This window comes from Pseudomonas sp. Arb-4-2C, from assembly GCF_055755015.1.
The window spans coordinates 5,127,957-5,241,944 of the sequence record NZ_CM146899.1 but is presented as its reverse complement, the minus strand read 5'-3'; the positions used below and the strand labels follow the sequence as shown (position 1 = coordinate 5,241,944).

The window sequence follows — 113,988 nt, the reverse complement described above, 5'->3', positions numbered from 1 at the left end:
GCAGCGGTCTCAAAGGCTTACAACACAATGCTCATGCCGTCATACGCCACTTCAACATTACGCCGCGCCAGCTCCGCACGCTCCGCCGAATCTTCATCGAGAATCGGGTTGGTGTTGTTGATGTGGATAAGCACTTTGCGCTGCTTGGGTAATTGCTCCAGCACTTCGAGCATGCCACCGGGGCCGTTTTGCGCCAGGTGGCCCATCTCGCGCCCGGTGCGGGTACCGACGCCACGGCGCTGCATTTCATCGTCGTCCCACATCGTGCCGTCCACCAGCAGGCAATCGCTGCCAGCCATGATCTCCAGCAGCGGCGCATCAACCTTGCCCAGACCCGGCGCATAAAACAGCTTGCCGCCCGTCTTCAGGTCTTCGACGATCAGGCCGATGTTGTCGCCCGGGTGCGGGTCGAAGCGGTGCGGCGAGTAGGGCGGCGCGGCGCTGCGCAGTGGCAGCGGAGTGAAGCGCAGGTTAGGGCAGGCGGCGACGGTGAAGCTTTGGTCGAGTTCGATACGGTTCCAGTCCAGCCCGCCGTTCCAGTGGGTGAGCATCTTGAACAGCGGGAAACCGGTGCTCAGGTCTTCGTGAACCATGTCCGTGCACCAGACCTGATGCGGGCAGCCTTCGCGCAGGCTGAGCAGGCCAGTGGTGTGGTCGATCTGGCTGTCCATCAGAATGATCGCGCTGATACCGGTGTCACGCAGGGCGCGGCCCGGTTGCATCGGGGCGAAGCTCTGCAGTTGCGCGCGGATGTCCGGTGAAGCGTTGCACAGCACCCAGTTCACGCCGTCGTCGGAAATCGCGATGGACGACTGGGTGCGGGCCTTGGCATTCAGGCTGCCGTCGCGAAAGCCTGCGCAATTGACGCAGTTGCAGTTCCACTGCGGAAAACCGCCACCGGCGGCCGAACCCAGAATCTGGACGAACATGAACGCTCCCATCTTTCAACGCTGAAAATAAAACGCCCCGGCGAGCCGAGGCGTTGCACTACAAGTCTGCGTAGGCAGAACTCAGCGGCTGGCGAAGTACATGGTGACTTCGAAGCCGATACGCAGGTCGGTGTAAGCCGGTTTGGTCCAAGCCATGAGGTGACTCCTTCAAGTGGGTGATGCGGTGGATGGGATAGCGCTGTCCATAGTTATAGTCCACGGCAGCGCAGGGATGTTCCAAATAGTTAGGCTGCTATGTTACTCAAAATTTCCAGGTGATTGCCCGTGAATCTTTGAGAAAGCTCCTTGCAGCCTGAGTAATGATCATTTTGCCGCTTGCCACGGTGCGCCCGGTGACGCGCTGCTGGCCAGACAGTGCCAGCCGCCCTCGGCGCCGATCAAGCGTTGTACTGCCGCCAGCAGTGCCGGACGTTCCAGTTGGGCGATGGCTGCGACCAGTTGCGCCAGATAATCCGACGAGTGGCCTGCGAGTCTGGCCTGCCACAGCAAATCGGCGGCGTCCCTGGCGGACAGATTGTTCTCGTTGAATTGTTCTGCAAGTGACTGGCGCAGTTGCTTGAAACTGTGGTCATCCAGACGTTCGATCAGCCCCGTAATGCTGGCGAGGAACTGCTGGATAGCGTCGAGCAACACCACTGGCGCGGCATCGGGCGATTGCACACCAAACAGCAATCCAGTCTGGCCGTGTATCTGCCGCAAGGCGCTGAACACCGCATAACCCAACTGCAACTCGACCCGCAGGCGCTGATAGAACGGGGTCTGACACAGCTGCGAGAGCAAGCGCCAGGCGGCCTCGTCGGCGATCTCGCGGCTCGCGGTCGGGCAGAACAGCAGCAACGCATGTTCGCTGGAGGCTGTGTCGATGTGGCTCCATACGTGTCGAGCATTGCTGGCGGGCGATACCGGGATTTGCTTGTCCGGGATGCCGGGAATGCGGCTCAGGGCCAGGCCCATGGCGGATTGCGTCTGTGCGCTAAGGCCCAGAGCCAGTCCGTCCCAGCGTGAAGTTGTCCACAGCTGTTGGGCGTCGTCCGATTGCGCCGCCGCTGGCAGGCAATGTTCCGGCAAGGCCTTGAGCAACTGGCGGATCGGTATCAACGCTGCTTCTGGCTCTGCGCTCGGAGAATCGGCATCGACTTGCGCCAGACATTTCAGCGCATGTTCCAGGACGCTTGGCATCGGTTCTTGCAGCCCAGTCAGTTTCAGCAGCCATTGGGTGCCGCTGGCACTGAGCGACAACTCGACCCCGGCTTGGCGTGCGTCCTCCCGGATTTCCCGAAGACTGCGTTGCAGCTTCCTGTGCAGATCGTCCGTTGCCGCCGCTTCCAGCTGCCAGCGCAGGTAAATCGCCCCTTCATCAGCGGTATCCGCCGAGGTCTGGGTGAACTGCATCGGCGAGCGTTCGCGGCGGCTGCGTGAGCGATCCTGGGCAAATGTGCGCAGGCCTCGATGGGCGCTGGTTTGACCGCGAATCAGCCCGGCATTGGCCAGTGGTTCGCTCGATCCGAGGAAGGGATTGGCGGCAGGCAGATGCCAGTGCGCGCTGAAGTTATCCACAACACCGATGTCGCGCAGGATCTGCTTGAGGGCGACGACGCCGTTTTCCGACAAGCCGTGTTCGAGCTGTTCGCTGTCGAGGCGTGCCAATTGCAACGCGCCGCTGACTTGCTGCTGACGCTCCAGCAGGTTGGCGTACTCCTCGCGCAGCGCTGCCCAGTCCTGCTGTGCGGCGAAGAAGCTCAGCCAATCCAGCACCTGTTGGCCAATAGCCTTCAGCGATTCGGCAGGGGCCGCGAATTGCAGATGCAGCAAGGCTTGCCCGGCAAACTGGTACAGCGGTGTAGCTTTCAGGCTGTCCGCGAGATGTTGTTGGCGCAGATAGGCGAGCAGGCCGCCAGGTTTGGCGCTGTTCAGCCAATGACAGAGAAACGCCAGCGCTTCGACGCAGGTGTCGGGCAGCGCTTCGAAGGCAAACAGCAGATTGCAGTGCTGCCCACCGACCTGTTGATAACTTGTTACTTGCAGTGGCTGGGTTGCGGCCTGCAAAACGTTATCCCCAACCGGCAGCGCCGCAGCGAACTGCTGCGCCAGTGTGCGCAGCGCTTCAAGGCTTTGCGGCCCGACCACACTCAAGGTCATTTGCCCGCTGCGATAGAAGCGCTGATGGAAATCCTTCAACGCCTGCTGAAACCCCGGTTGCTCAACCTTCAGGCTGTCGCGATTGCCCGCATGAAAGCCACGCAACGGGTGCGTCGCCGGCAAACCCTCGTACAAGGAAAGTGCCTGCTGCGCTGTGGGATCCTGCGACCACGCGACAAATTCTGCGTCCAGTACTTCGCGTTCACGCAACTGATCGTCCGGATTCATACGCGGGTGGGCGAGCATGTCTGACAGACGCTCAAGCCCGGCGCCGAAAGCCGAGGTCGGTAGTTCAAAGAAGAAATCGGTCGTGCGCTCGCGGGTGCTGGCATTCACCTGGCCGCCATGACTTTGCACGTAGGCCATCAGTGCCTGATCGGCAGGAAACCGCTCGGTACCGAGAAACAGTAAATGCTCGAGGAAATGCGCCAGTCCCGGCCACTCCAGCGGCACGTCATGACTACCGGCAACCACCCGCAACGCGGCGGCACTGCGCTTCAAACCAGGCACATGACGCAGGGTCACGCGCAAGCCGTTGGCCAGGGTTTCAGTGTGAGGGCGGGGGTGAGTCGGCGCAGGCATGGGCACTTCCAGAACAGTGAAGTGCCAATGCTAGCGGATTGCGTGGGGTCAGCGCTTGTTCAGTGCGTTGTAAAGCTCCGGGCGGCGGTCACTGAGGTAGCGATTGGCGGCGCGAGAATCGACCATCAACTGACGATCCAGCTCGCCGACGATCAGCGCTTCATCAAGGCCGGCCTGGGCGATACGACTGCCGTCCGGCGCGGCGATGCTGCTTTGCCCGCAATAGTGGATCTCGCCTTCATGCCCGCAGTAGTTGGCGTAGGCCACGTAGCACTGGTTTTCGAAGGCACGGGAACGCACGGTGACGTCGGCGACAAAATCGAACGGAATCATGTTCGCCGTCGGCACCAGAATCAACTCGGCGCCGGCCAGCGCCAGACGTCGCGCGTTCTCCGGAAACTCCAGGTCGTAGCAGATCAGGAAACCGAGCTTCCAGCCGTTGAGTTCGACCAGCGGAAAAACGTCTTCGCCCGGGCTGAACATTGAGCGATCCAGATCGCCGAACAGATGCGTCTTGCGGTAATTGCACAGGCGCTCGCCGTGCGCATTGATCAACTGCACGGCGTTGTAGATCTGCCCGTCGGCGGTGCGCTCCGGATAACCGTAGGCAATCGCCAGTCCGGCGGCTTTGGCAATTCGACCGATCTGTTGCGCCCATTCGCCGTTGTAGACCTCGGCCAATGTGCTGACTGCCTCGGCGCCGATGTTGTAGCCGGTCAGAAACATCTCCGGCAGCACCAGCAGGTCGGCGCCCTTGGCCTCCATCGCCACTTGGTGCAGGCGTTGCAGGTTGGCGGCGGGGTCCAGAGGCAGCGGTGGACATTGGTAAAGGGCTACACGCATCGGGGATTCCTCTTACTCGGGCAGGGCGATAGGGCCGATGTCTTTGAACACATCACCCGGGCCCGGGTTCGCTTTATGTGTCGACCCGCCGAAGTGCTTCATGATGCCCCACACCGCGTTGAGCGAGGTCTGCACCGCGCCTTCGACCCACGCCGGCGTCCACGACACGTCGTCACCGGCGATGAAAATCCCGCGCTGCTCGGCTGGCATGTCGTCCTGCATGAAGTGCGCGTACATGCGCTGGTTGTAGCGATAGTGACCGGGCAGGGCGCCCTTGAACGCCCCGAGGAAGTGCGGGTCGGCTTCCCACGACACGGTGATCGGATCGCCAATGATCCGTGCGGCGATGTCGACTTTCGGGTAGATCTTCTTCAGCGCATTCAACGCCAGCTCTACGCGTTTTTCCACCGGGTGCGGCAGCATCTTCAGCGCGTCGCTCATCCACGAGTACGACAGGCAGATCACGCCCGGCTTGTCGTCGCCGTTATCGAACAGATAGGTGCCACGGGTCAGGCGATCGGTGAGGGTCATGCTCATCAGGTCGCGGCCGGTTTCCGGGTCCTTGTCCTTCCAGAATGGTCGGTTGACCATCACGAAGGTTTTCGACGACTGCATGTAGCGGGTGCGGTCCAGCGCCATCCACATCTTCTGCGAGAACAGGGTTTCATCGCATTCGATCTGGGTGGTCAGCAGCCAGCTCTGGCAGGTAGTCAGCACAGCGGCGTATTCGCGGGTGTCGCCGTTGTTGTCGGTGACGGCGAAACGGCCGTCCGGCGCGTGGGCGATTTTCTTCACGCCGGAACGCGGTGCGCCCCGGTGCAGGGATTTCAGGCTGGTGCCTTCAGGCCAGTGCACGCAGCGCTCCGGCACATGCCGCCAGATGCCTTGCGGCACTTGTTCCACACCGCCGACTACCAAGTGCTGGTGATCGTCGCAGTTGGTCATCACCACGCGGAAGATTTCCAGCATCGAGTTGGGGAAGTCCGAGTCCCAGCCGCCGGTGCCGAAACCGACCTGACCAAACACTTCGCGGTGATGGAACGACAGCTTGGCAAAGGCCTCGGACGTGGCAACGAAGTCGTAGAACGTGCGGTCATCCCACAGCGGCACGAGCTTGTTCCATAGTGCCTTGAGGCGTGGCACATCGCGGTCGCGGATTGCTTGCTGGATATCGGCGAACTGCGAGCCGGCCTCCAGCGCATCCGCCCAGGCGTCAGCCACTTCCTGGAACAGTGCAGGAAGATCCTTCAGGCTTTGTGCGTAATGGGTTTTGCCTTCCAGGTCGATCACGGTGCTGCCGGAGGCCGGCGTCAGCGGGTTCGGGAAGGGTTTGGTCTCGAGGCCGAGCTTGTCGACGTAGTGGTAGAACGCGGTGGAGGACACCGGGAAACGCATGCCGCCCAGTTCCGCGACGATGCCGTCAGTGCCGTTGAATGCTTGCGAACGCAAACGCCCGCCGAGCTTCGACGCCTCGTAAACCACCGGTTTCAGGCCGAGCTTCATCAGTTCGTACGCGGCCACCAGGCCAGCGATACCGGCGCCGACAATCGCCACTTCAGCGCCGTGATGGTGTTCAGGGATACTGCCGAGACCGGCCGGGTGTTCGATCCAGTCGTCGAAAGCGAAAGGAAAGTCCGGACCGAAAATGGTGACTGGTTTCTTACCGTCTGCAGGATGGCGATTGTTCTTGTTCATGGCTGACCTTGCTGGCGACCCGACGCCGAATGCGCGTCTGAGTATAGGAAAAGATGCCAGCCATTCTAGGGAGCGTAGAACACGTTAATAAGACGCAAAGTGTCGTCGTTTTGCCAATTAACTGATCAATATGACGATTGATGACTGCACATCGACCAAAATGTAGGCGCAAGCCCGCTCCCACAGTGGATTTGTAGCTGGCGCAGATTCTGTGCGTGACCCTGTCAAAAGTGGGAGCGGGCTTGCTCGCGAAAGCGTTCTGTCAGTCGCGATCAACAGTGGCTGATCCACCGCCTTCGCGAGCAAGCCCGCTCCCACAGTGGATTTGTAGCTGGCGCAGATTCTGTGCGTGACCCTGTCAAAAGTGTGAGCGGGCTTGCTCGCGAAAGCGTCTCGTCAGTCGCGATCAACAGTGGCTGATCCACCGCCTTCGCGAGCAAGCCCGCTCCCACAGTGGATTTGTAGCTGGCGCAGATTCTGTGCACGACCTGGTCAAAAGTGGGAGCGGGCTTGCTCGCGAAAGCGTCTCGTCAGTCGCGATCAACAGTGACTGATCCACCGCCTTCGCGAGCAAGCCCGCTCCCACAGTGGATTTGTAGCTGGCGCAGATTCTGTGCGTGACTCGGTCAAAAGTGGGAGCGGGCTTGCTCGCGAAGAGGCCCTATCCGCCAACCGAAATGTCACGACCAACACTTAAACCGGCTGCCCGCGATCAATCTTGCTACTCAAAATAATCGAAGTAGTGGTCTTCTCCACCCCATCCACCCCGCCAATCTGATCCAGCAACTGATCCAGCTGTTCCGGCGAATCGGTGCGCAACCACGCCACGTAATCAAATTCGCCACTCACCGCACACAACTGCTGGACCTGCGCCATCGCACTCAAGCGGCGCAACACTTCCTTGCCGGAGCGCGGCTGCACCTTGATCCCGACATACGCCTGCAACCCGCCATCGACCACCCGCTGCCCCAGCCGCACGCCATAGCCGGTGATCACCTTGGCCTTTTCCAGTCGCGCCAGCCGCGATGTGACAGTGGTGCGCGCAATGCCCAACTGCCGGGCGAGCATTGCCACGCTCTCGCGGGCGTTGATTTGCAGGGCGGCGATCAATTGGCGGTCGATTTCATCGAGCACGGGCGGGCGGATGTCTGGCAAGGGCGGGGCTCCATGGGGCGCGGGTCTTTGGGCGAGCATGTTACAGCGTCAGCCGGCTGGATATGGAAGCCCCTTATCGTAGTCGGGATGAAACGCAGAAACGAAAAAGCCGCGCATTTGCGCGGCTTTCGAATTTGGTGGGCCCACACGGACTTGAACCGTGGACCAAAGGATTATGAGTCCTCTGCTCTAACCAACTGAGCTATAGGCCCTCAGTAGGTCGCGGATTATAGCGACGGTTTCTCGGCTGTGCTATCCGAATAATCCGATACGGTAATACGCAGAAACGTTGCGGCGAATTCTTCTGGCGGCAGCGGCAGGCTGACGATGTAGCCCTGGATCTGTTCGCAGCCCTCGGCGGCGAGGAATTGCTGTTGGGCCTGGGTTTCCACACCTTCGGCAATCACAGTGAATTGCATGCTCCGGCCAAGGGCGATGATCGCCCGCACAATCGCTGCGTCGTGGGGGTCATCGGGCAGGCCGCGGACGAATGACTGGTCGATCTTGAGGATGTCCAGCGGCAGGCGTTTGAGGTAACTGAGCGAGGAATAGCCGGTACCGAAGTCGTCGATCGCCAGTTGTACACCCAGGTGTTTGAGCTGGTGCAGCACCGCCAGTGCTTCTTCGGCCTGGCTCATGATGAAGTTTTCGGTAATTTCCAGTTGCAGTAAATCCGGCTGCAAACGGTTTTCCCGGAGCAATTGTTCGATGCGCCCGAGCAGGTTCGGCTGGCGCAGCTGCGCGCCGGCGAGGTTGACTGACAACGGGCCGAGGCTTTCGTAGATCTGGTTCCATTCGAACATCTGCCGGCAGGCGGTTTCGAGCACCCAGTCGCCGATCTGCAGGATCATGCCGTTCTCTTCGGCCAGCGGGATGAAGTGCTCCGGCGGTACTTCGCCGAAGGTCGGGTGACGCCAGCGAATCAGCGCTTCGGCGCCCACCAGACGATGGTCGTCGAGGCTGATCTTCGGTTGGTAGTAGAGGAACAGTTCGTCGCGTTCGATAGCGCGGCGCAGTTCGTGTTCCAGCGCCACACGCTCGCTGGCCTGTGCGGTGAGGTCGCGGGTGTAGCTTTCGACGCGGTTGCGGCCCTTGGCCTTGGAGCGGTACATCGCCGCGTCGGCGTTTTTCACCAGCGTGGCGACGTCGCAGCCGTCCCGTGGATACAGGCTGGTGCCGATGCTGGCGCTGATGAAGAACTCGTGTTCGCCGGCCTGGAACGGTGCGCCGAAGCAATTGAGCAGTTTGGTGGCGATGTGGTCGGCGTCGCTGGCCTGTTGCAGGCCCGGCAGCAGGATAATGAATTCATCGCCGCCCAGGCGTGCGACGGTATCGATGTCGCGCAATTGTTCTTTCAAGCGCACGGCAATGCCCTTGAGTAGCAGGTCGCCGACCGGGTGGCCGAGGCTGTCGTTGATGTGCTTGAAGCGGTCCAGATCAAGGAACAGCACAGCGCCCTGACTGCCATTTTCCTGCTGGCTGTTCAGCGCGGTGAGCAGACGACTTTCAAACAGGGTGCGATTCGGCAGGCCGGTGAGCGGGTCATGGTGCGCCTGGTAATCGAGCTTGGCCTGCGCGTGTTTGAGGCTGGATATATCGGCAAACACCGCGACGAAGTGGGTGATGAACTTGTCGCGGTTGCGCACGGCGCTGATGGTCAGCCAGCTCGGGTACAACTCGCCGTTCTTGCGCCGGTTGGAAATCTCGCCCTGCCAGTGACCCTCGTCGGTCAACTGGTGCCACATCGCCGCATAAAAAGCGCTGTCGTGCAGGCCCGAGGCGAGCAGGCGCGGGGTGTGGCCGAGGGCTTCGCTTTCGCTGTAGCCGGTGATTTCGGTGAAGGCGCGGTTGACCGCGCTGATGTGCTGCTGGGTGTCGGTGATCAGCACGCCTTCGGCGGTGCTCTCGAACACGGTGGCCGCCTGCTGCAGTTTTTCTTGCATCAGATGCCGCTCGGTGATGTCCCGGGCGATGGTCAGCATGCAGTCTTCTTCGCCGATCGGCAGCGGTCGGCTGGACACTTCACACAGGCGGATCTGCCCGTCGCTGCGGCGGATGTGGCAGCTGAAATCGCGCACGAAACCGTCGCGGTGCAGCAGGTCGAGCATCTGCTTGCGTTCATTGAGGTTGACCCAGATCCCCAGGTCCAGTGCCGAGCGGTCCACCGACATCGCGCTGTTGAAACCGGTGATGCGGCTGAAACCCTCATTGACCTCCAGCAGCAGGCCGTCGCTCTGGCGCGACAGCAGCAAGCCGTCCGGCGAGGCGTGGAAGGCCTTGGCGAATTTCTCTTCGGAGGTTTGCAGCTGCTGCTGGGTTTCCTTCAGCTGGGTGATGTCGCGCACCACCACCACCAGCGCCGGGGTGGTGTCGAGGTCGAACGGTTCGGCGGAGATCAGGCCAGTGAACACCTGGCCGTTGTTGCGGCGAAAGGGCATCTCCAGGTTGCGGATGCTGCCGGCCTGCAAACGCTGCAGCAGCCCCGGCCCGACCCCGGGAATTCCCCAGATGTTGAGTTCGGTGGCGGTTTGACCGACGACCTCTTCGGCTTTCAGGCCGATTTGTTCTTCAAAGGCTTCGTTGACTTCCAGCAGGCAGCCGTCGGACAGTCGCGCGATCACCAGAATGTCCGGGCATTGCTGGAATACCGAGGCGAATTTCTGCTCCGACAGCCGCAGCGCCTCCTCGGTACGCTTGGTCTCGCTGATGTCGATCATCAGTCCGCGCATCACCGGCTCATGCCCGTGTTCAATCAGGCTGACGATGTCACGCACCCACAGGCAGCGCCCGTCAGCGGTGATCACCCGATAGTCGAGGGTGTGATCACGCCCTTCGCGCACCGCGTCATCGCAGATGGCCTGCGCGCGGGTGAGGTCGGCGGGGTGGATGATGTTGCGCCAGAAACCCGGGATCAACCAATGCGCCTGTGGATAACCGAGCAAATCCTCGGCATGGGGCGAAACATAGCTGTAGGTGAAGTCGCTCATGCGCGCTTCCCAGGCGATGGCCGACAGGCTCTCCACCAGGCCGCGGTAGTGGTATTCGCTGCTGCGCAATTCCTGTTCGAGGTCGACGCGTCGAGCGATTTCCGAACTGAGGCGGCGGTTGATACGAATGACCACCACAAGGATGATCACCAGCAACAAAAGACCTGGCAGGCCGTAAATCAGCAGGTCCGACCAGAATGTCCGATGGTCCAGGACATTGCCGACCCAATGTTCCTGAATGCTGCTGATTTCCTCCGGGCTCATGTCCGCCAAGACTTTGTCCAGAATGCCCACCAGCATTTTGTTGTCACGGGGCACGCCCATGGCCAACTGGTAGCGATACGGGGTTTCGCCGCTCACGTATAAACCGTCGAGTTTGAGCTGGCGCAGGCTCCAGACGCTGGACGCGAGGTCGCCGACCACAGCGTCTACCTCATCGGTGGCCAGCGCCTGGAGTGCCGAGCTGACATTGGGCATGGCCACCAGATTCAGGTCGGGATGGTGGGTGCGCAGGAGTTCGTGGGGGGCGTAGTTCTCCACTACGGCGATCTTCAGGCCGTACAGGTCTTCGATTTTGCGGGGTTGTGCGCCGCCGATGTGGGCGAGGATCACAATCGGGAAGTCGAGATAGGGGCGAGTGAACGACAGATAGTTCTGGCGCTCGGGCGTGGACATGATCCCCGGCAGCAGATCAATCTTGCCGGCTTTCACTTGCGCCAGCACTTCGGTCCAGCTCGACGGTTCGATCGGGGTGAGTTTGACTGCCAGACGCTGGCGGATCACGTCGATGTAATCAGCGGCCAGGCCTTGATAGCGGTTCTGTTCATCGCGGAACTCGAACGGCGGCCACGAGGCATCGACACCCAGGCGCAAGTCCGGGTGAGCCGCGAGCCAGCTACGTTCTTCATCGGTCAGAGTCAGCGCGTTAGCCGTTGCGGTCCAGATCATCAGTGACAGCAAGAAAAGCACGGGCGCCAGTCTGGGCATAACCGTCTCGTTAGGGCACGGGATTCATAGTCTCGAGTGTAGACGGGGTATGCGGAGGAGGGGCGGTGCGGGGGATTTAATCTGCCCTGTAAACAAAACCCCCGGCCTGGGCCGGGGGGTTCTGGTATCACTCGTCGAGGAAGGAGCGCAGATGCTCGCTTCGCGTCGGGTGGCGCAGCTTGCGCAGCGCCTTGGCTTCGATCTGACGGATCCGCTCACGCGTTACGTCAAACTGTTTGCCCACTTCTTCGAGTGTGTGGTCGGTGTTCATGTCGATACCGAAACGCATGCGCAGTACCTTGGCTTCACGGGCAGTGAGGCCGGACAGCACTTCGCGAGTCGCTTCTTTAAGGCTCTCAACGGTCGCAACATCGATTGGCGACTGCATGGTCGAGTCTTCGATGAAGTCGCCCAGATGGGAGTCTTCGTCATCACCGATCGGGGTTTCCATGGAGATCGGCTCTTTAGCGATCTTCAACACCTTGCGGATCTTGTCCTCAGGCATTTCCATGCGTTCGCCCAGCTCTTCCGGGGTCGGTTCGCGACCCATTTCCTGCAGCATCTGGCGGGAAATGCGGTTGAGCTTGTTGATCGTCTCGATCATGTGCACCGGAATACGGATGGTGCGGGCCTGGTCGGCGATCGAGCGAGTGATCGCCTGACGGATCCACCAGGTGGCATAAGTCGAGAACTTGTAACCACGACGGTATTCGAACTTGTCCACCGCTTTCATCAGACCGATGTTGCCTTCCTGGATCAGATCGAGGAATTGCAGGCCGCGGTTGGTGTACTTCTTGGCGATCGAGATCACCAGACGCAAGTTGGCTTCAACCATCTCTTTCTTCGCGCGGCGGGCCTTGGCCTCACCGATCGACATGCGACGGTTGATGTCCTTGATTTCTGCGATGGTCAGACCGGTTTCGGTTTCCAGCGCGATCAGTTTCTGCTGGCAACGGATGATGTCCGGCTGTACGCGACCAATGGCTTCGGCGTATTTGCTCTTGCCTTTGGCCAGGGCGTCGGACCAGCTTTCGTCGACTTCGTTGCCCGGGAACTGACGCAGGAAATCGGCGCGTGGCATACGTGCATCACGTACGCACAGTTGCATGATCGCGCGCTCTTGCTGACGCAGACGATCCAGGGCGCTGCGAACACGCTCGACCAGGGCTTCGAATTGCTTCGGCACCAGTTTGATCGGCATGAACAGCTCGGCCAGGGCCAGCAACTCGGCAACCGTTGCCTTGTTGTGACGACCGTGCTTTTTCAGGGCCTTGCGGGTGATTTCCATCTGATCGGCCACAGCGCCAAAACGCTGGGCTGCGATGACCGGATCCGGACCGCTTTCGGCTTCTTCTTCGTCATCCGAAGATTCGGCGTCATCGTCTTCGGTCTCGTCGTCAGCCTTGGCGGCTTTCGCGTCGATCGGCGGCGGCACTTCGGCAGCCGGCGGCGCAATGCCGTCGTCCGGGTCGATGTAACCGCTCAGAACGTCGGACAGGCGACCACCCTCGGTGGTAACGCGAGTGTACTCGGAGAGAATGTGGTCAACCGTGCCAGGGAAGTGCGCGATAGCGCTCATCACTTCACGGATGCCCTCTTCGATACGCTTGGCGATTTCGATTTCGCCTTCACGAGTCAGAAGCTCAACCGTACCCATTTCACGCATGTACATGCGCACTGGGTCAGTGGTGCGACCGATATCGGTCTCCACCGCTGCCAACGCAGCGGCTGCTTCTTCCGCAGCGGCCTCGTCGGTATCGGCGTCGGCCAACATAAGGGCGTCCGCATCCGGAGCACTCTCGTGTACGGGGATCCCCATGTCGTTAATCATGCGGATGATGTCTTCCACCTGCTCCGGATCTGAAATATCCTCGGGCAGGTGGTCGTTGACCTCGGCGTAAGTCAGATACTTCTGCTCACGACCCAGTTTGATCAACTCAATAATACGAGACTGCTGTTGCGCTTTTCCGGACATAACACCCTATCCACTGAAGGTCTTGGCGGGCAAAAAACAAGCCGAGGATTATACCTGAGCTATGACCTCACGCGCCAGTTGAGGTCGGGTTTGATGCGGAAACATTGCGACTTAGAAGGTCGCGCAGTTGATTTTTCTCTTCGATGCTCAGTTCGCTTTGACGCGCTTTCCTGAGCAACTGTTCCAGATTTCGCTCGCGTTGGCGGGCTGACAAGCTAGTAATGGTGTCGAAAAACTGTTGTTCAAGGTTTTCTCCATCAATCAGCCACTCCTTTTCCGCGAGTGCTTTAAGCAAGCGACCCTGTTCAGTGCCGTGCCATCGCGCGATCAACTGAAATGAGTTTAGCTTGGGATTCTTCTGTACGGCTTCGAGCAGCGCCACAAGCAACTGGGCGTTGGTCTGATTTTCGTCCGCAATGTGCCCGGCGTCCTCGACGCGTTCGGCCAGTTGCGGGTGATGAAGCAGGGTGCGCAGGGCGGTCAGGGTCGGTGATTCGACGCCAATTGGCGTCCGCGGGCGTTGTTGATCGCGATCGCCGCCACGTTTGCCGTTCTTGTCCCAGGGTTTCTTGTCCCACTTCTTGCCGCCGGCGCCGGGTTTCTTCGGCGTCCACTCCTGCTGCGGCACATACATGTCCTGTGCCTGCGGCTGATGGTAGTCGCTGTAGTCCGGCATTGCGTCGTAATCGATGCCTGGATCGTACGCCGGCGGCGCTTCCTGCGGCGCACTTTGCGCGAGCTGACTGACGGTTTCGTTGCTCAGGCCGGTGATTTCGGTCAGGCGCTGACGCATCAGAATGCGCAAATTGGCCCCGGGCACTTTATCGATCAACGGTGCGGCGAGGGTGGCCATGTGAGCCTTGCCCTCAAGAGAGCGCGGATCGGCTTCTTCGGTCAGTTGCTGAAAGAAATAGTCCGCCAACGGCTGCGCATGCTGGTTGATTCGAGCCTTGAAGGCATCAGTGCCTTCGGCGCGCACCAAGGTGTCCGGGTCTTCGCCTTCGGGCAGAAACAGGAATCGCGCACGACGCCCGTCCTGCAAGCTCGACAGTGTGGCCTCCAGCGCGCGCCAGGCGGCGTTGCGGCCGGCCTGGTCGCCGTCGAAGCAGAACAGCACGTTCGGCACTACGCGAAACAGGCGTTTCAAATGTTCTTCGCTGGTCGCGGTACCCAGCGTTGCGACGGCATTTTTCAAGCCTTGCTGGGCGAGAGCGATGACGTCCATGTAGCCTTCGACGACGATGATTTCATCGAGGTTGCGGTTGTTCTTGCGTGCTTCATAGAGGCCGTAGAGCTCCTGGCCTTTATGGAAAACCGGGGTTTCCGGCGAGTTCAGGTATTTCGGCTTGTCGTCGCCGAGTACACGGCCGCCGAAAGCGATGATCCGGCCGCGCGTGTCACGGATCGGGAACATCACGCGATCGCGGAAGCGGTCATAGCGTTTGCCGGTTTCGGCGTTCTCGATCAACAGGCCTGCGTCGATCATGGCCTTCTGTTGCAGGGTATCGCTGCTCAAGTGTTTGAACAGATTGTCCCAGCCCGGTGGCGCGAAACCGAGGCCGAAGTCCCGGGCGATCTCGCCGGTCAGGCCGCGGCCCTTGAGGTAATCCACGGCGGCCTTGCGCGCAGGATGGCTTTTGAGCGCCTGCCGGTAAAAGTCGGCGGCGGCGGTCAGTAGCGGGTACAGCGGCGAATCGGTCGGTTGCCGCGGTTTGTGCGGGCGGCCGCTTTCTTCGCGGGGGATTTCCATTCCGGCGGCTTTGGCCAGATCTTCGACGGCCTGGGGGAAGTCCAGGTTGTCGTGGTCCATGAGAAAGCCCAAGGCGTTGCCGCCGGCACCACAACCGAAGCAGTAATAGAACTGCTTGTCGGGGCTGACGCTGAACGACGGGGTTTTCTCTTTATGGAACGGGCAGCATGCGGTGTAGTTCTTGCCGGCCTTTTTCAGTTGCACACGCGAGCTGACCACGTTGACGATGTCGGTGCGGTTCAGGAGGTCGTCAATAAAGCTCTGGGGAATCAGCCCGGCCATGGCGTTCTCGTCTGTGCTGTAATGAGTCCGATGCGAAGGGCGGCTGGACGCAGGTCTTGAGTGAGGCGCGCGCAATGGGCGGCTCGACCGGGGTCGGTTGCGTGATCGCTGTCGGGAAGTGTATCTGCCGAAAATCCACTGACGTTAGTGCTCATCAGTTTTCGACTATTTGAAAGTGTTGCGCTGAATCCGCTGACGGCCGGTCAAGGGCCTCGGATAGCTCAATAAAGCGGGCACGCATGCAGGTGCCTTGGGCTGATCGTCGTGAGAGGAATCAGTGGGTGTGCTCGTCAGTAGCCTTGAAAGGCTCGTCAGAAAGACGTGCACCGCTGGCAAAAAAGCCAGGCCTGACGCGGTGAAGCAGTTTTGTCTCGGTCGCATCTGCGGCTTCGACGGTGAAGCATCAAGCGTTTTACGCAAATGCCATTAGCCCGGCTGAGGGCCGGGCTTAGGCAAGAAGCTTGCTACGAACGTCTGCGTATTAGTACAGACGAACGGCGCGGCGCTGTTCGCGCTGAACTTTCTTGGCGTGACGCTTAACAGCGGCTGCTGCTTTGCGCTTACGCTCAGAAGTTGGCTTCTCGTAAAATTCGCGGCTACGAACTTCAGCCAGTACACCGGCTTTTTCGCAGGAGCGCTTGAAACGACGCAGAGCTACGTCGAAGGGTTCGTTCTCTTTAACTTTGACGGCTGGCATCCAGAGCTACCTTCATTCATTACCGGGGTCAACATCCTCGCGGCAAAAGAGCACTTGAAGACGTCGGTTTTTAAGGGTTGCGGATGTTAACCCCTCATCGCTCGGAATGCAAAGCCTCTGATCGAAAACCGCTGGTCGGGGCATCACGCGGCGACTATTATGCGCGCCTTCGAATTCAGCCTAAACAAGGCGCAAACCCATGCTAGTACTGGGATTAGAAACTTCCTGCGACGAAACCGGCGTCGCATTATATGACAGTGAACGCGGCCTGCTGGCCGACGCGCTGTTCAGTCAGATCGACCTGCACCGTGCCTATGGCGGTGTGGTACCGGAGCTGGCCTCGCGTGACCACGTCAAACGCATGCTGCCCTTGATTCGTCAGGTGTTGGCTGAAGCCGACTGCGTGCCGACCGAGATCGATGCCATCGCCTATACCGCAGGTCCTGGACTGGTCGGGGCGCTGCTGGTCGGTGCTTCTTGCGCCCAGGCGCTGGCGTTTGCCTGGGGTATTCCGGCGCTCGGTGTGCACCACATGGAAGGTCATTTACTGGCGCCGATGCTGGAGCCAAAACCGCCAGAATTCCCGTTCGTCGCTTTGTTGGTTTCCGGTGGTCATACCCAGCTGGTTCAGGTCGATGGCATTGGCCAATACAGCCTGCTCGGCGAGACCCTCGACGATGCCGCCGGCGAAGCGTTCGACAAGACTGCAAAAATGATGGGTCTCAATTATCCGGGCGGACCGGAAATCGCCAAGTTGGCGGAGAAGGGCGTTGCAGGACGTTTTACTTTCCCGCGTCCGATGTGTGATCGCCCGGGGCTGGATTTCAGCTTCAGCGGTCTGAAGACCTTCGCTCTTAACACCTGGCAGCAATGCGTCAGCGCCGGGGACGACAGCGAGCAAGCCCGTTGCGACATCGCGCTGGCGTTCCAGCAGGCGGTGGTGGAGACTTTGACCATCAAGTGCAAACGCGCCCTGAAACAGGCCGGCATGAAGCGTCTGGTGATCGCTGGCGGCGTCAGCGCCAACAAGGCGTTGCGTGTTTCGCTGGAAAAGATGCTCGGCGATATGAAGGGCGATGTGTTCTACGCCCGTCCCGAGTTCTGCACCGACAATGGCGCGATGATCGCGTTTGCCGGTTGCCAGCGTCTGCAGGCTGGTCAGCAGGAAAGCCTGGCGATCAGCGTGCAGGCGCGCTGGCCGATGGAGCAGCTGTCGGCGTTGTGATGAGCGGCGCTCATGAGCGGTATTTAAAAATGCCGTTCGCGCCCGGCAAACAGGTCGCGTAGATTGCCGCGGTGGCGCCAGACGATCAGTAGCGTCAACGCGCTCATTGGCAGCAGCGCTTCCGGTTCCTGCCAAGCCAGCAATGGCAGGGTCAGGGGCGTGGCGATCAATGCCGCCAGCGAGCTGGTACGGGTCAGGTAGAACGTCAGCAGCCAGGCGCATACCGCCAACAGCGCGGCGGGCGGATACAGGCCCAGCAGCATGCCGGCAGCCGTGGCGACGCCTTTGCCGCCGCGAAAACGGAAATACAGCGGGAACAGGTGACCGATCACGGCGCACACGCCGATCCAGGCCTGATCCTGCAGCGAAAGGCCCATGGCCGCTGCGATCAGCACCGGCAACAGGCCTTTGCACAGATCACCGAGCAGGGTCAGGATCGCAAGTTTGCGGCCGGCCAGGCGCAGCATGTTGGTGGCGCCGGCATTACCCGAGCCACTCATTCGCGGGTCCGGGTTTCCGGTCAGGCGGCTGAGCAAAATGGCGAAGGACAGCGAGCCGAGCAGGTAGGCGAGAGTCGCCAGTAACCAAAACATGCTAACTATTCCGGGCGAGGACGCCCTGATTCTAACGGCGCATTGCGCCCTTGTCGTGCAGCGGAGAAAAGTGCTTGGACAGAGTGTTTATCGAGGGCCTGGAAGTCGACACCGTGATCGGTGCCTACGACTGGGAGCGCGGCATCCGACAGTGTCTGCGTCTTGATCTGAGCTTCGCCTGGGACAATCGCCCGGCCGCGGCTGGTGACGACCTGACGCTGGCGCTCGATTACGCCAGCGTTTCCACGCGCATCCAGGCCTTTGCCGAGCAGGCGCAATTTCAGTTGGTCGAGACCTTCGCCGAGCGATTGGTCGAAGCGCTGATGGCCGAATTCAAGATCACCTGGGTTCGTCTGAAACTGACCAAGCCAGGCGCCGTGCCGGCAGCCAAGGGTGGTGTGGGTGTGGAGATCGAGCGCGGATGTCGCTGACTCAGGTTTACCTTGGGCTCGGTAGCAATATCGAGCGCGAAACCCATTTGCGCGCCGGGCTCGACGCTTTGGCGACATTCCTCGTGGATATCCGCTGTTCGGCGGTGTTCGAGAGCCAGCCGGTGGGGATCAAGAGCGGGCCGTTCTTCAACTTCGTGGTCTCGGCGTTTACCGATCTGCCGTTGATGGAGCTGGACCGGCGCCTGAAATACATCGAGGCCGATAACGGTCGCTATGCACCGGACCGCAAGGGTTTGCCGCTGGATATCGACGTGCTGTTGTACGGCGAACTGACGGGTAACTTTGACGGTTTGATCCTGCCGCGTGCCGAAATTCTGAAAAACGCTTTTGTGCTGTGGCCGCTGTCGCTGATTGCGCCGGATCGGGTGCATCCGGGTGTGGGAAAAAGCTTCGCGACATTGTGGGCCGAGGCGCAGATTGATCAGGTGTTGGCGCCGGTGGGGTTTGAATGGCGCGGGCAGCAACTCACGCCTTCGGATCTTCGTTGAGTTGACTGCCGCCTTCGCCAGCAAGCCCACATTTGGAATGTATTTCCCTTGTGGGAGGGGGGCTTGCTCGCGAAGCTTTTCAGGCTGACGCCGTGTCTTTATAGGTCTTCAGCGCTTTCAGTCGCTCGTGCTTCAGCGCTTCGCCCAGTTCCGGCCCTTTGAATCCCTTCTGCAGCAACGGCTGTACCGCGACTTCCCGTGCTACCTTCGCCGCGCCGCGCAAATAATCTGCCTGTGGATAACTGCGCTGTTCCAGTCCCTTGCGGCCGCGAGCATCCATCTCGCACGCGACGATGAACTCCTCAAAGCGCTGCGGACGGCGATAAACGTCGAAGCTCTGCAGTAACTCCAGCAAGGTCGACGCCTTCAGTTCCAGGGCGCGGTGGCCGTGCGTGTGATATTGGCCGACCAGCAGTGCCAGTTCCTGACAATCTTTCGGTGCCTTGAAACGTTCGTTGACCGCTTTGATCAACTTCAGCCCTTTATGCTCATGGGCGATGTGCCGTGGCCACTCTTCTTCCGGGGTCAGGCCTTTGCCGAGGTCGTGCAGCAGGCAGGCCCAGCGCACGGTCAGCGGCTGTTTGTGCAGTGCCGCTTGTTCCAGCACGCTCAGGGTGTGGATGCCGCTGTCGATTTCCGGGTGATGGGCCTCCGGCTGCGGCACGCCGAACAGTGCGTCCACCTCCGGCATCAAGACCTTCAAGGCGCCGCAGTCACGCAACACCTGGATGAACACCTGTGGCTGATCTTCCATCAGCGCGCGCGAGATCTCTTTCCAGCTGCGCTCGGCGGTCAGGGCTTGCAGCTCGCCGGACTCGCTGAGCTGAGTCATCAGTTCGAGAGTCTCTGGGGCGACGGTGAAACCCAGCCCGGCATAGCGAGCGGCAAAGCGCGCAACGCGCAATACACGGAGCGGATCTTCGGCAAACGCCGGGGAAACGTGGCGCAGGATTCGATTTTCGAGGTCGCGTTGGCCGTGATAAGGATCGGTCAGATTCTGCTGGCGGTCCTCGGCCATCGCGTTGATCGTCAGGTCACGGCGAATGAGGTCTTCTTCAAGGGTCACTTCGGGGCTGGCGTGAAAGGTGAAGCCGCCATAACCGCGGCCGCTTTTACGCTCGGTGCGGGCGAGGGCGTATTCCTCGCCGGTCTTGGGATGAAGAAACACCGGGAAATCCGCGCCGACCGGACGATAACCCTGGGCGAGCATCTCTTCTGTCGTGGCCCCGACCACCACCCAATCGATGTCGGTAACCGGTAACCCGAGCAGGCGATCACGTACTGCGCCGCCGACCTTGTAAATCTGCATAAAAAACCTCCGTTGGCCCGACAGGATAACCCTTGCGCCGGACTTTCGGAGGCCAAAACCGGATCAAAGATGAATCACGGCCAGATCAAGCCTGCCGTAATCCCCTTCGCTGTGTTCACTGCGTGGCGGTACGTGGTGGGTTTTCATGATCTGGTCGCCTTGCAGGGTTTCCAGGTGAATGTCGAAGCCCCACAACCGGTGCAGATGTTTCAGTACCTCGTCGGTGGAGTCGCCCAGTGGTTTGCGGTCGTGCTGCTGATGGCGCAGGGTCAGGGAACGGTCGCCGCGCCGGTCGATGCTGTAGATCTGCACGTTTGGTTCACGATTGCCGAGGTTGTACTGTGCGGCCAGGGTTTCCCGGATGATCCGGTAACCGGTTTCGTCGTGGATCGCCGGCACCAGCAGGTCGTCCTTCTGGTCGTCGTCGAGGATGCTGAACAACTTCAGATCGCGGATCACTTTCGGTGACAGGTACTGCAGGATGAAGCTCTCATCCTTGAAGCTGCTCATGGCGAACTTGATGGATGAGAGCCAGTCCGTGCCGGCAATGTCCGGGAACCAGCGGCGGTCTTCCTCGGTAGGTTCTTCGCACATGCGCCGGATATCGCGGTACATCGCAAAGCCCAGTGCGTAAGGGTTGATGCCGCTGTAGTAGGGGCTGTCGAAGCCTGGCTGAAACACCACGCTGGTGTGCGAGGTGAGGAATTCCATCATGAAGCCGTCAGTCACCAGGCCTTCGTCGTACAGATCGTTCATCAACGTGTAGTGCCAGAACGTTGCCCAGCCTTCGTTCATCACCTGGGTCTGGCGCTGTGGATAGAAATACTGGGCAATCTTGCGCACGATCCGCACGATTTCCCGCTGCCACGGCTCCAGCAGCGGGGCGTGTTTCTCGATGAAATACAGGATGTTTTCCTGCGGCTCGGCCGGGAAGCGTGCGTTGTCCTTGTCGCTGTATTTGTCCGCACCTTTGGGGATGGTGCGCCACAGATCGTTGATCTGTTTCTGCATGTGCTCTTCGCGATCCTTTTGCCGCCGACGTTCTTCCTCGGCGGATATCGGATAAGGGCGTTTGTAGCGGTCGACGCCGTAGTTCATCAGGGCGTGGCAGGAGTCGAGCAGGTCCTCTACGGCATCGATGCCGTGGCGTTCCTCGCACTGCATGATGTACTGCTTGGCGAACACCAGGTAATCGATGATCGAACTGGCATCGGTCCAGGTGCGGAACAGGTAGTTGCCCTTGAAGAAGCTGTTGTGGCCGTAGCACGCGTGAGCCACCACCAGCGCCTGCATGCAGATGGTGTTTTCTTCCATCAGGTAGGCAATGCACGGGTCCGAATTGATCACGATCTCGTAGGCCAGCCCCATCTGCCCGCGACTGTAGGATTTCTCGGTGCTGAGGAAGTGTTTGCCATAGGACCAGTGGTGATACCCCAGCGGCATGCCGACCGAAGCATAGGCATCCATCATCTGTTCGGCGGTGATCACTTCGATCTGGTTGGGATAGGTATCCAGGGCGTAGCGATCGGCGAGCCGGCTGATCTCGCGGTCGTAGGCCTGAATCAGCTCGAATGTCCATTCGGAGCCGGTGGAAATGGGTTGGCGTTTCTGCTCTTTGGCGGTCATGTCACTAACCTGCGCTGGAAGAGTTCACGGAAGACCGGATAAATATCCCCGGCCGAGACCAGCTGCTGCTGGGCAAACGTGTCGGAAAAGGCTTCGGCGATGCGTTCGTATTCGTACCAGAGGGCCTGGTGTTCGCGCGGGGTGATCTCCACATAAGTGTAGTACTGCACAAACGGCATGATCTGATTGATCAGGATGTCGCGGCAGATCGGCGAGTCATCGTTCCAGTTGTCGCCGTCGGAAGCCTGAGCGGCGTAGATGTTCCACTCGTTGCTCGGATAGCGCTCGGCCATGATCTCCTGCATCAGTTTCAACGCGCTGGAAACGATGGTGCCGCCGGTTTCCCGCGAATAGAAGAACTCCTCTTCGTCCACTTCCCGGGCGCTGGTGTGGTGACGGATGAAGACTACGTCGATCTTGTCGTAGTTACGCTTCAAGAACAGATACAACAGGATGAAAAAGCGCTTGGCAATGTCCTTGGTGGCCTGGGTCATGGAGCCGGAAACGTCCATCAGGCAGAACATCACTGCCTTGGAGCTGGGGTTGGGTTGCTTGATCAGCAGGTTGTACTTGAGGTCGAAGGTGTCGAGGAACGGCACGCGATGGATGCGTGCGCTGAGTTTCTCGATTTCGGCTTCGAGTTCCTGAATATCGCCGAAGTTGTCCGGCTCTTCGCGTTTGAGTCGCGCCAGTTCCTCTTTGGCTTCGCGCAGCTTGGCGCGGCTGCTGCCGGACAGCGCAATGCGCCGGGCATGAGCCGAGCGCAGGGTGCGGATAATGTTTATCCGCGAGGGATTGCCTTCGTTGCTGATCCCGGCGCGCACGGTCTTGAAGGTGTCGGTGCCGCTGAGGTTACGTTTCACCAGATTAGGGAGTTCAAGGTCTTCGAACATGAATTCGAGGAATTCTTCCTGGGTGATCTGGAAGACGAATTCGTCCATGCCCTCGCCGGAGTTGCCAGCCTTGCCCGGCCCGCGTCCGCCGCCACCCCCCGGTGGCCTGGCGATGTGCTCGCCGGCGGTGAATTCCTTGTTGCCGGGGTGAACCACGGTCTGCTTGCCGCCGCGCCCGTGGTGAAGCACCGGTTCGTCGATGTCGCGACCGGGAATGCTGATCTGTTCGCCGTGCTCCATGTCAGTGATGGAGCGCCGGCTGACCGCCTCTTCGACGGCCTTCTTGATGTGATCACGGTAACGCCGCAGGAAACGCTGGCGGTTCACCGTGCTCTTGTTCTTGCCATTGAGGCGTCGGTCGATCACATAGCTCATAGGAGGCCCTCCGGGCAGCTTCAAGTTGTGAGCTGCGAGCTGCAAGTAGAAGCACAGCGTTCACGCTTTTTCCCTGCAGCTCGTAGCTTGAGGCTTGTAGCTGTTTTACTGCGATTTCCGGACCCGTAGGTACCATTCGGACAGCAGTCGTACCTGTTTGTCGGTGTAGCCGCGCTCGACCATTCGAGTAACGAAGTCGTTGTGTTTCTGTTGATCCTCTTTGCTCGCCTTGGCATTGAAGCTGATGACTGGCAGCAGGTCTTCGGTGTTCGAGAACATTTTCTTCTCGATGACCACCCGCAGTTTTTCGTAGCTGAGCCAGGTCGGGTTCTTGCCGTTGTTGTTGGCCCGGGCACGCAGTACGAAGTTGACGATTTCGTTGCGGAAATCCTTCGGATTGCTGATGCCGGCCGGTTTTTCGATTTTTTCCAGTTCTTCGTTCAACGCAACGCGGTTGAGGATCTCGCCGGTTTCCGGATCGCGGTATTCCTGATCCTGAATCCAGAAGTCCGCGTACAGCACGTAGCGGTCGAAGATGTTTTGACCGTATTCGCTGTAAGACTCCAGGTACGCGGTCTGGATCTCCTTGCCAATGAATTCGATATAACGCGGTGCCAGGTACTCCTTGAGATAGCGCAGATAACGCTCGCGGGTTTCGGCCTGGAATTGTTCCTGTTCGATCTGCTGTTCCAGCACATAGAGCAGGTGCACCGGGTTGGCGGCGATTTCATGCGGATCGAAGTTGAACACTTTGGACAGGATCTTGAACGCAAAGCGGGTCGACAGGCCGTTCATGCCCTCGTCGACGCCGGCCGAGTCGCGGTATTCCTGAATCGATTTGGCTTTCGGATCGGTGTCCTTGAGATTTTCCCCGTCGTAGACGCGCATCTTCGAATAGATGTTGGAGTTTTCCGGCTCCTTGAGGCGGGACAGCACAGTGAACTGCGCCAGCATCTTCAGGGTGTCGGGCGCGCAGTGGGCCTTGGCCAGGGAACTGTTGAACAGCAGCTTGTCGTAAATCTTCACTTCGTCGCTGACCCGCAGGCAGTACGGTACTTTGACGATGTAGATCCGGTCGATGAAGGCTTCGTTGTTCTTGTTGTTGCGGAAGGTGTGCCACTCCGATTCGTTGGAGTGGGCGAGCAGAATCCCGGTGAACGGAATGGCGCCAAGACCTTCGGTACTGTTGTAGTTGCCTTCCTGAGTGGCGGTCAGCAACGGGTGCAGCACCTTGATCGGTGCCTTGAACATTTCGACGAATTCCATCAGGCCCTGGTTGGCCCGGCACAGTGCACCGGAGTAGCTGTAGGCGTCGGCGTCGTTCTGTGGGTATTCCTCGAGTTTGCGGATGTCGACCTTGCCGACCAGAGCGGAAATGTCCTGGTTGTTCTCGTCGCCCGGTTCGGTCTTGGCCACGGCGATCTGGTTGAGGATCGACGGGTACAGCTTGACCACGCGGAACTGGCTGATATCGCCGCCAAATTCGGCCAGGCGCTTGGTCGCCCAAGGCGACATGATGGTGTTCAGGTAGCGCCGTGGGATGCCGAAGTCTTCCTCGAGGATCGCGCCATCTTCGGTGGCGTTGAACAGACCCAGGGGTGATTCGAATACCGGCGAGCCCTTGATCGCGTAGAAGGGCACTTTTTCCATCAGCTGTTTCAGCTTCTCGGCCAGCGACGATTTACCGCCACCGACGGGGCCGAGCAGATAGAGGATCTGTTTCTTCTCTTCCAGACCTTGGGCGGCATGGCGGAAATACGAGACGATCTGGTCGATGCATTCTTCCATCCCGTGGAAGTCTTCAAAGGCCGGATAGCGACGAATCACCTTGTTGGAGAAGATCCGCGACAGCCGTGAGTTGGTCAACGTGTCGAGCAGCTCGGGTTCGCCAATTGCCATCAATAGACGCTCGGCGGCGGAAACGTAAGCGCTGCGGTCCTTTTTGCACAGCTCCAGGTACTCCTGCAGCGAGAGTTCTTCCTGGCGTGTGGACTCGAAGCGTTGTTGGAAGTGGCTAAAGATACTCATGACGTCACCTCGCTCGATACGTGGAGCCGACGCCGGATCACTCAGTCGATGCTGGCAAGCAGCCGCGGTGGCCGCTTGTTTACCCCCCAGAACACTTTCGCGGTCGACAACCTTGAAAGTCACTCCCGATGACCCGTGCGCCGGTGTACCGGCTCTCCCCTGTTTTGGATGGCCTGGGCTTAAGGATAGTTGGGAATTCGGGAGGTAAAGGCGAGATACGCAATTAGTTGTCGCAGACCGTTCGTCTGCCGCGCGCAGGCCCACGGCAGCCGGGGCCTGCACGTGACAAAAAAATTATTCGGCGGTGCCTTGCGCGGTTTCCGCAGGATAAGTCGTACGCCACAACTCGAAGCCGCCATCCATGCTGTAGACGTCGGAGAAGCCCTGACTGATCAGGTAGGCGGCCGCGTTCTGACTGGAATTGCCGTGATAGCAGACCACCACCAGTGGTGCGTCGAGATCGGCGTTGCGGATGAATTCCGAGATCGAATGGTTATCCAGATGGGTCGAGCCGGCGATGTGCAGCGCGGCGTAGGTTTGCGGGTCGCGGATATCGACCACCACCGCACCTTGCTCACGCAGGGCCTGGGCCTGTTCCGGGGGGATTCGTTTGAATTCGCTCATGGCGGGTTCCTGTAGCTCGGCAGAATGCGCAGTCTAGCGCGGGGCGTTGACTGGCGACGTTTCGGGGATAAGTGGTGCGACGGTTGGCGCAAGGTCACCGTGTTCATCGCATTTGCACGACACGCGTTCGCCACTGTCGACGTTCATCAGTGTCAGGCTGCCGCCCCAGACACACCCGGTGTCCAGTGCCGAGATGCCCGGTTCGTGGACATCGCCTTCGAGTGCAGCCCAGTGGCCGAAGATGATCCGTAAACCACGGGTCTTGCGCTCTTTGTGCTGGAACCACGGCTTGTAGCCTGGCGGTGCGGTGTCGAGGCCTTCCTTGCTCTTGAGATCGAGTTTGCCCTCGGCGGTGCAGAAGCGCATGCGGGTGAAATAGTTGGTGATGACGCGCAGGCGGGTGACGCCTTTGAGGTCGTTGTCCCATTTGGCGGGTTCATTGCCGTACATGCCGTCAAGAAACGCCGGGAGCAGATTGTCATCGTGCAAAGCCGTTTCCACTTCGCCAGCGCACTTCAAGGCACGACGAAGCGACCATTGCGGCGGAATGCCGGCGTGAACCATGACGACATCGCGCTGCTCATCGTAGTGCATCAGCTTTTGCTGGCGCAGCCACTCAAGCAGTACAGGGCCGTCGGGTGCTTCGAGGATCTCGCGCAGGGTGTCGGACTTTTTCAAGCGCTCGACGTGCCTGCTGACAGCCAGCAGGTGCAGGTCATGATTGCCGAGCACACAGACCAGCGACTCGCGCATGCCATAGAGAAAACGCAGGGTTTCCAGCGATTGTGGCCCACGGTTGACCAGATCGCCGACCAGCCAGAGTCGATCGCGCGCCGGGTCGAACGCCACTTGCCTGAGCAGGCACTTGAGCGGTTCGAGACAGCCTTGCAGATCACCTACGGCATACGTCGTCATCAGTGCAGGGCTCCGGGGACGGCGAGGCGGAAGGGCTTGATGATTGCGTCGAAATGTTTGCCATCGGTGGCGACCATTTCGTAGGTGCCCTGCATGGTGCCGACCTTGGTGGTCATGACCGTGCCGCTGCTGTAAGTGTGGCTTTTGCCAGCGTCGATCAGCGGTTGCTGGCCGACGACGCCTGCGCCACGAACCTCTTCGACATGTCCGTCGCCATCGGTGATCACCCAGTGTCGCGACATCAGGCGAGCGGGCTTCTCTCCATTGTTCTGCACGGTGATGGTGTAGGCGAAGGCGAAGCGGTCGTGCTCGGGTTGCGATTGGTCTGCCAGATAGTGGGTGACGACACTGACATCGACCTGGTAACGAGGATCGGACATGCAAAAGGGCCTTAAGCAAAGCGGAACGCGAGGCGTAGCTGATGGGGAATCAGTCTAGGCAAGTATCGGGCAGTAAACCAGAGTGGCGTCCTGCCCGATAGCGTTCATCGCCAGTCAGTCGGCGGCGGGAGCGGGGGCTTGCTCGCTGAGCTTGTCGGCCAGGCGCACGAACGCGGCCAGGTCCAGTTGCTCGGGACGCAGGCTGCCATCGACACCGGCGGCTTCGATCTCGGCGGCGGTCATCAATTGCTTGAGGGTGTTGCGCAGGGTCTTGCGACGCTGGTTGAAGGCTTCCCGAACGACGCGCTCGAGCAGGCGATGATCCTTGGCCGGATGCGGCAGTACTGCGTGCGGCACCAGGCGGACGATGGCCGAGTCGACCTTCGGCGGCGGGTTGAACGCACCCGGGCCAACGTTGAACAGGTGCTCTACGCGGCAGTGGTACTGAACCATGATCGACAGGCGACCCCAGTCACCGCCACCCGGGCCGGCCGCCAGACGCTCGACCACTTCCTTTTGCAGCATGAAGTGCATGTCGCGAATGATGCCGGCGTTGTTCAGCAGGTGAAAAATCAGCGGCGTGGAGATGTTGTACGGCAGGTTGCCGACCACACGCAGGCTGTTCGGTGCCGCGTTGAGCGTGTTGAAGTCGAACTTCAGTGCGTCGCCCTGGTGCAGGTTGAAGTTGCTCTTGCCGGCGAACTGCTGGTTGAGGATCGGGATCAGGTCCTTGTCCAGCTCCACCACGTCGAGTTGCGCGCCGGAGCTCAGCAGGCCGGCGGTCAGTGCGCCCTGGCCCGGGCCGATCTCCAGCATGCGGTCGTCAGGCTTGGCGCTGATGGAGCGCAGGATGCGGTCGATGACGCCGGCATCGTGCAGGAAGTTCTGGCCAAAGCGTTTGCGCGCCTTGTGTTGGTATTGCTCGGTCATAAACGGGTCTCGGCCATCTGGTAGGCGGTTTCCAGGGCGACCTGCAGGCTGCCGGTGTCGATCTTGCCGCTGCCGGCCAGATCCAGGGCGGTGCCGTGATCGACCGAAGTACGAATGATCGGCAGGCCAAGGGTAATGTTGACCGCAGCGCCGAAGCCTTTGTACTTCAGCACGGGCAGCCCCTGGTCGTGGTACATCGCCAGCACTGCGTCGCAGTGCTCCAGATATTTGGGGGTAAACAGAGTGTCGGCAGGCAGCGGGCCACGAAGGTCCATGCCCTCGCCGCGCAGGCGCTCTAAGGTAGGTTCGATGATGTCGATTTCTTCATGGCCCAGGTGTCCGCCTTCACCGGCGTGCGGGTTGAGTCCGCAGACCAGGATGCGTGGCTGGGCAATGCCGAATTTATCTTGCAGGTCGGCGTGCAGAATCCGCGTGACCCGCTCCAGCCGCTCCGGGGTGATCGCATCGGCAATCTCGCGCAGGGGCAGGTGCGTGGTGACCAGCGCCACGCGCAGGCCGCGAGTGGCGAGCATCATTACCACTTGGGCGGTGTGGGTCAGGTCTGCGAGAAACTCGGTGTGCCCGGAGAACGGGATGCCGGATTCGTTGATCACACCCTTGTGTACCGGGGCGGTGATCATTGCGGCGAAATCGCCGTTCAGGCAGCCATTACCGGCGCGGGTCAGGGTTTCGAGGACGAATGCAGCGTTGGCCTTGTCCAGTTGCCCGGCAACCACGGGGGCGCTGAGCGGGGTGTCCCAGACGTAAAGGCTGCCTGCAGGTGCGGGTGCGTCCGGCCAATTGCCGGGCGCCACCTCCAACAAGTTGACGGCCAGCCCCAACTGCGCGGCCCGCTCAAGGAGCAGGTCGCGGCTGGTGATGGCAATCAAGGGGTGTGGCTGGGCGTGCGAGGCGAGCAGCAGGCACAGGTCGGGACCGATGCCGGCTGGTTCGCCGGGTGTCAGCGCGAAACGCTTGGGTTTCACTGCGCTGCCTGGTCTGCGCCAGGGAGTTTGATTTCTACGTAGGCTTCTTCACGAATCTGACGCAGCCAGTTTTGCAGCTCTTCATCGTATTTTTTGTTACGCAGAACAGTCATCGCCTGTTGCTCGCGAGCCTGCTCGGTGCTGTCGGTGGCGCGACGGCCAAGGACTTCCAGTACATGCCAGCCGTACTGGGTCTGGAATGGCTTGGACAGCTGACCTTGCGGGGTCTTGGCCATCACTTCGCGGAATTCCGGTACCAGCACGCTTGGGTCGATCCAGTTCAGGTCGCCGCCGTTGAGCGCCGAGCCCGGGTCTTCGGAGTAGTTCTTCGCCAGTTCAGCGAAGTCTTCACCGGCCAGGATGCGATCGTACAGCGATTGCACCAGTGCTTTGGTTTTGGCTTCGTCACGGATCGGGCTTGGCTTGACCAGGATGTGGCGCACGTGCACCTCATCGCGCATCTGCGCTTCGCCACCGCGTTTGGCCAGCAACTTGAGGATGATGAAACCACCCGGGGTGCGCGCAGGCTGGGTGATGTCGCCAACGGCCATGCTGCTCAGCTCGCGGTCGAACGGCGGTGGCAGTTGCGCGGCTTTGCGCCAGCCCATGTCGCCGCCTTCCAGGGCGTTGTCGCTGCCGGACTTGGCAACGGCCAGTTGACCGAAGTCAGCGCCTTGCTTGAGTTGCTGGTAAACGTCCATGGCCTGACGGTAAGCGCTCTGAATGGCTTCAGAGCTGGCGCTTTCCGGCGTTGGAATCAGGATGTTGGCCAGGTGCAGTTCTTCGGACAGTTGCATCTTGCCCAGGTCCGAGGCGAGGAAGTTCTTCACTTCCTGCTCGGAGACCTGAATGCGTTCTGCCACGCGGCGCTGACGCACACGGCTGATGATCATTTCGCGCTTGATCTGGTCACGGGCGTCGTCATAGTTCAGACCGTCGTGAGCCAGAGCGGCGCGGAATTGATCCACTGTCATGTTGTTGCGCTGGGCGATAGTGCCGACAGCCTGGTTCAGTTCTTCATCGGTAATGCGGATGCCGGAACGTTCGCCGATCTGCAGTTGCAGGTTTTCGACGATCAGGCGCTCGAGCACCTGTTGATCCAGCACGCCCGGAGGCGGCATGCCGCCACCACGCTTGGCGATGGTCTGCTGAACTTCGTGGACACGCTGGTCCAGTTGGCTCTGCATGACCACGTCGTTATCAACGATCGCGACCACTTTATCGATGGACTGTACTGCGGCGTTGGCCGCAGTACCCAGGAACAGCGCGCCCAGCAGCAGCGGGCGCAGACAATCAGAAAGCTTGGTCTTCACGTTCACGATAACCTTGAATGCCTTTGTCGAGGAAGCTCTCTACCTTGGCGCCAGTCAGGCCGCCGAGTCCCTTCAGAACAATTTGGAGGAAGACGCCGTGGTCGCCTTTTTCGTTTTGCGGGGCATCTTGACTGAACTCGTCATAAGACACCCAGTAACGGTTGATCAGGCGCAGTTTCCAGCAGCAGTTGTCGTACTCGAAACCACCGAACGCTTCCAGCGTACGGTTGCGGTTGTAGTCGTACTGCCAGCGGCTGATGGCGTTCCATTGCGGCACGATCGGCCAGATGACCGAGAAGTCGTGCTGCTGGATCTTGTAGTAGTCCTTGATGAAGCCCGGTTTGCCCGCTTCGCCGTAGTCACCGCCGATACTCCACTTGCCGGTGCTCTGGTCGTAACGAACCTGGTCATTGCGATAGCGGTAACCCGCGTTGATGACCTTGTTCGGGTTGTCTTCAGGCTGATAGTGGAACATCGCACTGCCGGAGCGTGGGCTGCGGCTGTCCGGATCCCAGTTGTAGTCGGCAGTGGTGCGCCAGTCGCGGTTCCAGCGATATTCGTATTCCAGCGCGTATGGCGACACATTGGATTGCGCGTCATCGCGGGTCTTTGGATCAATGCCTGGCAGTTGTACTTCACGATTCTTGAAGTAGTAAGCCTGGCCGACGCTGATGCGTTGACGTTCGAAGCCATTGTCTTCGATCCAGCGGCTGGTTACGCCCAGCGACAGTTTGTTCTCGTCGCCGACACGGTCGGAGCCCGAGAAGCGGTTGTCACGGAACAGCGAGGCGTAGTTGAAGGTGTATTCACTGGTGTCGAATACCGGAATGTCCTTCTGGTCTTCCTCAGGTACATAGAGGTAGAACAGACGAGGTTCCAGCGTCTGACGGTAGTTCTTGCCGAAGTACGAGGTGTTGCGGTCGAAGTACAGGCCGCTGTCGATGCTGGCGATCGGTACGCCGCGGTTCTGCGAGCTGCTGAACGACTCGCCGAGAGCGGAGGAGCCGTTGCGGTTTGTTACCAGATCATTTTTGCCCTGGCCATCAAGGTCAAGATCGTACTGAGTGTATTGATACTTGAGCGATGGCTTCAGGAAACCATAGGTCCAGTTCATTGGCAGGCTGACACCTGGCTTCAGGTTCAGGCGGGTGCCATTAGCTCGGGCCAACCCGGACACGTTTTTGTCCAGTCGATCCGACAGGTTGCCGTTTTCATCAGAGAACTGGCCTGTTTTCAGATCACGATCAAACCGCACAACCTCGGTCTCGTAATCGAAATTCAAACCTTCCGGGTGATACGGCAGCTGACCATTGAAGGTGATCTGCGGCAGACGACCATAAGGCGTGATGTTCGAAACGGTAGCGAGCTGGTACTGCTGAGCATTCAAGGTGGCGGTGTACGAGTCGCCACGGTAGGAAACCAGACCCTGCTGGTTCACGTAGTCGGCGCTCTTCACCCCGATCTGATCGGTGGTCAGGTCCTGGAAGTAGTACGGGTCGCTGATCTTGGTGTAGTCAACCTGGGTGTACACGCGGGAGTCGAGACCACCCTTGTGCTGCCAGTTGTACATGTAGCGATTCTTTTCGTAGTCGGTCTGCTTGCTGCGATCGGTATCTTCGTCGTTCAGATACGCAGCACCGAACTGACCTTCGCTGGACTTGGTCAGGTAGCGGAACTCGCCTTCGACCAGCATGCCGCGCTTGCTCATGTAGCGCGGGTACAACGTGGCATCGTAGTTCGGCGCCAGGTTGAAGTAGTACGGGGTGACCAGCGTGAAGCCGGTATCGCTGCCGGTGCCGATGGTCGGCGGCAGGAAACCCGACTGGCGACGGTCGTCGATCGGGAAGTAGATGTACGGCGTGTACAGGATCGGAATGTCCTTGACCCGCAGCGTCACGTTGGTCGCGGTGCCGAAGCCGGTGGCAGGGTTCAGGGTGATGTTGTTGCCCTTGAGCTGCCAGGCGTTGCTGTTCGGTTCGCACGTGGTGTACGTGCCGTCCTTCAAGCGGATGATCGCGTTTTCGGCACGCTTGGCGTACAGCGCGTTACCGCGAATGCGCGATTTGTGCATCACGTATTCGGCGTTGTCGACCTTGGCTTCACCGGTGTCGAGCTGCACATCGGCGTGGTCGCCGACGATCAGCGCGCCGTTGTCGCGGATGCGTACGTCGCCGTTGAGTTCGGCGCGGCTCTCGGCCTGATACAGGCTGGCCTCGTCGGACTCGACCTGCATGCTGCCCTGACGCAGAACCACGTCGCCGGCCAGCGTACCCACCTGATCTTCGGTGTTGTAGCGCGAGGCCTTGGCGCCGATAAAGGTCGGTGCGTCACTTTTATTCGTCTTGTCATTCATGCCAGGACGAATCGGTTCGATATAGGAACCAGAGCAGTAAGGACCGGTCTCGGCCAATTGGGCGGCGGTGAGCTTCTCGCGCGGAACCCAGTCGAGGTGACTGTAGTCTTCGCTACGGGATTTCAGGCCGCGGCCCTTGGCTTCGGTGACCAGCGCAGGTTTGGCGCCGGTGTCGGAAGTGGAACCGTTCTGGGCCGGGGCTTCGCCAGCGGCGCTGACGGCGCTGCCGTCATGTACCGGACGCGGCGGCAATGCAGCGGCCGGCGCCTTTGGCGCACACGCCCAGCCACCCGTTGCCGAGACGGCGCAGTCATACTGCTCGGCGGCAACAACGAATTGGCTGGCCAGAGGTTGCATAGCCAGCAGACTGCCGGTTACCAACAACGGAAATTTTTTACGAAACGCGGGGGATTTCAATGCCATCTTATTAGTCCGGGCTTCCTGCGTGCCATCTGCCCGCGGTGTGGGCCGCACGCCTCTCGATGGTCTGAAAAAGATGCTGGATAATAAAGCATGACCCGCTTGACGGCTAGCGCCGTCGGAGACCCTTGCAATGCCTGACCAAGATGTACGCTTGCAACACCTGAAAGTTTGGCTCGATGAGCAGTTGGCAATCCTGTTTGCAGATCAGGGCTGGGGCGCCGTGCCCCCGGCCACGTTGACCGCGGCCAGCAGCGACGCGAGTTTCCGGCGTTATTTTCGCTGGGAAGGCGAGGGCCGCAGCTTCGTCGTGATGGACGCGCCGCCCCCTCAGGAAAACTGCAAACCGTTCGTGGATATCGCGTTTTTGCTGGCGAAATCCGGAATTAACGTGCCGAAAATTTATGCCGAAGACCTCGAACGCGGATTTCTTTTGCTCAATGACCTGGGCAACAAGACCTATCTGGACGTGATCGACAGCGAAAATGCCGACGCTTTGTTCAGCGATGCCCTGCAGGCACTGTTGGCTTTTCAGCAATTGCCGATGGTGGCGCCGCTGCCGAGTTACGACGTCGCACTGCTGCGTCGCGAGCTGGAACTGTTCCCCGAGTGGTACGTGAAGCGCGAACTCGGTATCGAGTTCGACGCGGCACAGCAACAGCAATGGCAAGCCGTCAGCGAACTGCTGATCGACAGCGCCCTGGCCCAGCCGAAAGTGCTGGTACATCGCGACTACATGCCGCGCAACCTGATGCTCAGTGAGCCGAATCCAGGCGTGCTCGATTTCCAGGATGCGGTGTATGGCCCGGTGACCTACGACGTGACCTGTCTGTTCAAGGACGCGTTCCTCAGCTGGCCTGAAGAGCGTGTGCGTGGCTGGCTGGAAACTTATTGGCAGCAAGCCGCCGCGCTGAACATCCCGGTGCAGGCGGATTTCGAAGACTTCCTGCGTGCCAGTGACCTGATGGGCGTGCAGCGCCACTTGAAAGTCATCGGCATCTTTGCCCGCATTTGCCATCGCGATGGCAAACCGCGTTATCTGGCCGACGTGCCGCGTTTCTTTGCTTATATAGAAGCGGTGCTCGTGCGCCGTCCTGAACTGGCGGATCTGCAGGCGCTGCTCGCCAGTCTGCGTGGCGGAGTGACTGCATGAAGGCAATGATTCTGGCGGCAGGCAAGGGCGAGCGCATGCGCCCGCTGACCCTGACCACCCCCAAGCCGCTGGTGCGCGCTGGCGGCGTGCCATTGATCGAGTATCACCTGCGCGCGCTGGCCACAGCGGGTTTCAGCGAAATCGTGATCAACCATGCCTGGCTCGGCCAGCAGATCGAGGATTACCTGGGCGATGGTTCGCAGTTTGGCGTGAGCATTCAGTACTCGCCGGAAGGCGAGCCGCTGGAAACCGGCGGCGGGATTTTCCGGGCCTTGCCGTTGCTCGGTGACGATGCCTTTCTGGTGGTGAACGGTGACATCTGGACCGATTACGACTTCAGCGTGCAGCATCAACCGATCAACGGTCTGGCCCATCTGGTGCTGGCGGACAATCCGGCCCATCACCCGAGCGGCGATTTCACCTTGGCCAACGGTCAGGTGATCGATGGCCAGCCGGACGCGCCAACCCTGACCTACAGCGGCATCGCGGTCCTGCATCCGCAATTGTTCGATGGCTGCCCGGAAGGCGCGTTCAAGCTTGCGCCACTGCTGCGCAACGCGATGGCAGAAGGACAGGTCACGGGCGAGCGCCTGAAAGGTCACTGGGTCGATGTCGGTACGCACGAGCGTCTGGCCGAAGCTGAAGCATTGATAAAAGCGAGTCGTTGATATGTTGTGGCCAGGGACTCTGATTGGAGCCGGAGCGGGTTTTGCAATTGCCAGCATTCCGGGGGCCATGCTTGGGGCTTTGCTGGGGCAGGCGCTGGATCGGCGCCTGCACTTGCAGAGCTGGGGACATCTGCGGGAAAAACTTGGTGGGCGGCCGATGTTGCGCAACGACGAACTGTTGTTCGTGTTGCTCGGGCGTCTGGCCAAGAGTGATGGACGGGTGACGGACGGCCATATCCAGCAGGCGCGCAATGAAATGAACGCGCTGGAGATGAGCGAGCCGGCACGGCGTCGGGCGATTGCCGCGTTCAATCGCGGCAAATCCGGCGGCGACCACCTGCGCGGTTATCTGCGGCGCCTGAGTGCTCAGCCCCATGCGGCCGAAGGCGTGTTGCGTGCCTGCTGGCGCATGGTCTGGGCCGACGGCCGCGCCGGGGTCAGCGAGCGTGAACTGTTGGCGCAGTGGGGCAAGTGGCTGGGTTGGACAACGCACCAGATACAGGCGCTGGCCAGCGACTACGAGCCGAACAAGCGCCCGATTGTCAGTGCGGCGGTGAGCTATCAGGAAGCGATGCGCCTGCTCGGCGTGTCGGCGACCAGCGAGCCGGCGCAGATCAAACGAGCCTACCGGCGCCTGCTCAGTCGGCATCATCCGGACAAGATTGCCGGCAGCGGTGCGACGCCGGAACAGGTGCGCGAGGCGACCGATAAAACTCGCGAGCTGCACAACGCGTTTACCCTGATTCGGGCGCGGCGGGATTTTCGCTGATCGTTAGAATTGAGTTGTTGATGAGGGCCTCTTCGCGAGCAAGCCCGCTCCCACCCTGATCGTATTCCAACGGGTGGAACGCGATCAGGCTGGGAGCGGGCTTACTCGCGAATGGGGCGACCCGGTCTGTCAGTCGGTCTTCTGCGGATTCAACCAACCACGCACCCGACGAAACAGCTGTTCCTGCTCGGCCTTGTTGTCCGGCAACGCCTTGAGCGCCACCTGGCTGAAGGCTGAAGTCTTCAAGCGCTTGCTGGCCTGCATGCGTTCCAGCGCCGCGTTGCGATCCAGCGCCTTGTCCATGTAGAAAATGTCGGCAGTCGGCAGCTTCAATGTCGGTGTCAGCTCGGCCAATTGTGGTTTGGCCTTGGCCGGTGCCTGGGCGTCGACCATGACGAATTTTTCCACCTGGGCGGTCTGCCGCTCGCTGAGAAAACGCGCCGCCCAATAAGCGCCAGTGCCATGACCGAGCACCACGATGTGCCGGGCACTTTGCTGTTCGGCGTAGCCGATCGCGGCATCGATACGCGCAAAGATGCGGTCGGCGTCAGCCTTGGCTTGCTCTTCGCTGGTCTCGGCAACCACTTGGTCTGCGACCTCGGCTTCACCGCCAGCGGCCTGCTCGATCGGTTGGGCGGTGGTGGAATCCTTGCTGCCACTTTCCGCAGCTTTCGGCGCCGCCGGGGCTGCCATCACCCGCGGTGCGATGGCATCGCTTTGCAGGTCGGGCAGGGTGATACTCAGACTGCTCCACTCGACGTCGGGCAATTTATTTCGTAGCGGGCCGATGACTTGCGGCCAGTCAGCCGTTTCGCCGGCGCCTGGGACAATAATCACCGCGCCTTTTGGCTCGGCGGTATTGGCCGGTTTCCACAGCGCGAGGAAGGTGTCGGCGCCGGCCTGCAATTGCTGCTGTTCTTGTGCCGGGACTTTGCGTTCAAGTGCCGCGGCCTCTTCCTGACTACGCTCAAGCAGTGGCTGGCGTTCAGCCGGTTTTTCGGCGGCCGGTTGCTCGGCGGTGGAGGCGGGCGCCGGATCAGCGGCTTCGACGGAAAACGCACAAGGCAGGATCAGCGACAGGCACAATGCTGGCATTGCCAGGCGGTAGACAGAGGGCATCGGTTATTCCAGGCCAGAAAAGTATCCCGGCAGCCTAATGGGTTGGTCAGAATTTGTCAGTGTACGAGACTTCAATGATGCGTTTTTGCTGCCTGTGGGTTATCGGCTGGTTGTGTTTTCCCTTGATGGGCTGGGCAGCGTCTGCGCCGGCAGCGCATGCCGCGCCGTTGACGTTCAGTGAGCAGCAGTGGCTGGCGCAGCACCGTGAGTTGCGGGTAGGCCTGGTCCTGCAGGCGCCGTACGCGCAATACGATCGGCGTCTGCAGCGATTGTCCGGGGCCAACGTCGAATTGATGAAGACACTGGCCAAGACGTTGAACGTCGAGCTGAGCTGGCGCAATTTCCAGGATCTGGCGCAACTGGAAGACGCAGCCCGTGAAGGCGAAATCGACATCGCCCCGGGCCTGACCCAGACCCCGGGGGCGCTGCGGCTGTGGCTGTTTTCCGATCCGTACATGCGCGTACCGCAACTGGTGGTCAGCGACCAGAAGAGCGGCGGCGTGGTGGAGCTGGAGAAAGTCGACAGCCTGGCCCGCGTCGCCGTGCGCATGCCCAGCGCCACCGCCGATTATTTGCGCAGCAATTATCCGCACCTGAATCTGCAAGGCGTGCCGCTGGAGCGTCAGGCGCTGCAACTGCTGTTGAGTCAGCAGGCGTCCTACGCCGTGGTGGATGAGGCGCAACTCGGGCGCTTGTCCGCCGAACCTGAGTTCGCCGGGTTGGTGGTGGTCGGTGATATCGGGCTGCCGCAACTGTTGCGGGTGGCTACGCGACGCGACTGGCCGCAGCTGGCCGCAATTGTCGAAAGCGCGTTGCGGGCGATCCCGGCCAAGGATCTGGAGCGCCTGCACACGCAATGGCTTCAACCCAAGTATCCGCGTCTGTCGGAGTCGCCAGGGTTCTGGCAGAACCTCAGCCTGCTGTTCGCCGTGATGCTGCTCAGTTGTATCGCCATTGTCTGGTGGCAGCGGCGTCAGCAGCACAGCCTTGAACATCGGTTACTGGCAGCGCGAGAAGACATCGCCCTGCGCGCAGCCAGCGAAGAGGCCCTGCGCCTGACCCAGTTTTCCATCGACCAAAGCACCGTCGGCATTCTCTGGGTCAACTGGGACAGCCATGTGCGCTACGCCAACCGGGCGGCGGAAAGCATGCTCGGTTATCCACAGGGCGCGCTCATCGAACGGCCGCTGATCGACTTCGAGCCCGGTCTGCACATGGACCGCTGGCTCAACCTGTGGAAACGTGCGCGGGCCAGTGAAGAAGGGCCGTTGAGCTTTGAAACCAGTTGCGTGCGCGCCGATGGCAGCGTTCTGCCGGCGGACGTATCGCTGAGTTTTCTGCGGTTTCGCGACAGCGAGTACCTGGTGGTTTATCTCACTGACGTCACCGAGCGCCGCCGCGCGCTGGCCGCCTTGCAGGAGAGTGAAGCGCGCCTGCAGGGCATCGCCGCCAACGTGCCGGGGCTGGTGTTCCGCCTCGAGCGCGCACCGGTGACCGGGCAGATCGATTTCGCCTACATCAGTGAGGGCAGCGAAAGTCTGGTCGGTTACGCACCGGCCACCATCGCGCACCGTGACATGGGCCTGCGCAGTCTGGTGCATCCCGATGACAAGGCCAGTTATCACCAGACCCAGGATCAAGCGCTGGACACTGACAGCGACTGGTCGTGGCAGGGTCGCATCCTCACCCGGCAGGGCGAGCAACGCTGGGCCGAGATCAAGGCGATCACCCGGCAACTGGAGGACGGTGCCTATGTCTGGGACGGTATTGTCTGGGACATCAGCGAAAGCAAGCGCATCGAACTGGAACTGGCGGCGTCCCGCGAGCAACTGCGCGAGCTGTCGGCGCACCTTGAGAGCGTGCGTGAAGAAGAGAAGGCGCGCATTGCCCGGGAAGTGCACGATGAGCTGGGACAGATGCTCACGGTGCTGAAACTGGAAACCTCGATGTGCGAGCTGGCCTATGCGCAACTCGATCCGGGGCTGAATGAACGGTTGAACAGCATGAAACGCCTGATCGCCCAGTTGTTTCAGCTGGTGCGCGACGTGGCGACCGCGCTGCGGCCGCCGATTCTCGACGCCGGGATCGCCTCGGCGATTGAGTGGCAGGCGCGGCGGTTCGAGGCGCGCACGCAGATTCCGTGTCTGGTGCAGGTGCCGGACAACCTGCCGGCGCTCAGCGATGCCAAGGCGATCGGGCTGTTCCGGATTTTGCAGGAGGCGCTGACCAATGTGATGCGCCATGCCCAGGCGCATACTGTGGAGCTGACGCTGGCGCTGGAAGGCGACGAATTGTGTCTGACGGTCAGTGATGATGGCGTAGGCTTTGTCGCCGCCACCGGCCGCTCGACTTCCTTTGGTCTGGTGGGCATGCGCGAGCGCGTGCTGATCATGGGCGGGCGCTTGCTGCTTGAGAGTGAGCCGGGGGAGGGCACCAGTCTGGTGGTGTGGGTGCCGGTGACCGAGGTCTGATTTTTGTGGTGTTGATGCTGGCCTCTTCGCGAGCAGGCTCGCTCCCACATTGGAATGCATTTCCCTGTGGGAGCGAGCCTGCTTGCGAATGATCCTGACGCTGAAGAAGAACAATGGAGAAGAACGTGATCCGTGTACTGGTAGCCGAAGACCACACCATCGTCCGTGAAGGGATCAAGCAATTGATCGGCCTGGCCAAGGATCTGCAAGTAGTGGGCGAGGCGAGCAATGGCGAGCAGTTGCTTGAGACCCTGCGCAGTGTGCCGTGCGAAGTGGTGCTGTTGGACATCTCGATGCCTGGGGTCAACGGGCTGGAGGCGATCCCGCGGATCCGCGCGCTGAACAATCCGCCGGCGATTCTGGTGCTGTCGATGCACGATGAAGCGCAAATGGCCGCCCGCGCGCTGAAGGTGGGCGCGGCGGGGTATGCGACCAAGGACAGCGATCCGGCGCTGTTGCTGACGGCCATTCGCAAAGTCGCGGCCGGCGGGCGCTATATCGACCCGGAGCTGGCTGACCGGATGGTCTTCGAAGTCGGCCTGACCGACACGCGCCCGTTGCATTCGCTGCTGTCCGAACGTGAGTTCTCGGTGTTCGAGCGCTTGGCCCAGGGCGCCAACGTCAACGACATCGCTCAGCAACTGGCCCTGAGCAGCAAGACCATCAGCACCCACAAGGCGCGGCTGATGCAGAAGCTCAACATCACCTCGCTGGCCGAGCTGGTGAAGTACGCGATGGAACACAAACTCCTCTGAGCCACACCGCAATCTAAAACGGTGGGAGGGGGCTTGCTCCCGAATGCGGTGGGCCATCCAACTTATTTAGCGACTGACACACCGCATTCGGGAGAAAGCCCCCTCCCACATAAGATCTCCACCGTGCTCAGGATTGAGCTCATATCCATTAACGACATGTGCTTTTGCCTGTTCTTGCGGCTCGCCGCTTGTTGCTTGCCGCTGCGGTTGCCAAAACGCGCCATCCTTGTAGGGCAATCCCTACCCCCAACCTTCCATCCGGCTGAGGCGATTCTCTCCTGCGCCCCGATTTGCGTGGCTGGCGCCAGCCACTAGGCTTAATCCACAGCAGTTACCAATAACAAAGGTGTGGGTATGAGCCAGGTCGATTCAAACGCAGGGGCCAGTGACGTGCTGGTCAGCTTTCGTGGAGTGCAGAAGAGCTACGACGGCGAGAACCTGATCGTCAAAGACCTCAACCTGGACATTCGCAAAGGCGAGTTCCTGACCCTGCTCGGGCCGTCCGGCTCCGGCAAGACCACCAGTCTGATGATGCTCGCCGGGTTCGAAACGCCGACCGCCGGCGAAATCCTCCTGGCCGGCCGTTCGATTAACAACGTGCCGCCGCACAAGCGCGACATCGGCATGGTGTTCCAGAACTACGCGCTGTTCCCGCACATGACCGTCGCCGAAAACCTCGCCTTCCCGCTGACCGTGCGTGGCCTGAACAAGAGCGACGTCAGCGACAAGGTCAAGAAAGTCCTGAGCATGGTCCAGCTCGACGCCTTCGCTGCGCGTTATCCGGCGCAACTGTCCGGTGGTCAGCAGCAGCGGGTGGCGCTGGCCCGGGCGCTGGTGTTCGAACCGCAGCTGGTATTGATGGACGAACCGCTGGGTGCCCTCGATAAACAGTTGCGTGAACACATGCAGATGGAGATCAAGCACCTGCACCAACGCCTCGGCGTGACCGTGGTCTACGTGACCCACGACCAGGGCGAGGCCCTGACCATGTCCGACCGCGTGGCCGTGTTCCACCAGGGCGAGATCCAGCAGATTGCCCCGCCGCGCACCCTCTACGAAGAACCGAAAAACACCTTCGTCGCCAACTTCATCGGCGAGAACAACCGCCTCAATGGCCGCCTGCTCAGCCAGAGCGGTGAGCGCTGCGTGGTCGAGCTGGGCCGTGGCGAAAAGGTCGAGGCGCTGGCGGTCAACGTCGGCCAGACCGGCGAACCGGTGACCCTGTCGATTCGCCCGGAACGCGTCAGTCTCAATGGCTCGAGCGATCAATGCGTCAACCGCTTCTCAGGGAGGGTGGCGGAATTCATCTATCTGGGCGACCACGTCCGGGTGCGCCTGGAAGTCTGCGGCAAGACCGACTTCTTCGTGAAACAGCCGATTGCCGAGCTCGATCCAGCGCTCGCGGTCGGGGACGTGGTACCGCTTGGCTGGCAGGTCGAGCACGTACGTGCACTTGACCCGCTGTTAGAGGCGAACTGATCGCCCCCGCAATACCAACACCAACCCTGCACGTGGAGAGAACAATAAATGTTGAGATCCCTGAAGTTCACCGCCCTGACCCTGGGCCTGATGGGGGCGGCCAGCGCAATGGCTGCTGGCCCGGATTTGACTGTGGTGTCGTTTGGCGGGGCGAACAAGGCTGCGCAGGTCAAAGCCTTCTATGCACCGTGGGAAGCAGCGGGTAACGGCAAGATCGTCGCCGGCGAATACAACGGCGAAATGGCCAAGGTCAAAGCCATGGTCGACACCAAGAGCGTGTCGTGGGACCTGGTGGAAGTCGAATCGCCAGAATTGGCCCGTGGTTGCGATGAAGACATGTTCGAGCCGCTGGACCCGGCGCTGTTCGGCAAGTCTGAAGATTACGTCAAGGGTGCGATCCAGCCTTGCGGCGTGGGCTTCTTCGTCTGGTCGACCGTGCTGGCCTACAACGCCGACAAGCTGAAAACCGCGCCGACCAGTTGGGCCGATTTCTGGGACACCAAGAAATTCCCGGGCAAGCGTGGCCTGCGTAAAGGCGCCAAGTACACCCTGGAATTCGCGTTGATGGCCGACGGTGTGGCGCCGAAAGACGTCTACAAAGTGCTGGCTGGCAAAGATGGCCAGGACCGTGCGTTCAAGAAGCTCGATGAACTCAAGCCAAGCATCCAGTGGTGGGAAGCCGGCGCGCAACCGCCGCAGTACCTTGCTTCCGGTGACGTGGTCATGAGCTCGGCCTACAACGGTCGTATCGCTGCGGTGCAGAAAGAATCCAACCTGAAAGTGGTGTGGAACGGCGGGATCTACGACTTCGACGCGTGGGCCATCCCCAAAGGCCTGGACAAGGCGCGTGCTGAAGCGGCGAAGAAATTCATTGCTTACTCGGTCCAGCCGCAGCAGCAGAAGACCTACTCGGAAAACATCGCCTACGGCCCGGCCAACACTCAAGCAGTCCCGCTGCTGAGCAAGGACGTGCTGAAGGACATGCCGACTACCCCGGAAAACATCGCCAATCAGGTGCAGATCGACGTCAGCTTCTGGGCTGACAACGGCGAGCAACTGGAGCAGCGCTTCAATTCCTGGGCAGCAAAGTAAGCGCACGACCCTGTGGAAGCGGGCTTGCTCGCGAAAGCGTCAGCACATTCAACATTGATGTCCACTGACACGCCGCCTTCGCGAGCAAGCCCGCTCCCACATTTAAAAGTTCGAGGCGGTTCACTGCCTCTGTAACGATCAAAGATTTGCGGAGTACGTCATGGCCATCGCCGTTCCCCTGAACGAGGGCGCCAGCCCCACCTTGAAGCAGAAGCTCAAGCGCGCCGAACGGGTCAACCGCTGGAAGGCCCAGGCGTTGATTGCGCCGTTGGTGCTGTTTCTGTTGCTGGTGTTCCTGGTGCCGATCGTGGCGCTGCTCTACAAAAGCGTCGGTAACCCGGAAGTGGTCGGCGGCATGCCGCGAACCGTGGCGGCCATCGCCAGTTGGGACGGTCGCGGCCTGCCCGCTGAACCGGTGTACAAAGCGGCGGGCGAAGACCTTGCCGAAGCCCGCAAAAACCAGACGCTGGGCGACTTGTCCAAGCGCTTGAACATGGAGTTGGCCGGCTATCGCAGCCTGCTGACCAAAACTGCCCGGGCGCTGCCGTTCACCAGCGAACCGGCCTCCTATAAAGAAGCACTCGAAGGCCTCGACGAGCGCTGGGGCGATCCGGCCTACTGGCAAGCGGTCAAACGCAACACCAGCAGCATCACCCCGTATTACCTGCTGGCAGCGGTCGATCACCGCATCGACGACCTCGGCGAACTGGCCCCGGCCACGCCGGATCAGGCGATCTACCTCGACATCTTTGCGCGCACGTTCTGGATGGGCCTGATCATCACCGTGATCTGCCTGTTCCTCGCGTATCCACTGGCTTACCTGCTGGCGAACCTGCCGTCGCGCCAAAGCAACCTGCTGATGATTCTGGTGCTGCTGCCATTTTGGACCTCGATTCTGGTACGGGTCGCAGCATGGATCGTGCTGCTGCAATCGGGCGGGTTGATCAACAGCGCGCTGATGGCGATGGGCATCATCGACAAGCCGCTGGAGTTGGTGTTCAACCGCACCGGTGTGTACATCTCGATGGTGCACATCCTGCTGCCGTTCATGATCCTGCCGATCTACAGCGTGATGAAAGGCATCTCGCCCACCTACATGCGCGCCGCCATCTCGCTGGGCTGCCATCCATTCGCCAGTTTCTGGCGGGTGTACTTCCCGCAGACCTATGCCGGCGTCGGCGCCGGTTGCCTGTTGGTGTTCATCCTCGCCATCGGCTACTACATCACCCCGGCGCTGCTCGGCAGCCCGAACGATCAGATGGTCAGCTACTTCGTCGCGTTCTACACCAACACCAGCATCAACTGGGGCATGGCCACTGCGCTCGGCGGTTTGCTGCTGCTGGCGACTGTGGCGCTTTATCTGATCTACAGCTGGCTGGTGGGCGCCAGTCGCCTGCGCCTGAGCTAAGGGGAATTTGAAATGCTGAGTCCTTACATGTCGCCCATCGAACGGGTGTGGTTCTACAGCTTGCGGATTCTCTGCGGCCTGATCCTGCTGTTCCTGATTCTGCCGGTGCTGGTGATCGTGCCGCTTTCGTTCAACTCGGGCAGTTTTCTGGTGTATCCGCTGCAAGGCTTTTCCCTGCACTGGTATCAGGACTTCTTCGCCTCGGCCGAATGGATGCGCTCGCTGAAGAACAGCATCATCGTTGCCCCCGCCGCGACCGTACTGGCGATGGTTTTCGGCACATTGGCCGCGATCGGTCTGACCCGTGGCGACTTCCCCGGCAAGTCGCTGGTGATGGCGCTGGTGATTTCGCCGATGGTGGTGCCGGTGGTGATCATCGGTGTGGCGAGTTATCTGTTCTTCGCGCCGCTGGGGCTGGGCAACAGCTTCTTCTCGCTGATCGTGGTGCACGCGGTGCTGGGTGTGCCGTTCGTGATCATCACCGTGTCGGCGACGTTGCAGGGGTTCAACCACAACCTGGTGCGGGCGGCGGCCAGCCTCGGTGCTTCGCCGCTGACCACGTTCCGCCGGGTGACCTTGCCGCTGATTGCTCCGGGGGTGATTTCCGGGGCGCTGTTTGCCTTTGCGACATCGTTCGATGAGGTGGTCGTGACGCTGTTCCTCGCCGGCCCCGAGCAGGCGACCTTGCCACGGCAGATGTTCAGCGGGATCCGCGAGAACCTCAGCCCGACAATTGCAGCTGCCGCGACGTTACTCATCGCTTTCTCCGTCATCCTTCTACTGACTCTGGAATGGTTGCGCGGTCGTAGCGAGAAACTGCGCACAGCTCAGGTCTGAAGCCGTACTCGGTGAAAACTGTGGGAGGGGGCTTGCTCCCGAAGGCGGTGGAACAGTTGAAATAGATGTCGACTGACCCACCGCCTTCGGGAGCAAGCCCCCTCCCACAGGGGATTTTTGGTGTGTTCAGAGGTTTGGGTCATTCATGGAGTGAATGGCAGACAACCTCAAACCCTCAGCTACGCTTGTGCTCAGCTCCCACATTTATAAGAGGCTGCGCACGATGAGTCTGTCCCAGTTCAAAATCGCTCACAAACTGATCACCGGCGCTGCGGCTATCGAGCAACTGGCGGCGGAACTCACTCGCCTGGATATCGACAACCCGCTGATCGTTACCGACGCCGCGCTAGTCAAGTCCGGCACCGTGGAGCTGGCGCTGTGCCAATTGGGCGGGCGCGAGTACGAGATCTTCGACCGGGTGCTGCCCGACCCGGAAATCGCCATCGTCGAAGACTGCATGCGCGTGTACCGCGAAGGCGGGCATGACGGCTTGATCGGCCTCGGCGGCGGCAGTGCCATCGACATCGCCAAAAGTGTCGCGGCCTACGCCGGTTATCACGGCGCGCTGGAGGATCTGTTCGGCGTCGATCAGGTGCCACGCAAAGGCCCGCCGCTGATTGCCATCCCGACCACCGCCGGCACCGGTTCGGAAGTGACCAACGTGGCGATCCTTTCCGACAAGGTCGCGCAACTGAAAAAAGGCATCGTCAGCGACTATCTATTGCCGGACGTGGCGCTGGTCAGCCCGCAAATGACCCTGACTTGCCCGCGCAGCGTCACCGCCGCCAGTGGTGTGGATGCACTGGTGCATGCCATCGAATCCTATCTGTCGGTCAACGCCTCGCCCATCACCGACGCGCTGGCCCTCGGCGCGATCAAGCTGATCGCCAGGTCGCTGCCCAAGGCCTACGCCAACGGCGCGAACCTGCAGGCCCGGGAAGACATGGCCACCGCCAGCCTGATGGCCGGCATGGCGTTCGGCAACGCGGGGGTTGGCGCGGTGCATGCGCTGGCGTACCCGCTGGGCGGGCGTTTCAACATTGCCCATGGCGTGAGTAATGCGTTGCTGCTGCCGTATGTCATGACCTGGAACAAGATGGCCTGCGTCGAGCGCATGCAGGATATCGCCGAAGCCATGGGGGTGAAGACTGCGCATCTGAGTGCCATGGAGGCGGCGGACAAAGCCGTGCAGGCGATGAGCGAACTGTGTGCGGCGGTGGAGATTCCGGCCGGGCTGCGCAGTTTCGGTGTGCCGCAAGAGGCGATCCCGGCCATGGCCGTGGAGGCCGCGGGGATCGAGCGTTTGATGCGCAACAACCCGCGCAAGCTCAGCGCCGCAGACATCGAGAAAATCTACCGCGCGGCTTATTGAGCCGCGCTCGGTCAGTGCTCATGGCACAACCCAATCATCGCGGTTACGGTGCGCGCGTCAAAGCATGAGGCTACAATGCGCGCCATCGTGATTTAGCTCAGAAAAGGTGCGTCATGCAGCCCTTCGTAATTGCTCCGTCGATTCTCTCCGCCGACTTCGCCCGCCTCGGCGAAGAAGTGGACAACGTTCTGGCCGCCGGTGCCGACTTCGTCCACTTCGATGTCATGGACAACCACTACGTGCCGAACCTGACCATCGGTCCGATGGTTTGCGCCGCACTGCGCAAGTACGGGATCACCGCGCCGATCGACGCGCACCTGATGGTCAGCCCGGTGGATCGCATCGTTGGCGACTTCATCGAGGCCGGCGCCACCTACATCACCTTCCACCCGGAAGCCACGCTGCACGTCGATCGTTCGCTGCAACTGATCCGTGAAGGCGGCTGCAAATCCGGCCTGGTGTTCAACCCGGCGACCCCGCTGGACGTGCTCAAGTATGTGATCGACAAGGTCGACATGGTCTTGCTGATGAGCGTCAACCCAGGCTTCGGTGGGCAGAAGTTCATCCCCGGCACCCTCGACAAACTGCGCGAAGCGCGGGCGATCATCGATGCCTCGGGCCGCGACATCCGTCTGGAAATCGACGGTGGCGTCAACGTCAACAACATCCGTGAAATCGCGGCCGCTGGCGCTGACACCTTCGTCGCCGGCTCGGCGATCTTCAATGCGCCGAACTATCAGGAAGTCATCGACAAGATGCGTTCCGAACTGGCGCTGGCGCGCCCATGAGCGGTTTTGAGCAGCTGTTCCCGGGGCAACTGCCACGGTTGGTGATGTTCGATCTGGATGGCACGCTGATCGACTCGGTTCCCGACCTGGCGGCGGCGGTGGACACCATGCTGCTCTCCCTCGGCCGCAAGCCTGCCGGTATCGAGTCGGTGCGCGAGTGGGTCGGCAACGGCGCACCGGTGCTGGTGCGCCGGGCGCTGGCCGGCGGCATCGATCATTCGGCGGTGGATGACGTTGAAGCCGAGCACGCACTGGAAGTGTTCATGGAAGCCTACGGCGCGAGCCATGAGCTGACCGTGGTCTATCCCGGCGTGCGCGATACCCTCAAGTGGTTGCACAAACAGGGCGTGGCGATGGCGCTGATCACCAACAAGCCGGAGCGTTTTGTCGCGCCGCTGCTGGATCAGATGAAGATCGGACGCTACTTCAAGTGGATCATCGGCGGCGATACGCTGCCGCAGAAGAAGCCCGACCCGGCCGCGCTGTTCTTCGTGATGAAAATGGCCAACATCCCGGCCTCGCAATCGCTGTTCGTCGGTGACTCGCGCAGCGACGTGCTGGCGGCGAAAGCGGCGGGGGTCAAATGCGTGGCGCTGAGCTATGGCTACAACCACGGCCGACCAATTGCCGAGGAATCGCCGGCATTGGTGATCGACGACCTGCGCAAGCTAATTCCCGGTTGCCTCGGTACAGCCGCTGAGATAACGTTGGCCGACGCTTCTCAATCCCATTCTGGAAACGCCATCGTGGTGGTCACCCGCAAACTCTGGATGAAAGTCATCAAGGCCCTGGCCCGCTGGCGTTGGCGCGCCTGACTTGTTCCTGGCCGGCCTGCCGGCGCGTTTGCACACCTGACTGATTTGCACCTCACACCACGAGGCACCTTATGATCCGCGAAGAATTCCTGCGCTTGGCCGCTGACGGCTACAACCGCATTCCGTTGGCCTGCGAAACCCTGGCCGACTTCGACACGCCGCTGTCGATCTACCTGAAACTGGCCGACCAGCCCAACTCCTACCTGCTCGAATCGGTGCAGGGTGGTGAGAAATGGGGCCGTTACTCGATCATCGGCCTGCCGTGCCGCACCGTGCTGCGGGTTCACGACCACCACGTGAGCATCACCGTTGATGGCGTCGAGACCGAAAGTCACGACGTTGAAGATCCGTTGGCCTTCGTCGAAGCCTTCAAGGCTCGCTATAACGTGCCGACCGTTGCCGGTCTGCCGCGTTTCAACGGTGGTCTGGTCGGTTACTTCGGTTATGACTGCGTGCGCTATGTCGAGAAGCGTCTGGGCAAATGCCCGAACCCGGATCCGCTGGGTGTGCCGGACATTCTGCTGATGGTGTCCGATGCCGTCGTCGTTTTCGACAACCTCGCCGGCAAGATGCACGCCATCGTCCTGGCCGACCCGGCGCACGCCGATGCTTACGAACAGGGCCAGGCGCAATTGCAGGCGCTGCTGGAAAAACTGCGCCAGCCGATCACCCCGCGTCGTGGCCTGGACTTCAGCAAGCAGCAAGCGGCTGATCCGGTATTTCGCTCCAGTTTCACTCAGGACGACTACGAAAAAGCCGTCGACACCATCAAGGAGTACATCCTTGCCGGTGATTGCATGCAAGTCGTGCCGTCGCAGCGCATGTCGATCGACTTCAAGGCAGCGCCGATTGATCTCTACCGCGCTCTGCGTTGCTTCAACCCGACGCCGTACATGTACTTCTTCAACTTCGGCGACTTCCACGTCGTCGGCAGTTCCCCGGAAGTGCTGGTGCGGGTCGAAGACAACCTGATCACCGTGCGCCCGATTGCCGGTACGCGTCCGCGGGGTGCTACCGAAGAAGCGGATCTGGCGCTGGAAGAGGACCTGCTGTCGGACGACAAGGAGATCGCCGAGCACCTGATGCTGATCGACCTCGGTCGTAACGACACCGGGCGGGTCTCGGAAATCGGCTCGGTGAAGCTCACCGAGAAAATGGTCATCGAGCGTTATTCCAACGTGATGCACATCGTCTCTAACGTCACCGGCCAGTTGAAGGCCGGGTTGACGGCAATGGACGCACTGCGGGCGATCCTGCCGGCGGGCACCTTGTCTGGCGCGCCGAAGATTCGCGCGATGGAAATCATCGACGAACTGGAACCGGTCAAGCGTGGCGTGTATGGCGGCGCAGTCGGTTACTTCGCCTGGAACGGCAACATGGACACCGCGATTGCGATTCGTACCGCGGTGATCAAAAACGGCGAACTGCACGTGCAGGCCGGTGGCGGCATTGTTGCCGACTCGGTGCCGGCGCTGGAATGGGAAGAAACCCTGAACAAGCGCCGCGCGATGTTCCGCGCCGTTGCCCTGGCCGAGCAAACCCCGGAAAGCTGAGTGCACACAATCCTCCTCTGTGGGAGCGGGCTTGCTCGCGAATGCGGACTGACATTCAAGATTGATGTCGACTGATACACCGCTTTCGCGAGCAAGCCCGCTCCCACATTGTGTTGTGGTCAGGCATAAAAAAACGCGGCGCCTGTGAGGGCGCCGCGTTTTTTATGCCTACAGATCAGAAATCCAGACTGACTCCAAGGTTGACCCCCTGCTGGGTGAAGTCATCATCCTTGCGCACGTTGTAGCTGGCGCGCAGGGCCAGGTCCTGCGTGAGTTTGTGGCTCACGCCCAGGTTCAGGCGATTCAGATTGGTCTGCGGCTCGTAGCCTTCCAGGGTGAAACGGTTATTCGGCAGGCTGTTGAGGTTGATGGTCAGGTCCTGCCGATCATCGTTGTACTCACGTTCGTGAGCGAACTCGCCGAACACCTCGGTCTGCGCGGTGATCTGGTACTTGCCCTGGATACCCAGACCCAGGCGCCGCGAGTTGCGCGACTGGTCATCGAAGGTCAGCGCCGTCGAGTCCGCGCCTTTTTCCGAGTAACCATCCACTTCGGTCTTGCCGAAATCGGCGCTGACGAACGGCGACAGATGCCACGGACTGCTGGCCTGCTGTGCGATGTCGTAGCCGATGCGGCCGCTGATCGCCAGCACGTAGCCGTCGGTGTCGCCTTTTTCCCCGCGCTCGTTCACCCCCAGCTGGAATTTACGCTTGAGGCTGTCGTAGTCGAGTTTGCCGGCGGTCATTGCCAGGTCGCCCCACCAGCGGTTTTGCTGATACTGGGCGAAGGCGGTGCCCATGTAGGAGTTGAGCTTGTATTGCGAGTCAGCATCGCCAGCTTCGAGTTTCTGGTGATAGAGACCTGCCGCCACGCCCACACGCCAGGCTTCGTTGACGCGATAGCTGCCGCCGATGTTCAGGTTATAGCCATTGCCGTCGGCACTGGCTGCGCTGTGCTGGCCGTCGAAATCTTGATGTTGACCGCCACCGGCGACAATCGCCCGCCATTGGCCGATGCCTTGCCAGTTTTCCCAGTCGGCCAGCCATTGGTTGCGCAGTTCATCTTGATGCGCGCGCAACGAGCCCTGGGCCATTTCCGGCAGCAGGGTCAGTTCCCACGGTGCCGCCAGCAGCGAATAGGCGTAATCGGCAATCAGCCGCTGGCCAGCTTCGGTCGGGTGCACCGCGTCGTTGTAGATCAGTTTGGTCGGATCCGGGGTGGCGCTGTTGATGCCGTATTTGGCGTTCTCCGTGCAACTGTTACCGCTGAAGCAGGTGGCCGTGAGGTTCTGGTCTGTCGCGAGGCCGAATTGCGCCGGATTGGCAAAGGCCTCTTTGAGCAGTACCGGAATGTTCAGCGGAATGATTTCGGCGCTGATGCCTTGCAACTGGCTGACCAGCTCAGTGTTGAACTGGGCGCTGAGCTGCGAGGTGAAACCCTGCAGTGGCGAGCCGTTGATCGCCGGGGTCAGGCCGATGTCCGGCAGCAGCCAGACCATGATGTATTTGGCGCCGGCACCTTGCAGCGTACGCACGCTGTCGGCCAGGCGATCGGCTGCCGCGTTGGCCTGATCGAGACTGAGCACGCGGCCCTGAAGGAAGTCGTTACCGCCACCGGACAGGTAATACAGGGCATTCGGATCGGCGCGCAGGCCGTTCGAGGGCAGATAGCCGCTGCGGGTGCGCTCGCCGGTGGCCGATTGCGTGGTGATCGAGTCGAGAATCTGGTCAGTGCGGTAGCCACCCACTGCCCAGTTATTGCCATCCGCCAGACCCTCACCGGCACGCACGGCAGAGGACGAGGACGCTGTCTGATCCGGGCTGAACCCCAGTTTGCCGCCGATGATCTGGGTGGCGTTGAGGTCACGGTTTTCGCCGGTGCCATCCTTGTACAGCGGGCCAGTGCGGTTGGTGTAGCGCTGTGTGGCGCCGGCCGGGCCGCCAGTGTCCTTGAAAGTCCCGGCATCGTTCAGGCTGTCGCCGAAGACGATGAAGTTGGAGTAGGGAGCGGGTGCTGCGTACGCCTGGGCACATGCCATGGCGAGCAGGCATCCGGCGAGCGGTACAAACAACGTCTGTTTGATCATGAGCAAGTCCGTTTATTTATTGTTGTAGGTGAACGAAACGACAGTACCAAAAACTTCCGGCCTTTTGCCATCGGTCGTGAACCCTCCTAAAGTTTGACCCCCTGCCGGCCCCGCCATATTGCACGCTCTGCCCAGCTAAGTTACTGTGCTGGAACGTATGAACGAGACCTTCCCCGTGTTGATCACCAGCAAACTTCTGGATCAAGTCATCAAGGCACACGCCCGCTGGCGTTGGCGCGCCTGAATCTTTTCTGCCGGCCCCGCCGGATCTGTATCGCTTTGCCTTCCTTGCCCGTTTGATATCCCGCTGTGCCGACGCGCATTCCCGCGTCCGACATCGTGCAGCGCCCTGCGGGCAAGTCATCTGAAGGCTGTCTTCAAGTCAGAATTCAAGAGGTTCGAAACGCCATGTTGCTGATGATCGACAACTACGACTCCTTTACTTACAACGTTGTGCAATACCTTGGCGAGCTGGGTGCCGAAGTCAAAGTCGTGCGCAACGACGAGCTGACCATCGCTGAAATCGAAGCGCTCAACCCGGAGCGCATCGTGGTTTCCCCCGGTCCATGCACCCCGACCGAAGCCGGCATCTCCATCGAAGCCATCAAACATTTCGCCGGCAAACTGCCGATTCTCGGTGTGTGCCTGGGTCACCAGTCCATCGGTCAGGCCTTCGGCGGCGATGTGGTGCGTGCCCGCCAAGTGATGCACGGTAAGACTAGCCCGGTATTCCACGAGGACAAGGGCGTTTTTGCCGGCCTGAATCATCCGCTGACGGTTACCCGTTACCACTCGCTGATCGTCAAGCACGATACTTTGCCTGATTGCCTGGAGCTGACCGCGTGGACCCAGCACGATGACGGCAGCGTCGACGAGATCATGGGCCTGCGTCACAAGACTCTGAACATTGAGGGCGTACAGTTCCACCCCGAGTCGATTCTGACCGAGCAGGGTCATGAACTGTTTGCCAACTTCCTCAAACAAACCGGCGGCACGCGCTAAGGACTTCCATGAATATCAAGACAGCCCTGAGCCGTATCGTCGAACACCTCGACCTCAGCACCGAAGAAATGCGCGATGTGATGCGCGAAATCATGACCGGCCAATGCACCGACGCGCAGATCGGCGCGTTCATGATGGCCATGCGCATGAAGAGCGAGAGCATTGACGAAATCGTCGGTGCGGTGTCGGTGATGCGGGAACTGGCCGATCAGGTCGAACTCAAGACCCTTGACGGAGTGGTCGACGTGGTCGGGACCGGCGGTGACGGCGCGAACATCTTCAACGTGTCGACCGCTTCTTCCTTTGTTGTCGCAGCAGCCGGTTGCACCGTGGCCAAGCACGGCAACCGCGCGGTATCGGGCAAGAGCGGCAGCGCCGATTTGCTCGAAGCTGCCGGCATCTACCTGAACCTGACGCCGGTACAGGTCGCCCGTTGCATCGACAACGTCGGCATCGGTTTCATGTTTGCCCAGACCCATCACAAAGCCATGAAGTACGCCGCCGGCCCGCGCCGCGATCTCGGCCTGCGTACGCTGTTCAACATGCTCGGCCCGCTTACGAATCCGGCCGGTGTAAAACATCAGGTGGTGGGCGTGTTCACCCAGGCCTTGTGCCGGCCATTGGCCGAAGTCTTGCAGCGCCTGGGCAGCAAACACGTGCTGGTGGTGCACTCCAAGGACGGTCTGGACGAATTCAGCCTGGCCGCGCCGACTTATGTTGCCGAGCTGAAAAATAACGAGATCACTGAGTATTGGGTGGAGCCGGAAGATCTGGGCATGAAGAGCCAGAGCCTGCACGGCCTGTCGGTCGAAGGTCCGGAAGCGTCGCTGGCGCTGATCCGTGATGCACTGGGCAAGCGCAAAACCGAAAACGGCCAGAAAGCTGCTGAAATGATTGTGCTCAATGCCGGTGCCGCGTTGTACGCCGCCGACCTGGCCACGAGTCTGAAAGAAGGCGTGGCGCTTGCGCACGACGCTCTGCACACCGGTCTGGCTCGGGAAAAACTTGAGGAGCTGGGTGCCTTTACCGCGGTATTCAAAGTGGAGAATGAGGGATGAGTGTACCGACGGTTCTGGAAAACATTCTGGCGCGTAAAGTCCAGGAAGTCGCCGAGCGTAGCGCTCGCGTCAGCCTGAGCGAGCTGGAAAGTCTGGCCAAGGCGGCCGATGCACCCCGTGGTTTTGCCCAGGCATTGCTGGCGCAGGCCAAGAAGAAACAACCGGCGGTGATCGCTGAAATCAAGAAGGCTTCGCCGAGCAAAGGTGTGATCCGCGAGAACTTCGTGCCCGCCGACATCGCCAGGAGCTACGAGAAGGGCGGGGCGACCTGCCTGTCGGTGCTGACCGATATCGATTACTTCCAGGGCGCTGACATCTACCTGCAACAGGCCCGCGCTGCGTGCAAATTGCCGGTGATCCGCAAAGACTTCATGATCGATCCCTACCAGATCGTCGAAGCCCGTGCGCTGGGCGCCGACTGCGTGCTGTTGATCGTCTCCGCGCTGGATGACGTGAAAATGGCCGAGCTGGCTTCGGTCGCCAAAGGCGTCGGTCTCGACGTGCTGGTGGAAGTGCACGACGGCGATGAGCTGGAGCGCGCGCTGAAAACCCTCGACACGCCACTGGTCGGGGTCAACAACCGTAACCTGCACACCTTCGACGTCAGCCTGGAAACCACCCTCGACCTGCTGCCGCGCATTCCACGCGATCGTCTGGTGATCACCGAGAGCGGCATCCTCAACCGCGCCGATGTCGAACTGATGGAAATCAGCGACGTTTACGCGTTCCTGGTGGGTGAGGCGTTCATGCGTGCCGAAAGCCCGGGCACCGAGCTGCAGCGCCTGTTCTTCCCGGAGCGTGGTGTGCCGGTCAGCGGTTCGACCCTCGACTGAATCAGTCAGACCGAGTCGACCCCTTCGCGAGCAGGCTCGCTCCCACAGTAGGAACGTATTCCCGATGTGGGAGCGGGCTTGCTCGCGAAGAGGCCATAAGATTCACCACAGACTGATCGTCTAACGGACTTCTTTATGACTCCAGCTTCCTTGACCATCGAAGCCGGCCTGCAAGCCGAACAGGATTTGCTGGCCTCGGTCTGCGCCGGCGACGCCGAGTTCGGCCTGCTGTTCTGGCAACCCAGCGATCGCGCACTGGTCATGCCGCGCCGTCTCAATCGCCTGCCCGGTTTCGAGCATGCCTGCGACATCTCCGCCGCTGCCGGCTGGCCGGTGCTGCTGCGTGAAACTGGCGGTGAACCGGTCCCGCAATCGGCTTCAACCATCAACATCGCTTTGGTCTATGCCCCGCCACGTAGCGAAGGCGATCTGAACCGCATCGAAACCGGCTACCGGCGCCTGTGTGATCCGATCTGCGAATTGCTCGATGAGTTGGGCGGCACGTCGTCGCTGGGTGAAATCGACGGTGCGTTCTGCGACGGTCGTTTCAACGTCAATCTCGATGGGCGCAAGATGGTCGGCACGGCCCAGCGCTGGCGCCAGAGTCAGGGTGGTCAACGCCCGGTGGGGCTGGTGCATGGGGCAATGCTCATAGATAACGAGCGTGAGTCGATGGTCGCGGCGGTCAATCGCTTCAATCAGGCCTGTGGTCTGGCGCAGCGAGTACGGGCTGAAAGCCACATTGCCCTGCACGAGAAGTTCGCCGCGCCAAATGCATTGGCGCGTCTTGATGAGCTGTTCGGTTTGATGTTGGCGCAGGTCTACAGCGCCTGACGTTACGCGCTTAGCGCGTACCGAAGACCACCATGGTCTTGCCTTTCACGTCGACCAGGTTGCGTTCTTCAAGATCCTTGAGCACGCGACCGACCATCTCCCGCGAACAACCGACAATCCGCCCTATCTCCTGACGGGTCACCTTGATCTGCATGCCGTCCGGGTGGGTCATCGCGTCGGGTTGTTTGCACAGTTCCAGCAGGCAGCGAGCCACGCGACCGGTAACGTCAAAAAATGCCAGGTCGCCGACCTTGCGCGTGGTATTGCGCAGGCGTTGTGCGATTTGTCCGCTGAGGACGTAAAGAATGTCGGGATCCTGCTGCGACAATTCGCGGAACTTCACGTAGCTGATTTCAGCGATTTCGCATTCGACCTTGGCCCGCACCCAGGCACTGCGTTCCTGCTCCTGGCCGGCTTGTTCGAACAGGCCCAGCTCACCGAAGAAGTCCCCGGCATTGAGATAGGCGATGATCATTTCGCGACCGTCGTCATCCTCGATCAGGATGGTTACCGAACCCTTGATGATGAAGTACAGCGTGTCCGAGCGATCGCCGGCACAGATGATGTTGCTCTTGGCCGCATGGCGACGGCGCTGGCAATGCATCAACAGCTTGTCGAGGTTCTTGATTTTGGGTGTGGGGGTAATAGCAACCATGGTTGTATCCCGAAAAGACTGCACGGTGATGTTTGATTTTTTTATGAGGCGCTGAAGGCGGTCGCTACACAGGCTGACAATTGGCGCCAGCGAATTGGCGCCAGCTTACCAGACACTTCGTCGAAAATTCGAGAAATTACCTACGTTGCAAAGGGCTCCGTCCTAAGAGCCGCGTGCGCTGTCAAAGCAAAGGCCTGTGCTAAGCTGGCGACCCTTTTTTCTACAGTGGAGTCTTGGCGATGAAGGCACGCATCCAATGGGCTGGCGAAGCCATGTTCCTCGGCGAATCCGGTAGCGGTCATGTCGTGGTCATGGACGGTCCGCCGGACGCCGGTGGTCGTAATCTGGGTGTTCGCCCGATGGAAATGCTCCTGCTGGGCGTTGGCGGTTGCAGCAACTTCGACGTGGTCAGCATCCTGAAGAAGTCGCGTCAGGCGGTTGAAAGCTGCGAAGCGTTCCTCGACGCCGAGCGTGCGACCGAAGATCCGAAGGTGTTTACCAAGATCCACATGCACTTTGTGGTCAAGGGCCGTGGCCTGAAAGAAGCCCAGGTCAAACGCGCCATCGAACTGTCTGCCGAGAAGTATTGCTCGGCCTCGATCATGCTCGGCGCGGCCGGTGTGGCGATCACTCACGATTATGAAATCGTCGAACTCGGTTGAACCGACATTCAACTATCATAAAAGCAGTGCAGACTCTGGCGATCCCTCGCTGACGTCTGCATAATGCGCCACTTTTTTCAGGGCAGTGATCGGTCAGTCGACGGGTCATCCGCCTGAACAGATAACCAAAATCGCCATCGCGAAGAGGTGTTAACCGTCCTACGCAGGTGCGTTGTTCGCACTTGACGGGCATGCTTGATCACGCGGCTGCGCCGCATACATAGAGAGTTTTTAACGGTGAAAAGCAAACTCAAGCTCCACGGGTTCAATAACCTGACAAAGACCTTGAGCTTCAACATCTATGACATCTGCTACGCGGAAACCCCGCAAGACCAGCAGGCTTACGTCGAGTACATCAATCAAGAGTACAACGCCGAACGCCTGACGCAGATCCTCACGGAAGTTGTCGAAATCATTGGTGCCAACATTCTGAACATTGCCAGTCAGAATTATGAGCCTCAGGGTGCCAGCGTCACGATTCTGATCTCGGAAGAGCCGGTGACCCCGACTGACAGCCAGATCGAAGAGTCCCCGGGTCCATTGCCCGAAATCATCCTTGCCCACCTCGACAAGAGCCACATCACGGTGCATACCTACCCGGAAATCCATCCGGACGCCGGTATTGCGACTTTCCGTGTGGACATCGACGTGTCGACCTGTGGTGTCATTTCACCGCTTAAAGCGCTCAACTTCCTCATTCACCAGTTCGATTCGGACATCGTGACCGTGGATTACCGTGTGCGCGGCTTCACCCGTGACGTTGAAGGCAACAAGCACTTCATCGACCACGAGATCAACTCGATCCAGAACTACCTTTCCGAAGACACCCGCGACGCGTACCAGATGACCGACGTGAACGTGTACCAGGAAAACCTGTTTCACACCAAAATGCTGCTGAAGAACTTCGAACTGGATAACTACCTGTTCGGCGACGCCACCAGCAATCTGTCCCCTGAGCAACGCGCTCAGGTGACCGAGCGGGTGAAGCACGAAATGCTCGAAATCTTCTACGCACGCAATATGCCGGCGTAAGATTTCAAAGCACAAAAAAGGCGACTACTTTGCGGTAGTCGCCTTTTTTATTGCCGAAATGCAGAACCTGTAGGGGCTGCGCCAGACAGCGCCAAAGTCAGATCCTGTAGGTGCTCTTGGTCATGACCTTGGCCAACAGACTCATCCCGAATTTCACCGGCGCCGGAAAACGGAAACCACCGGCATCCAGTGCACTCTCCGCATGATGTTCTTCATCGATGCGCATCTGCTGCAGAATCGCCCGGGACTTCTCGTCCTCGGCCGGCAATTGCTCAAGGTGTTCGTTCAAGTGCTTGCACACCTGATGCTCGGTGGCCGCGACGAAACCGAGGCTGACCTTGTCGCTGATCAAGCCGGCCACAGCGCCAATGCCGAACGACATGCCGTAGAACAGCGGATTGAGCACGCTGGTGTGGCTGCCTAGCTGATGAATGCGCTGCTCGCACCACACCAGATGATCGATTTCTTCTTCGGCAGCGTGCTCCATGGCTGCACGCACCTGCGGCAACTTGGCGGTCAGCGCCTGCCCTTGGTACAGCGCTTGGGCACAGACTTCACCGGTATGGTTGATGCGCATCAGGCCGGCAACGTGACGGGTGTTCTCGTCGCTCATCTGCACTTCAGGCTGCACGATAGCGGGCGACGGACGGTAAGGCTGGCCGCTGAAGGGCAGCAGGGTGCGCATCGCGGCATCGGCTTGCAGCAGAAGACGGTCAATCGGCGAGTAGTGACGTTGGGTAGTCATGCTGACCTCCGGGAAAAATCTCGACCGCCAGTTTAACCGAATCGGCCGGGGAAGGTTTGCGCTGGGTCATTTGCCGCACGGTATAGGGGGCGTGCGTTCATGCTCTGGGTGGGAGCGGGCTTGCTCGCGAAGACGCCGGCACATTCAAAATCTCATTGCCAGACAATCCGCTTCGCGAGCAAGCCCGCTCCCACAGGATTTCCGCTGAATCAGCCCGGTGGCCAGTTCATCTGGCGCTGACCCAGTACGTGCATATGAATGTGATAGACGGTCTGCCCACCTTTTTCATTGCAGTTCATCACCACCCGGAAACCTTCCTCGCAGCCCAGTTCCAGCGCCAGGCGCTGGGCAGTGAACAGGATGTGCCCGGCCAGTGCCTTGTCGTCTTCTGTCAGGTCATTGAGGGTGCGCACCGGTTTCTTCGGGATCACCAGAAAATGCACGGGTGCCTGTGGGGCGATGTCGTGGAACGCCAGAACCTGGTCGTCCTCGTAGATGATCTTGGCCGGGATCTCCCGGTTGATGATCTTGGTGAACAGAGTATCCACTGCTGTTTTCTCCGTTGTGTGGGCTGGCCTGAGTGTACTCATGGGAAATGACCCCGCCCAGTGTTTTGCCGTAGGACAGTTCAGCGCGGGCAGTAAGCCTTGTTGACCATGCCGACGATGGTGCGGTTGAGCCAGCGCGATCCGAGGCGCGGCAGGAAGGCGAACCAGCGGTTGCGCCGTCCAGGAATGATGATTGCGCGGTTTTTCTCCAGCGCGCGCACGGTGTAGAGCGCGACTTCCTCGGGACTCATCAATAGCTTGCTGTCCTTGAGTTTGTCGCTGTTGAGTTGCGCGGTGCGGAAAAACGCAGTGCGGGTCGGGCCGGGGCAGAGCACCGACACCTTGACCGCGCTCTGTTTGAGCTCAACTCGCAGGGCTTCGGAGAAGTGCAATACGTAAGCCTTGCTGGCGTAGTAGGTGCTCATCCACGGGCCGGGATTGAACGCCGCCACCGAGGCAACATTCAGAATCTGCCCGCCGCCCTGCAGTGCCATGCTGTTGCCAATGGCATGGCACAGGCGGGTGAGGGCGAGGATGTTCACTTCGATCAGGTCCTGCTCGGTCATCCAGTCCTGAGCCAGAAACGGGCCGCAGGTGCCGATGCCGGCGCAGTTGACCAACAGATCGATCTGTCGATCGCCTTCTTCCAGTTCCAGCAGGAAGCCGGACAGGCGCAAAGGCTCGCCGAGGTCGCAGGCACGGAACAAGACCTCCACGCCAAAGCGCTGGGTCAGTTCGATTGCGATACTTTCCAGCTGATCACGCTGTCGGGCCACCAGAATCAGGCAGCGGCCGCGCCGGGCCAGGGCTTCGGCCATGGCCAGGCCGATGCCGCTGGAGGCGCCAGTGATCAGAGCGTAACGGGTCATGCAATTCTCCATCGCAACAGCTCCGCGCCAGCGACGCAGGTGTCACGGCGGGGAGCGTTGTTCATTCTTTCGCAGAGTCTACAGGGGCCGGAGCCGCTTCGGCTGCATCATCCACCGAATTCGCCGCGGGTGCGGTCTCTACCTCGACTTCATCGGTGGTGACCGAACCGCTTTCATAGCTGCTCTCAAGGTTGGTCTCATATTCCTGCTGAATGGCCGAGATGCCGCCCAGCATGCCGCCGGCAAATACCAGTGCGAAGAACACGATCCACAGCGAGCACAGGACCTTGACCGCGGTGCTGTTGGGTGGCGGTGGCGGGCCATAGCGGTTGGCGCCGGTGTTGCCCGGCACGACCATGATTACCAGCGGGAAGAAGCTGCCCACCAAGGGCACGAGGTTCAGCAACCACAGCCATCCGGACCAGCCGATATCGTGCAGGCGCTGCACGCTGAACAGGATGCTGACAATGATGAAGCCGAGGAATAGGAAGAACGCAAAAATCCCGCCGATGATCAGGCCTGTGGTGGAGTCGCCGCTGACCAGGCCGAGACCGATCAGTGCGAACACGCCAACGATCGGCAGGGTCACCAGGCTCAACACCATCGTCCAGGCGAGGAAGCGCAGGCGACCGATACGTCCTTCGACACTGAATGGCTTGAGCGTAGCGAATGCCGGCAGGTGCTCGCCAACGTTGGCGCGCGGTGGTGCGTAGGGGGAGTCCGGTTCTGCAGAGGTGGTCGGGTGTTCGTGCACGTCCGCCAGGTTCAGCTCAATTGCGGTTTCGGCTTCGATCCGCGCGTCGATCCCGGTCTTGCTCAGTGCCTGCAGATAGGTCTGGGCGTCACTGTGGGACAGATCGTGTTTGAGGGCGATGGTATTGCCGTTGAACAGACGCTCGACGCCGGCGACATCGCTTTTGAACAGGGCCGCCAGATTGAGCTTGGCAGTGGTGAGATCGACACCGGGCTGTAGAGCACCGTCGAAAACGATCTTGTAACGGGGTTCGCTCATGGCCGAGGCATCCTTGTCGCGAATGAATTGAAGGTCGGATTGTAAGGCCAGTCGGTTGGCGACTGGCCTGGTTTTTCTCAGCGCGGCCAGTGTTTCGACAACTGCGCTGCGCGTTCCAGTGCCTGACGATATTCCGCATCGAGTCGGGCGATCAACTGATCCACACTCGGCAAGTCGTCGATTTGCCCCACGCCCTGGCCGGCGGACCACACGGTCTTCCAGGCCTTGGCTTCATCGTTGATCGGTTTGAGCTTGTCGCCGAAATTGACCTCGCCCGCGCCTTGCAGCGCGGCCATGTCGAAACCTGCCGCTTGCAGGCTTTGGCGCATGAAGCTGGCCGGCACCCCAGAGACCGCAGGAGTATGAATGATGTCCGCTGCCTTGGCTGTCAGCAGCATCTGCTTGTAAGCGTCAGGCGCATGGCTTTCGGTGGTGCCGATAAATCGCGTGCCGAAGTAGGCCAGATCCGCGCCTAGCAGCTGCGCGGCAAGAATCTCATGGCCGTGGTTAAGACATCCTGCAAGCAGCAGGGTTTTATCGAAGAACTCGCGGATCTCGGCGATCAGTGCAAACGGGCTCCAGGTGCCGGCATGGCCACCGGCGCCCGCCGCTACGGCGATCAAGCCATCGACCCCGGCCTCGGCCGCTTTCTCGGCATGGCGGCGGGTGGTTACGTCGTGGAACACCAGACCGCCATAGCTGTGAACGGCGTCGACCAGTTCCTTCACCGCACCGAGGCTGGTGATGACAATCGGCACCTTGTGCTCGACGCAGATGTTCAGGTCCGCCTGCAGGCGCGGGTTGCTGTTGTGCACGATCAGGTTTACTGCATACGGCGCGGGGTTATCCAGCGTCGCCAGTCCCGCTTCGATCTGTTCCAGCCAGGCTTTGAAACCACTGCTTTCGCGCTGGTTCAGGGCCGGAAAGCTGCCGACCACGCCGTTACGGCAGCAGGCGAGCACCAGCTGCGGGTTGGAAATCAGGAACATCGGCGCCGCCACGACGGGCAGACGCAGACGTTGTTCGAGTAGAGCGGGCAGCGACATTGGAAATCCCCCGAAGTGTGGTGCCTGTTGAAGTTAGAACGGCTTGACCACGACCAGAATTACGATAGCCAGCAATATCAGAACCGGCACTTCATTGAACCAGCGATAAAAGACATGGCTGCGGGTGTTCTCGCCACGCGCGAAACGTTTTACCTGCGCGCCGCACATGTGGTGATAACCGATCAGCAACACCACCAGGGTCAGCTTGGCGTGAATCCAGCCGCCCATGCTGAAGATGCCTGGATTGAGGTAGATCAGCCAGCCGCCGAAGATCAGCGTGGCGATCATTGCCGGGCCCATGATGCCGCGATACAGCTTGCGCTCCATGGTACTGAAGCGTTCCTTGCTGATCGCGTCTTCGCTTTGCGCGTGATAAACGAACAGCCGCGGCAGGTAGAACAGCCCGGCAAACCAGCACACGATGCTGACGATATGAAACGCTTTGATCCATAGATAGAGCATTTTTGGTTATTCCCAGGTTCACGGTAGCCGGGATAGTAGAGGCTTGAGCGTCCGCACGTCACCTTGACGGTTGTCGCAGGCGCGCGCGGCCCCTATTATCGACGCCTTTCCAGTGGGTTCGTTGAGGGCAGGTTTATGGTCAAGGTCGGTATCGTCGGCGGCACGGGTTACACCGGTGTCGAACTGCTGCGTCTGTTGGCACAGCATCCGCAGGCAGAAGTGGTAGTGATCACTTCCCGATCCGAGGCCGGTCTGGCTGTGGCTGACATGTATCCGAACCTGCGCGGCCACTACGATGGCCTCGCGTTCAGCGTGCCGGACATCAAGACCCTTGGCGCTTGCGACGTGGTGTTCTTCGCTACCCCGCACGGTGTCGCCCATGCGTTGGCCGGTGAATTGCTGGCAGCGGGTACCAAGGTCATCGACCTGTCGGCCGACTTCCGTCTGCAGGACGCTGAAGAGTGGGCCAAGTGGTACGGCCAGCCGCACGGCGCGCCGGCGCTGCTGGACGAAGCGGTCTACGGGCTGCCGGAAGTCAATCGCGAGCAGATCAAGAAGGCGCGCCTGATCGCCGTTCCGGGTTGCTATCCAACCGCTACTCAGCTGGGTTTCCTGCCACTGCTTGAGGCGGGTCTGGCCGATACTTCGCGCCTGATCGCCGACTGCAAATCCGGTGTCAGCGGCGCCGGTCGTGGCGCGGCGGTAGGTTCGCTGTACTCCGAGACGTCGGAAAGCATGAAGGCTTACGCGGTGAAAGGTCACCGTCACCTGCCGGAAATTCGTCAGGGCCTGCGCCGCGCCGCCGGTAAAGACGTCGGTCTGACCTTCGTGCCGCACCTGACGCCGATGATCCGTGGCATTCACTCCACGCTCTACGCGACCGTGGTCGATCGTTCGGTGGATCTGCAGGCGCTGTTTGAAAAGCGTTATGCCAACGAGCCGTTCGTCGATGTGATGCCGGCCGGCAGCCATCCGGAAACCCGTAGCGTGCGTGGCGCCAACGTCTGCCGCATCGCGGTTCACCGTCCGCAGGATGGCGACCTGGTGGTGGTGCTGTCGGTGATCGACAACCTGGTCAAAGGTGCGTCGGGTCAGGCAGTGCAGAACATGAACATCCTGTTTGGCCTGGATGAGCGCTTCGGCCTTTCCCACGCCGGTATGCTGCCGTAACACTTTCGGCAACACAGCAAAAAGGCCCGTTAAACGGGCCTTTTTGCATTTTGGGCAGTTGGTCGGGTTTATTGATATACCGTAACAATAGTTGACCGATTTTCTAGGACAAGCGGATAATGCGCGTCATCACGCATTATGGCGGCGTAACGCCGGGAGATAGTCAGCATGAGCGTCGAATCCTTCACCCCCACGGCTTTGCAATTCACCCAAGGTGCTGCGCACAAGGTGAAGAGCCTGGTCGATGAAGAGGGGAATGATCGCTTGAAGCTGCGCGTATTCGTTACGGGCGGCGGTTGTTCAGGGTTTCAGTACGGTTTCACCTTCGATGAAGATGTGGCCGAGGACGACACCATCGTCGAGCGCGAAGGCGTGAGCCTGGTGGTCGATCCGATGAGCTTCCAGTACCTGGCCGGTGCCGAAGTCGACTACCAGGAAGGTCTGGAAGGTTCGCGCTTCGTGATCAAGAACCCGAACGCCACCACGACCTGTGGTTGCGGTTCTTCGTTCTCGATCTGATCGCACTGCGCTACACACAACAAAACGCCGCAGAGCCCTACGGTTCTGCGGCGTTTTTTGTTGTCTGCGTTTTGCTTAGTTAGGGTAGATCGCACCGAGTACGCGCAGGCCTTTGGCACCCGTGACACTCGGGCGGTTGGCGGCTATGCCTTCGAGGCAGCAATGAGCCAGCCAGGCGAAGGCCATGGCCTCGACCCAGTCTGGATCGACGCCGTGGCTGGCAGTACTGGCAACGATTGCATTCGGCAGTAGATCCGCCAGGCGTTTCATCAGCGTGGCATTGTGCGCGCCACCACCGCAGACCAGCATTTCCCGGGTGTCGGCTTGAGCGCTTTGCAGCGACTCGACGATGGTCAGTGCCGTCAACTCCAGCAGCGTAGCCTGGACGTTTTGCGCCGCAAAGGTCGGCAGTTTTGAGAGATGTTGTTCCAGCCAAGGCAGGTTGAACACTTCGCGGCCAGTGCTTTTCGGGCCTTTGGTGACGAAGAACGGGTCGCTGAGCAGGGCTTCCAGCAGTGTGGGTTCGACAGTGCCGGTGGCTGCCCACTGGCCGTTGCGATCATAGTTCTCGCCGCGTTGCTGGTGAATCCAGGCATCCATCAGCACATTCCCCGGGCCGCAGTCGAAACCGGCTACAGGCCTGGTCGGTTCAATCAGACTGAGATTGCTGAAACCGCCGACATTCAAGACCGCACGGTTACCGGTACGCTCTTCGAACAAAGCCTCGTGGAACGCAGGCACTAAAGGGGCGCCCTGACCGCCGGCGGCCACATCGCGGCTACGGAAATCACTGACGACAGTGATACCGGTCAGCTCTGTGAGCAGCGCAGGATTGCCTATCTGTACCGTGAAGCCACGTGCCGGCTCATGACGAATGGTTTGGCCATGGCTGCCAATGGCGCGAATGGCTTCAGGCTTGAGCTGCTGCTGGTCGAGGAGGGTATGGATACCCTGTGCGGCGAGTGTCACCCAATGGTGCTGGGCAATCGCCGAGCGGGCTATTTCGTCAGGGCCGCTGGCGCACAAGCTCAAGAGCTCACTGCGCAGGGTGTCAGGCATGGGGATGTAGTGTGTGGCGACCAGCTTGATCGCCTGGGTCTGCTCGATCAGCGCGATGTCCAGTCCATCAAGGCTGGTTCCGGACATTACACCGATATAAAGGGCCATGGCTTAACGCTTGCTCGAGGCCAGCATGGTGGCCTTCTCTTGGTCCATGCGCGCCATCAGCGGCTGGCTCTGCGCAAGGAAGCGTGCACGTTCGGACTTGGCAATCGGGTCGGCCATCGGCAACTTCTGGCCCAGTGGGTCGACGTGAACGCCATTGACCTGGAACTCATAGTGCAAGTGCGGGCCGGTGGACAGGCCGGTGGTGCCAATGTAGCCGATTACCTGGCCTTGCTTGACCGTGCCACCGGTCTTCACGCCTTTGGCGAAGCCCTGCATGTGGCCATACAAGGTGCGGTAGGTGTTGCCGTGTTGAATGATCACGGTGTTGCCGTAGCCGCCGCGACGACCGGCCAGCAGCACTTTGCCGTCACCGGCAGCCTTGATTGGCGTGCCGCGTGGCGCTGCGTAATCGACGCCTTTGTGGGCGCGGATCTTGTTGAGGATCGGGTGTTTGCGACCCATGGAGAACTTCGAGCTGATGCGGGCGAAGTCCACCGGCGTGCGGATGAACGCCTTGCGCATGCTGTTGCCATCGGCGGTGTAATAGCTGCTGTTGCCTTGTTTGTTGGTGTAGCGCACGGCGGTGTAGGTCTTGCCGCGGTTGGTGAAGCGCGCAGACAGAATCGGACCGGTGCCGACGGCTTTGCCGTTGACCACTTTCTGCTCGTAGATCACGTCGAATTCGTCGCCCTGGCGGATGTCCTGCGCGAAGTCGACGTCGTAGCCGAAGACGCTGGCCATGTCCATGGTCAGGCTATGGGATAGACCGGCGCGAGCGGCGGATTGTGACAGCGAGCTATTGATGACGCCGTGGACGTAAGCGGTGCGAACGGTAGGTTTGGCGGTGACCCGGTTGAACGCATATCCCTTGTCATTCTTGGTCAGGGTGATGGTTTCCACGTCACTGACCTTGCTGTGCAGGCTGGTCAGTTGGCCTTGCGGGTTCAATTCGAACTCGAGCTTCTGGCCGTGCTTGAGTTGGCTGAACTGTTTGGCTTGTTTGTCGCTGGCCAGTACGTCATGGACGGCTGCAGCTGGCAGGCCCACCTTTTCAAACAGGGTGGACAGCGTGTCGCCCTTGGCAACGATTACTTCCCGATGGCCGGGAGCCTTTGGTTTTTCAGCAATCGGAGCCGGCGCCGGTGTCGTTTCAGCGGTTTGCGGGGTGTTTTCGTCAGCGTTTTCGATCTGGGCAAATGGCGAGGTGACGGGCTCATTTGTGGCTTGAGTCGCATCAGCAGCGTCTTGATCTTGTGTCAGTTGTTCAGCAGGACTTTCCAGTTCAAGACTCAGGGTCGTCTTTTTCGCTTCAACATCACTGGAAGGGAATACCAGGAGCGCCAGGCTGAGAAGGGCGGCGATTCCACTTGCGGCGAGCAGGTGGGTCTTCGGGTAAAGCGGTGGCGCTTTAGACGGTTCAGTGGTCATAAGTAATTTTGACTTTGAAAAATGATGAATTGGAAAAGATGAATGACATGATGAAGATGAAATAACTGTATAAAATATAACCAAATCATCCCCGAAGCAAGTCTACAGACACCCAGTCTGTAGATTGGTGTCCGTGCGCCGGGCAAAACTTGTAATTGGTGCGCGATCTTGTATGGTTGGTTCCCTTTGAATCTGAGCCTTGCGGGTCTGTTATGAAGTCGGTTGAAGAGCAGCTAGCGCTGATTAAACGTGGTGCGGAAGAACTATTGGTCGAGTCCGAGCTGATTGAGAAGCTCAAGCGCGGCCAGCCGCTGCGTATCAAGGCTGGTTTCGATCCAACCGCTCCGGATCTGCACTTGGGTCATACCGTGCTTATTAATAAGCTGCGTCAGTTCCAGGAGCTGGGGCATCAGGTGATCTTCCTTATAGGTGACTTCACCGGGATGATCGGTGATCCGAGCGGCAAGAGTGCCACTCGCCCTCCGCTGACTCGTGATCAGGTTCTGGACAACGCCGAGACTTATAAGTCTCAGGTATTCAAGATTCTTGATCCGGCCAAAACTGAAGTTGCCTTCAACTCCACCTGGATGGATCAGATGGGGCCGGCGGACTTCATTCGTCTGACTTCGCAATACACCGTTGCTCGCATGCTCGAGCGCGATGACTTCGACAAGCGCTATACCACCAATCAACCAATCGCTATTCACGAGTTCCTCTATCCGCTGGTTCAGGGCTACGACTCGGTTGCTCTGCGTGCGGACGTCGAGTTGGGTGGTACCGATCAGAAGTTCAATCTGCTCATGGGGCGTGAGCTGCAACGTGGTTATGGCCAGGAAGCTCAGTGCATTCTGACCATGCCGTTGCTTGAAGGTCTGGATGGTGTGAAGAAGATGTCCAAGTCGTTGGGCAACTATGTCGGTATCCAGGAAGCGCCGGGTGTGATGTACGGCAAGCTGGTGTCGATCCCGGATGCGTTGATGTGGCGTTACTTTGAATTGCTCAGCTTCCGCTCGATGGAAGAGATCAATGCCTTCCGTGCAGATGTAGAAGCAGGTGCTAACCCGCGCGACATCAAAATCAAGCTGGCGGAAGAGATTGTTGCGCGCTTCCACGGTGAGGAAGCAGCAGCGAATGCTCATCGTGCTGCGGGTAACCGTATGAAGGATGGCGAGTTGCCGGATGATCTGCCGGAGATCGAGCTGACTTCCACTGAAGATATGCCGATTGCTGCTGTCCTTAATAAGGCGGGCCTGGTGAAGAACTCGGCGGCGGCGCGCGACCTGTTGGCGTCTGGTGGTGTGCGTGTTGATGGTGAGGTGGTTGATCGCTCCTTTATATATGTACTGGGCGCGACCCACGTTTGCCAGGCGGGCAAGAAGGCATTTGCACGTATCTCATTGAAATCTGAATAAATTTTGAAATAGGGGTTGACGGCGAATTTTAGAAGTCTATAATTCGCCCCACTTCCGGCGCAGTCGAAACGGAAAACTCCTTGAGATTCAAAGAGTTACGCAGTTTTCGACAGCGGCTTGCTTCAGTTCATCGAAGCCTGGAAGGAGTTGAAAATGTCGGCATGTCTGGCGCTTTTAACGGTTCGATCTTCTCGGTCGAAAGCGGTGAAAAAAGGGTGTTGACAACAGCGAGTAACGCTGTAGAATTCGCCTCCCGCTAACGAGAGATCGGAAGCGCAAGTGGTTGAAGTTGTTGAAGAAATCTTCGAAAACTTCTGAAAATAATCACTTGACAGCAAATGAGGCTGCTGTAGAATGCGCGCCTCGGTTGAGACGAAAGATCTTAACCAACCGCTCTTTAACAACTGAATCAAGCAATTCGTGTGGGTGCTTGTGGAGTCAGACTGATAGTCAACAAGATTATCAGCATCACAAGTTACTCCGCGAGAAATCAAAGATGTAACCAACGATTGCTGAGCCAAGTTTAGGGTTTCTTAAAAACCCAAAGATGTTTGAACTGAAGAGTTTGATCATGGCTCAGATTGAACGCTGGCGGCAGGCCTAACACATGCAAGTCGAGCGGATGACAGGAGCTTGCTCCTGAATTCAGCGGCGGACGGGTGAGTAATGCCTAGGAATCTGCCTGGTAGTGGGGGACAACGTTTCGAAAGGAACGCTAATACCGCATACGTCCTACGGGAGAAAGCAGGGGACCTTCGGGCCTTGCGCTATCAGATGAGCCTAGGTCGGATTAGCTAGTTGGTGAGGTAATGGCTCACCAAGGCGACGATCCGTAACTGGTCTGAGAGGATGATCAGTCACACTGGAACTGAGACACGGTCCAGACTCCTACGGGAGGCAGCAGTGGGGAATATTGGACAATGGGCGAAAGCCTGATCCAGCCATGCCGCGTGTGTGAAGAAGGTCTTCGGATTGTAAAGCACTTTAAGTTGGGAGGAAGGGCATTAACCTAATACGTTAGTGTTTTGACGTTACCGACAGAATAAGCACCGGCTAACTCTGTGCCAGCAGCCGCGGTAATACAGAGGGTGCAAGCGTTAATCGGAATTACTGGGCGTAAAGCGCGCGTAGGTGGTTCGTTAAGTTGAATGTGAAATCCCCGGGCTCAACCTGGGAACTGCATCCAAAACTGGCGAGCTAGAGTATGGTAGAGGGTGGTGGAATTTCCTGTGTAGCGGTGAAATGCGTAGATATAGGAAGGAACACCAGTGGCGAAGGCGACCACCTGGACTGATACTGACACTGAGGTGCGAAAGCGTGGGGAGCAAACAGGATTAGATACCCTGGTAGTCCACGCCGTAAACGATGTCAACTAGCCGTTGGGAGCCTTGAGCTCTTAGTGGCGCAGCTAACGCATTAAGTTGACCGCCTGGGGAGTACGGCCGCAAGGTTAAAACTCAAATGAATTGACGGGGGCCCGCACAAGCGGTGGAGCATGTGGTTTAATTCGAAGCAACGCGAAGAACCTTACCAGGCCTTGACATCCAATGAACTTTCCAGAGATGGATTGGTGCCTTCGGGAACATTGAGACAGGTGCTGCATGGCTGTCGTCAGCTCGTGTCGTGAGATGTTGGGTTAAGTCCCGTAACGAGCGCAACCCTTGTCCTTAGTTACCAGCACGTTATGGTGGGCACTCTAAGGAGACTGCCGGTGACAAACCGGAGGAAGGTGGGGATGACGTCAAGTCATCATGGCCCTTACGGCCTGGGCTACACACGTGCTACAATGGTCGGTACAGAGGGTTGCCAAGCCGCGAGGTGGAGCTAATCCCATAAAACCGATCGTAGTCCGGATCGCAGTCTGCAACTCGACTGCGTGAAGTCGGAATCGCTAGTAATCGCGAATCAGAATGTCGCGGTGAATACGTTCCCGGGCCTTGTACACACCGCCCGTCACACCATGGGAGTGGGTTGCACCAGAAGTAGCTAGTCTAACCTTCGGGAGGACGGTTACCACGGTGTGATTCATGACTGGGGTGAAGTCGTAACAAGGTAGCCGTAGGGGAACCTGCGGCTGGATCACCTCCTTAATCGACGACATCAGCTGCTCCATAAGTTCCCACACGAATTGCTTGATTCATTGAAGAAGACGATAGAAGCAGCTTTAAGCTCCAAGCTGATAGCTCTTAGCTAATCAGTTACGCGCTCGAAATTGGGTCTGTAGCTCAGTTGGTTAGAGCGCACCCCTGATAAGGGTGAGGTCGGCAGTTCGAATCTGCCCAGACCCACCAATTTTGTATGGGGCCATAGCTCAGCTGGGAGAGCGCCTGCCTTGCACGCAGGAGGTCAGCGGTTCGATCCCGCTTGGCTCCACCATTAACTGCTTCTACTTGTTAGAGTTTAGAAATGAATATTCCAGTGCGAATATTGATTTCTAGTCTTTGATTAGATCGTTCTTTAAAAATTTGGGTATGTGATAGAAAGATAGACTGGATAACACTTTCACTGGTGTTTATTCAGGCTAAGGTAAAATTTGTGAGTTTAATCGCGAATTTTCGGCGAATGTCGTCTTCACAGTATAACCAGATTGCTTGGGGTTATATGGTCAAGTGAAGAAGCGCATACGGTGGATGCCTTGGCAGTCAGAGGCGATGAAAGACGTGGTAGCCTGCGAAAAGCTTCGGGGAGTCGGCAAACAGACTTTGATCCGGAGATGTCTGAATGGGGGAACCCAGCCATCATAAGATGGTTATCTTGTACTGAATACATAGGTGCAAGAGGCGAACCAGGGGAACTGAAACATCTAAGTACCCTGAGGAAAAGAAATCAACCGAGATTCCCTTAGTAGTGGCGAGCGAACGGGGACTAGCCCTTAAGTGGCTTTGAGATTAGCGGAACGCTCTGGAAAGTGCGGCCATAGTGGGTGATAGCCCTGTACGCGAAAATCTCTTGGTCATGAAATCGAGTAGGACGGAGCACGAGAAACTTTGTCTGAATATGGGGGGACCATCCTCCAAGGCTAAATACTACTGACTGACCGATAGTGAACTAGTACCGTGAGGGAAAGGCGAAAAGAACCCCGGAGAGGGGAGTGAAATAGATCCTGAAACCGTATGCGTACAAGCAGTGGGAGCAGACTTTGTTCTGTGACTGCGTACCTTTTGTATAATGGGTCAGCGACTTATTTTCAGTGGCGAGCTTAACCGAATAGGGGAGGCGTAGCGAAAGCGAGTCTTAATAGGGCGTCTAGTCGCTGGGAATAGACCCGAAACCGGGCGATCTATCCATGGGCAGGTTGAAGGTTAGGTAACACTGACTGGAGGACCGAACCGACTACCGTTGAAAAGTTAGCGGATGACCTGTGGATCGGAGTGAAAGGCTAATCAAGCTCGGAGATAGCTGGTTCTCCTCGAAAGCTATTTAGGTAGCGCCTCATGTATCACTGTAGGGGGTAGAGCACTGTTTCGGCTAGGGGGTCATCCCGACTTACCAAACCGATGCAAACTCCGAATACCTACAAGTGCCGAGCATGGGAGACACACGGCGGGTGCTAACGTCCGTCGTGAAAAGGGAAACAACCCAGACCGTCAGCTAAGGTCCCAAAGTTATGGTTAAGTGGGAAACGATGTGGGAAGGCTTAGACAGCTAGGAGGTTGGCTTAGAAGCAGCCACCCTTTAAAGAAAGCGTAATAGCTCACTAGTCGAGTCGGCCTGCGCGGAAGATGTAACGGGGCTCAAACCATACACCGAAGCTACGGGTATCACGCAAGTGATGCGGTAGAGGAGCGTTCTGTAAGCCTGTGAAGGTGAGTTGAGAAGCTTGCTGGAGGTATCAGAAGTGCGAATGCTGACATGAGTAACGACAATGGGTGTGAAAAACACCCACGCCGAAAGACCAAGGTTTCCTGCGCAACGTTAATCGACGCAGGGTTAGTCGGTCCCTAAGGCGAGGCTGAAAAGCGTAGTCGATGGAAAACAGGTTAATATTCCTGTACTTCTGGTTATTGCGATGGAGGGACGGAGAAGGCTAGGCCAGCTTGGCGTTGGTTGTCCAAGTTTAAGGTGGTAGGCTGAGATCTTAGGTAAATCCGGGATCTTAAGGCCGAGAGCTGATGACGAGTTACCCTTTGGGTGACGAAGTGGTTGATGCCATGCTTCCAAGAAAAGCTTCTAAGCTTCAGGTAACCAGGAACCGTACCCCAAACCGACACAGGTGGTTGGGTAGAGAATACCAAGGCGCTTGAGAGAACTCGGGTGAAGGAACTAGGCAAAATGGCACCGTAACTTCGGGAGAAGGTGCGCCGGTGAGGGTGAAGGACTTGCTCCGTAAGCTCATGCCGGTCGAAGATACCAGGCCGCTGCGACTGTTTATTAAAAACACAGCACTCTGCAAACACGAAAGTGGACGTATAGGGTGTGACGCCTGCCCGGTGCCGGAAGGTTAATTGATGGGGTTAGCTAACGCGAAGCTCTTGATCGAAGCCCCGGTAAACGGCGGCCGTAACTATAACGGTCCTAAGGTAGCGAAATTCCTTGTCGGGTAAGTTCCGACCTGCACGAATGGCGTAACGATGGCGGCGCTGTCTCCACCCGAGACTCAGTGAAATTGAAATCGCTGTGAAGATGCAGTGTATCCGCGGCTAGACGGAAAGACCCCGTGAACCTTTACTATAGCTTTGCACTGGACTTTGAATTTGCTTGTGTAGGATAGGTGGGAGGCTTTGAAGCGTGGACGCCAGTTCGCGTGGAGCCATCCTTGAAATACCACCCTGGCAACTTTGAGGTTCTAACTCAGGTCCGTTATCCGGATCGAGGACAGTGTATGGTGGGTAGTTTGACTGGGGCGGTCTCCTCCTAAAGAGTAACGGAGGAGTACGAAGGTGCGCTCAGACCGGTCGGAAATCGGTCGTAGAGTATAAAGGCAAAAGCGCGCTTGACTGCGAGACAGACACGTCGAGCAGGTACGAAAGTAGGTCTTAGTGATCCGGTGGTTCTGTATGGAAGGGCCATCGCTCAACGGATAAAAGGTACTCCGGGGATAACAGGCTGATACCGCCCAAGAGTTCATATCGACGGCGGTGTTTGGCACCTCGATGTCGGCTCATCACATCCTGGGGCTGAAGCCGGTCCCAAGGGTATGGCTGTTCGCCATTTAAAGTGGTACGCGAGCTGGGTTTAGAACGTCGTGAGACAGTTCGGTCCCTATCTGCCGTGGACGTTTGAGATTTGAGAGGGGCTGCTCCTAGTACGAGAGGACCGGAGTGGACGAACCTCTGGTGTTCCGGTTGTCACGCCAGTGGCATTGCCGGGTAGCTATGTTCGGGAAAGATAACCGCTGAAAGCATCTAAGCGGGAAACTTGCCTCAAGATGAGATCTCACTGGAACCTTGAGTTCCCTGAAGGGCCGTCGAAGACTACGACGTTGATAGGTTGGGTGTGTAAGCGCTGTGAGGCGTTGAGCTAACCAATACTAATTGCCCGTGAGGCTTGACCATATAACACCCAAGCAATTTGCAGGCTTTGAGCTGAAAAGCGAAAGGTCACCAGATTGCGGTGTGTGAAGACGAAACGAACCGAAAGTTCGAGAGAAACACACAAACTATCGCATACCCAATTTGCTGAAGCGTCGAAAGACGAGTCGGCACACCGAATTTCTTGACGACCATAGAGCGTTGGAACCACCTGATCCCATCCCGAACTCAGAAGTGAAACGATGCATCGCCGATGGTAGTGTGGGGTTTCCCCATGTGAGAGTAGGTCATCGTCAAGATTAAATTCCGAAACCCCAATTGCGAAAGCAGTTGGGGTTTTGTTTTGCCCGCAGGAAAGTGGTTTGCTTGATTTCTATGCAATCGGCCGCCTCATGGCTATTATTCGGGCCTCATTGTGAGGCGAGACCTGCATGCTGACGTTGTTGAATCTTTTAAAGGATGGTCGATTCCATTCTGGTCAGGCTCTTGGGGTTGCCCTGGGCATCAGTCGAAGTGCTGTATGGAAGCAGCTTCAGCATCTTGAGGCTGAGCTAGGGTTGTCCATCAATAAGGTCCGGGGTCGAGGCTACCAACTGGCTGCTCCCCTGACGCTACTCGATCCTCTGAGTATTGGTGCCTTGGCCCCGGTTTGGCCTATGACAGTCTTTGACTCCATTGACTCCACCAATGGAGAAGCGTTACGCGCGATCAATCAAGGTCGCACGGCGCCGTTCCTGGTCTTGGCAGAGCGACAAATTTCCGGTCGAGGACGCAGGGGGCGCAAGTGGATAAGTCCCTTTGCTGAAAATCTCTATTACAGCTTGGTCCTGCGTATTGAAGGCGGCATGCGCCAGCTTGAGGGGCTGAGTCTTGTGGTCGGTCTGGCGGTCCTGCATTCCTTGCGAAAGCTGGGAGTGTCTGGCGCTGGATTGAAGTGGCCCAACGACGTATTGGTCGGAAACAAGAAAATTGCCGGTATTCTTCTGGAGCTCGTAGGGGATCCAGCAGATGTTTGTCACGTGGTGCTGGGGATAGGCATTAACGTGAATATGCAGGTTGCTGAGGAGGTCGATCAGCAATGGACGTCAATTCGACTCGAGACGGGCAAAAGCTGTGATCGTAATGTATTGGTGGCGGAGCTAAGCGAGCAACTGCGCAGCTATATCCATCGCCATCAGGTGGATGGCTTTTCAGCTCTCCAGGATGAGTGGCAAAAGGACCATATGTGGCAAGGTCGCTCGGTTTCGTTGATTGCCGGCGCTAATCATATAGAAGGCGTGGTGCTCGGTATTGATAGTCAAGGTGCGCTGCGCCTGAAGGTGGATGGCGTGGAAAAAGTATTTAGCGGTGGTGAGCTCAGTCTGAGGTTGCGTGATGATTCTTGAGCTCGACTGTGGAAACAGCTTCATCAAGTGGCGGGTATTGAATGCTGCCGCCGAAGGTCTTTTCGCAGAAGGAGTGGTCGACTCGGATCAGGCCCTGGTGGATAGTCTCTGTGCATTGGGCGGCCTGTCGCTACGTAACTGTCGCTTGGTCAGTGTCAGAACTAGTGAGGAGACTGCCGCTCTGACTCGGATTCTTGAGCAGACGTTCGCCCTCTCTGTAGTGTGTGCGAAGCCGGCCAATGAAATGTCCGGTGTCAAAAATGGCTATGACGACTATGAGCGTCTGGGGCTGGATCGCTGGCTGGCAATGCTCGGTGGTTTCCACCTGGCCGCAGGTGCTTGTCTGATTCTGGATTTCGGCACTGCTGTGACGGCAGACTTCATTAATGCCGACGGTGAGCACCAGGGGGGATTCATTTGTCCGGGGATGCCATTGATGCGAAATCAACTTCGCACACATACTCGGAATATCCGTTATGGAGATTTGGCTGCCGAGCGGGCTCTGACGAGTCATGCTCCTGGGCGGAGCACCGTTGAGGCGGTGGAGCGGGGGTGCTCGTTGATGTTGAGGGGGTTCGTGTTGACCCAAATGGAAATGGCTCGATCCTATTGGGGTGAGCGCTTTACCGTCTTTATTACAGGTGGCGACGCAGGTTTGGTTGCGGATGTCGTGCCTGATGCCCGAGTCGTCCCGGATCTGGTCTTTGTGGGGTTGGCGATGGCGTGTCCCTTATCTTGAGGTTTGTATGCGTTGGTTGTTCCTGCTGCTGGTTGTTCTCAATGTGTTCTATTACGTCTGGCATCAGCAGGAAGCGCCCTTGCGAGCAAAAGATGTCACGCCACTCAGCATGTACCGTGGATCCCAGCAAGACATTCGCTTGCTGAGTGAGGCTAGTGATGAATCCGGAGTGGGGCAGGGTGCACGACGCACAGGGCAGGATTGCCTGTTCTTGGGTGGCTTGGCTCGAGAGGAGGCTATTTCTGCGCTGCAGCAGCGGCTAGTAGCCATGAACGTAAGGGCTCAACCTTCGCAAAAGGATCTCACCGAGCCCGGTTACTGGCTGCGCATCGCGCCCGAAAGCCAGCGTTTGTTAGGGGATGCCCAGTTGCAAAACCTTTCCAAGGAATTCAATGAGTTAAAACATAAAATAATGCTGTGCGAGGGGGTTGCACCGTTGGAATAGTTTGCATAGAATGGCGCCCGCTCCACAGCGAACACCTAAACAGGTTGTCAAAGCGGAGCGATGTCAACGCAGCTAACCTCAGGTTTTTAATGAGAAAATGCTTGACAGAAGGTCGGCATAGTATAGAATGCCGGCTCGCTTAGGAGGGGTTCCCGAGCGGCCAAAGGGATCAGACTGTAAATCTGACGTCTACGACTTCGAAGGTTCGAATCCTTCCCCCTCCACCATTTTTAGCGTGAGCTGCAAGCTCCGCGGGTATAGTTTAGTGGTAGAACCTCAGCCTTCCAAGCTGATGATGCGGGTTCGATTCCCGCTACCCGCTCCAAGTTTGCAGGTTGTGCAAAGTGTTACGCTCTTGTAGCTCAGTTGGTAGAGCACACCCTTGGTAAGGGTGAGGTCAGCGGTTCAAATCCGCTCAAGAGCTCCATATAACAAGGCAGATATGAAAATATCTGCCTTTGTTTTAATGGCTGATATTGTTTGTCTAATTTCTTCTGTTGAGGGTGATATCGATGGCTAAGGAAAAATTTGATCGTTCCCTGCCCCACGTCAACGTTGGGACCATTGGTCACGTTGACCACGGTAAAACCACTCTGACCGCTGCTCTGACTCGCGTTTGCTCCGAAGTTTTCGGTTCGGCCGTAGTTGAATTCGACAAGATCGACAGCGCTCCAGAAGAAAAAGCTCGCGGTATCACCATCAACACCGCACACGTTGAGTACAACTCGCTGATCCGTCACTACGCTCACGTTGACTGCCCAGGTCACGCTGACTATGTGAAGAACATGATCACCGGTGCTGCTCAAATGGACGGCGCTATTCTGGTTTGTTCGGCCGCTGATGGTCCGATGCCGCAAACCCGTGAGCACATCCTGCTGTCCCGTCAGGTAGGCGTTCCGTACATCGTGGTTTTCCTGAACAAGGCTGACCTGGTAGACGACGCTGAGCTGCTGGAACTGGTTGAGATGGAAGTTCGCGACCTGCTGTCCACCTACGACTTCCCGGGCGATGACACTCCAATCATCATCGGTTCGGCTCGTATGGCGCTGGAAGGCAAAGACGACAACGAGATGGGCACCACTGCCGTCAAGAAGCTGGTTGAAACTCTGGACAGCTACATCCCAGAACCAGTTCGTATGATCGACAAGCCGTTCCTGATGCCAATCGAAGACGTGTTCTCGATCTCGGGTCGCGGTACTGTTGTGACTGGTCGTATCGAGCGCGGTATCGTTCGCGTTCAGGATCCGCTGGAAATCGTTGGTCTGCGTGACACTACCGTTTCCACCTGCACGGGTGTTGAAATGTTCCGCAAGCTGCTCGACGAAGGTCGTGCTGGCGAGAACTGCGGCGTTCTGCTGCGTGGTACCAAGCGTGACGACGTTGAGCGTGGTCAGGTTCTGGTCAAGCCGGGTTCGGTTAAGCCGCACACCAAGTTCACCGCAGAAGTTTACGTTCTGAGCAAGGAAGAAGGCGGCCGTCACACTCCGTTCTTCAAAGGCTACCGTCCACAGTTCTACTTCCGTACTACTGACGTGACTGGTAACTGCGAGCTGCCAGAAGGCGTTGAAATGGTAATGCCAGGTGACAACATTCAGATGACTGTTACCCTGATCAAAACCATCGCGATGGAAGACGGTCTGCGTTTCGCTATCCGTGAAGGCGGTCGTACCGTTGGCGCTGGCGTCGTAGCTAAAATCATCGAATAAGCGGTTGTAATGTATTTTTCGGGCCGGCATAATGGTCGGCCTGATTTTGTTTTAGGTCAGTAGCTCAATTGGCAGAGCGACGGTCTCCAAAACCGTAGGTTGGGGGTTCGATTCCCTCCTGACCTGCCAGATTCACTCGGTGTGTCTGGCTTTCTTTTCACAGGATCTTCATAGATGACTCCTAAAGCTGAAGCTCAAGGCTCTCGCTTCGATCTGCTCAAGTGGCTTGTAGTTGTCGCTTTGGTGGTTGTTGGCGTTGTTGGCAATCAGTATTACTCTGCTTCGCCGATCCTGTACCGTGTACTCGCATTGCTTGTCATTGCTGCTGTAGCTGCCTTTGTAGGCCTGCAGACTGCGAAGGGCAAGTCTTTCTTTGTGCTGGTTAAGGAAGCTCGTACCGAGATTCGTAAAGTCGTGTGGCCAACTCGCCAAGAAACCACGCAGACCACCCTGATTGTGGTGGCTGTTGTTCTGGTTATGGCGTTGCTGTTGTGGGGTCTTGATTCCCTGCTCGGTTGGCTTGTTTCCTTGATTGTCGGCTAAGGGTGTCCCGTGGCTAAGCGTTGGTATGTTGTGCATGCTTACTCGGGTTACGAGAAGCATGTGATGCGCTCGCTGATCGAGCGCGTAAAGCTGGCTGGCATGGAAGATGGCTTCGGCGAGATTCTGGTTCCCACTGAAGAAGTGGTTGAAATGCGTAATGGCCAGAAGCGCAAAAGCGAGCGTAAGTTCTTCCCAGGTTACGTGCTGGTTCAGATGGATATGAATGAGGGTACCTGGCACTTGGTCAAGGATACTCCTCGGGTGATGGGCTTTATTGGCGGTACCGCTGACAAGCCTGCGCCAATTACCGACAAAGAGGCGGAAGCCATCCTGCGTCGTGTGGCTGATGGTAGTGATAAGCCGAAGCCGAAGACTTTGTTTGAGCCAGGTGAAGTGGTTCGTGTTACTGACGGCCCATTCGCTGACTTTAACGGCACTGTTGAAGAAGTTAACTACGAAAAGAGCCGTGTCCAAGTGGCAGTGCTTATTTTCGGTCGCTCTACTCCGGTAGAGTTGGAGTTCAGTCAGGTCGAAAAGGTCTAACTGAACAAGCATCCCAACCCCGCAGCCCTAGGCTGTGGGGTTTTGTCGTCACTGGGATAAACGCGCAAGTAACCGGGGAGCCTTTCGAGGCGTTCGAACCCGTAATTGGAGTGCCTCATGGCCAAGAAGATTACCGCTTACATCAAGCTGCAAGTGAAGGCCGCTCAGGCTAACCCAAGCCCACCTGTTGGTCCTGCTCTGGGTCAGCACGGCGTGAACATCATGGAATTCTGCAAGGCTTTCAACGCCCGTACTCAGGGTCTTGAAGCAGGTCTGCCGACTCCAGTGATCATCACTGTCTACAGCGACCGTAGCTTCACTTTCGAAACCAAATCCACCCCTGCTTCGGTTCTGCTGAAGAAGGCGGCCGGTCTGACCAGCGGTTCCGCTCGTCCGAACACCGTTAAGGTTGGCACTGTTACCCGTGCTCAGCTGGAAGAAATCGCGAAAACCAAAAACGCGGATCTGACTGCAGCTGATATGGATGCAGCCGTGCGTACTATCGCCGGTTCTGCTCGTAGCATGGGCCTTAACGTGGAGGGTGTGTAATGGCTAAGCTGACCAAGCGTCAAAAGGCTATCGCCGGCAAAATCGAAGCAGGCAAGGCCTACAACATTGTAGATGCTGCTGCTCTGCTGGCTGAGCTGTCGACTGTCAAGTTCAGCGAGTCGTTTGACGTTGCTGTAAACCTGGGTGTAGATCCGCGTAAATCTGACCAGGTTGTTCGTAGCGCTACTGTGCTGCCACACGGCACTGGCAAGACCGTTCGCGTTGCTGTGTTCACCCAGGGTCCAGCTGCTGAGGCCGCTCTGGCTGCCGGCGCTGACCGTGTAGGTATGGACGACCTGGCTGCCGAAATGAAAGGCGGCGACTTGAACTATGACGTAGTGATCGCATCCCCGGATGCCATGCGCGTTGTAGGTCAACTGGGTCAGATCCTCGGTCCACGTGGCCTGATGCCTAACCCGAAAGTCGGCACCGTTACTCCAGACGTAGCCACCGCGGTTAAAAACGCCAAGGCTGGTCAGGTTCGTTATCGCACCGACAAAAACGGCATCATCCACACTTCCGTTGGCAAGATCGGCTTTGATGCCGTCAAGCTGAAGGAAAACGTTGAAGCTCTGATCGCTGATCTGAAGCGCATCAAACCAGCTTCTTCGAAAGGTATTTACGTCAAGCGCGTTACCCTGAGCACCACTATGGGCCCAGGTCTGGTTATCGACCAGAGCTCGCTGGACGCGTAAGACAAAGGTTGGCGCGACTGTTCGCGCCAATTGAAAGATTGGGGTCCCTGCCTGGCGGGGGCTATCCAAGACCGTAGGCGGCGCAAGCCTTAAACCATAAGCCTACGCAGATGGTGCTCCCGGTTCCTTACCGAATCAGACACCAAAACGACATTCGGTTTCGGCCGAGTGAAACGGTAACAAGCAGGAGTTAAACCCGTGGCAATTAATCTCGAAGACAAGAAGGCCATCGTCGCTGAAGTCAACGAGGCTGCCAAAGTCGCTCTGTCCGCTGTCGTGGTTGATGCCCGTGGCGTAACAGTAGGCGCAATGACCGGACTCCGTAAAGAGGCTCGTGAGGCTGGCGTTTACGTACGCGTTGTACGTAACACCCTGCTCAAGCGCGCTGTTGCTGACACTGAATTCAGTGTTCTCAACGACGTGTTCACCGGCCCGACCCTGATTGCATTCTCGAACGAACATCCGGGCGCTGCTGCCCGTATCTTCAAAGAGTTTGCCAAGGGTCAGGACAAGTTCGAGATCAAGGCAGCTGCGTTCGAGGGCAAGTTCCTCGCAGCTAATCAGATCGACGTACTGGCAACTCTGCCGACCCGTGACGAAGCAATTTCTCAGCTGATGAGCGTGATTCAAGGCGCTACCAGCAAGTTGGCTCGTACTCTGGCGGCAATTCGCGACCAGAAAGAAGCTGCCGCAGCCTAAGGCTCGTCAACTTCTCGCGTTTTTTGTTTATTTCGATGGTCGCGAAGGCCGTCCCCCAATTCAGGAATTGAGTCATGTCTCTGACTAACGAACAAATCATCGAAGCAATCGGCCAGAAATCCGTAGTGGAAATCGTTGAGCTGATCAAAGCGATGGAAGAAACCTTCGGTGTTACCGCTGCTGCTGCTTCGGCTGGTCCAGCTGCTGCTGCCGCTGTTGTTGAAGAGCAAACCGAGTTCAACGTTGTTCTGCTGGAAGCTGGCGAGAAGAAGGTTAACGTGATCAAGGCAGTTCGTGAACTGACCGGTCTGGGCCTGAAAGAAGCCAAAGAGAAAGTAGACGGCGCTCCTCAGGTTGTAGCTGAAGGCGTTTCGAAAGAAGCTGCTGAAGACGCCAAGAAGAAGCTGGAAGAAGCAGGCGCTAAAGTCGAGCTGAAATAAGTATCGACTTTGCTCCTCCAGCCCGAGCGTCAAGCGACAGGCTGATGGCTGGTGGCTCTTGCCACCGGCCTTTTTCCGTTATTGGCAGCCGACTGGGTCGGTGCTGATAAAGGCGCTGTAACCACCCGATGCGGTGGCGCAAACCATGGGGTTTGCACGATTTTCTGGCTGCTCCCGTCGGGAGGGGCCAAACAAGCAGGTGACCAAGCTGGGGAACGCTGATGGCTTACTCATATACTGAGAAAAAACGTATCCGCAAGGACTTTAGCAAGTTGCCGGACGTCATGGATGTGCCGTACCTCCTGGCCATCCAGCTGGATTCGTATCGTGAATTCTTGCAAGCGGGAGCGACTAAAGATCAGTTCCGCGACGTGGGCCTGCATGCGGCCTTCAAATCCGTTTTCCCGATCATCAGCTACTCCGGCAATGCTGCGCTGGAGTACGTCGGTTATCGCCTGGGCGAACCGGCATTTGATGTCAAAGAATGCGTATTGCGCGGTGTAACTTTCGCCGTACCTTTGCGGGTAAAAGTGCGCCTGATCATTTTCGACAAAGAGTCGTCGAACAAAGCGATCAAGGACATCAAAGAGCAAGAAGTCTACATGGGTGAAATCCCATTGATGACTGAGAACGGTACCTTCGTAATCAACGGTACCGAGCGTGTTATCGTTTCCCAGCTGCACCGTTCCCCGGGCGTGTTCTTCGACCACGACCGTGGCAAGACGCACAGCTCCGGTAAACTGCTGTACTCGGCGCGTATCATTCCTTACCGCGGTTCGTGGCTGGACTTCGAGTTCGACCCGAAAGACTGCGTGTTCGTGCGTATCGACCGTCGTCGCAAGCTGCCGGCCTCGGTATTGCTGCGTGCGCTCGGTTACACCACTGAAGAAGTGCTCGACGCGTTCTACACCACCAACGTCTTCCACCTGAGCGGCGAAACCCTCAGCCTGGAACTGGTGCCATCGCGCCTGCGTGGTGAAATCGCGGTTCTGGATATTCAGGACGAGAAGGGCAAGGTCATCGTTGAAGCGGGCCGCCGTATTACCGCGCGCCACATCAACCAGATCGAAAAAGCCGGTATCAAGACGCTGGAAGTACCTCTGGACTACGTCCTGGGTCGCACCACCGCCAAGGTCATCGTGCACCCGGCTACCGGCGAAATCCTGGCAGAGTGCAACACTGAGCTGAACACCGAAGTCCTGGCAAAAATTGCCAAGGCCGGCGTTGTTCGCATCGAAACTCTGTACACCAACGACATCGACTGCGGTCCGTTTGTCTCTGACACTCTGAAGATCGACTCCACCAGCAACCAATTGGAAGCGCTGGTCGAGATCTATCGCATGATGCGTCCAGGCGAGCCGCCAACCAAAGACGCTGCCGAAACCCTGTTCAACAACCTGTTCTTCAGCCCTGAGCGCTACGATCTGTCTGCGGTCGGCCGGATGAAGTTCAACCGTCGTATCGGTCGTACCGAGATCGAAGGTTCGGGCGTGCTGTGCAAGGAAGATATCGTCGCGGTACTGAAGACTCTGGTCGACATCCGTAACGGTAAAGGCATCGTCGATGACATCGACCACCTGGGTAACCGTCGTGTTCGCTGCGTAGGCGAAATGGCCGAGAACCAGTTCCGCGTTGGCCTGGTGCGTGTTGAGCGTGCGGTCAAAGAGCGTCTGTCGATGGCTGAAAGCGAAGGCCTGATGCCGCAAGACCTGATCAACGCCAAGCCAGTGGCTGCGGCGGTGAAAGAGTTCTTCGGTTCCAGCCAGCTCTCGCAGTTCATGGACCAGAACAACCCGCTGTCCGAGATCACCCACAAGCGTCGTGTCTCTGCACTCGGCCCTGGTGGTCTGACTCGTGAGCGCGCAGGCTTTGAAGTCCGTGACGTACACCCGACTCACTACGGTCGTGTATGCCCGATTGAAACGCCGGAAGGTCCGAACATCGGTCTGATCAACTCCCTGGCTGCTTACGCTCGCACCAACCAGTACGGCTTCCTGGAAAGCCCGTACCGCGTGGTTAAAGAGGGTGTGGTCACCGACGAGATCGTGTTCCTGTCCGCTATTGAAGAAGCCGATCACGTGATCGCGCAGGCTTCGGCGACCATGAACGACCAGAAAGTCCTGATCGACGAACTGGTAGCCGTACGTCACCTGAACGAATTCACCGTCAAGGCGCCTGAAGAAGTCACCTTGATGGACGTTTCGCCGAAGCAGGTAGTTTCGGTTGCAGCGTCGCTGATTCCGTTCCTCGAGCACGACGACGCCAACCGTGCGTTGATGGGTTCGAACATGCAGCGTCAAGCTGTACCAACCCTGCGCGCTGACAAGCCGCTGGTAGGTACCGGCATGGAGCGTAACGTAGCCCGTGACTCCGGCGTTTGCGTCGTGGCTCGTCGTGGCGGCGTGATCGACTCCGTCGACGCCAGCCGTATCGTGGTTCGTGTTGCTGATGATGAAGTGGAAACCGGCGAAGCTGGTGTCGACATCTACAACCTGACCAAATACACCCGCTCGAACCAGAACACCTGCATCAACCAGCGTCCGCTGGTGAGCAAGGGTGATCGCGTTCAGCGTAGCGACATCATGGCCGACGGCCCGTCCACCGACATGGGTGAACTGGCGCTGGGCCAAAACATGCGCATCGCGTTCATGGCATGGAACGGCTTCAACTTCGAAGACTCCATCTGCCTGTCCGAGCGTGTGGTTCAGGAAGACCGTTTCACCACGATCCACATTCAGGAACTGACCTGTGTGGCCCGTGACACCAAGCTTGGCCCAGAGGAAATCACTGCGGACATCCCGAACGTGGGTGAGGCTGCACTGAACAAGCTGGACGAAGCCGGTATCGTTTACGTAGGTGCTGAAGTAGGCGCAGGCGACATCCTGGTTGGCAAGGTCACTCCGAAAGGCGAGACCCAACTGACTCCGGAAGAAAAACTGCTGCGTGCGATCTTCGGTGAAAAAGCCAGCGACGTTAAAGACACCTCCCTGCGCGTACCTACCGGTACCAAAGGTACTGTCATCGACGTACAGGTCTTCACCCGTGATGGCGTTGAGCGTGACGCTCGTGCACTGTCGATCGAGAAGTCCCAGCTGGACGAGATCCGCAAGGATCTGAACGAAGAGTTCCGTATCGTTGAAGGCGCAACCTTCGAACGTCTGCGCTCCGCTCTGGTAGGCCACAAGGCTGAAGGCGGTGCTGGTCTGAAGAAAGGTCAGGACATCACCGACGAAGTTCTCGACGGTCTTGAGCATGGTCAGTGGTTCAAACTGCGCATGGCTGAAGATGCTCTGAACGAGCAGCTCGAAAAGGCTCAGGCCTACATCGTTGATCGTCGCCGTCTGCTGGACGACAAGTTCGAAGACAAGAAGCGCAAACTGCAGCAGGGCGATGACCTGGCTCCAGGCGTGCTGAAAATCGTCAAGGTTTACCTGGCAATCCGTCGCCGCATCCAGCCGGGCGACAAGATGGCCGGTCGTCACGGTAACAAAGGTGTGGTCTCCGTGATCATGCCAGTTGAAGACATGCCGCACGATGCCAATGGCACCCCGGTCGATGTGGTCCTCAACCCGCTGGGCGTACCTTCGCGTATGAACGTCGGTCAGATCCTTGAAACCCACCTGGGCCTCGCGGCCAAAGGTCTGGGCGAGAAGATCAACCGGATGATCGAAGAGCAGCGTAAAGTCGCTGAGCTGCGTACTTTCCTGGACGAGATCTACAACCAGATCGGCGGTCGTAACGAAGATCTGGACAGCTTCTCCGATCAGGAAATCCTGGATCTGGCGAAGAACCTGCGTGGCGGTGTTCCAATGGCCACTCCAGTGTTCGACGGTGCCAAGGAAAGCGAAATCAAGGCCATGCTGAAACTGGCAGACCTGCCGGAAAGCGGCCAGATGCAGCTGACTGACGGCCGTACCGGCAACAAGTTCGAGCGTCCAGTTACCGTTGGCTACATGTACATGCTGAAGCTGAACCACTTGGTAGACGACAAGATGCACGCGCGTTCTACCGGTTCGTACAGCCTGGTTACCCAGCAGCCGCTGGGTGGTAAGGCGCAGTTCGGTGGTCAGCGTTTCGGGGAGATGGAGGTCTGGGCACTGGAAGCATACGGTGCCGCTTACACTCTGCAAGAAATGCTCACAGTGAAGTCGGACGATGTGAACGGCCGTACCAAGATGTACAAAAACATCGTGGATGGCGATCACCGTATGGAGCCGGGCATGCCCGAGTCCTTCAACGTGTTGATCAAGGAAATTCGTTCCCTCGGCATCGATATCGATCTGGAAACCGAATAACACGTGACGCGATCGAGAGCGGGGCAGGACTGCCCGCTCTCTGCTCCGCCAGGAGGAAAGGCCTTGAAAGACCTACTGAATTTGCTGAAAAACCAGGGTCAAGTCGAAGAGTTCGACGCCATCCGTATCGGATTGGCCTCGCCTGAGATGATCCGCTCGTGGTCGTTCGGTGAAGTTAAAAAGCCGGAAACCATCAACTATCGTACGTTCAAACCTGAGCGTGACGGTCTGTTCTGCGCCAAGATCTTTGGCCCGGTAAAGGATTACGAGTGCCTGTGCGGTAAGTACAAGCGCTTGAAGCACCGTGGTGTGATCTGCGAGAAGTGCGGCGTTGAAGTTGCACTGGCCAAGGTTCGTCGTGAGCGCATGGCGCACATCGAACTGGCTTCGCCGGTTGCTCACATCTGGTTCCTGAAATCGCTGCCGTCCCGTATCGGCTTGCTGATGGACATGACCCTGCGTGATATCGAGCGCGTTCTCTACTTCGAGAGCTATGTCGTTATCGATCCAGGCATGACCACCCTTGAAAAAGGTCAGTTGCTGAACGACGAGCAGTACTTCGAAGCGCTGGAAGAGTTCGGTGACGACTTCGATGCCCGCATGGGTGCTGAAGCTGTCCGTGAACTGCTGCACGCTATCGACCTGGAGCACGAGATTGGCCGTCTGCGTGAAGAAATTCCGCAAACCAACTCCGAAACCAAGATCAAGAAGCTGTCCAAGCGTCTGAAGTTGATGGAAGCCTTCCAGGGTTCCGGCAACCTGCCAGAGTGGATGGTGCTGACCGTTCTGCCGGTTCTGCCGCCAGATCTGCGTCCACTGGTTCCGCTCGATGGCGGTCGTTTCGCGACTTCCGACCTCAACGATCTGTATCGTCGAGTGATCAACCGTAACAACCGTTTGAAGCGCCTGCTGGATCTGTCCGCTCCGGACATCATCGTGCGCAACGAAAAGCGTATGTTGCAGGAAGCTGTCGATGCTCTGCTCGACAACGGTCGTCGTGGCCGCGCTATCACCGGCTCCAACAAGCGTCCTCTGAAATCCCTGGCTGACATGATCAAGGGTAAGCAGGGTCGTTTCCGTCAGAACTTGCTCGGTAAGCGTGTTGACTACTCCGGTCGTTCGGTAATTACCGTAGGCCCGACCCTGCGTCTGCATCAGTGCGGTCTGCCGAAGAAGATGGCTCTCGAGCTGTTCAAGCCGTTCATTTTCGGCAAGCTGGAAATGCGTGGTCTCGCGACCACCATCAAAGCCGCCAAGAAAATGGTCGAGCGCGAACTGCCAGAGGTCTGGGACGTTCTCGCTGAGGTGATTCGCGAACACCCGGTTCTGCTCAACCGTGCACCGACCCTTCACCGTCTGGGTATCCAGGCGTTTGAGCCGGTACTGATCGAAGGTAAGGCTATCCAGCTGCACCCGCTGGTCTGCGCCGCGTACAACGCCGACTTCGACGGCGACCAAATGGCCGTGCACGTACCGCTGACGCTGGAAGCCCAGCTCGAAGCGCGTGCGTTGATGATGTCGACCAACAACATTCTGTCGCCAGCCAACGGTGAGCCAATCATCGTTCCGTCGCAGGACGTTGTATTGGGTCTGTACTACATGACTCGTGAAGCGATCAACGCCAAAGGCGAAGGTCGTGTGTTCGCGGATCTGCAGGAAGTTGACCGTGTGTTCCGTGCCGGCGAAGCCGCACTGCACGCCAAGGTCAAAGTTCGTATCAACGAAACCGTCAACGACCGTGACGGCAACAGCGTGAGCGGTACCCGTATCGTCGACACCACTGTCGGCCGTGCGCTGCTGTTCCAGGTTGTGCCAAAAGGTCTGTCGTACGACGTCGTCAACCTGCCAATGAAGAAAAAGGCGATCTCCAAGCTGATCAACCAGTGCTACCGCGTGGTTGGTTTGAAAGAGACCGTGATCTTCGCTGACCAGTTGATGTACACCGGTTTCGCTTACTCGACCATCTCCGGCGTTTCCATCGGTGTTAACGACTTCGTTATCCCGGACGAGAAAGCCCGCATCATCGGTGCAGCCACCGATGAAGTGAAAGAGATCGAGAGCCAGTACGCCTCCGGCCTGGTAACCCAGGGCGAGAAGTACAACAAAGTGATCGACCTTTGGTCGAAAGCGAACGACGAAGTTTCCAAGGCAATGATGGCCAACCTCTCGAAAGAGAAGGTTATCGACCGTCATGGCGTTGAAGTCGATCAAGAGTCTTTCAACTCGATGTACATGATGGCCGACTCGGGTGCGCGGGGTTCCGCAGCACAGATTCGTCAGCTGGCCGGTATGCGTGGTCTGATGGCCAAGCCGGACGGTTCCATCATTGAAACGCCGATTACTGCGAACTTCCGTGAAGGTTTGAGCGTACTTCAGTACTTCATCTCGACTCACGGTGCTCGTAAAGGTCTGGCGGATACCGCGTTGAAAACTGCGAACTCCGGTTACCTGACTCGTCGTCTGGTAGACGTGGCGCAGGATCTGGTTGTAACCGAGATCGATTGCGGCACCGAGCACGGTCTGCTGATGACTCCGCACATTGAAGGCGGTGACGTTGTAGAGCCGTTGGGTGAGCGCGTATTGGGTCGTGTTATTGCTCGTGACGTGTTCAAGCCAGGCACCGAGGACGTCATCGTTCCTGCTGGTACTCTGGTAGACGAGAAGTGGGTCGAGTTCATCGAGCTGAACAGCATCGACGAAGTGATCGTGCGTTCGCCGATCAGCTGCGAAACCCGCTATGGCATTTGCGCCAAGTGCTACGGCCGTGATCTGGCTCGTGGTCACCAGGTGAACATCGGTGAAGCGGTCGGCGTTATCGCTGCCCAGTCCATCGGTGAACCGGGTACCCAGCTGACGATGCGTACGTTCCACATCGGTGGTGCGGCAAGCCGTACTTCCGCAGCCGACAGCGTTCAGGTGAAGAATGGCGGTACCGTCCGTCTGCACAACCTGAAGCACGTTGAGCGAGTGGATGGTCACCTGGTTGCTGTGTCCCGTTCCGGTGAGCTGGCCATCGCTGATGACTTCGGTCGTGAGCGCGAGCGCTACAAGCTGCCGTACGGTGCCGTGATTTCGGTTAAAGAAGGTGACAAGGTTGACGCTGGCGCAATCGTGGCCAAGTGGGATCCGCACACTCACCCAATCGTTACCGAAATGAAAGGTACCGTGACCTACGTGGGCATGGAAGAGGGCATCACGATCAAGCGTCAGACTGACGAATTGACCGGTATGACCAACATTGAAGTACTCGACGCGAAAGATCGTCCAGCTGCGGGCAAAGAAATCCGTCCGGCAGTTAAGATGGTCGACGACAACGGCAAGGATCTGTTGCTGCCAGGCACTGACGTTATCGCTCAGTACTTCCTGCCAGCCAACGCCCTGGTCGGTGTTGCGGACGGTGCGAAGATCGCGATCGGTGATGTTATCGCTCGTATCCCGCAAGAAACTTCGAAGACTCGTGACATCACCGGTGGTCTGCCGCGTGTTGCTGACCTGTTCGAAGCCCGTCGTCCGAAAGAAGCGTCGATTCTGGCTGAAGTCAGCGGCACCATCGCGTTCGGTAAAGAGACCAAAGGCAAGCGCCGTCTGGTTATTACCCCGAACGACGGTAGCGATCCGTACGAAGAGCTGATTCCGAAGTGGCGTCACCTGAACGTGTTCGAAGGCGAACAGGTAAACCGCGGCGAAGTTATCTCCGACGGTCCAAGCGATCCGCACGACATCCTGCGTCTGCTGGGTGTGAGCGCGCTGGCCAAGTACATCGTTAACGAGATCCAGGACGTTTACCGTCTGCAAGGCGTGAAGATCAACGACAAGCACATCGAGACCATTCTGCGTCAGATGCTGCGTAAAGTTGAGATCTCCGAATCCGGCGATTCCAGTTTCATCAAGGGCGACCAGATGGAACTGACTCACGTACTGGTAGAGAACGAGCGTCTGGGCGCGGAAGACAAGTTTGTCTCCAAGTTCACTCGCGTTCTGCTGGGTATCACCAAGGCGTCGTTGTCCACCGAATCGTTCATATCGGCGGCTTCCTTCCAGGAAACCACCCGCGTACTGACCGAAGCGGCAGTCACCGGCAAGCGCGATTACCTGCGCGGCCTGAAAGAAAACGTGGTCGTGGGTCGTCTGATCCCGGCCGGTACCGGTCTGGCTTATCACAGCGAGCGCAAGCGTCGCCGTGATGCTGACAAGCCGTTGCGCGTAAGCGCCAGTGAAGTGGAAGCTGCACTGACCGAAGCGCTGAACTCGAGCGGTAACTGAGTTCTGCGGTAAATGAGCTGAGGCCCTGATCGCTCCGTTCGTCGAATCGAGACATATTGTCAAGGTTCGACAGGCGGGGAGGTCGGGGCCTTGCCTTGACTGGGGGCAAGATCCTCTTTAGACTCTTGATCCCCTAAATTTGGCGGGAATCCGTTCCTGCCATTTTGCTTTTCTTGCAAGACAATAGCGTCGCAAGACAACAGTGGAGCTAGTAGATGGCAACTATCAACCAGCTGGTACGTCAGCCGCGTAAGCGTATCGTCGAGAAATCCGACGTACCTGCGCTGCAGAACTGCCCGCAACGTCGTGGCGTGTGCACCCGTGTGTACACCACTACGCCGAAAAAACCTAACTCGGCACTGCGTAAAGTATGCCGTGTGCGTCTGACCAACGGTTTCGAGGTTTCCTCGTACATCGGTGGTGAAGGCCACAACCTGCAAGAGCACAGCGTGGTACTGATCCGCGGCGGTCGTGTAAAAGACTTGCCAGGTGTTCGTTACCACACCGTTCGCGGCTCCTTGGATACTTCCGGCGTTAAAGGCCGTAACCAGGGTCGTTCGAAGTACGGTACCAAGCGTCCGAAGTAATCGGCCGTTTTGCAGATTTTCATTTTATTGAGTCGATAAGAGTAAGGTCGGGCACGCATCCATTGGATCTGTCCCGAGCTAACCTGAAGACCGCTTGAGGGCTTATCATGCCAAGACGTCGCGTAGCAGCAAAGCGTGAGATTCTGGACGATCCGAAATACGGAAGCCAGATCCTCGCCAAATTCATGAACCACGTTATGGAAAGCGGCAAGAAAGCCGTTGCCGAACGTATCGTTTATGGTGCCCTGGAAACCGTGAAGGCTCGTAAGGCCGGCACCGATCCCCTGGAACTCTTCGAAAAAGCACTCGACGCCATCGCTCCGCTGGTCGAAGTGAAGTCGCGCCGCGTTGGTGGTGCTACTTACCAGGTTCCGGTCGAGGTTCGTCCTTCCCGCCGTAACGCTCTGGCAATGCGCTGGTTGGTAGACTTCGCCCGTAAGCGTGGCGAGAAGTCTATGGCTCTGCGCTTGGCTGGCGAACTGCTGGATGCTGCTGAAGGTAAAGGTGCTGCTGTTAAGAAGCGTGAAGACGTGCACCGTATGGCCGAAGCTAACAAAGCTTTCTCGCACTACCGCTTCTAATTTTAGCTTCACTAATTTTGCGAGGGCTTTATGGCTCGTACTACTCCGATTAGTCGCTACCGTAACATCGGTATCGTCGCTCACGTGGATGCTGGTAAAACCACCACCACCGAGCGCGTCCTTTTTTACACCGGCAAAAGTCACAAAATGGGCGAGGTGCATGACGGCGCCGCGACCACAGACTGGATGGTGCAGGAGCAGGAGCGTGGTATTACCATTACTTCTGCTGCCATCACCGCCTTCTGGAAAGGTTCCGAGAAGCAGTATGCGCACGAGCATCGCTTCAACGTAATCGATACCCCGGGCCACGTAGACTTCACCATTGAAGTTGAGCGTTCCCTGCGTGTACTCGACGGCGCTGTCGTTGTGTTCTGCGGTACTTCGGGTGTTGAGCCTCAGTCGGAAACCGTATGGCGTCAAGCCAACAAATACGGCGTTCCACGTCTTGTTTACGTAAACAAGATGGACCGTGCTGGTGCCAACTTCCTGCGCGTGATCGGTCAGATCAAGCAGCGTCTGGGTCACACTCCGGTGCCGATTCAGCTGGCTATCGGTTCCGAAGACAACTTCCAGGGTCAGATCGATCTGATCAACATGCAAGCTGTCTACTGGAACGACTCTGACAAAGGTATGGTCCCTGTTCGCAAGGACATTCCTGCCGAGCTTCAAGAGTTGGCTGAAGAGTGGCGCAACAACATGGTTGAAGCTGCCGCCGAAGCCAACGAAGAGCTGATGAACAAGTACCTGGAAGGCGAAGAGCTGTCGATCGAAGAGATCAAGGCTGCTTTGCGTCAGCGTACTATCGCCGGCGAAATCGTTCTGGCCGTTTGCGGTTCGTCGTTCAAGAACAAGGGTGTTCCCCTGGTTCTCGACGCCGTTATCGACTTCCTGCCTGCTCCGACCGACATTCCTGCTATCAAGGGTTCCAACCCTGATAACGAGGAAGAGGAGATGGAGCGTCACGCAAGTGATGACGAGCCGTTTGCTGCTCTGGCGTTCAAAATCGCTACCGACCCATTCGTGGGTACCTTGACCTTCGTCCGTGTTTACTCGGGCGTGTTGAACTCCGGCGACGGCGTGATCAACTCGGTTAAAGGCAAGAAAGAGCGCGTGGGTCGTATGGTGCAAATGCACGCAAACGCCCGTGAAGAGATCAAGGAAGTACGCGCTGGTGACATCGCGGCCCTGATCGGCATGAAGGACGTCACCACTGGTGAAACCCTCTGCAACGCTGACAAGCCAATCATCCTGGTACGTATGGACTTCCCGGAGCCGGTTATTTCGGTTGCCGTAGAGCCTAAGACCAAGGATGACCAGGAAAAAATGGGTATCGCTCTGGGCAAACTTGCTCAGGAAGACCCGTCTTTCCGCGTCAAGACTGATGAAGAGACTGGTCAAACGATCATCTCCGGCATGGGCGAGCTGCACCTGGACATCCTGGTTGACCGGATGCGCCGTGAGTTCAACGTCGAAGCTAACATCGGTAAGCCTCAGGTTTCCTATCGTGAGCGCATCACGAAGAACTGCGAAATCGAAGGCAAGTTCGTTCGTCAGTCCGGCGGTCGTGGCCAGTTCGGTCACTGCTGGATCCGTTTTGCTCCTGCTGACGAAGGTCAGGAAGGTCTGCAATTCGTGAACGAAGTAGTAGGTGGTGTGGTTCCTAAGGAATACATCCCGGCTATCCAGAAGGGTATCGAAGAGCAGATGAAGAACGGCGTTGTAGCCGGCTATCCGCTGATCGGCCTGAAGGCTACCGTGTTCGATGGTTCTTACCACGACGTCGACTCCAACGAGATGGCGTTTAAAGTGGCTGCTTCCATGGCGACCAAGCAACTGGCCCAGAAGGGCGGTGGTGAGTTGCTCGAGCCGATCATGGCGGTAGAGGTTGTTACGCCTGAAGACTATATGGGTGATGTGATGGGCGACCTTAACCGTCGTCGCGGCATGATCCAGGGTATGGAAGACACAGTGTCCGGCAAGGTTATCCGTGCCGAAGTTCCACTGGGTGAGATGTTCGGTTATGCGACCGACGTTCGTTCCATGTCTCAGGGTCGCGCAAGCTACTCTATGGAATTCAAAAAATACGATACGGCTCCGTCGCACATCGTCGAATCCGTTACCAAAAAACAAGGCTGATTCAGCCCCTTTAGGCTAGGAGTTAATTGTCGTGGCTAAAGAAAAATTTGATCGTTCCCTACCGCACGTAAACGTTGGCACCATTGGTCACGTTGACCACGGTAAAACCACTCTGACCGCTGCTCTGACTCGCGTTTGCTCCGAAGTTTTCGGTTCGGCCGTAGTTGAATTCGACAAGATCGACAGCGCTCCAGAAGAAAAAGCTCGCGGTATCACCATCAACACCGCACACGTTGAGTACAACTCGCTGATCCGTCACTACGCTCACGTTGACTGCCCAGGTCACGCTGACTATGTGAAGAACATGATCACTGGTGCTGCTCAAATGGACGGCGCTATTCTGGTTTGTTCGGCCGCTGATGGTCCGATGCCACAAACCCGTGAGCACATCCTGCTGTCCCGTCAGGTAGGCGTTCCGTACATCGTGGTTTTCCTGAACAAGGCTGACCTGGTAGACGACGCTGAGCTGCTGGAACTGGTTGAGATGGAAGTTCGCGACCTGCTGTCCACCTACGACTTCCCGGGCGATGACACTCCAATCATCATCGGTTCGGCTCGTATGGCGCTGGAAGGCAAAGACGACAACGAGATGGGCACCACTGCCGTCAAGAAGCTGGTTGAAACTCTGGACAGCTACATCCCAGAACCAGTTCGTATGATCGACAAGCCGTTCCTGATGCCAATCGAAGACGTATTCTCGATCTCGGGTCGCGGTACTGTTGTGACTGGTCGTATCGAGCGCGGTATCGTTCGCGTTCAGGATCCGCTGGAAATCGTTGGTCTGCGTGACACTACCGTTTCCACCTGCACGGGTGTTGAAATGTTCCGCAAGCTGCTCGACGAAGGTCGTGCTGGCGAGAACTGCGGCGTTCTGCTGCGTGGTACCAAGCGTGACGACGTTGAGCGTGGTCAGGTTCTGGTCAAGCCGGGTTCGGTTAAGCCGCACACCAAGTTCACCGCAGAAGTTTACGTTCTGAGCAAGGAAGAAGGCGGCCGTCACACTCCGTTCTTCAAAGGCTACCGTCCACAGTTCTACTTCCGTACTACTGACGTGACTGGTAACTGCGAGCTGCCAGAAGGCGTTGAAATGGTAATGCCAGGTGACAACATTCAGATGACTGTTACCCTGATCAAAACCATCGCGATGGAAGACGGTCTGCGTTTCGCTATCCGTGAAGGCGGTCGTACCGTCGGCGCTGGCGTCGTAGCCAAAATCATCGAGTAATTCTCTTTTATAGAGTCTGCTTGATGAATTGAAAAAGCCCCCGCTCAGCGGGGGCTTTTTTATTGGGTTGACACCTATCTGGGGCGTCTATAGAATTGCGCCTCCTTTTAACGGGCGTATTGCGCCCGGTGGGAATAGCAGCCGGAGTCTGAAATCCAATGCAAAATCAGCAAATCCGTATCAGGTTGAAGGCTTTCGACCATCGCCTGATCGACCAATCAACCCAGGAAATCGTGGAAACCGCGAAACGTACTGGTGCTCAAGTGCGTGGTCCAATTCCACTGCCTACCCGTAAAGAGCGGTTCACCGTTCTGGTTTCCCCGCACGTCAACAAAGACGCGCGTGACCAGTACGAAATCCGCACTCATAAGCGCGTTCTGGACATCGTCCAGCCAACGGATAAAACCGTTGATGCTCTTATGAAGCTTGATCTTGCGGCCGGTGTGGAAGTGCAGATCAGCCTCGGCTAAGACTCGGTCTTAGTCGTGTAACGCTCTGAAATGGGCGGCCATAGCGGGTGAAAGCCCCGTACACTCATGAGGTTTACAACATGACTATTGGTGTAGTCGGTCGTAAATGCGGTATGACCCGTATTTTCACCGAAGAAGGTGTCTCCATTCCGGTCACGGTCATTGAGATCGAGCCGAATCGCGTCACCCAGTTCAAAACTGAAGAGACCGATGGCTATCGTGCAGTGCAAGTCACTGTCGGCGAGCGTCGTGCTTCGCGTGTAACAGCAGCTCAAGCTGGCCACTTCGCCAAGGCGAACGTTGCCGCTGGTCGCACTACCATGGAATTCCGTCTTGAAGAAGGCGAGTACCAGGCTGGCGATCTGATCAACGCTGAAATCTTCGCCGCTGGTCAACTGGTTGATGTAACCGGTCAGTCCAAGGGTAAAGGCTTCCAGGGTACGATCAAGCGTTGGAATTTCCGCGGGCAAGATAACACCCACGGTAACTCCGTATCCCACCGCGTCCCAGGCTCTATCGGCCAGTGCCAGACTCCTGGTCGTGTATTCAAGGGCAAAAAAATGTCCGGTCATATGGGCGCTGAGCGCGTGACCGTGCAGTCCCTGGAAGTAGTGCGCGTGGACGCTGAACGCAATCTGTTGTTGGTCAAGGGCGCTGTTCCTGGCGCTACTGGCGGCAACCTGGTTGTACGTCCAGCAGCCAAGGCTCGCGGTTAAGGGGAAGCTGACATGCAATTAAATGTAAATGACGCTCAAGCGATCGAAGTTTCCGAACTGACATTTGGCGGCGAGTTCAACGAGACGCTGGTTCACCAAGCAGTCGTGGCCTACATGGCCGGCGGCCGTCAAGGTAGCAAACAGCAAAAGACCCGTTCCGACGTTCGTGGTGGCGGCAAGCGCCCATGGCGTCAGAAAGGTACTGGCCGTGCTCGTGCCGGTACTATCCGTAGCCCAATCTGGCGTGGCGGTGGTACCACTTTCGCAGCTCGTCCACAGGATCACTCCCAGAAGCTGAACAAGAAGATGTATCGCGCAGCAATGCGTTCCATCCTTGCTGAGCTGGTGCGTACTGATCGTCTGGTCGTGGTTCAGGATTTCGCTGTTGAAACTCCGAAAACCAAAGATCTGCTGGGCAAACTGAACAACATGAGCCTGACCGACGTTCTGATCGTGTCTGACGCTGTTGATCAGAACCTGTACCTGGCTGCTCGTAACCTGCCACACGTAGATGTACGTGACGTGCAAGGTTCCGATCCAGTTAGTCTGATCGCATACGACAAGGTGTTGATCACCGTGTCGGCCGTGAAGAAATTCGAGGAGCTGCTGGGATGAACCAGGAACGCGTATTTAAAGTTCTGCTTGGCCCGCACGTTTCCGAGAAGGCTACGGTTCTGGCAGACAAGAAAGGCCAGTTCGTTTTCAAGGTTGCTACTGACGCAACCAAGCTGGAAATCAAGAAGGCCGTCGAAAGCCTGTTCAGCGTGAAAGTAGAGCGCGTCACTACCCTGAACGTTCTGGGTAAGAGCAAGCGCACTGCTCGCGGTCTGGGCAAGCGTAATGACTGGAAGAAGGCAGTTATCTCCCTTCAGCCAGGCCAAGATCTCGATTTCAGCAGCAGTGCTGAGTAAGGAAGGGGTGCATCATGGCAATCGTTAAATGCAAACCGACTTCCCCTGGCCGCCGTTTTGTGGTCAAGGTGGTCAACCAGGAGCTGCATAAAGGCGCTCCTCACGCACCGCTGCTCGAGAAAAAATCGAAGACTGGTGGTCGTAACAACAATGGCCGTATTACCACTCGTCACATCGGTGGTGGTCATAAGCAGCATTACCGTATGGTCGATTTCCGTCGCAACGACAAAGATGGCATCGTCGCCACTGTCGAGCGTATCGAATACGATCCAAACCGTACTGCTCACATCGCACTGCTCTGCTACGCAGACGGCGAGCGCCGCTACATCATCGCCCCTAAAGGCGTGAGTGCTGGCGACCAGCTGATCGCAGGCGCTCTGGCTCCAATCAAGCCAGGCAACGCTCTGCAACTGCGCAACATTCCAGTCGGTTCTACCGTACACGGCATCGAACTGAAGCCAGGTAAAGGCGCACAGATCGCTCGTTCCGCTGGTGCTTCGGCTCAGCTGATCGCTCGTGAAGGCGTTTACGTTACCCTGCGTCTGCGTTCCGGTGAAATGCGTAAAGTCCTGGCTGAATGCCGTGCGACCCTGGGCGAAGTCTCGAACTCCGAGCACAGCCTGCGTTCGCTGGGTAAAGCTGGTGCCAAACGCTGGCGTGGCGTTCGCCCAACCGTTCGTGGTGTTGCCATGAACCCGGTTGACCACCCACATGGTGGTGGTGAAGGTCGTACCTCTGGTGGTCGTCATCCGGTATCGCCATGGGGCTTCCCGACTAAGGGCGCGAAGACTCGTGGTAATAAGCGTACCGACAAAATGATCGTCCGTCGTCGCAAGTAAATAGAGGGATACGACAGTGCCACGTTCTCTGAAAAAAGGTCCTTTTATTGATCTTCACCTACTGAAGAAGATCGAAGTGGCGGCGGAAAAGAACGATCGCAAACCAATTAAGACTTGGTCGCGTCGTTCGATGATCCTGCCACAAATGGTCGGTCTGACCATTGCAGTACACAACGGCCGTCAGCACGTCCCAGTTCTCGTGAACGAAGACATGGTTGGCCATAAACTGGGCGAGTTCGCCGGTACCCGCACTTATCGTGGGCACGTGGCTGACAAGAAAGCCAAGCGTTAAGGGGTAAGGAAATGGAAGTAGCCGCTAAGTTGTCGGGCGCTCGAATCTCCGCCCAGAAAGCCCGCTTGGTCGCCGACCAGATCCGCGGGAAGAAGGTGGGCGAAGCGCTCAACCTGTTGGCTTTCAGCAGTAAGAAAGCCGCCGAGATCATGAAGAAAGTGCTGGAGTCGGCCGTAGCCAACGCCGAGCATAACGAAGGCGCAGACGTTGATGACCTGAAGGTCAGCACCGTTTTCGTCAACGAAGGGCGTTCGCTGAAGCGCATCATGCCACGTGCCAAAGGCCGTGCTGATCGCATCGTCAAGCGGTCTTGCCATATCACTGTCAAGGTTGCTGACAAGTAACGGAGTCGAAGAGATGGGTCAGAAAGTACATCCCATTGGCATTCGCCTGGGAATCGTCAAGGAGCACACCTCCGTCTGGTACGCAGACGGTCGGACTTATGCGGACTACTTGTTCGCAGATCTGAAAGTGCGTGAGTATCTCCAAGACAAACTAAAAAGCGCGTCCGTAAGCCGTATCGATATCCATCGTCCGGCCCAAACTGCACGCATCACCATCCACACCGCTCGTCCAGGTATCGTTATCGGGAAGAAAGGTGAAGATGTTGAGAAACTGCGTCAGGACCTGACCAAGCAAATGGGTGTGCCTGTGCACATCAATATCGAAGAGATCCGCAAGCCGGAGCTCGACGGTATGCTGGTTGCGCAGAGCGTAGCTCAGCAGCTGGAGCGTCGTGTAATGTTCCGTCGCGCTATGAAGCGCGCTGTACAGAACGCCATGCGCATTGGTGCCAAAGGCATCAAAATCCAAGTGAGCGGTCGTCTCGGCGGTGCTGAAATCGCACGTACTGAATGGTATCGCGAAGGTCGTGTGCCACTGCACACCCTGCGTGCCGACATCGACTATGCCAACTACGAAGCTCACACCACTTACGGTGTGATCGGTGTAAAGGTTTGGATCTTCAAAGGCGAAGTAATTGGTGGTCGCCAAGAAGAGCTGAAGCCACAAGCACCAGCGCCTCGTAAAAAAGCTGCTAAGTAAGGGGTACGCCAAATGTTGCAACCAAAGCGTACGAAGTTCCGCAAGCAGATGACCGGCCACAACCGTGGTCTGGCATTGCGCGGTAGCAAAGTCAGCTTCGGCGAGTTCGCGCTGAAGTCTGTTGCTCGTGGTCGTCTCACCGCTCGTCAGATCGAGTCAGCGCGTCGTGCTCTGACCCGTCACGTAAAACGTGGCGGCAAGATCTGGATCCGTGTATTCCCGGACAAGCCGATCTCCAAAAAACCTCTCGAGGTTCGTATGGGTAAAGGTAAGGGTAACGTGGAGTACTGGGTTGCCCAGATTCAGCCAGGCAAAGTCCTGTATGAAATCGAGGGTGTTTCTGAAGAGCTGGCGCGTGAGGCTTTCGCCCTGGCTGCTGCAAAGCTGCCGCTCGCCACCTCCTTTGTTAAACGGACGGTGATGTGATGAAAGCGAATGAACTTCGTGAAAAATCCGCACAGCAGCTGAACGAGCAACTGCTCGGCTTGCTGCGCGACCAGTTCAATCTGCGCATGCAGAAAGCAACTGGCCAGTTGGGGCAGTCTCATCTGCTCTCGCAAGTTAAGCGTGACATCGCTCGCGTGAAGACTGTGCTCAACCAGCAGGCAGGTAAGTGATCATGGCTGAAGCCGAAAAAACTGTCCGTACGCTGACTGGCCGTGTTGTCAGCGACAAGATGGACAAAACCATCACCGTTCTGATCGAGCGTCGCGTTAAGCACCCGATCTACGGTAAATACGTTAAGCGTTCGACTAAGCTGCACGCGCACGACGAAACCAATCAGTGCCACATCGGCGACAAAGTCACTATTCGTGAAACTCGTCCGATGGCCAAGACCAAGTCTTGGGCGCTGGTTGATGTTCTCGAACGCGCTGTGGAAGTCTAAGGGCTAGGGGTCGGAGAAATTATATGATTCAGACTCAATCCATGCTCGATGTGGCCGATAACAGCGGCGCTCGCCGCGTTATGTGCATCAAGGTGCTGGGTGGCTCCCATCGTCGTTACGCTGGTATCGGTGACATCATCAAAGTTACCGTGAAGGAAGCAATTCCTCGCGGTAAAGTGAAAAAAGGCCAAGTGATGACTGCTGTTGTAGTCCGCACTCGTCACGGCGTACGTCGTGCTGATGGCTCCATTATCCGCTTTGATGGCAACGCTGCTGTTCTTCTGAACAACAAGCAAGAGCCGATCGGCACCCGTATCTTTGGGCCAGTGACCCGTGAACTTCGTACTGAGAAGTTCATGAAGATCGTCTCGCTCGCCCCAGAAGTGCTGTAAGGAGATCCGACATGCAAAAGATTCGTCGTGACGACGAGATCATCGTGATCGCCGGCAAAGACAAAGGTAAGCGCGGTAAGGTGCTGAAGGTTCTTGCTGACAACCGTCTGGTTGTTGGTGGTCTGAACCTGGTCAAGCGTCATACCAAGCCTAACCCGATGTCGGGCGTACAGGGCGGTATCGTCGAGAAAGAAGCGCCACTGCACGCTTCCAACGTCGCCATCTTCAACGGCGAAACCAACAAGGCTGACCGCGTTGGTTTCAAAGTAGAAGACGGTAAGAAAATTCGTGTCTTCAAGTCGACCCAAAAAGCGGTTGATGCTTGAACACTGCTAGGTAGAAGACCATGGCACGACTAAAAGAGATTTACCGGAAGGAAATCGCTCCGAAACTTAAGGAAGAACTTAAGCTTTCGAACGTGATGGAAGTTCCGCGCGTTACCAAAATCACCCTGAACATGGGTCTGGGCGAAGCGATCGGCGACAAAAAAGTCATCGAGCACGCTGTTGCTGACCTGGAAAAGATCACCGGCCAAAAAGTCGTTGTGACCTACGCTCGTAAATCCATCGCTGGCTTTAAAGTCCGTGAAGGATGGCCGATCGGCGTCAAAGTGACTCTGCGCCGTGAGCGTATGTACGAGTTCCTGGATCGTCTGCTGTCGATCTCCCTGCCTCGGGTTCGCGACTTCCGCGGCCTGAATGCCAAGTCCTTCGATGGTCGTGGCAACTACAGCATGGGCGTGAAAGAGCAGATCATTTTCCCGGAAATCGACTACGACAAGATCGATGCTCTCCGCGGTCTGGACATTACCCTGACCACCACTGCCAAGAACGATGATGAAGGCCGCGCTCTGCTGCGTGCTTTCAAATTCCCGTTCCGCAACTGATTGGAGTAGGAAAATGGCCAAGAAGAGCATGAAAAACCGTGAGCTGAAGCGTCAGCTCACAGTTGCCAAGTACGCGACCAAGCGTGCAGCGCTGAAAGCTATCATCGTCGATCTGAACGCAAGTCCAGAAGCGCGTTGGGAAGCTACCGTAGCTCTGCAGAAGCAACCACGTGACGCAAGCGCTTCGCGCATGCGTAACCGTTGCCGCCTGACTGGTCGTCCGCATGGCGTTTACCGCAAGTTCGGCCTGGGCCGTAACAAACTGCGTGAAGCGGCAATGCGTGGTGACGTTCCAGGTCTGGTTAAAGCCAGCTGGTAATCGCTGTCAAAGTCTCGATGTTCGGGTTCGCAAGAACCTGACCATCGGTGGCCTTGAATCTGTATCAAGCCCCTTTTGGGGCTTGATTCATTTCTGGGGTGTGTCTAGAATGACCGGCTCGCCTGAGCCCGTGTTTTTCATGCCCGGAGTTTCTCGGCGACAAGTAGTAGCCGTAAGGCTAATTTTTCTGTATTAGGAGCGTCTAGCCCATGAGTATGCAGGACCCGTTAGCGGACATGCTAACTCGAATCCGTAATGCCCAGATGGCTGAAAAGTCTGTCGTAAGCATGCCGTCTTCCACGCTGAAGGTGGCTGTAGCAAAAGTCCTGAAGGACGAAGGTTACATCGCGGATTTTCAGATCACCACCGACGCTAAGCCGTCGTTGTCCATCGAGCTGAAGTACTTCGAAGGCCGTCCGGTTATCGAAGAAGTGAAGCGCGTTAGTCGTCCAGGCCTGCGTCAGTACAAGTCCGTTGAAGATCTGCCGAAAGTTCGTGGCGGTCTTGGCGTGTCTATCGTCTCCACCAACAAAGGTGTGATGACGGATCGTGCTGCGCGCGCTGCCGGTGTCGGCGGCGAAGTTCTTTGCACTGTGTTCTAAGGGGGGATAAGCATGTCTCGCGTCGCTAAGAACCCCGTTAAGCTGCCAGCCGGTGTCGAAGTAAAATTCGCAGGCCAACAGCTTTCGGTGAAGGGTGCCAAGGGTACTCTTGAACTGAACATCCATTCGTCCGTTGAGATCGTTGAAGAAGCTGGTGAGCTGCGTTTCGCTGCTCGCAATGGCGATCAACAGACTCGCGCAATGGCCGGTACCACGCGTGCGTTGGTAAACAACATGGTCCAAGGCGTAAGCCAAGGCTTCGAGCGCAAGCTCCAGCTGGTCGGTGTTGGTTACAAAGCGCAAGCAAAAGGCACGGTTTTGAACCTGGCCCTTGGCTTCTCGCACCCAGTGGATTACGAACTGCCGGAAGGCATCACCGCTGAGACTCCTAGCCAGACCGATATCCTGATCAAGGGCATCGACAAGCAGCTGGTAGGTCAAGTGGCCGCTGAGATCCGCGACTTCCGTCCACCAGAGCCGTACAAAGGCAAAGGTGTGCGCTACGCGGACGAAGTCGTCCGTCGTAAAGAAGCCAAGAAGAAGTAGGGCATAGCAAATGACCGACAAAAAAGTTACTCGACTGCGTCGCGCTCGCAAAGCACGCCTGAAAATGCACGAACTAGAAGTCGTGCGTCTCTGCGTGTTCCGCTCGTCGCAGCACATCTACGCCCAGGTCATCTCGGCCGACGGCAACAAAGTCCTGGCAAGCGCCTCGACTTTGGATAAAGAACTGCGTGATGGTGCCACTGGCAACATCGACGCGGCCACAAAGGTTGGCCAGCTGGTCGCTACGCGTGCTAAGGCCGCTGGCGTCTCGCAAGTGGCTTTCGACCGCTCTGGCTTCAAGTACCACGGCCGCGTTAAAGCGCTGGCTGATGCTGCTCGTGAAGCTGGGCTGGAGTTCTAAGTTATGTCAAATAACGACCAAAAGCGCGACGAAGGCTACATTGAGAAGCTGGTTCAAGTTAACCGCGTAGCCAAAACCGTTAAAGGCGGCCGTATCTTCACTTTCACCGCGTTGACCGTGGTGGGTGATGGTAAAGGGCGTGTTGGCTTCGGCCGTGGCAAGTCGCGTGAAGTGCCTGCTGCGATCCAGAAGGCAATGGAAGCTGCTCGCCGTAACATGATTCAAGTTGACCTGAACGGCACCACTCTGCAGTACGCAATGAAGTCCGCTCACGGCGCTTCGAAGGTGTACATGCAGCCTGCTTCTGAAGGTACCGGTATCATCGCTGGCGGCGCTATGCGTGCTGTCCTCGAAGTTGCTGGCGTTCAGAACGTTCTGGCCAAGTGCTACGGCTCGACTAACCCGGTAAACGTGGTTCACGCCACTTTCAAAGGTTTGAAAGCTATGCAGTCTCCTGAATCCATTGCCGCCAAGCGTGGCAAAAGCGTCAAGGAGATCTTCTGATCATGGCTACCGTTAAAGTAACGCTGATCAAAAGCATGACCGGCCGCATCCCTAACCACAAACTGTGTGTTAAGGGTCTGGGTCTGCGTCGCATCGGTCACACTGTAGAAGTCCAGGATACTCCCGAGAATCGCGGGATGATCAACAAGGCCTACTACATGCTGCGTGTCGAGGGTTAATCGATGAAACTCAATGATCTGAGTCCAGCGCCGGGTTCCCGTCGCGAAAAGCATCGTCCGGGCCGTGGTATCGGTAGCGGTTTGGGTAAGACTGGTGGCCGTGGCCACAAAGGTCAAACCTCCCGTTCCGGTGGCACCATTGCTCCAGGCTTTGAAGGCGGTCAACAGCCGCTGCACCGTCGCCTGCCGAAGTTCGGTTTCGTTTCCCTGAAAGCCATGGATCGCGCAGAAGTGCGTCTGTCCGAGCTGGCTAAAGTGGAAGGCGATATCGTCACTGTGCAGTCCCTGAAAGATGCCAACGTGATCAACGTCAACGTACAGCGTGTGAAAATCATGCTGTCCGGTGAAGTGACTCGCGCTGTCACTATCGGCAAGGGAATCGGCGCCACCAAAGGTGCGCGTGCGGCTATCGAAGCAGCTGGCGGCAAGTTCGAGGAATAAATGGCTAAGCAAGGTGCTCTCTCTGCGCTCGGCAAAGGCGGTATGTCTGAACTCTGGGCTCGTCTGCGTTTTCTGTTCCTGGCGATTATCGTCTACCGAATAGGCGCACACATCCCGGTTCCAGGTATCAACCCGGACCGACTCGCAGACCTGTTTCGACAGAATGAGGGGACCATTCTTAGCTTGTTCAACATGTTCTCCGGCGGCGCGCTGGAACGGATGAGCATCTTTGCACTGGGGATCATGCCGTACATTTCGGCATCGATCATCATGCAACTGATGACCGCCGTCAGCCCGCAGCTGGAGCAGTTGAAGAAGGAAGGTGAAGCTGGCCGTCGCAAGATCAGCCAGTACACCCGCTACGGCACCGTCGTTCTCGCTCTCGTTCAGGCCATTGGCATGTCCATTGGTCTGGCGGGGCAGGGCGTTGCGTTCACTGGTGACTTTGGCTTCCATTTCGTCGCGGTATCCACGTTTGTGGCTGGTGCGATGTTCATGATGTGGCTGGGTGAGCAGATTACTGAGCGTGGTGTAGGCAACGGTATCTCGATGTTGATTTTTTCGGGTATCGTCGCCGGTCTTCCGAGAGCAATCGGGCAGTCTTTCGAGTCTGCGCGTCAGGGTGATATCAATATTTTCGCCCTGGTTGCCATCGGTTTGCTGGCAGTAGCGATTATCGGTTTTGTGGTGTTCATTGAGCGTGGTCAGCGTCGTATCGCCGTTCACTACGCCAAGCGTCAGCAGGGCCGCAAGGTTTTTGCTGCGCAGACAAGCCACTTGCCGCTGAAGGTGAACATGGCCGGTGTTATTCCGGCTATTTTCGCGAGCAGCATTTTGCTGTTCCCGGCTTCGTTGGGTGCCTGGTTTGGTCAGTCTGAAGGTATGGGCTGGTTGCAGGACATCTCGCAGTCGATCGCTCCTGGTCAGCCGTTGAATATTCTGCTGTTTAGTGCAGGGATTATTTTCTTCTGCTTCTTCTATACGGCGTTGATGTTCAATCCGAAAGACGTAGCGGAAAACCTGAAGAAGTCCGGTGCCTTTATTCCGGGCATCCGTCCAGGTGAGCAGTCTGCGCGCTACATTGATGGCGTTCTGACTCGCTTGACCATGTTCGGTGCTCTTTACATGACGGCCGTGTGCCTGTTGCCCCAGTTCCTGGTGGTTGCAGCAAACGTTCCGTTCTACCTTGGCGGGACCTCGTTGCTGATCGTGGTCGTGGTTGTGATGGACTTCATGTCCCAAGTACAATCGCACCTCGTTTCGCACCAGTACGAATCCCTGATGAAGAAAGCCAACCTGAAGGGTTACGGCAGCGGCATGTTGCGCTGAGTACCCATAAGGTTCGAGGAGTTGGTGATGAAAGTTCGTGCATCGGTGAAAAAGCTGTGCCGTAACTGTAAGATTATTCGCCGCGAAGGTGTTGTTCGAGTAATTTGCAGCGCGGAACCGCGTCACAAACAGCGCCAAGGCTGAGTGTGATTGTGCTTCAAGCCCGGCAGCTAGTGCGCTGCCGGGTTGATTATTTGTTATTACAGCGATATTATCTCGCGCCCTATTTCTTGGCTTCCGGGGCGTAGGTAGCTGTCAATTGGAGTCCCACTGAATGGCCCGTATTGCAGGCGTTAACATTCCAGATAACAAGCATACTGTTATCTCGCTGACCTACATCTATGGTGTCGGTCGCACTACTGCGCAGAAAATCTGTGCAGATACTGGGGTAAACCCAGCAGCAAAGATCAAAGATCTGAGCGACGAGCAAATTGAACAGCTGCGTGGCGAAGTGGCGAAGTTCACCACTGAAGGTGACCTGCGTCGCGAAATCAACATGAAAATCAAGCGCTTGATGGACCTCGGTTGCTATCGCGGTCTGCGTCATCGTCGCGGTCTTCCAGTACGCGGTCAGCGTACCAAGACCAACGCGCGTACCCGTAAAGGTCCGCGTAAGCCGATCCGCAAGTAATCGCCCCAGCGAATCGACAGGAATTTAATCATGGCAAAACCTGCTGCTCGTCCTCGTAAAAAAGTTAAAAAGACAGTGGTTGATGGCATCGCCCACATCCATGCTTCTTTTAACAACACCATCGTGACCATTACCGACCGTCAAGGTAACGCTCTTTCCTGGGCTACCTCCGGTGGTTCGGGTTTCCGCGGTTCCCGCAAGTCCACCCCGTTCGCTGCTCAAGTAGCTGCTGAACGTGCTGGTCAAGCTGCGCTGGAATACGGCCTGAAAAACCTCGACGTTAACGTCAAAGGTCCAGGTCCGGGTCGTGAATCCGCAGTCCGCGCTTTGAACGGCTGTGGCTACAAGATCGCCAGCATCACCGACGTGACGCCAATCCCGCACAACGGGTGCCGTCCGCCGAAGAAGCGCCGCGTGTAATCCAGGAGATTGTAAAGAATGGCTCGTTACATTGGTCCAAAATGCAAACTCGCTCGTCGCGAAGGCACCGATCTCTTCCTGAAGAGCGGCGTGCGCGCGATCGAATCGAAGTGCAACATTGAAGCAGCACCTGGTATCCACGGCCAACGCCGCGGTCGCCAGTCCGATTACGGTACCCAACTGCGTGAAAAGCAGAAGGTCCGTCGTATCTACGGCGTTCTCGAGCGTCAGTTCAGCGGCTACTACAAAGAAGCTGCTGGCAAGAAAGGTGCAACCGGTGAAAACCTGCTGCAACTGCTCGAATGCCGTCTGGACAACGTTGTATACCGTATGGGCTTTGGTTCGACTCGTGCCGAATCCCGTCAGCTGGTATCGCACAAGTCGATCAGCGTTAACGGTCAGACCGTAAACGTTCCGTCGTATCAGGTTCGTGCTGGTGACGTGGTTGCAGTTCGCGAGAAAGCAAAAAACCAACTTCGCATTGTCCAAGCTCTCGATCTGTGTGCCCAACGTGGCCGCGTAGAATGGGTAGAAGTAGACACTGAGAAGAAGTCGGGCGTTTTCAAGAACGTTCCTGCTCGCAGTGATCTGTCCGCCGACATCAACGAAAGCCTGATTGTCGAGCTCTACTCCAAGTAAGGGCTAGAAAATAGGTGCATCCATGCAGATTTCGGTAAATGAGTTCCTGACACCCCGCCATATTGATGTGCAGGTTGTCAGTCCAACCCGCGCCAAGATCACTCTCGAGCCTCTCGAGCGTGGTTTTGGCCACACCCTGGGCAACGCGCTGCGCCGCATCCTGTTGTCCTCAATGCCCGGCTGCGCAGTAGTCGAGGCCGAGATTGACGGTGTGCTCCACGAGTACAGCGCCATCGAAGGTGTACAGGAAGACGTAATTGAAATCCTGTTGAACCTTAAAGGTCTGGCCATCAAGCTGCACGGTCGTGACGAAGTTACGCTGACCTTGTCGAAGAAGGGTTCGGGGGTGGTTACCGCTGCCGATATTCAGCTGGATCATGATGTCGAGATCGTTAATCCCGATCACGTAATCGCTAACCTGGCGTCTAACGGCGCCCTGAACATGAAGCTCACCGTAGCTCGTGGTCGTGGTTATGAACCAGCCGACTCGCGTCAGAGCGATGAAGACGAAAGCCGCAGCATCGGTCGCTTGCAGCTCGATTCTTCGTTCAGCCCGGTTCGCCGTATCGCATACGTGGTGGAAAACGCCCGTGTCGAGCAGCGTACCAACCTGGACAAGCTGGTTATTGATCTGGAAACCAACGGTACCCTGGATCCTGAAGAGGCTATCCGCCGCGCTGCAACCATCCTGCAACAGCAGTTGGCTGCGTTCGTCGATCTCAAAGGTGACAGTGAGCCAGTGGTTGTCGAGCAGGAAGACGAGATCGATCCGATCCTGCTTCGCCCGGTTGACGATCTGGAACTGACTGTACGTTCGGCTAACTGCCTTAAGGCGGAAAACATCTACTACATCGGCGACCTGATTCAGCGCACCGAAGTAGAGCTGTTGAAGACTCCGAACCTGGGCAAGAAATCCTTGACTGAAATCAAGGACGTTCTGGCCTCCCGCGGTCTGTCCCTCGGCATGCGCCTCGACAACTGGCCGCCTGCAAGTCTTAAGAAGGACGACAAGGCGACTGCCTGATCGTCGTAATCACCGAACGTAGTGTTTGGTAAGGAATGAACCATGCGTCATCGTAAAAGTGGGCGTCACCTGAGCCGCACCAGCTCGCACCGCAAGGCCATGTTCCAGAACATGGCGGTGTCGCTGTTCGAGCACGAGCTGATCAAAACTACTCTGCCAAAAGCCAAAGAACTGCGCCGCGTTGCCGAGCCGCTGATCACTCTGGCCAAGACAGACAGCCTGGCTAACCGCCGTCTGGCTTTCGACCGTACTCGTTCGAAAGCTATCGTTGGTAAGCTCTTCAACGACCTGGGCAAGCGTTACGCTACCCGTGAGGGTGGCTACCTGCGCATCCTCAAGTGCGGTTTCCGCGCTGGCGACAACGCGCCTATGGCGTACGTCGAGTTGGTTGATCGTGCTACTGCTGGCGAAGCTGTATCCGCCGAGTAAGACGTCAGTCTGCAACGAAAAACCGGGCCTAGTGCCCGGTTTTTTGTGTCCGCAATAAATGCACGGTTCGTACAAGCTTCTGACACTGCTCTGTTGTCATTATGTGATGGGATTTGTTGTTAGTAATTTTCTATCGATGCTTGAAGGTTAATGAATTTGTGGCTGTCACATCGATGATCAATACTTCCCAGCAAGCCGATTAGCCGGCAGTTTCAAGACTGACAGAGGAAGAAGACCGTATGAGCCAGATCAAAACGCTTACGACCGCCAGTGGCGCACCTGTCGCTGATAACCAGAATTCTCGCTCCGCCGGCCCTCGTGGCCCGCTGCTGCTCGACGATTTCCATTTGATCGAGAAGCTTGCCCACTTCAACCGTGAAAATATTCCTGAGCGTCGCGTGCACGCCAAAGGCTCGGGTGCTTACGGCACGTTCACCGTCACTCGCGACATCACTGAATACACCAGCGCCAAGCTGTTCGAGGCTGTCGGCAAGCAAACCCCGACATTCCTGCGGTTCTCCACTGTAGGTGGCGAGCGTGGTTCGGCTGACACCGAGCGTGATCCGCGCGGTTTCGCCCTGAAGTTCTACACCGAGGAAGGTAATTGGGACATCGTTGGTAACAACACGCCAGTGTTCTTCATTCGAGACCCGCTGAAGTTTCCCGACTTTATCCATACTCAGAAACGTTTGCCGCAGAGCAACCTGAAAAGCGCCCAGATGATGTGGGACTTCTGGTCGCATTCGCCTGAAGCGCTGCACCAGGTGACCATTCTGTTTTCGGATCGCGGCATTCCTGATGGTTACCGTCACATGCACGGCTTCGGCAGCCACACCTACAGCCTGATCAGCGCCAAAGGCGAGCGTCACTGGGTGAAGTGGCATTACAAGACCCAACAAGGGATCAAGAACCTTGCGCCGGCTGATGCTGCGCGTCTGGCGGGCACCGACCCGGATTACGCTCAGCGTGACCTGTTCGAGGCCATCGAGCGTGGTGACTTCCCGAAATGGCGTGTGTGCATTCAGATCATGACCGAGGCGCAGGCTGCAGCTCACTACGAGAACCCGTTCGACGTGACCAAGACCTGGTCGCAGAAAGAGTTCCCGTTGATCGAAGTCGGTGAGTTGGAGTTGAACCGCAACCCGCTGAATTACTTCGCCGAAGTCGAGCAAGCAGCATTTGGCCCAAGCAACATGGTGCCGGGTGTTGGTCTGTCGCCGGACCGCATGCTCCAGGGTCGTGTGTTCGCCTATGCCGATGCGCACCGCTACCGTGTTGGCACCAATCACCAGCAACTGCCGGTGAATGCCCCGCGCAGCCCGGTGAACACCTACCAGCGCGACGGCTCGATGGCCTTTGGCAGCAACGGTGGCGCAGCACCCAACTATGAACCGAACAGCTACATCGAGTCGCCGAAGCAGGCGCCGCACTACGCCGAGCCCGCTTTGGCTTTGAGCGGAGCGGCTGACCGTTACGATCATCGCGAAGACACTGACTACTATAGCCACGCGGGCGCGCTGTTCCGTTTGATGAGCGAGGAGCAGAAAGCCTTGCTGGTCAGCAATATCGCGGGCGCCATGAGCGGTGTTTCACCTGATGTGGTTGACCGTCAGTTACAGCATTTCTTCAAGGCCGATCCGGCGTATGGAGAAGCAATCGCAAAGCTGCTCAACGTACAGCTTAACGAAGTCTAAACGAGAAGCAGAACCGCCCTCATTAGGGCGGTTTTTGCGTTATTTAGGCCGCTTTTCTCAGAATATCTTCGCTTTTATTGCGCGAAACGGGGTGACCTTCCGATCAGCTTGGTTCAAACTACAGACTTTCAAGCAGGGAGATGTAGGGCGATGCAAGGCCACCCAGACGTTATCGATTACCTCAACACGTTGCTGACCGGCGAACTGGCCGCGCGTGACCAATATTTTGTGCACTCGCGGATGTATGAGGACTGGGGTTTCACCAAGCTCTACGAACGAATCAACCACGAGATGGAAGAAGAGGCCGGTCACGCAGACGCTCTGATGCGCCGGATCCTGATGCTCGAAGGCACTCCGCGCATGCGCCCGGATGATCTGGACGTCGGCACCACCGTGCCAGAGATGCTCGAGGCTGATCTGCGTCTTGAGTACAAAGTCCGCGCAGCGCTGTGCAAAGGCATTGAGTTGTGCGAGCAGCACAAAGACTACGTCAGTCGCGAAATCCTGCGTATTCAGCTCAACGACACCGAAGAAGATCACACTTATTGGCTTGAAAAGCAGTTGGGCCTGATCAAACTCATCGGTCTCGAAAATTACCTGCAATCTCACACCTGATTGCACAGACACAAAAAAGCCCCTGTCACCGCTGAGGTGACAGGGGCTTTTTCATGCCCGGCGGTTAAGCGCGGTCGCGAATCAACAGCGGCTTGAGGTAATGCCCGGTGTGAGACTGCTTCATCTCGGCCACTTCCTCCGGCGTACCGGTGGCGATGATCTGCCCACCTTTGGAGCCGCCTTCTGGTCCGAGATCCACCAGCCAGTCGGCAGTCTTGATCACGTCCAGGTTGTGTTCGATCACCACCACCGTGTTGCCATGGTCGCGAAGGCGGTGCAGCACGTCGAGCAATTGCTGGATATCCGCGAAGTGCAGGCCGGTGGTCGGCTCATCGAGGATGTACAGGGTCTTGCCGGTGTCACGCTTGGACAGCTCGCGTGACAGCTTGACCCGCTGCGCTTCGCCGCCGGACAGCGTGGTGGCTGACTGGCCGAGTTTGATGTACGACAGACCCACGTCCATCAATGTCTGCAGCTTGCGCGCCAGCGCGGGCACCGCATCGAAGAACTCCCGGGCTTCCTCGATGGTCATTTCGAGGGTTTCGTGGATGCTCTTGCCCTTGTACTTGATTTCAAGGGTCTCGCGGTTGTAGCGCTTGCTCTTGCACACGTCACACGGCACATAGATGTCCGGCAGGAAGTGCATTTCGACTTTGATCAGGCCGTCACCCTGACACGCCTCGCAGCGCCCGCCCTTGACGTTGAACGAGAAACGTCCCGGGCCGTAACCACGAGAGCGCGACTCGGGAACGCCGGCAAACAGTTCGCGGATAGGAGTGAACAGCCCGGTGTAAGTTGCCGGATTGGAGCGCGGCGTGCGGCCGATCGGGCTCTGGTCGATGTCGACGACTTTATCGAGATGCTCAAGGCCTTTGATGCTGTCGTGTGCAGCTGCTTCAAGCGTGGTCGCACCATTGAGGGCGGTAGCGCTCAAAGGGAACAGCGTGTTGTTGATCAGCGTCGATTTGCCCGAACCGGACACACCGGTCACGCAGGTCAGCAGCCCGATCGGAATTTCCAGATCGACATTGCGCAGGTTGTTGCCGCGCGCGCCCTTGAGCGACAAGGTCAGCTTTTTATTGCGCGGTGTGCGTTTGGCGGGCACCTCTATCTTCACGCGGCCCGACAGGTATTTGCCGGTCAGGGAATCCGGGTGTGCCATGACTTCGGCAGGGGTGCCCTCGGCAACGATCTGCCCGCCATGCACGCCAGCCCCCGGCCCGATATCCACCACATAATCAGCCAGACGAATCGCATCTTCGTCGTGCTCGACCACGATCACGGTGTTGCCGATATCGCGCAGGTGCTTGAGGGTGCCGAGCAGCCGGTCGTTATCGCGCTGGTGCAGGCCGATAGACGGTTCGTCAAGGATGTACAGAACTCCGACCAGGCCTGCGCCGATTTGACTGGCCAGACGAATCCGCTGCGCCTCGCCACCGGACAGAGTGTCAGCGCTGCGATCCAGGGACAGATAGTCGAGACCGACGTTGACCAGGAACTGCAGGCGTTCGCGGATTTCCTTGAGGATCTTGTCGGCGATCTCGCCGCGACGGCCGGTCATCTTCAGCTCGCCGAAGTACTCGCAGGCATCGCCGATAGGCAGGTTGGTCACCGCCGGCAGGGTTTTCTCGCCCACCCAAACGTGTCGCGCTTCACGGCGCAACCGGGTGCCACGGCAGTCCGGGCAAGCCTGGGTGCTGAGGAATTTGGCCAGTTCTTCACGCACGCTGGCCGATTCGGTTTCGCGGTAGCGGCGCTCAAGGTTTGGCACGATGCCTTCGAACGGGTGCGAGCGTTTGACGATATCGCCACGGTCGTTCAGGTACTTGAAGTCAACGTTCTGCGAGCCGCTGCCATGCAGAATGTACTTCTGCTGATCGGCCGGCAGTTCGTTGAACGGCTTCTCCAGGCTGAAGCCGTAATGCGCGGCCAGTGAGCCGAGCATCTGGAAGTAATAGACGTTGCGCCTGTCCCAGCCACGAATCGCGCCTTCGGCCAGGGTCAGTTCGCCGTTGACCAGGCGCTTGATATCGAAGAACTGCTTCACGCCCAGGCCATCGCAAGTCGGGCAGGCGCCGGCCGGGTTGTTGAAGGAGAACAGCTTCGGTTCCAGCTCGCTGATGGCGTGGCCGCAGATCGGGCAGGCGAAGCGCGCAGAGAAGATCATCTCTTCGCCCGGCTCATCGTCCATCGGTGCGACCAGCGCAATGCCATCCGCCAGTTTCAGTGCGGTCTCGAACGACTCGGCCAGGCGTTGCTGCAGGTCGGCGCGGACCTTGAAACGGTCGACGATGACATCGATCGAGTGCTTCTTCTGCTTGTCCAGTTTCGGCAGCTCGTCGAGCTCACAAATGCGGCCGTTGACCCGTGCACGGACGAAGCCTTGGGCGCGCAGTTCTTCGAACACCGACAAGTGCTCGCCCTTGCGCTCGCGGATCACCGGCGCCAGCAGCATCAGTTTGCTGCCCTCCGGCTGAGCCAGCACCAGGTTGACCATCTGGCTGACGGTCTGCGCCTCCAGCGGAATGTCGTGATCCGGGCAGCGTGGCGTACCGACGCGTGCGTAAAGCAGGCGCAGGTAGTCGTAGATTTCAGTGATGGTGCCAACCGTGGAGCGCGGGTTGTGCGAGGTTGACTTCTGTTCGATGGAAATCGCCGGCGACAAACCTTCGATGGTGTCGACGTCGGGTTTTTCCATCATCGACAGGAACTGTCGAGCGTAGGCCGACAGGGATTCGACATAGCGGCGCTGACCTTCGGCGTACAACGTGTCGAAGGCCAGGGACGACTTGCCGGATCCGGACAGGCCGGTGATGACGATCAGTTTGTCCCGTGGCAGGGTCAGGTCGATGTTCTTCAGGTTGTGGGTACGGGCCCCACGTATCAGGATCTTGTCCAAAGTGGCCTCGCTTGGCGGGCGTCGAAAACGTAGGAGTATACGGCCAAATACTGGATGGATGCACACTATCAAACGAAGGGTTTTTACCTTACATGAAGAGAGTTTCATCTATACGCGTCATAGCGTCGCGATATACCCCGTCTTTCGATGGGACTGGTAGAATCGCCGCCGGTTCACACGAGGTTTTTCCATGCACGATCCCCACAGCGAACGCATGAGTGGCAGCGAGACCCGCGCGGCGAGCGGTCTGGCCCTGGTGTTCGCCTTCCGTATGCTTGGCATGTTCATGGTGTTGCCGGTATTGGCGACCTACGGCATGGATCTGGCGGGAGCGACTCCGGCCCTGATCGGCCTGGCCATCGGCGCCTACGGCCTGACCCAGGCGATTTTTCAGATTCCGTTCGGGATTATTTCCGACCGCATCGGCCGTCGTCCGGTGATCTATATCGGTCTGATCGTGTTCGCCCTCGGCAGTGTGCTGGCCTCTCAGGCCGATTCGATCTGGGGCGTGATCGCCGGCCGTATCCTGCAAGGCGCCGGGGCGATTTCCGCTGCGGTCATGGCATTGCTTTCCGACCTGACCCGCGAACAGCATCGCACCAAGGCCATGGCCATGATCGGCATGACCATCGGCCTGTCGTTCGCCGTGGCGATGGTCGTCGGTCCGCTGTTGACCCGTGCATTCGGTCTGTCCGGACTGTTTCTCGCCACAGGCGGCATGGCACTGGTCGGCATCCTGATCATCATGTTCATGGTGCCGAAATCAACCGGGCCATTGCAGCATCGTGAGTCCGGCGTGGCGCGTCAGGCCTTGATGCCGACGCTCAGGCACCCGGACCTGTTGCGT

General features: G+C 58.1%; 106 protein-coding genes, 7 tRNA genes and 3 rRNA genes (1 of these 116 cut by a window edge). 81 read left to right on the top strand and 35 right to left on the bottom strand.

Going from position 1 to position 113,988, the window contains the following annotated elements:
- Positions 1-17 precede the first annotated feature (17 nt).
- The 11 genes from pqqB to rpsU all read right to left on the bottom strand — a co-directional run bounded on the left by pqqB (position 18) and on the right by rpsU (position 16,042).
- Positions 18-929: a pyrroloquinoline quinone biosynthesis protein PqqB gene (pqqB, locus tag AC0J41_RS23855; protein ID WP_473013749.1), complete on the bottom strand. Its 912-nt coding sequence runs from the start codon at positions 927-929 to the stop codon at positions 18-20.
- An 81-nt stretch (positions 930-1,010) separates the two neighbouring features.
- Positions 1,011-1,085, bottom strand: a complete 75-nt coding sequence (pqqA, locus tag AC0J41_RS23850; protein ID WP_003444522.1) for a pyrroloquinoline quinone precursor peptide PqqA — start codon at positions 1,083-1,085, stop codon at positions 1,011-1,013.
- Positions 1,086-1,253: 168 nt separating this feature from the next.
- Positions 1,254-3,671: a pyrroloquinoline quinone biosynthesis protein PqqF gene (gene pqqF / locus AC0J41_RS23845; protein WP_473013748.1), complete on the bottom strand. Its 2,418-nt coding sequence runs from the start codon at positions 3,669-3,671 to the stop codon at positions 1,254-1,256.
- 48 nt (positions 3,672-3,719) lie between these two features.
- Positions 3,720-4,514: a carbon-nitrogen hydrolase family protein gene (locus AC0J41_RS23840; protein ID WP_473013747.1), complete on the bottom strand. Its 795-nt coding sequence runs from the start codon at positions 4,512-4,514 to the stop codon at positions 3,720-3,722.
- Positions 4,515-4,526: 12 nt separating this feature from the next.
- A complete protein-coding gene (locus AC0J41_RS23835; protein WP_473013746.1) occupies positions 4,527-6,209 on the bottom strand; it encodes a flavin monoamine oxidase family protein in 1,683 nt (560 codons plus the stop codon).
- Between the two features lie 693 nt (positions 6,210-6,902).
- Positions 6,903-7,364 carry an Lrp/AsnC family transcriptional regulator gene (locus AC0J41_RS23830; protein WP_025108603.1) on the bottom strand — a complete coding sequence of 154 codons (462 nt, stop codon included), beginning with the start codon at positions 7,362-7,364 and terminating at the stop codon, positions 6,903-6,905.
- A 135-nt stretch (positions 7,365-7,499) separates the two neighbouring features.
- A tRNA-Ile gene (locus tag AC0J41_RS23825) sits at positions 7,500-7,576 on the bottom strand.
- Positions 7,577-7,591: 15 nt separating this feature from the next.
- Positions 7,592-11,338: a bifunctional diguanylate cyclase/phosphodiesterase gene (locus AC0J41_RS23820; protein ID WP_473013745.1), complete on the bottom strand. Its 3,747-nt coding sequence runs from the start codon at positions 11,336-11,338 to the stop codon at positions 7,592-7,594.
- 127 nt (positions 11,339-11,465) lie between these two features.
- Positions 11,466-13,313 carry an RNA polymerase sigma factor RpoD gene (rpoD, locus tag AC0J41_RS23815; protein WP_025108642.1) on the bottom strand — a complete coding sequence of 616 codons (1,848 nt, stop codon included), beginning with the start codon at positions 13,311-13,313 and terminating at the stop codon, positions 11,466-11,468.
- A 67-nt stretch (positions 13,314-13,380) separates the two neighbouring features.
- The gene (gene dnaG / locus AC0J41_RS23810; protein ID WP_473013744.1) at positions 13,381-15,345 is read right to left on the bottom strand and encodes a DNA primase; all 1,965 of its coding nucleotides are present in this window, start codon (positions 15,343-15,345) and stop codon (positions 13,381-13,383) included.
- 481 nt (positions 15,346-15,826) lie between these two features.
- On the bottom strand, positions 15,827-16,042 hold the full coding sequence (rpsU, locus tag AC0J41_RS23805) for a 30S ribosomal protein S21 (protein ID WP_002551877.1): 216 nt from the start codon (positions 16,040-16,042) through the stop codon (positions 15,827-15,829).
- Between the two features lie 199 nt (positions 16,043-16,241).
- Between rpsU and tsaD the strand changes: the two genes are divergently transcribed.
- Positions 16,242-17,267, top strand: coding sequence for a tRNA (adenosine(37)-N6)-threonylcarbamoyltransferase complex transferase subunit TsaD (gene tsaD, locus AC0J41_RS23800; protein ID WP_102356239.1), 1,026 nt, complete (start codon positions 16,242-16,244; stop codon positions 17,265-17,267).
- A 23-nt stretch (positions 17,268-17,290) separates the two neighbouring features.
- Here the strand turns inward: tsaD and plsY are convergent, their stop codons facing one another.
- The gene (plsY, locus tag AC0J41_RS23795) at positions 17,291-17,860 is read right to left on the bottom strand and encodes a glycerol-3-phosphate 1-O-acyltransferase PlsY (RefSeq protein WP_025108645.1); all 570 of its coding nucleotides are present in this window, start codon (positions 17,858-17,860) and stop codon (positions 17,291-17,293) included.
- Positions 17,861-17,934: 74 nt separating this feature from the next.
- Between plsY and folB the strand changes: the two genes are divergently transcribed.
- Both folB and folK read left to right on the top strand, forming a co-directional pair.
- Positions 17,935-18,291 carry a dihydroneopterin aldolase gene (gene folB / locus AC0J41_RS23790; RefSeq protein WP_473013743.1) on the top strand — a complete coding sequence of 119 codons (357 nt, stop codon included), beginning with the start codon at positions 17,935-17,937 and terminating at the stop codon, positions 18,289-18,291.
- Positions 18,282-18,800 carry a 2-amino-4-hydroxy-6-hydroxymethyldihydropteridine diphosphokinase gene (gene folK / locus AC0J41_RS23785; RefSeq protein ID WP_473013742.1) on the top strand — a complete coding sequence of 173 codons (519 nt, stop codon included), beginning with the start codon at positions 18,282-18,284 and terminating at the stop codon, positions 18,798-18,800. The genes folB and folK overlap by 10 nt, the downstream gene beginning before the upstream one ends.
- A 79-nt stretch (positions 18,801-18,879) precedes the next feature.
- Here folK and AC0J41_RS23780 read toward each other — a convergent pair whose 3' ends face one another.
- From AC0J41_RS23780 to AC0J41_RS23730, 11 genes are all read right to left on the bottom strand, one after another.
- Positions 18,880-20,109, bottom strand: coding sequence for a multifunctional CCA addition/repair protein (locus AC0J41_RS23780; RefSeq protein ID WP_473013741.1), 1,230 nt, complete (start codon positions 20,107-20,109; stop codon positions 18,880-18,882).
- 63 nt (positions 20,110-20,172) lie between these two features.
- Positions 20,173-21,735, bottom strand: coding sequence for a SpoVR family protein (locus AC0J41_RS23775; protein WP_473013740.1), 1,563 nt, complete (start codon positions 21,733-21,735; stop codon positions 20,173-20,175).
- Positions 21,732-23,003, bottom strand: coding sequence for a YeaH/YhbH family protein (locus AC0J41_RS23770; RefSeq protein WP_003228849.1), 1,272 nt, complete (start codon positions 23,001-23,003; stop codon positions 21,732-21,734). Before AC0J41_RS23770 ends, AC0J41_RS23775 begins: the two co-directional genes overlap by 4 nt.
- Before the next feature lie 105 nt (positions 23,004-23,108).
- Positions 23,109-25,031: a PrkA family serine protein kinase gene (locus tag AC0J41_RS23765; RefSeq protein WP_473013739.1), complete on the bottom strand. Its 1,923-nt coding sequence runs from the start codon at positions 25,029-25,031 to the stop codon at positions 23,109-23,111.
- 294 nt (positions 25,032-25,325) lie between these two features.
- A complete protein-coding gene (gene glpE / locus AC0J41_RS23760; protein ID WP_025108649.1) occupies positions 25,326-25,655 on the bottom strand; it encodes a thiosulfate sulfurtransferase GlpE in 330 nt (109 codons plus the stop codon).
- A gap of 33 nt (positions 25,656-25,688) precedes the next feature.
- Positions 25,689-26,570 carry a symmetrical bis(5'-nucleosyl)-tetraphosphatase gene (locus tag AC0J41_RS23755; RefSeq protein ID WP_473013738.1) on the bottom strand — a complete coding sequence of 294 codons (882 nt, stop codon included), beginning with the start codon at positions 26,568-26,570 and terminating at the stop codon, positions 25,689-25,691.
- Positions 26,570-26,950: a Co2+/Mg2+ efflux protein ApaG gene (gene apaG, locus AC0J41_RS23750; protein WP_025108651.1), complete on the bottom strand. Its 381-nt coding sequence runs from the start codon at positions 26,948-26,950 to the stop codon at positions 26,570-26,572. Before apaG ends, AC0J41_RS23755 begins: the two co-directional genes overlap by 1 nt.
- A 114-nt stretch (positions 26,951-27,064) precedes the next feature.
- Positions 27,065-27,880, bottom strand: coding sequence for a 16S rRNA (adenine(1518)-N(6)/adenine(1519)-N(6))-dimethyltransferase RsmA (gene rsmA / locus AC0J41_RS23745; RefSeq protein ID WP_025108652.1), 816 nt, complete (start codon positions 27,878-27,880; stop codon positions 27,065-27,067).
- Positions 27,877-28,866: a 4-hydroxythreonine-4-phosphate dehydrogenase PdxA gene (gene pdxA, locus AC0J41_RS23740; protein WP_473013737.1), complete on the bottom strand. Its 990-nt coding sequence runs from the start codon at positions 28,864-28,866 to the stop codon at positions 27,877-27,879. The genes rsmA and pdxA overlap by 4 nt, the downstream gene beginning before the upstream one ends.
- Positions 28,863-30,185, bottom strand: a complete 1,323-nt coding sequence (gene surA, locus AC0J41_RS23735) for a peptidylprolyl isomerase SurA (protein WP_029977375.1) — start codon at positions 30,183-30,185, stop codon at positions 28,863-28,865. Before surA ends, pdxA begins: the two co-directional genes overlap by 4 nt.
- Entirely contained in the window at positions 30,160-32,955 is a 2,796-nt protein-coding gene (locus AC0J41_RS23730; protein WP_025108655.1) for an LPS-assembly protein LptD, read from the bottom strand. The genes surA and AC0J41_RS23730 overlap by 26 nt, the downstream gene beginning before the upstream one ends.
- A gap of 130 nt (positions 32,956-33,085) precedes the next feature.
- On the opposite strand from AC0J41_RS23730, the gene AC0J41_RS23725 reads away from it, so the two are divergent.
- The 3 genes from AC0J41_RS23725 to AC0J41_RS23715 are packed head-to-tail and all read left to right on the top strand — an operon-like array spanning position 33,086 to position 35,542.
- Positions 33,086-34,105 carry an aminoglycoside phosphotransferase family protein gene (locus AC0J41_RS23725; protein ID WP_473013736.1) on the top strand — a complete coding sequence of 340 codons (1,020 nt, stop codon included), beginning with the start codon at positions 33,086-33,088 and terminating at the stop codon, positions 34,103-34,105.
- Positions 34,102-34,773, top strand: coding sequence for an N-acetylmuramate alpha-1-phosphate uridylyltransferase MurU (murU, locus tag AC0J41_RS23720; protein WP_473013735.1), 672 nt, complete (start codon positions 34,102-34,104; stop codon positions 34,771-34,773). The genes AC0J41_RS23725 and murU overlap by 4 nt, the downstream gene beginning before the upstream one ends.
- 1 nt (position 34,774) lies before the next feature.
- A complete protein-coding gene (locus AC0J41_RS23715) occupies positions 34,775-35,542 on the top strand; it encodes a TerB family tellurite resistance protein (protein ID WP_473013734.1) in 768 nt (255 codons plus the stop codon).
- Positions 35,543-35,671: 129 nt separating this feature from the next.
- On the opposite strand, the gene AC0J41_RS23710 is transcribed toward AC0J41_RS23715, so the two are convergent.
- Entirely contained in the window at positions 35,672-36,661 is a 990-nt protein-coding gene (locus AC0J41_RS23710; RefSeq protein ID WP_473013733.1) for an alpha/beta hydrolase family protein, read from the bottom strand.
- A gap of 74 nt (positions 36,662-36,735) precedes the next feature.
- Here AC0J41_RS23710 and AC0J41_RS23705 point away from each other — a divergent pair, with 74 nt between their 5' ends.
- From AC0J41_RS23705 to trpE, 10 genes are all read left to right on the top strand, one after another.
- Positions 36,736-39,132, top strand: a complete 2,397-nt coding sequence (locus AC0J41_RS23705) for a PAS domain-containing sensor histidine kinase (RefSeq protein WP_025113552.1) — start codon at positions 36,736-36,738, stop codon at positions 39,130-39,132.
- Between the two features lie 125 nt (positions 39,133-39,257).
- Entirely contained in the window at positions 39,258-39,887 is a 630-nt protein-coding gene (locus AC0J41_RS23700; protein WP_003228820.1) for a response regulator, read from the top strand.
- 354 nt (positions 39,888-40,241) lie between these two features.
- Positions 40,242-41,366 carry an ABC transporter ATP-binding protein gene (locus tag AC0J41_RS23695; RefSeq protein ID WP_473013732.1) on the top strand — a complete coding sequence of 375 codons (1,125 nt, stop codon included), beginning with the start codon at positions 40,242-40,244 and terminating at the stop codon, positions 41,364-41,366.
- A 48-nt stretch (positions 41,367-41,414) separates the two neighbouring features.
- Complete coding sequence (locus AC0J41_RS23690; RefSeq protein WP_025113554.1) at positions 41,415-42,458, top strand: ABC transporter substrate-binding protein; 1,044 nt, start codon at positions 41,415-41,417, stop codon at positions 42,456-42,458.
- Positions 42,459-42,618: 160 nt separating this feature from the next.
- The gene (locus AC0J41_RS23685; RefSeq protein ID WP_473013731.1) at positions 42,619-43,866 is read left to right on the top strand and encodes an ABC transporter permease; all 1,248 of its coding nucleotides are present in this window, start codon (positions 42,619-42,621) and stop codon (positions 43,864-43,866) included.
- 12 nt (positions 43,867-43,878) lie between these two features.
- Positions 43,879-44,703 (top strand): ABC transporter permease, encoded by an 825-nt coding sequence (locus AC0J41_RS23680; protein ID WP_007966446.1) that lies wholly within the window; start codon positions 43,879-43,881, stop codon positions 44,701-44,703.
- Positions 44,704-44,926: 223 nt separating this feature from the next.
- Entirely contained in the window at positions 44,927-46,075 is a 1,149-nt protein-coding gene (locus AC0J41_RS23675) for an iron-containing alcohol dehydrogenase (RefSeq protein ID WP_025113556.1), read from the top strand.
- A gap of 113 nt (positions 46,076-46,188) precedes the next feature.
- The gene (rpe, locus tag AC0J41_RS23670; protein ID WP_003228808.1) at positions 46,189-46,863 is read left to right on the top strand and encodes a ribulose-phosphate 3-epimerase; all 675 of its coding nucleotides are present in this window, start codon (positions 46,189-46,191) and stop codon (positions 46,861-46,863) included.
- The gene (locus AC0J41_RS23665) at positions 46,860-47,678 is read left to right on the top strand and encodes a phosphoglycolate phosphatase (protein ID WP_102356217.1); all 819 of its coding nucleotides are present in this window, start codon (positions 46,860-46,862) and stop codon (positions 47,676-47,678) included. The genes rpe and AC0J41_RS23665 overlap by 4 nt, the downstream gene beginning before the upstream one ends.
- A gap of 71 nt (positions 47,679-47,749) precedes the next feature.
- Positions 47,750-49,231 (top strand): anthranilate synthase component I, encoded by a 1,482-nt coding sequence (gene trpE / locus AC0J41_RS23660; protein WP_473013730.1) that lies wholly within the window; start codon positions 47,750-47,752, stop codon positions 49,229-49,231.
- 175 nt (positions 49,232-49,406) lie between these two features.
- On the opposite strand, the gene estP is transcribed toward trpE, so the two are convergent.
- Complete coding sequence (gene estP / locus AC0J41_RS23655; RefSeq protein WP_473013729.1) at positions 49,407-51,317, bottom strand: esterase EstP; 1,911 nt, start codon at positions 51,315-51,317, stop codon at positions 49,407-49,409.
- Between the two features lie 408 nt (positions 51,318-51,725).
- On the opposite strand from estP, the gene AC0J41_RS23650 reads away from it, so the two are divergent.
- From AC0J41_RS23650 to AC0J41_RS23635, 4 genes are all read left to right on the top strand, one after another.
- Positions 51,726-52,319: an aminodeoxychorismate/anthranilate synthase component II gene (locus AC0J41_RS23650; RefSeq protein WP_025113531.1), complete on the top strand. Its 594-nt coding sequence runs from the start codon at positions 51,726-51,728 to the stop codon at positions 52,317-52,319.
- A gap of 8 nt (positions 52,320-52,327) precedes the next feature.
- Positions 52,328-53,377, top strand: a complete 1,050-nt coding sequence (trpD, locus tag AC0J41_RS23645) for an anthranilate phosphoribosyltransferase (protein ID WP_025113532.1) — start codon at positions 52,328-52,330, stop codon at positions 53,375-53,377.
- Positions 53,374-54,210 carry an indole-3-glycerol phosphate synthase TrpC gene (trpC, locus tag AC0J41_RS23640; protein WP_025113533.1) on the top strand — a complete coding sequence of 279 codons (837 nt, stop codon included), beginning with the start codon at positions 53,374-53,376 and terminating at the stop codon, positions 54,208-54,210. Before trpD ends, trpC begins: the two co-directional genes overlap by 4 nt.
- Before the next feature lie 135 nt (positions 54,211-54,345).
- The gene (locus AC0J41_RS23635) at positions 54,346-55,044 is read left to right on the top strand and encodes a lipoate--protein ligase family protein (protein ID WP_473013728.1); all 699 of its coding nucleotides are present in this window, start codon (positions 54,346-54,348) and stop codon (positions 55,042-55,044) included.
- A 10-nt stretch (positions 55,045-55,054) separates the two neighbouring features.
- On the opposite strand, the gene crp is transcribed toward AC0J41_RS23635, so the two are convergent.
- Entirely contained in the window at positions 55,055-55,699 is a 645-nt protein-coding gene (gene crp / locus AC0J41_RS23630; RefSeq protein WP_003228797.1) for a cAMP-activated global transcriptional regulator CRP, read from the bottom strand.
- Between the two features lie 239 nt (positions 55,700-55,938).
- On the opposite strand from crp, the gene AC0J41_RS23625 reads away from it, so the two are divergent.
- On the top strand, positions 55,939-56,361 hold the full coding sequence (locus AC0J41_RS23625) for an OsmC family protein (protein ID WP_016772921.1): 423 nt from the start codon (positions 55,939-55,941) through the stop codon (positions 56,359-56,361).
- Between the two features lie 237 nt (positions 56,362-56,598).
- The gene (speD, locus tag AC0J41_RS23620; protein ID WP_025113535.1) at positions 56,599-57,393 is read left to right on the top strand and encodes an adenosylmethionine decarboxylase; all 795 of its coding nucleotides are present in this window, start codon (positions 56,599-56,601) and stop codon (positions 57,391-57,393) included.
- A gap of 97 nt (positions 57,394-57,490) precedes the next feature.
- Here speD and coq7 read toward each other — a convergent pair whose 3' ends face one another.
- From coq7 to hemJ, 6 genes are all read right to left on the bottom strand, one after another.
- Positions 57,491-58,138, bottom strand: a complete 648-nt coding sequence (coq7, locus tag AC0J41_RS23615) for a 2-polyprenyl-3-methyl-6-methoxy-1,4-benzoquinone monooxygenase (RefSeq protein WP_025113536.1) — start codon at positions 58,136-58,138, stop codon at positions 57,491-57,493.
- Positions 58,139-58,347: 209 nt separating this feature from the next.
- Positions 58,348-58,686 (bottom strand): histidine triad nucleotide-binding protein, encoded by a 339-nt coding sequence (locus AC0J41_RS23610; protein ID WP_003228789.1) that lies wholly within the window; start codon positions 58,684-58,686, stop codon positions 58,348-58,350.
- Positions 58,687-58,766: 80 nt separating this feature from the next.
- Positions 58,767-59,555 (bottom strand): SDR family NAD(P)-dependent oxidoreductase, encoded by a 789-nt coding sequence (locus tag AC0J41_RS23605; RefSeq protein WP_473013727.1) that lies wholly within the window; start codon positions 59,553-59,555, stop codon positions 58,767-58,769.
- 61 nt (positions 59,556-59,616) lie between these two features.
- Positions 59,617-60,567 (bottom strand): DUF805 domain-containing protein, encoded by a 951-nt coding sequence (locus AC0J41_RS23600; RefSeq protein ID WP_473013726.1) that lies wholly within the window; start codon positions 60,565-60,567, stop codon positions 59,617-59,619.
- A gap of 77 nt (positions 60,568-60,644) precedes the next feature.
- Entirely contained in the window at positions 60,645-61,613 is a 969-nt protein-coding gene (locus AC0J41_RS23595; RefSeq protein ID WP_473013725.1) for an NAD(P)H-dependent flavin oxidoreductase, read from the bottom strand.
- 33 nt (positions 61,614-61,646) lie between these two features.
- Positions 61,647-62,075, bottom strand: a complete 429-nt coding sequence (hemJ, locus tag AC0J41_RS23590; protein WP_025113540.1) for a protoporphyrinogen oxidase HemJ — start codon at positions 62,073-62,075, stop codon at positions 61,647-61,649.
- A gap of 135 nt (positions 62,076-62,210) precedes the next feature.
- Here hemJ and argC point away from each other — a divergent pair, with 135 nt between their 5' ends.
- Together argC and erpA are read left to right on the top strand one after the other, a co-directional pair.
- Positions 62,211-63,245: an N-acetyl-gamma-glutamyl-phosphate reductase gene (gene argC, locus AC0J41_RS23585; RefSeq protein ID WP_064589472.1), complete on the top strand. Its 1,035-nt coding sequence runs from the start codon at positions 62,211-62,213 to the stop codon at positions 63,243-63,245.
- A 168-nt stretch (positions 63,246-63,413) separates the two neighbouring features.
- Positions 63,414-63,764: an iron-sulfur cluster insertion protein ErpA gene (gene erpA / locus AC0J41_RS23580; RefSeq protein ID WP_003228776.1), complete on the top strand. Its 351-nt coding sequence runs from the start codon at positions 63,414-63,416 to the stop codon at positions 63,762-63,764.
- 75 nt (positions 63,765-63,839) lie between these two features.
- Here the strand turns inward: erpA and AC0J41_RS23575 are convergent, their stop codons facing one another.
- Together AC0J41_RS23575 and AC0J41_RS23570 are read right to left on the bottom strand one after the other, a co-directional pair.
- Entirely contained in the window at positions 63,840-64,931 is a 1,092-nt protein-coding gene (locus tag AC0J41_RS23575) for an anhydro-N-acetylmuramic acid kinase (RefSeq protein ID WP_473013724.1), read from the bottom strand.
- Positions 64,932-64,934: 3 nt separating this feature from the next.
- Positions 64,935-66,359: a peptidoglycan DD-metalloendopeptidase family protein gene (locus AC0J41_RS23570; RefSeq protein WP_473013723.1), complete on the bottom strand. Its 1,425-nt coding sequence runs from the start codon at positions 66,357-66,359 to the stop codon at positions 64,935-64,937.
- 212 nt (positions 66,360-66,571) lie between these two features.
- Between AC0J41_RS23570 and tyrS the strand changes: the two genes are divergently transcribed.
- The 56 genes from tyrS to bfr all read left to right on the top strand — a co-directional run bounded on the left by tyrS (position 66,572) and on the right by bfr (position 110,242).
- Positions 66,572-67,771 carry a tyrosine--tRNA ligase gene (gene tyrS / locus AC0J41_RS23565; protein WP_473013722.1) on the top strand — a complete coding sequence of 400 codons (1,200 nt, stop codon included), beginning with the start codon at positions 66,572-66,574 and terminating at the stop codon, positions 67,769-67,771.
- A gap of 553 nt (positions 67,772-68,324) precedes the next feature.
- Positions 68,325-69,861 (top strand): 16S ribosomal RNA (locus tag AC0J41_RS23560).
- A gap of 124 nt (positions 69,862-69,985) precedes the next feature.
- Positions 69,986-70,062, top strand: a tRNA-Ile gene (locus AC0J41_RS23555).
- A gap of 9 nt (positions 70,063-70,071) precedes the next feature.
- A tRNA-Ala gene (locus AC0J41_RS23550) sits at positions 70,072-70,147 on the top strand.
- 227 nt (positions 70,148-70,374) lie between these two features.
- A 23S ribosomal RNA gene (locus tag AC0J41_RS23545) occupies positions 70,375-73,266 on the top strand.
- A 159-nt stretch (positions 73,267-73,425) separates the two neighbouring features.
- A 5S ribosomal RNA gene (gene rrf / locus AC0J41_RS23540) occupies positions 73,426-73,541 on the top strand.
- Together the 16S, 23S and 5S rRNA genes with 2 tRNA genes alongside form the textbook arrangement of a ribosomal RNA operon.
- A gap of 132 nt (positions 73,542-73,673) precedes the next feature.
- On the top strand, positions 73,674-74,627 hold the full coding sequence (birA, locus tag AC0J41_RS23535) for a bifunctional biotin--[acetyl-CoA-carboxylase] ligase/biotin operon repressor BirA (RefSeq protein WP_473013721.1): 954 nt from the start codon (positions 73,674-73,676) through the stop codon (positions 74,625-74,627).
- Positions 74,617-75,366, top strand: a complete 750-nt coding sequence (locus AC0J41_RS23530) for a pantothenate kinase (protein ID WP_473013720.1) — start codon at positions 74,617-74,619, stop codon at positions 75,364-75,366. The genes birA and AC0J41_RS23530 overlap by 11 nt, the downstream gene beginning before the upstream one ends.
- A gap of 7 nt (positions 75,367-75,373) precedes the next feature.
- The gene (locus AC0J41_RS23525) at positions 75,374-75,811 is read left to right on the top strand and encodes a hypothetical protein (RefSeq protein ID WP_025113568.1); all 438 of its coding nucleotides are present in this window, start codon (positions 75,374-75,376) and stop codon (positions 75,809-75,811) included.
- 142 nt (positions 75,812-75,953) lie between these two features.
- Positions 75,954-76,038, top strand: a tRNA-Tyr gene (locus AC0J41_RS23520).
- A 24-nt stretch (positions 76,039-76,062) separates the two neighbouring features.
- Positions 76,063-76,136, top strand: a tRNA-Gly gene (locus tag AC0J41_RS23515).
- A gap of 26 nt (positions 76,137-76,162) precedes the next feature.
- Positions 76,163-76,238 (top strand) — tRNA-Thr (locus AC0J41_RS23510).
- An 85-nt stretch (positions 76,239-76,323) separates the two neighbouring features.
- Positions 76,324-77,517 carry an elongation factor Tu gene (gene tuf, locus AC0J41_RS23505; protein WP_038362141.1) on the top strand — a complete coding sequence of 398 codons (1,194 nt, stop codon included), beginning with the start codon at positions 76,324-76,326 and terminating at the stop codon, positions 77,515-77,517.
- 53 nt (positions 77,518-77,570) lie between these two features.
- Positions 77,571-77,646: transfer RNA gene (locus AC0J41_RS23500), tRNA-Trp, on the top strand.
- A 45-nt stretch (positions 77,647-77,691) separates the two neighbouring features.
- Complete coding sequence (secE, locus tag AC0J41_RS23495) at positions 77,692-78,060, top strand: preprotein translocase subunit SecE (protein ID WP_007916493.1); 369 nt, start codon at positions 77,692-77,694, stop codon at positions 78,058-78,060.
- Between the two features lie 9 nt (positions 78,061-78,069).
- Positions 78,070-78,603 carry a transcription termination/antitermination protein NusG gene (gene nusG, locus AC0J41_RS23490; protein WP_025113545.1) on the top strand — a complete coding sequence of 178 codons (534 nt, stop codon included), beginning with the start codon at positions 78,070-78,072 and terminating at the stop codon, positions 78,601-78,603.
- Between the two features lie 117 nt (positions 78,604-78,720).
- Positions 78,721-79,152, top strand: a complete 432-nt coding sequence (gene rplK / locus AC0J41_RS23485) for a 50S ribosomal protein L11 (RefSeq protein WP_003228756.1) — start codon at positions 78,721-78,723, stop codon at positions 79,150-79,152.
- Positions 79,152-79,847 carry a 50S ribosomal protein L1 gene (rplA, locus tag AC0J41_RS23480; RefSeq protein WP_003228754.1) on the top strand — a complete coding sequence of 232 codons (696 nt, stop codon included), beginning with the start codon at positions 79,152-79,154 and terminating at the stop codon, positions 79,845-79,847. The genes rplK and rplA overlap by 1 nt, the downstream gene beginning before the upstream one ends.
- A 198-nt stretch (positions 79,848-80,045) precedes the next feature.
- Positions 80,046-80,546: a 50S ribosomal protein L10 gene (gene rplJ / locus AC0J41_RS23475; protein ID WP_025113546.1), complete on the top strand. Its 501-nt coding sequence runs from the start codon at positions 80,046-80,048 to the stop codon at positions 80,544-80,546.
- Positions 80,547-80,620: 74 nt separating this feature from the next.
- Entirely contained in the window at positions 80,621-80,986 is a 366-nt protein-coding gene (gene rplL, locus AC0J41_RS23470) for a 50S ribosomal protein L7/L12 (RefSeq protein WP_003228750.1), read from the top strand.
- Positions 80,987-81,207: 221 nt separating this feature from the next.
- Positions 81,208-85,281, top strand: a complete 4,074-nt coding sequence (gene rpoB / locus AC0J41_RS23465) for a DNA-directed RNA polymerase subunit beta (RefSeq protein ID WP_025113547.1) — start codon at positions 81,208-81,210, stop codon at positions 85,279-85,281.
- 63 nt (positions 85,282-85,344) lie between these two features.
- A complete protein-coding gene (rpoC, locus tag AC0J41_RS23460; RefSeq protein ID WP_025113548.1) occupies positions 85,345-89,544 on the top strand; it encodes a DNA-directed RNA polymerase subunit beta' in 4,200 nt (1,399 codons plus the stop codon).
- A 215-nt stretch (positions 89,545-89,759) separates the two neighbouring features.
- Positions 89,760-90,131, top strand: coding sequence for a 30S ribosomal protein S12 (gene rpsL / locus AC0J41_RS23455; protein WP_003186084.1), 372 nt, complete (start codon positions 89,760-89,762; stop codon positions 90,129-90,131).
- Positions 90,132-90,238: 107 nt separating this feature from the next.
- Entirely contained in the window at positions 90,239-90,712 is a 474-nt protein-coding gene (gene rpsG, locus AC0J41_RS23450) for a 30S ribosomal protein S7 (RefSeq protein ID WP_003228745.1), read from the top strand.
- A gap of 30 nt (positions 90,713-90,742) precedes the next feature.
- The gene (gene fusA, locus AC0J41_RS23445) at positions 90,743-92,848 is read left to right on the top strand and encodes an elongation factor G (RefSeq protein ID WP_025113549.1); all 2,106 of its coding nucleotides are present in this window, start codon (positions 90,743-90,745) and stop codon (positions 92,846-92,848) included.
- A gap of 31 nt (positions 92,849-92,879) precedes the next feature.
- Positions 92,880-94,073, top strand: coding sequence for an elongation factor Tu (gene tuf, locus AC0J41_RS23440; RefSeq protein ID WP_038362141.1), 1,194 nt, complete (start codon positions 92,880-92,882; stop codon positions 94,071-94,073).
- Positions 94,074-94,231: 158 nt separating this feature from the next.
- Entirely contained in the window at positions 94,232-94,543 is a 312-nt protein-coding gene (rpsJ, locus tag AC0J41_RS23435; RefSeq protein ID WP_003186070.1) for a 30S ribosomal protein S10, read from the top strand.
- A gap of 80 nt (positions 94,544-94,623) precedes the next feature.
- Positions 94,624-95,259 carry a 50S ribosomal protein L3 gene (gene rplC / locus AC0J41_RS23430; protein WP_003228738.1) on the top strand — a complete coding sequence of 212 codons (636 nt, stop codon included), beginning with the start codon at positions 94,624-94,626 and terminating at the stop codon, positions 95,257-95,259.
- A 12-nt stretch (positions 95,260-95,271) separates the two neighbouring features.
- Positions 95,272-95,874: a 50S ribosomal protein L4 gene (rplD, locus tag AC0J41_RS23425; protein WP_003228735.1), complete on the top strand. Its 603-nt coding sequence runs from the start codon at positions 95,272-95,274 to the stop codon at positions 95,872-95,874.
- Positions 95,871-96,170: a 50S ribosomal protein L23 gene (rplW, locus tag AC0J41_RS23420; protein ID WP_002555488.1), complete on the top strand. Its 300-nt coding sequence runs from the start codon at positions 95,871-95,873 to the stop codon at positions 96,168-96,170. Before rplD ends, rplW begins: the two co-directional genes overlap by 4 nt.
- Positions 96,171-96,184: 14 nt before the next feature.
- A complete protein-coding gene (gene rplB / locus AC0J41_RS23415) occupies positions 96,185-97,009 on the top strand; it encodes a 50S ribosomal protein L2 (RefSeq protein ID WP_003228734.1) in 825 nt (274 codons plus the stop codon).
- A gap of 16 nt (positions 97,010-97,025) precedes the next feature.
- A complete protein-coding gene (gene rpsS / locus AC0J41_RS23410; protein WP_003228731.1) occupies positions 97,026-97,301 on the top strand; it encodes a 30S ribosomal protein S19 in 276 nt (91 codons plus the stop codon).
- Between the two features lie 11 nt (positions 97,302-97,312).
- Positions 97,313-97,645 carry a 50S ribosomal protein L22 gene (gene rplV, locus AC0J41_RS23405; protein WP_003103908.1) on the top strand — a complete coding sequence of 111 codons (333 nt, stop codon included), beginning with the start codon at positions 97,313-97,315 and terminating at the stop codon, positions 97,643-97,645.
- 13 nt (positions 97,646-97,658) lie between these two features.
- On the top strand, positions 97,659-98,345 hold the full coding sequence (gene rpsC, locus AC0J41_RS23400) for a 30S ribosomal protein S3 (protein WP_003176422.1): 687 nt from the start codon (positions 97,659-97,661) through the stop codon (positions 98,343-98,345).
- A gap of 12 nt (positions 98,346-98,357) precedes the next feature.
- Positions 98,358-98,771: a 50S ribosomal protein L16 gene (gene rplP, locus AC0J41_RS23395; RefSeq protein ID WP_003228729.1), complete on the top strand. Its 414-nt coding sequence runs from the start codon at positions 98,358-98,360 to the stop codon at positions 98,769-98,771.
- Entirely contained in the window at positions 98,771-98,962 is a 192-nt protein-coding gene (gene rpmC, locus AC0J41_RS23390; protein ID WP_002555481.1) for a 50S ribosomal protein L29, read from the top strand. Before rplP ends, rpmC begins: the two co-directional genes overlap by 1 nt.
- A 2-nt stretch (positions 98,963-98,964) precedes the next feature.
- A complete protein-coding gene (rpsQ, locus tag AC0J41_RS23385; protein WP_003194644.1) occupies positions 98,965-99,231 on the top strand; it encodes a 30S ribosomal protein S17 in 267 nt (88 codons plus the stop codon).
- A gap of 23 nt (positions 99,232-99,254) precedes the next feature.
- Positions 99,255-99,623, top strand: a complete 369-nt coding sequence (rplN, locus tag AC0J41_RS23380; RefSeq protein ID WP_002555479.1) for a 50S ribosomal protein L14 — start codon at positions 99,255-99,257, stop codon at positions 99,621-99,623.
- Between the two features lie 11 nt (positions 99,624-99,634).
- Positions 99,635-99,949 (top strand): 50S ribosomal protein L24, encoded by a 315-nt coding sequence (gene rplX, locus AC0J41_RS23375; RefSeq protein WP_003186046.1) that lies wholly within the window; start codon positions 99,635-99,637, stop codon positions 99,947-99,949.
- A 20-nt stretch (positions 99,950-99,969) separates the two neighbouring features.
- On the top strand, positions 99,970-100,509 hold the full coding sequence (gene rplE, locus AC0J41_RS23370) for a 50S ribosomal protein L5 (RefSeq protein WP_003210069.1): 540 nt from the start codon (positions 99,970-99,972) through the stop codon (positions 100,507-100,509).
- A gap of 13 nt (positions 100,510-100,522) precedes the next feature.
- Positions 100,523-100,828, top strand: coding sequence for a 30S ribosomal protein S14 (rpsN, locus tag AC0J41_RS23365; protein WP_003228726.1), 306 nt, complete (start codon positions 100,523-100,525; stop codon positions 100,826-100,828).
- 209 nt (positions 100,829-101,037) lie between these two features.
- Positions 101,038-101,430 (top strand): 30S ribosomal protein S8, encoded by a 393-nt coding sequence (rpsH, locus tag AC0J41_RS23360; RefSeq protein ID WP_007918458.1) that lies wholly within the window; start codon positions 101,038-101,040, stop codon positions 101,428-101,430.
- 12 nt (positions 101,431-101,442) lie between these two features.
- Positions 101,443-101,976 carry a 50S ribosomal protein L6 gene (gene rplF, locus AC0J41_RS23355; protein ID WP_003176412.1) on the top strand — a complete coding sequence of 178 codons (534 nt, stop codon included), beginning with the start codon at positions 101,443-101,445 and terminating at the stop codon, positions 101,974-101,976.
- A 10-nt stretch (positions 101,977-101,986) separates the two neighbouring features.
- Positions 101,987-102,337, top strand: a complete 351-nt coding sequence (gene rplR, locus AC0J41_RS23350) for a 50S ribosomal protein L18 (protein WP_003186037.1) — start codon at positions 101,987-101,989, stop codon at positions 102,335-102,337.
- 3 nt (positions 102,338-102,340) lie between these two features.
- Positions 102,341-102,841: a 30S ribosomal protein S5 gene (gene rpsE / locus AC0J41_RS23345; protein WP_003186035.1), complete on the top strand. Its 501-nt coding sequence runs from the start codon at positions 102,341-102,343 to the stop codon at positions 102,839-102,841.
- 2 nt (positions 102,842-102,843) lie between these two features.
- Positions 102,844-103,020 (top strand): 50S ribosomal protein L30, encoded by a 177-nt coding sequence (gene rpmD / locus AC0J41_RS23340; RefSeq protein ID WP_003176408.1) that lies wholly within the window; start codon positions 102,844-102,846, stop codon positions 103,018-103,020.
- A gap of 3 nt (positions 103,021-103,023) precedes the next feature.
- Positions 103,024-103,461, top strand: coding sequence for a 50S ribosomal protein L15 (gene rplO / locus AC0J41_RS23335; RefSeq protein ID WP_003228720.1), 438 nt, complete (start codon positions 103,024-103,026; stop codon positions 103,459-103,461).
- Positions 103,462-104,790, top strand: coding sequence for a preprotein translocase subunit SecY (gene secY, locus AC0J41_RS23330; protein WP_003228718.1), 1,329 nt, complete (start codon positions 103,462-103,464; stop codon positions 104,788-104,790).
- A gap of 27 nt (positions 104,791-104,817) precedes the next feature.
- A complete protein-coding gene (gene rpmJ / locus AC0J41_RS23325) occupies positions 104,818-104,934 on the top strand; it encodes a 50S ribosomal protein L36 (protein ID WP_002555468.1) in 117 nt (38 codons plus the stop codon).
- A 130-nt stretch (positions 104,935-105,064) separates the two neighbouring features.
- Positions 105,065-105,421: a 30S ribosomal protein S13 gene (gene rpsM / locus AC0J41_RS23320; protein ID WP_008374135.1), complete on the top strand. Its 357-nt coding sequence runs from the start codon at positions 105,065-105,067 to the stop codon at positions 105,419-105,421.
- Between the two features lie 30 nt (positions 105,422-105,451).
- Entirely contained in the window at positions 105,452-105,841 is a 390-nt protein-coding gene (rpsK, locus tag AC0J41_RS23315) for a 30S ribosomal protein S11 (protein WP_002555466.1), read from the top strand.
- Positions 105,842-105,859: 18 nt separating this feature from the next.
- Positions 105,860-106,480 (top strand): 30S ribosomal protein S4, encoded by a 621-nt coding sequence (gene rpsD / locus AC0J41_RS23310; protein WP_003176404.1) that lies wholly within the window; start codon positions 105,860-105,862, stop codon positions 106,478-106,480.
- Between the two features lie 22 nt (positions 106,481-106,502).
- Complete coding sequence (locus tag AC0J41_RS23305; RefSeq protein WP_003186012.1) at positions 106,503-107,504, top strand: DNA-directed RNA polymerase subunit alpha; 1,002 nt, start codon at positions 106,503-106,505, stop codon at positions 107,502-107,504.
- Positions 107,505-107,546: 42 nt separating this feature from the next.
- On the top strand, positions 107,547-107,933 hold the full coding sequence (gene rplQ / locus AC0J41_RS23300) for a 50S ribosomal protein L17 (RefSeq protein ID WP_003176402.1): 387 nt from the start codon (positions 107,547-107,549) through the stop codon (positions 107,931-107,933).
- A gap of 239 nt (positions 107,934-108,172) precedes the next feature.
- Positions 108,173-109,627: a catalase gene (locus tag AC0J41_RS23295; protein ID WP_025109503.1), complete on the top strand. Its 1,455-nt coding sequence runs from the start codon at positions 108,173-108,175 to the stop codon at positions 109,625-109,627.
- Between the two features lie 150 nt (positions 109,628-109,777).
- Positions 109,778-110,242 carry a bacterioferritin gene (gene bfr, locus AC0J41_RS23290; RefSeq protein ID WP_025109504.1) on the top strand — a complete coding sequence of 155 codons (465 nt, stop codon included), beginning with the start codon at positions 109,778-109,780 and terminating at the stop codon, positions 110,240-110,242.
- 64 nt (positions 110,243-110,306) lie between these two features.
- Here bfr and uvrA read toward each other — a convergent pair whose 3' ends face one another.
- A complete protein-coding gene (uvrA, locus tag AC0J41_RS23285) occupies positions 110,307-113,141 on the bottom strand; it encodes an excinuclease ABC subunit UvrA (protein ID WP_473013719.1) in 2,835 nt (944 codons plus the stop codon).
- 190 nt (positions 113,142-113,331) lie between these two features.
- Here uvrA and AC0J41_RS23280 point away from each other — a divergent pair, with 190 nt between their 5' ends.
- Positions 113,332-113,988: the 5' portion of an MFS transporter gene (locus AC0J41_RS23280; protein WP_473013718.1), read on the top strand. The gene runs 741 nt beyond the window's last position; 657 of the gene's 1,398 nt are visible here — the first part of the coding sequence; it begins with the start codon at positions 113,332-113,334; its stop codon lies off the right edge, out of view.

Excerpts from the sequence above, each read along its gene's own strand:
- AC0J41_RS23765 (WP_473013739.1), bottom strand. The coding sequence starts at position 25,031 with ATGAGTATCTTTAGCCACTTCCAACAACGCTTCGAGTCCACACGCCAG.
- AC0J41_RS23755 (WP_473013738.1), bottom strand. The coding sequence starts at position 26,570 with ATGACGACGTATGCCGTAGGTGATCTGCAAGGCTGTCTCGAACCGCTC.
- AC0J41_RS23835 (WP_473013746.1), bottom strand. The coding sequence starts at position 6,209 with ATGAACAAGAACAATCGCCATCCTGCAGACGGTAAGAAACCAGTCACC.
- dnaG (WP_473013744.1), bottom strand. The coding sequence starts at position 15,345 with ATGGCCGGGCTGATTCCCCAGAGCTTTATTGACGACCTCCTGAACCGC.
- trpC (WP_025113533.1), top strand. The coding sequence starts at position 53,374 with ATGAGTGTACCGACGGTTCTGGAAAACATTCTGGCGCGTAAAGTCCAG.
- AC0J41_RS23690 (WP_025113554.1), top strand. The coding sequence starts at position 41,415 with ATGTTGAGATCCCTGAAGTTCACCGCCCTGACCCTGGGCCTGATGGGG.
- crp (WP_003228797.1), bottom strand. The coding sequence starts at position 55,699 with ATGGTTGCTATTACCCCCACACCCAAAATCAAGAACCTCGACAAGCTG.
- rplC (WP_003228738.1), top strand. The coding sequence starts at position 94,624 with ATGACTATTGGTGTAGTCGGTCGTAAATGCGGTATGACCCGTATTTTC.
- AC0J41_RS23725 (WP_473013736.1), top strand. The coding sequence starts at position 33,086 with ATGCCTGACCAAGATGTACGCTTGCAACACCTGAAAGTTTGGCTCGAT.
- AC0J41_RS23665 (WP_102356217.1), top strand. The coding sequence starts at position 46,860 with ATGAGCGGTTTTGAGCAGCTGTTCCCGGGGCAACTGCCACGGTTGGTG.
- AC0J41_RS23715 (WP_473013734.1), top strand. The coding sequence starts at position 34,775 with ATGTTGTGGCCAGGGACTCTGATTGGAGCCGGAGCGGGTTTTGCAATT.
- rsmA (WP_025108652.1), bottom strand. The coding sequence starts at position 27,880 with ATGACCGAGCAATACCAACACAAGGCGCGCAAACGCTTTGGCCAGAAC.
- rpoB (WP_025113547.1), top strand. The coding sequence starts at position 81,208 with ATGGCTTACTCATATACTGAGAAAAAACGTATCCGCAAGGACTTTAGC.
- rpmD (WP_003176408.1), top strand. The coding sequence starts at position 102,844 with ATGGCTACCGTTAAAGTAACGCTGATCAAAAGCATGACCGGCCGCATC.
- folK (WP_473013742.1), top strand. The coding sequence starts at position 18,282 with ATGTCGCTGACTCAGGTTTACCTTGGGCTCGGTAGCAATATCGAGCGC.
- hemJ (WP_025113540.1), bottom strand. The coding sequence starts at position 62,075 with ATGCTCTATCTATGGATCAAAGCGTTTCATATCGTCAGCATCGTGTGC.
- pqqF (WP_473013748.1), bottom strand. The coding sequence starts at position 3,671 with ATGCCTGCGCCGACTCACCCCCGCCCTCACACTGAAACCCTGGCCAAC.
- AC0J41_RS23305 (WP_003186012.1), top strand. The coding sequence starts at position 106,503 with ATGCAGATTTCGGTAAATGAGTTCCTGACACCCCGCCATATTGATGTG.
- AC0J41_RS23600 (WP_473013726.1), bottom strand. The coding sequence starts at position 60,567 with ATGAGCGAACCCCGTTACAAGATCGTTTTCGACGGTGCTCTACAGCCC.
- rplL (WP_003228750.1), top strand. The coding sequence starts at position 80,621 with ATGTCTCTGACTAACGAACAAATCATCGAAGCAATCGGCCAGAAATCC.
- rplV (WP_003103908.1), top strand. The coding sequence starts at position 97,313 with ATGGAAGTAGCCGCTAAGTTGTCGGGCGCTCGAATCTCCGCCCAGAAA.
- rpsH (WP_007918458.1), top strand. The coding sequence starts at position 101,038 with ATGAGTATGCAGGACCCGTTAGCGGACATGCTAACTCGAATCCGTAAT.
- rplK (WP_003228756.1), top strand. The coding sequence starts at position 78,721 with ATGGCCAAGAAGATTACCGCTTACATCAAGCTGCAAGTGAAGGCCGCT.
- AC0J41_RS23730 (WP_025108655.1), bottom strand. The coding sequence starts at position 32,955 with ATGGCATTGAAATCCCCCGCGTTTCGTAAAAAATTTCCGTTGTTGGTA.
- AC0J41_RS23680 (WP_007966446.1), top strand. The coding sequence starts at position 43,879 with ATGCTGAGTCCTTACATGTCGCCCATCGAACGGGTGTGGTTCTACAGC.
- rplQ (WP_003176402.1), top strand. The coding sequence starts at position 107,547 with ATGCGTCATCGTAAAAGTGGGCGTCACCTGAGCCGCACCAGCTCGCAC.
- AC0J41_RS23575 (WP_473013724.1), bottom strand. The coding sequence starts at position 64,931 with ATGGCCCTTTATATCGGTGTAATGTCCGGAACCAGCCTTGATGGACTG.
- rpsE (WP_003186035.1), top strand. The coding sequence starts at position 102,341 with ATGTCAAATAACGACCAAAAGCGCGACGAAGGCTACATTGAGAAGCTG.
- rpsU (WP_002551877.1), bottom strand. The coding sequence starts at position 16,042 with ATGCCAGCCGTCAAAGTTAAAGAGAACGAACCCTTCGACGTAGCTCTG.
- rpoD (WP_025108642.1), bottom strand. The coding sequence starts at position 13,313 with ATGTCCGGAAAAGCGCAACAGCAGTCTCGTATTATTGAGTTGATCAAA.
- rpsD (WP_003176404.1), top strand. The coding sequence starts at position 105,860 with ATGGCTCGTTACATTGGTCCAAAATGCAAACTCGCTCGTCGCGAAGGC.
- plsY (WP_025108645.1), bottom strand. The coding sequence starts at position 17,860 with ATGTTTTGGTTACTGGCGACTCTCGCCTACCTGCTCGGCTCGCTGTCC.
- AC0J41_RS23635 (WP_473013728.1), top strand. The coding sequence starts at position 54,346 with ATGACTCCAGCTTCCTTGACCATCGAAGCCGGCCTGCAAGCCGAACAG.
- AC0J41_RS23770 (WP_003228849.1), bottom strand. The coding sequence starts at position 23,003 with ATGAGCTATGTGATCGACCGACGCCTCAATGGCAAGAACAAGAGCACG.
- estP (WP_473013729.1), bottom strand. The coding sequence starts at position 51,317 with ATGATCAAACAGACGTTGTTTGTACCGCTCGCCGGATGCCTGCTCGCC.
- rplF (WP_003176412.1), top strand. The coding sequence starts at position 101,443 with ATGTCTCGCGTCGCTAAGAACCCCGTTAAGCTGCCAGCCGGTGTCGAA.
- secE (WP_007916493.1), top strand. The coding sequence starts at position 77,692 with ATGACTCCTAAAGCTGAAGCTCAAGGCTCTCGCTTCGATCTGCTCAAG.
- AC0J41_RS23525 (WP_025113568.1), top strand. The coding sequence starts at position 75,374 with ATGCGTTGGTTGTTCCTGCTGCTGGTTGTTCTCAATGTGTTCTATTAC.
- rplP (WP_003228729.1), top strand. The coding sequence starts at position 98,358 with ATGTTGCAACCAAAGCGTACGAAGTTCCGCAAGCAGATGACCGGCCAC.
- rpsG (WP_003228745.1), top strand. The coding sequence starts at position 90,239 with ATGCCAAGACGTCGCGTAGCAGCAAAGCGTGAGATTCTGGACGATCCG.
- AC0J41_RS23570 (WP_473013723.1), bottom strand. The coding sequence starts at position 66,359 with ATGACCACTGAACCGTCTAAAGCGCCACCGCTTTACCCGAAGACCCAC.
- AC0J41_RS23820 (WP_473013745.1), bottom strand. The coding sequence starts at position 11,338 with ATGCCCAGACTGGCGCCCGTGCTTTTCTTGCTGTCACTGATGATCTGG.
- apaG (WP_025108651.1), bottom strand. The coding sequence starts at position 26,950 with ATGTCCGATCCTCGTTACCAGGTCGATGTCAGTGTCGTCACCCACTAT.
- argC (WP_064589472.1), top strand. The coding sequence starts at position 62,211 with ATGGTCAAGGTCGGTATCGTCGGCGGCACGGGTTACACCGGTGTCGAA.
- AC0J41_RS23695 (WP_473013732.1), top strand. The coding sequence starts at position 40,242 with ATGAGCCAGGTCGATTCAAACGCAGGGGCCAGTGACGTGCTGGTCAGC.
- erpA (WP_003228776.1), top strand. The coding sequence starts at position 63,414 with ATGAGCGTCGAATCCTTCACCCCCACGGCTTTGCAATTCACCCAAGGT.
- trpD (WP_025113532.1), top strand. The coding sequence starts at position 52,328 with ATGAATATCAAGACAGCCCTGAGCCGTATCGTCGAACACCTCGACCTC.
- tsaD (WP_102356239.1), top strand. The coding sequence starts at position 16,242 with ATGCTAGTACTGGGATTAGAAACTTCCTGCGACGAAACCGGCGTCGCA.
- rpmC (WP_002555481.1), top strand. The coding sequence starts at position 98,771 with ATGAAAGCGAATGAACTTCGTGAAAAATCCGCACAGCAGCTGAACGAG.
- AC0J41_RS23685 (WP_473013731.1), top strand. The coding sequence starts at position 42,619 with ATGGCCATCGCCGTTCCCCTGAACGAGGGCGCCAGCCCCACCTTGAAG.
- AC0J41_RS23605 (WP_473013727.1), bottom strand. The coding sequence starts at position 59,555 with ATGACCCGTTACGCTCTGATCACTGGCGCCTCCAGCGGCATCGGCCTG.
- birA (WP_473013721.1), top strand. The coding sequence starts at position 73,674 with ATGCTGACGTTGTTGAATCTTTTAAAGGATGGTCGATTCCATTCTGGT.
- pqqB (WP_473013749.1), bottom strand. The coding sequence starts at position 929 with ATGTTCGTCCAGATTCTGGGTTCGGCCGCCGGTGGCGGTTTTCCGCAG.
- rpmJ (WP_002555468.1), top strand. The coding sequence starts at position 104,818 with ATGAAAGTTCGTGCATCGGTGAAAAAGCTGTGCCGTAACTGTAAGATT.
- rpsM (WP_008374135.1), top strand. The coding sequence starts at position 105,065 with ATGGCCCGTATTGCAGGCGTTAACATTCCAGATAACAAGCATACTGTT.
- rplE (WP_003210069.1), top strand. The coding sequence starts at position 99,970 with ATGGCACGACTAAAAGAGATTTACCGGAAGGAAATCGCTCCGAAACTT.
- rplR (WP_003186037.1), top strand. The coding sequence starts at position 101,987 with ATGACCGACAAAAAAGTTACTCGACTGCGTCGCGCTCGCAAAGCACGC.
- AC0J41_RS23775 (WP_473013740.1), bottom strand. The coding sequence starts at position 21,735 with ATGACCGCCAAAGAGCAGAAACGCCAACCCATTTCCACCGGCTCCGAA.
- murU (WP_473013735.1), top strand. The coding sequence starts at position 34,102 with ATGAAGGCAATGATTCTGGCGGCAGGCAAGGGCGAGCGCATGCGCCCG.
- tyrS (WP_473013722.1), top strand. The coding sequence starts at position 66,572 with ATGAAGTCGGTTGAAGAGCAGCTAGCGCTGATTAAACGTGGTGCGGAA.
- rpsK (WP_002555466.1), top strand. The coding sequence starts at position 105,452 with ATGGCAAAACCTGCTGCTCGTCCTCGTAAAAAAGTTAAAAAGACAGTG.
- rplW (WP_002555488.1), top strand. The coding sequence starts at position 95,871 with ATGAACCAGGAACGCGTATTTAAAGTTCTGCTTGGCCCGCACGTTTCC.
- rplO (WP_003228720.1), top strand. The coding sequence starts at position 103,024 with ATGAAACTCAATGATCTGAGTCCAGCGCCGGGTTCCCGTCGCGAAAAG.
- rpe (WP_003228808.1), top strand. The coding sequence starts at position 46,189 with ATGCAGCCCTTCGTAATTGCTCCGTCGATTCTCTCCGCCGACTTCGCC.
- rplA (WP_003228754.1), top strand. The coding sequence starts at position 79,152 with ATGGCTAAGCTGACCAAGCGTCAAAAGGCTATCGCCGGCAAAATCGAA.
- secY (WP_003228718.1), top strand. The coding sequence starts at position 103,462 with ATGGCTAAGCAAGGTGCTCTCTCTGCGCTCGGCAAAGGCGGTATGTCT.
- AC0J41_RS23530 (WP_473013720.1), top strand. The coding sequence starts at position 74,617 with ATGATTCTTGAGCTCGACTGTGGAAACAGCTTCATCAAGTGGCGGGTA.
- rplX (WP_003186046.1), top strand. The coding sequence starts at position 99,635 with ATGCAAAAGATTCGTCGTGACGACGAGATCATCGTGATCGCCGGCAAA.
- trpE (WP_473013730.1), top strand. The coding sequence starts at position 47,750 with ATGATCCGCGAAGAATTCCTGCGCTTGGCCGCTGACGGCTACAACCGC.
- rpsJ (WP_003186070.1), top strand. The coding sequence starts at position 94,232 with ATGCAAAATCAGCAAATCCGTATCAGGTTGAAGGCTTTCGACCATCGC.
- bfr (WP_025109504.1), top strand. The coding sequence starts at position 109,778 with ATGCAAGGCCACCCAGACGTTATCGATTACCTCAACACGTTGCTGACC.
- rpsQ (WP_003194644.1), top strand. The coding sequence starts at position 98,965 with ATGGCTGAAGCCGAAAAAACTGTCCGTACGCTGACTGGCCGTGTTGTC.
- rplN (WP_002555479.1), top strand. The coding sequence starts at position 99,255 with ATGATTCAGACTCAATCCATGCTCGATGTGGCCGATAACAGCGGCGCT.
- AC0J41_RS23675 (WP_025113556.1), top strand. The coding sequence starts at position 44,927 with ATGAGTCTGTCCCAGTTCAAAATCGCTCACAAACTGATCACCGGCGCT.
- glpE (WP_025108649.1), bottom strand. The coding sequence starts at position 25,655 with ATGAGCGAATTCAAACGAATCCCCCCGGAACAGGCCCAGGCCCTGCGT.
- AC0J41_RS23595 (WP_473013725.1), bottom strand. The coding sequence starts at position 61,613 with ATGTCGCTGCCCGCTCTACTCGAACAACGTCTGCGTCTGCCCGTCGTG.
- AC0J41_RS23780 (WP_473013741.1), bottom strand. The coding sequence starts at position 20,109 with ATGCAGATTTACAAGGTCGGCGGCGCAGTACGTGATCGCCTGCTCGGG.
- AC0J41_RS23625 (WP_016772921.1), top strand. The coding sequence starts at position 55,939 with ATGAAGGCACGCATCCAATGGGCTGGCGAAGCCATGTTCCTCGGCGAA.
- rpsN (WP_003228726.1), top strand. The coding sequence starts at position 100,523 with ATGGCCAAGAAGAGCATGAAAAACCGTGAGCTGAAGCGTCAGCTCACA.
- AC0J41_RS23650 (WP_025113531.1), top strand. The coding sequence starts at position 51,726 with ATGTTGCTGATGATCGACAACTACGACTCCTTTACTTACAACGTTGTG.
- tuf (WP_038362141.1), top strand. The coding sequence starts at position 76,324 with ATGGCTAAGGAAAAATTTGATCGTTCCCTGCCCCACGTCAACGTTGGG.
- rpsC (WP_003176422.1), top strand. The coding sequence starts at position 97,659 with ATGGGTCAGAAAGTACATCCCATTGGCATTCGCCTGGGAATCGTCAAG.
- fusA (WP_025113549.1), top strand. The coding sequence starts at position 90,743 with ATGGCTCGTACTACTCCGATTAGTCGCTACCGTAACATCGGTATCGTC.
- rpsL (WP_003186084.1), top strand. The coding sequence starts at position 89,760 with ATGGCAACTATCAACCAGCTGGTACGTCAGCCGCGTAAGCGTATCGTC.
- coq7 (WP_025113536.1), bottom strand. The coding sequence starts at position 58,138 with ATGACTACCCAACGTCACTACTCGCCGATTGACCGTCTTCTGCTGCAA.
- AC0J41_RS23840 (WP_473013747.1), bottom strand. The coding sequence starts at position 4,514 with ATGCGTGTAGCCCTTTACCAATGTCCACCGCTGCCTCTGGACCCCGCC.
- AC0J41_RS23705 (WP_025113552.1), top strand. The coding sequence starts at position 36,736 with ATGATGCGTTTTTGCTGCCTGTGGGTTATCGGCTGGTTGTGTTTTCCC.
- rplB (WP_003228734.1), top strand. The coding sequence starts at position 96,185 with ATGGCAATCGTTAAATGCAAACCGACTTCCCCTGGCCGCCGTTTTGTG.
- AC0J41_RS23710 (WP_473013733.1), bottom strand. The coding sequence starts at position 36,661 with ATGCCCTCTGTCTACCGCCTGGCAATGCCAGCATTGTGCCTGTCGCTG.
- rplD (WP_003228735.1), top strand. The coding sequence starts at position 95,272 with ATGCAATTAAATGTAAATGACGCTCAAGCGATCGAAGTTTCCGAACTG.
- AC0J41_RS23295 (WP_025109503.1), top strand. The coding sequence starts at position 108,173 with ATGAGCCAGATCAAAACGCTTACGACCGCCAGTGGCGCACCTGTCGCT.